Origin of the sequence: Croceibacterium mercuriale, assembly GCF_000802385.1 — a bacterium.
Classification (GTDB): Bacteria; Pseudomonadota; Alphaproteobacteria; order Sphingomonadales; family Sphingomonadaceae; genus Croceibacterium; species Croceibacterium mercuriale.
In genome coordinates, this window is record NZ_JTDN01000002.1 from 277,802 (window position 1) to 389,051 (window position 111,250).

Annotated in this window: 115 protein-coding genes, 2 tRNA genes and 1 other annotated feature (2 of these 118 cut by a window edge); of the genes, 35 read left to right on the top strand and 82 right to left on the bottom strand. The window is 68.7% G+C overall.

Translation table 11 applies throughout. The annotated features are described in order from the left end of the window. Window positions 1-473, top strand: partial view of an aldehyde dehydrogenase gene (locus PK98_RS10985; protein ID WP_039096964.1) — the final stretch only. It extends 997 nt beyond the left edge of the window; only the last 473 of its 1,470 coding nucleotides appear in the window; its start codon lies beyond the left edge, outside the window; its stop codon occupies window positions 471-473. Window positions 474-578: 105 nt separating this feature from the next. Continuing rightward, entirely contained in the window at window positions 579-1,358 is a 780-nt protein-coding gene (locus PK98_RS10990) for a sulfite exporter TauE/SafE family protein (RefSeq protein ID WP_039096965.1), read from the top strand. A 19-nt stretch (window positions 1,359-1,377) separates the two neighbouring features. Here PK98_RS10990 and PK98_RS10995 read toward each other — a convergent pair whose 3' ends face one another. Both PK98_RS10995 and PK98_RS11000 read right to left on the bottom strand, forming a co-directional pair. Continuing rightward, the gene (locus tag PK98_RS10995; protein WP_039096966.1) at window positions 1,378-3,642 is read right to left on the bottom strand and encodes an NADP-dependent malic enzyme; all 2,265 of its coding nucleotides are present in this window, start codon (window positions 3,640-3,642) and stop codon (window positions 1,378-1,380) included. 71 nt (window positions 3,643-3,713) lie between these two features. Next, the gene (locus tag PK98_RS11000; protein WP_039096967.1) at window positions 3,714-4,319 is read right to left on the bottom strand and encodes an HNH endonuclease; all 606 of its coding nucleotides are present in this window, start codon (window positions 4,317-4,319) and stop codon (window positions 3,714-3,716) included. A gap of 296 nt (window positions 4,320-4,615) precedes the next feature. Between PK98_RS11000 and dksA the strand changes: the two genes are divergently transcribed. From dksA to mutS, 5 genes are all read left to right on the top strand, one after another. Beyond that, entirely contained in the window at window positions 4,616-5,074 is a 459-nt protein-coding gene (gene dksA / locus PK98_RS11005) for an RNA polymerase-binding protein DksA (RefSeq protein ID WP_039096968.1), read from the top strand. A 221-nt stretch (window positions 5,075-5,295) separates the two neighbouring features. Continuing rightward, entirely contained in the window at window positions 5,296-5,673 is a 378-nt protein-coding gene (locus tag PK98_RS11010) for a PilZ domain-containing protein (protein ID WP_039096969.1), read from the top strand. A 68-nt stretch (window positions 5,674-5,741) separates the two neighbouring features. Next, window positions 5,742-7,244, top strand: coding sequence for an ABC transporter substrate-binding protein (locus tag PK98_RS11015; protein WP_039096970.1), 1,503 nt, complete (start codon window positions 5,742-5,744; stop codon window positions 7,242-7,244). 5 nt (window positions 7,245-7,249) lie between these two features. Continuing rightward, the gene (locus PK98_RS11020) at window positions 7,250-7,663 is read left to right on the top strand and encodes a DUF4112 domain-containing protein (protein WP_052208554.1); all 414 of its coding nucleotides are present in this window, start codon (window positions 7,250-7,252) and stop codon (window positions 7,661-7,663) included. Window positions 7,664-7,701: 38 nt separating this feature from the next. Beyond that, a complete protein-coding gene (gene mutS, locus PK98_RS11025; RefSeq protein WP_235425491.1) occupies window positions 7,702-10,299 on the top strand; it encodes a DNA mismatch repair protein MutS in 2,598 nt (865 codons plus the stop codon). Window positions 10,300-10,311: 12 nt separating this feature from the next. Here the strand turns inward: mutS and PK98_RS11030 are convergent, their stop codons facing one another. From PK98_RS11030 to PK98_RS11065, 8 genes are read right to left on the bottom strand one after another with little or no spacing between them, the layout of a single operon-like run. After that, the gene (locus PK98_RS11030; RefSeq protein ID WP_039096971.1) at window positions 10,312-10,638 is read right to left on the bottom strand and encodes a hypothetical protein; all 327 of its coding nucleotides are present in this window, start codon (window positions 10,636-10,638) and stop codon (window positions 10,312-10,314) included. Window positions 10,639-10,694: 56 nt separating this feature from the next. After that, window positions 10,695-11,564 (bottom strand): 3-hydroxyacyl-CoA dehydrogenase NAD-binding domain-containing protein, encoded by an 870-nt coding sequence (locus tag PK98_RS11035; protein WP_039097588.1) that lies wholly within the window; start codon window positions 11,562-11,564, stop codon window positions 10,695-10,697. A 58-nt stretch (window positions 11,565-11,622) separates the two neighbouring features. After that, complete coding sequence (locus tag PK98_RS11040; RefSeq protein WP_039096972.1) at window positions 11,623-11,853, bottom strand: HIG1 domain-containing protein; 231 nt, start codon at window positions 11,851-11,853, stop codon at window positions 11,623-11,625. Beyond that, on the bottom strand, window positions 11,850-12,701 hold the full coding sequence (gene gluQRS, locus PK98_RS11045) for a tRNA glutamyl-Q(34) synthetase GluQRS (RefSeq protein WP_152608642.1): 852 nt from the start codon (window positions 12,699-12,701) through the stop codon (window positions 11,850-11,852). Before gluQRS ends, PK98_RS11040 begins: the two co-directional genes overlap by 4 nt. A 5-nt stretch (window positions 12,702-12,706) precedes the next feature. Beyond that, a complete protein-coding gene (locus PK98_RS11050; RefSeq protein ID WP_039096973.1) occupies window positions 12,707-13,834 on the bottom strand; it encodes a GNAT family N-acetyltransferase in 1,128 nt (375 codons plus the stop codon). A gap of 47 nt (window positions 13,835-13,881) precedes the next feature. After that, complete coding sequence (locus PK98_RS11055) at window positions 13,882-14,337, bottom strand: RidA family protein (protein ID WP_039096974.1); 456 nt, start codon at window positions 14,335-14,337, stop codon at window positions 13,882-13,884. Next, a complete protein-coding gene (locus PK98_RS11060) occupies window positions 14,334-14,960 on the bottom strand; it encodes an HAD family hydrolase (protein WP_039096975.1) in 627 nt (208 codons plus the stop codon). The genes PK98_RS11055 and PK98_RS11060 overlap by 4 nt, the downstream gene beginning before the upstream one ends. Then, window positions 14,960-15,235, bottom strand: coding sequence for a DUF3572 family protein (locus PK98_RS11065; RefSeq protein WP_039096976.1), 276 nt, complete (start codon window positions 15,233-15,235; stop codon window positions 14,960-14,962). Before PK98_RS11065 ends, PK98_RS11060 begins: the two co-directional genes overlap by 1 nt. A gap of 140 nt (window positions 15,236-15,375) precedes the next feature. On the opposite strand from PK98_RS11065, the gene PK98_RS11070 reads away from it, so the two are divergent. Further along, complete coding sequence (locus PK98_RS11070) at window positions 15,376-15,624, top strand: acyl carrier protein (protein WP_039096977.1); 249 nt, start codon at window positions 15,376-15,378, stop codon at window positions 15,622-15,624. After that, the gene (gene spt / locus PK98_RS11075) at window positions 15,624-16,874 is read left to right on the top strand and encodes a serine palmitoyltransferase (RefSeq protein ID WP_052208556.1); all 1,251 of its coding nucleotides are present in this window, start codon (window positions 15,624-15,626) and stop codon (window positions 16,872-16,874) included. The genes PK98_RS11070 and spt overlap by 1 nt, the downstream gene beginning before the upstream one ends. Before the next feature lie 19 nt (window positions 16,875-16,893). Here spt and PK98_RS11080 read toward each other — a convergent pair whose 3' ends face one another. After that, window positions 16,894-17,337, bottom strand: coding sequence for a TIGR01244 family sulfur transferase (locus PK98_RS11080; protein WP_039096978.1), 444 nt, complete (start codon window positions 17,335-17,337; stop codon window positions 16,894-16,896). Between the two features lie 10 nt (window positions 17,338-17,347). Further along, complete coding sequence (locus PK98_RS11085; RefSeq protein ID WP_039096979.1) at window positions 17,348-18,139, bottom strand: TerC family protein; 792 nt, start codon at window positions 18,137-18,139, stop codon at window positions 17,348-17,350. Window positions 18,140-18,346: 207 nt separating this feature from the next. Here PK98_RS11085 and PK98_RS17515 point away from each other — a divergent pair, with 207 nt between their 5' ends. The 5 genes from PK98_RS17515 (at window position 18,347) to queC (ending at window position 23,083) form a co-directional block, all read left to right on the top strand. Continuing rightward, window positions 18,347-19,165, top strand: a complete 819-nt coding sequence (locus PK98_RS17515; protein WP_039096980.1) for a cold-shock protein — start codon at window positions 18,347-18,349, stop codon at window positions 19,163-19,165. 125 nt (window positions 19,166-19,290) lie between these two features. Then, window positions 19,291-20,481, top strand: coding sequence for an aspartate aminotransferase family protein (locus tag PK98_RS11095; RefSeq protein ID WP_039096981.1), 1,191 nt, complete (start codon window positions 19,291-19,293; stop codon window positions 20,479-20,481). Further along, window positions 20,481-21,413 (top strand): ornithine carbamoyltransferase, encoded by a 933-nt coding sequence (argF, locus tag PK98_RS11100; protein WP_039096982.1) that lies wholly within the window; start codon window positions 20,481-20,483, stop codon window positions 21,411-21,413. The genes PK98_RS11095 and argF overlap by 1 nt, the downstream gene beginning before the upstream one ends. Before the next feature lie 72 nt (window positions 21,414-21,485). Beyond that, the gene (hslO, locus tag PK98_RS11105) at window positions 21,486-22,388 is read left to right on the top strand and encodes an Hsp33 family molecular chaperone HslO (protein ID WP_039097591.1); all 903 of its coding nucleotides are present in this window, start codon (window positions 21,486-21,488) and stop codon (window positions 22,386-22,388) included. 5 nt (window positions 22,389-22,393) lie between these two features. Beyond that, on the top strand, window positions 22,394-23,083 hold the full coding sequence (queC, locus tag PK98_RS11110; RefSeq protein ID WP_039096983.1) for a 7-cyano-7-deazaguanine synthase QueC: 690 nt from the start codon (window positions 22,394-22,396) through the stop codon (window positions 23,081-23,083). Here the strand turns inward: queC and PK98_RS11115 are convergent. The 36 genes from PK98_RS11115 to PK98_RS11285 all read right to left on the bottom strand — a co-directional run bounded on the left by PK98_RS11115 (window position 23,071) and on the right by PK98_RS11285 (window position 56,095). Beyond that, window positions 23,071-23,544 (bottom strand): DUF2793 domain-containing protein, encoded by a 474-nt coding sequence (locus tag PK98_RS11115; protein ID WP_039096984.1) that lies wholly within the window; start codon window positions 23,542-23,544, stop codon window positions 23,071-23,073. The two genes, queC and PK98_RS11115, sit on opposite strands and share 13 nt — an antisense overlap. A 13-nt stretch (window positions 23,545-23,557) precedes the next feature. Continuing rightward, window positions 23,558-25,711, bottom strand: coding sequence for a phage tail protein (locus tag PK98_RS11120; RefSeq protein WP_039096985.1), 2,154 nt, complete (start codon window positions 25,709-25,711; stop codon window positions 23,558-23,560). An 18-nt stretch (window positions 25,712-25,729) separates the two neighbouring features. Then, window positions 25,730-26,125, bottom strand: coding sequence for an NlpC/P60 family protein (locus PK98_RS11125; protein ID WP_039096986.1), 396 nt, complete (start codon window positions 26,123-26,125; stop codon window positions 25,730-25,732). Continuing rightward, entirely contained in the window at window positions 26,122-26,943 is an 822-nt protein-coding gene (locus PK98_RS11130) for a DUF2163 domain-containing protein (protein ID WP_039096987.1), read from the bottom strand. Before PK98_RS11130 ends, PK98_RS11125 begins: the two co-directional genes overlap by 4 nt. Further along, a complete protein-coding gene (locus tag PK98_RS11135) occupies window positions 26,940-29,267 on the bottom strand; it encodes a DUF2460 domain-containing protein (protein WP_039096988.1) in 2,328 nt (775 codons plus the stop codon). Before PK98_RS11135 ends, PK98_RS11130 begins: the two co-directional genes overlap by 4 nt. Window positions 29,268-29,285: 18 nt before the next feature. Further along, the gene (locus PK98_RS11140) at window positions 29,286-29,870 is read right to left on the bottom strand and encodes a hypothetical protein (RefSeq protein ID WP_039096989.1); all 585 of its coding nucleotides are present in this window, start codon (window positions 29,868-29,870) and stop codon (window positions 29,286-29,288) included. Further along, window positions 29,863-30,069 carry a phage tail assembly chaperone gene (locus PK98_RS11145; protein ID WP_407637623.1) on the bottom strand — a complete coding sequence of 69 codons (207 nt, stop codon included), beginning with the start codon at window positions 30,067-30,069 and terminating at the stop codon, window positions 29,863-29,865. Before PK98_RS11145 ends, PK98_RS11140 begins: the two co-directional genes overlap by 8 nt. After that, a complete protein-coding gene (locus tag PK98_RS11150) occupies window positions 30,062-30,379 on the bottom strand; it encodes a gene transfer agent family protein (protein ID WP_039096991.1) in 318 nt (105 codons plus the stop codon). Before PK98_RS11150 ends, PK98_RS11145 begins: the two co-directional genes overlap by 8 nt. Continuing rightward, complete coding sequence (locus tag PK98_RS11155) at window positions 30,376-30,783, bottom strand: phage tail tube protein (protein ID WP_039096992.1); 408 nt, start codon at window positions 30,781-30,783, stop codon at window positions 30,376-30,378. The genes PK98_RS11150 and PK98_RS11155 overlap by 4 nt, the downstream gene beginning before the upstream one ends. Before the next feature lie 26 nt (window positions 30,784-30,809). Then, entirely contained in the window at window positions 30,810-31,202 is a 393-nt protein-coding gene (gp17, locus tag PK98_RS11160; RefSeq protein WP_039096993.1) for a tail completion protein gp17, read from the bottom strand. Between the two features lie 12 nt (window positions 31,203-31,214). Then, window positions 31,215-31,367, bottom strand: coding sequence for a hypothetical protein (locus tag PK98_RS17080; protein ID WP_161792435.1), 153 nt, complete (start codon window positions 31,365-31,367; stop codon window positions 31,215-31,217). Further along, on the bottom strand, window positions 31,364-31,912 hold the full coding sequence (locus tag PK98_RS11165) for a head-tail connector protein (protein WP_039097592.1): 549 nt from the start codon (window positions 31,910-31,912) through the stop codon (window positions 31,364-31,366). The genes PK98_RS17080 and PK98_RS11165 overlap by 4 nt, the downstream gene beginning before the upstream one ends. 79 nt (window positions 31,913-31,991) lie before the next feature. Then, a complete protein-coding gene (locus PK98_RS11170) occupies window positions 31,992-33,131 on the bottom strand; it encodes a phage major capsid protein (protein WP_039096995.1) in 1,140 nt (379 codons plus the stop codon). 130 nt (window positions 33,132-33,261) lie between these two features. After that, entirely contained in the window at window positions 33,262-33,606 is a 345-nt protein-coding gene (locus PK98_RS11175; protein ID WP_052208562.1) for a hypothetical protein, read from the bottom strand. A 128-nt stretch (window positions 33,607-33,734) separates the two neighbouring features. Further along, entirely contained in the window at window positions 33,735-34,145 is a 411-nt protein-coding gene (locus PK98_RS11180) for an HK97 family phage prohead protease (RefSeq protein ID WP_039096996.1), read from the bottom strand. Then, window positions 34,142-34,456, bottom strand: a complete 315-nt coding sequence (locus PK98_RS11185; RefSeq protein ID WP_407637624.1) for a DUF6127 family protein — start codon at window positions 34,454-34,456, stop codon at window positions 34,142-34,144. Before PK98_RS11185 ends, PK98_RS11180 begins: the two co-directional genes overlap by 4 nt. Beyond that, window positions 34,453-35,616, bottom strand: coding sequence for a phage portal protein (locus tag PK98_RS11190; protein ID WP_039096997.1), 1,164 nt, complete (start codon window positions 35,614-35,616; stop codon window positions 34,453-34,455). The genes PK98_RS11185 and PK98_RS11190 overlap by 4 nt, the downstream gene beginning before the upstream one ends. Before the next feature lie 85 nt (window positions 35,617-35,701). After that, window positions 35,702-37,054 carry a DNA-packaging protein gene (locus PK98_RS11195; RefSeq protein WP_235425492.1) on the bottom strand — a complete coding sequence of 451 codons (1,353 nt, stop codon included), beginning with the start codon at window positions 37,052-37,054 and terminating at the stop codon, window positions 35,702-35,704. Continuing rightward, window positions 37,041-37,541: a hypothetical protein gene (locus tag PK98_RS11200; RefSeq protein WP_052208564.1), complete on the bottom strand. Its 501-nt coding sequence runs from the start codon at window positions 37,539-37,541 to the stop codon at window positions 37,041-37,043. Before PK98_RS11200 ends, PK98_RS11195 begins: the two co-directional genes overlap by 14 nt. Window positions 37,542-37,725: 184 nt before the next feature. Continuing rightward, complete coding sequence (locus PK98_RS11205) at window positions 37,726-38,652, bottom strand: cation diffusion facilitator family transporter (protein WP_039096998.1); 927 nt, start codon at window positions 38,650-38,652, stop codon at window positions 37,726-37,728. Between the two features lie 188 nt (window positions 38,653-38,840). Further along, entirely contained in the window at window positions 38,841-39,956 is a 1,116-nt protein-coding gene (locus PK98_RS11210) for an OmpA family protein (RefSeq protein ID WP_039096999.1), read from the bottom strand. Between the two features lie 336 nt (window positions 39,957-40,292). Further along, window positions 40,293-41,660 carry an ammonium transporter gene (locus PK98_RS11215; RefSeq protein ID WP_039097000.1) on the bottom strand — a complete coding sequence of 456 codons (1,368 nt, stop codon included), beginning with the start codon at window positions 41,658-41,660 and terminating at the stop codon, window positions 40,293-40,295. Window positions 41,661-41,683: 23 nt separating this feature from the next. Continuing rightward, a complete protein-coding gene (locus tag PK98_RS11220) occupies window positions 41,684-42,022 on the bottom strand; it encodes a P-II family nitrogen regulator (protein ID WP_039097001.1) in 339 nt (112 codons plus the stop codon). A 169-nt stretch (window positions 42,023-42,191) separates the two neighbouring features. Then, complete coding sequence (locus PK98_RS11225; protein ID WP_039097598.1) at window positions 42,192-42,887, bottom strand: endonuclease/exonuclease/phosphatase family protein; 696 nt, start codon at window positions 42,885-42,887, stop codon at window positions 42,192-42,194. Window positions 42,888-42,903: 16 nt separating this feature from the next. Continuing rightward, the gene (locus PK98_RS11230; RefSeq protein ID WP_039097002.1) at window positions 42,904-44,439 is read right to left on the bottom strand and encodes a peptide chain release factor 3; all 1,536 of its coding nucleotides are present in this window, start codon (window positions 44,437-44,439) and stop codon (window positions 42,904-42,906) included. 44 nt (window positions 44,440-44,483) lie between these two features. Further along, window positions 44,484-46,874, bottom strand: coding sequence for a phenylalanine--tRNA ligase subunit beta (gene pheT / locus PK98_RS11235; protein WP_039097003.1), 2,391 nt, complete (start codon window positions 46,872-46,874; stop codon window positions 44,484-44,486). Next, on the bottom strand, window positions 46,871-47,998 hold the full coding sequence (gene pheS, locus PK98_RS11240; RefSeq protein WP_039097004.1) for a phenylalanine--tRNA ligase subunit alpha: 1,128 nt from the start codon (window positions 47,996-47,998) through the stop codon (window positions 46,871-46,873). The genes pheT and pheS overlap by 4 nt, the downstream gene beginning before the upstream one ends. 42 nt (window positions 47,999-48,040) lie before the next feature. Next, entirely contained in the window at window positions 48,041-48,934 is an 894-nt protein-coding gene (locus PK98_RS11245; RefSeq protein WP_161792436.1) for a helix-turn-helix domain-containing protein, read from the bottom strand. Window positions 48,935-49,156: 222 nt separating this feature from the next. Further along, a complete protein-coding gene (gene rplT, locus PK98_RS11250; RefSeq protein WP_039097005.1) occupies window positions 49,157-49,519 on the bottom strand; it encodes a 50S ribosomal protein L20 in 363 nt (120 codons plus the stop codon). Between the two features lie 33 nt (window positions 49,520-49,552). After that, window positions 49,553-49,756 (bottom strand): 50S ribosomal protein L35, encoded by a 204-nt coding sequence (rpmI, locus tag PK98_RS11255; protein WP_039097600.1) that lies wholly within the window; start codon window positions 49,754-49,756, stop codon window positions 49,553-49,555. 25 nt (window positions 49,757-49,781) lie between these two features. Continuing rightward, on the bottom strand, window positions 49,782-50,276 hold the full coding sequence (locus PK98_RS11260; RefSeq protein ID WP_052208568.1) for a gamma-glutamylcyclotransferase family protein: 495 nt from the start codon (window positions 50,274-50,276) through the stop codon (window positions 49,782-49,784). Further along, window positions 50,273-51,043 (bottom strand): SDR family NAD(P)-dependent oxidoreductase, encoded by a 771-nt coding sequence (locus tag PK98_RS11265; RefSeq protein ID WP_039097006.1) that lies wholly within the window; start codon window positions 51,041-51,043, stop codon window positions 50,273-50,275. Before PK98_RS11265 ends, PK98_RS11260 begins: the two co-directional genes overlap by 4 nt. 93 nt (window positions 51,044-51,136) lie before the next feature. Next, window positions 51,137-51,931 carry an inositol monophosphatase family protein gene (locus PK98_RS11270; RefSeq protein ID WP_039097007.1) on the bottom strand — a complete coding sequence of 265 codons (795 nt, stop codon included), beginning with the start codon at window positions 51,929-51,931 and terminating at the stop codon, window positions 51,137-51,139. Window position 51,932: 1 nt separating this feature from the next. Continuing rightward, window positions 51,933-52,868 (bottom strand): ribose-phosphate pyrophosphokinase, encoded by a 936-nt coding sequence (locus tag PK98_RS11275; RefSeq protein ID WP_039097009.1) that lies wholly within the window; start codon window positions 52,866-52,868, stop codon window positions 51,933-51,935. 77 nt (window positions 52,869-52,945) lie between these two features. Beyond that, complete coding sequence (locus tag PK98_RS11280; protein ID WP_039097010.1) at window positions 52,946-55,477, bottom strand: DUF2235 domain-containing protein; 2,532 nt, start codon at window positions 55,475-55,477, stop codon at window positions 52,946-52,948. Between the two features lie 114 nt (window positions 55,478-55,591). Further along, window positions 55,592-56,095 (bottom strand): DUF5872 domain-containing protein, encoded by a 504-nt coding sequence (locus PK98_RS11285; protein WP_039097011.1) that lies wholly within the window; start codon window positions 56,093-56,095, stop codon window positions 55,592-55,594. Between the two features lie 156 nt (window positions 56,096-56,251). Here PK98_RS11285 and PK98_RS11290 point away from each other — a divergent pair, with 156 nt between their 5' ends. Next, the gene (locus tag PK98_RS11290) at window positions 56,252-56,701 is read left to right on the top strand and encodes a hypothetical protein (protein WP_152608643.1); all 450 of its coding nucleotides are present in this window, start codon (window positions 56,252-56,254) and stop codon (window positions 56,699-56,701) included. Window positions 56,702-56,705: 4 nt separating this feature from the next. On the opposite strand, the gene PK98_RS11295 is transcribed toward PK98_RS11290, so the two are convergent. Beyond that, complete coding sequence (locus PK98_RS11295) at window positions 56,706-58,019, bottom strand: homoserine dehydrogenase (protein ID WP_039097013.1); 1,314 nt, start codon at window positions 58,017-58,019, stop codon at window positions 56,706-56,708. 104 nt (window positions 58,020-58,123) lie between these two features. Further along, window positions 58,124-59,065 carry a hypothetical protein gene (locus tag PK98_RS11300; protein ID WP_039097014.1) on the bottom strand — a complete coding sequence of 314 codons (942 nt, stop codon included), beginning with the start codon at window positions 59,063-59,065 and terminating at the stop codon, window positions 58,124-58,126. Window positions 59,066-59,437: 372 nt separating this feature from the next. On the opposite strand from PK98_RS11300, the gene PK98_RS11305 reads away from it, so the two are divergent. The 5 genes from PK98_RS11305 to PK98_RS11325 all read left to right on the top strand — a co-directional run bounded on the left by PK98_RS11305 (window position 59,438) and on the right by PK98_RS11325 (window position 63,084). Then, window positions 59,438-60,124 (top strand): TonB family protein, encoded by a 687-nt coding sequence (locus PK98_RS11305; protein ID WP_039097015.1) that lies wholly within the window; start codon window positions 59,438-59,440, stop codon window positions 60,122-60,124. A 38-nt stretch (window positions 60,125-60,162) separates the two neighbouring features. After that, the gene (locus PK98_RS11310; RefSeq protein WP_039097016.1) at window positions 60,163-60,972 is read left to right on the top strand and encodes a MotA/TolQ/ExbB proton channel family protein; all 810 of its coding nucleotides are present in this window, start codon (window positions 60,163-60,165) and stop codon (window positions 60,970-60,972) included. Window positions 60,973-61,065: 93 nt separating this feature from the next. Further along, window positions 61,066-61,602 (top strand): ExbD/TolR family protein, encoded by a 537-nt coding sequence (locus PK98_RS11315; RefSeq protein WP_200885030.1) that lies wholly within the window; start codon window positions 61,066-61,068, stop codon window positions 61,600-61,602. Between the two features lie 26 nt (window positions 61,603-61,628). Continuing rightward, the gene (locus tag PK98_RS11320; RefSeq protein WP_039097018.1) at window positions 61,629-62,060 is read left to right on the top strand and encodes an ExbD/TolR family protein; all 432 of its coding nucleotides are present in this window, start codon (window positions 61,629-61,631) and stop codon (window positions 62,058-62,060) included. A gap of 100 nt (window positions 62,061-62,160) precedes the next feature. Further along, window positions 62,161-63,084 carry a DMT family transporter gene (locus tag PK98_RS11325; protein ID WP_039097019.1) on the top strand — a complete coding sequence of 308 codons (924 nt, stop codon included), beginning with the start codon at window positions 62,161-62,163 and terminating at the stop codon, window positions 63,082-63,084. 15 nt (window positions 63,085-63,099) lie between these two features. On the opposite strand, the gene PK98_RS11330 is transcribed toward PK98_RS11325, so the two are convergent. Further along, the gene (locus PK98_RS11330; protein ID WP_039097020.1) at window positions 63,100-64,587 is read right to left on the bottom strand and encodes a SulP family inorganic anion transporter; all 1,488 of its coding nucleotides are present in this window, start codon (window positions 64,585-64,587) and stop codon (window positions 63,100-63,102) included. 65 nt (window positions 64,588-64,652) lie between these two features. Continuing rightward, window positions 64,653-64,708 (bottom strand) — a sequence feature (sul1 is cis-regulatory element that is thought to sense ions involved in sulfur or methionine metabolism; They are found in Alphaproteobacteria). A gap of 58 nt (window positions 64,709-64,766) precedes the next feature. Beyond that, a complete protein-coding gene (locus PK98_RS11335; RefSeq protein WP_039097602.1) occupies window positions 64,767-65,498 on the bottom strand; it encodes a glutathione S-transferase in 732 nt (243 codons plus the stop codon). 173 nt (window positions 65,499-65,671) lie between these two features. Between PK98_RS11335 and PK98_RS11340 the strand changes: the two genes are divergently transcribed. Beyond that, on the top strand, window positions 65,672-66,493 hold the full coding sequence (locus PK98_RS11340; RefSeq protein ID WP_081996206.1) for a DUF4336 domain-containing protein: 822 nt from the start codon (window positions 65,672-65,674) through the stop codon (window positions 66,491-66,493). A gap of 248 nt (window positions 66,494-66,741) precedes the next feature. Here the strand turns inward: PK98_RS11340 and PK98_RS11350 are convergent, their stop codons facing one another. Next, complete coding sequence (locus PK98_RS11350) at window positions 66,742-69,180, bottom strand: ligase-associated DNA damage response DEXH box helicase (protein ID WP_039097022.1); 2,439 nt, start codon at window positions 69,178-69,180, stop codon at window positions 66,742-66,744. Between the two features lie 148 nt (window positions 69,181-69,328). Here PK98_RS11350 and PK98_RS16025 point away from each other — a divergent pair, with 148 nt between their 5' ends. Both PK98_RS16025 and PK98_RS11360 read left to right on the top strand, forming a co-directional pair. Next, window positions 69,329-70,279 carry a BON domain-containing protein gene (locus tag PK98_RS16025; protein WP_052208570.1) on the top strand — a complete coding sequence of 317 codons (951 nt, stop codon included), beginning with the start codon at window positions 69,329-69,331 and terminating at the stop codon, window positions 70,277-70,279. A 162-nt stretch (window positions 70,280-70,441) separates the two neighbouring features. Then, window positions 70,442-71,869 carry a sensor domain-containing diguanylate cyclase gene (locus PK98_RS11360; RefSeq protein WP_039097023.1) on the top strand — a complete coding sequence of 476 codons (1,428 nt, stop codon included), beginning with the start codon at window positions 70,442-70,444 and terminating at the stop codon, window positions 71,867-71,869. 3 nt (window positions 71,870-71,872) lie between these two features. Here the strand turns inward: PK98_RS11360 and PK98_RS11365 are convergent, their stop codons facing one another. The 7 genes from PK98_RS11365 to PK98_RS11395 form a co-directional block, all read right to left on the bottom strand. Beyond that, window positions 71,873-72,457 carry a DUF1989 domain-containing protein gene (locus PK98_RS11365; protein ID WP_039097024.1) on the bottom strand — a complete coding sequence of 195 codons (585 nt, stop codon included), beginning with the start codon at window positions 72,455-72,457 and terminating at the stop codon, window positions 71,873-71,875. Further along, the gene (gntA, locus tag PK98_RS11370; protein ID WP_052208573.1) at window positions 72,454-73,146 is read right to left on the bottom strand and encodes a guanitoxin biosynthesis heme-dependent pre-guanitoxin N-hydroxylase GntA; all 693 of its coding nucleotides are present in this window, start codon (window positions 73,144-73,146) and stop codon (window positions 72,454-72,456) included. The genes PK98_RS11365 and gntA overlap by 4 nt, the downstream gene beginning before the upstream one ends. A 67-nt stretch (window positions 73,147-73,213) precedes the next feature. Next, window positions 73,214-74,038 carry a DUF2059 domain-containing protein gene (locus tag PK98_RS11375; RefSeq protein WP_039097025.1) on the bottom strand — a complete coding sequence of 275 codons (825 nt, stop codon included), beginning with the start codon at window positions 74,036-74,038 and terminating at the stop codon, window positions 73,214-73,216. After that, a complete protein-coding gene (gene pgmG / locus PK98_RS11380; RefSeq protein WP_039097026.1) occupies window positions 74,038-75,444 on the bottom strand; it encodes a phosphoglucomutase/phosphomannomutase PgmG in 1,407 nt (468 codons plus the stop codon). Before pgmG ends, PK98_RS11375 begins: the two co-directional genes overlap by 1 nt. Beyond that, complete coding sequence (locus tag PK98_RS11385) at window positions 75,441-75,749, bottom strand: J domain-containing protein (protein ID WP_039097027.1); 309 nt, start codon at window positions 75,747-75,749, stop codon at window positions 75,441-75,443. The genes pgmG and PK98_RS11385 overlap by 4 nt, the downstream gene beginning before the upstream one ends. Before the next feature lie 2 nt (window positions 75,750-75,751). Then, window positions 75,752-76,627, bottom strand: a complete 876-nt coding sequence (locus PK98_RS11390; protein WP_039097028.1) for a division plane positioning ATPase MipZ — start codon at window positions 76,625-76,627, stop codon at window positions 75,752-75,754. 34 nt (window positions 76,628-76,661) lie between these two features. Next, window positions 76,662-77,426 carry an N-formylglutamate amidohydrolase gene (locus PK98_RS11395; RefSeq protein WP_039097029.1) on the bottom strand — a complete coding sequence of 255 codons (765 nt, stop codon included), beginning with the start codon at window positions 77,424-77,426 and terminating at the stop codon, window positions 76,662-76,664. A 58-nt stretch (window positions 77,427-77,484) separates the two neighbouring features. Here PK98_RS11395 and PK98_RS11400 point away from each other — a divergent pair, with 58 nt between their 5' ends. Then, window positions 77,485-78,354 (top strand): transglutaminase-like domain-containing protein, encoded by an 870-nt coding sequence (locus PK98_RS11400; RefSeq protein ID WP_039097030.1) that lies wholly within the window; start codon window positions 77,485-77,487, stop codon window positions 78,352-78,354. Here PK98_RS11400 and PK98_RS11405 read toward each other — a convergent pair. The 3 genes from PK98_RS11405 to PK98_RS11415 are packed head-to-tail and all read right to left on the bottom strand — an operon-like array spanning window position 78,351 to window position 81,063. Further along, window positions 78,351-79,727 carry a sodium:solute symporter family protein gene (locus tag PK98_RS11405; RefSeq protein ID WP_052208574.1) on the bottom strand — a complete coding sequence of 459 codons (1,377 nt, stop codon included), beginning with the start codon at window positions 79,725-79,727 and terminating at the stop codon, window positions 78,351-78,353. The two genes, PK98_RS11400 and PK98_RS11405, sit on opposite strands and share 4 nt — an antisense overlap. A gap of 23 nt (window positions 79,728-79,750) precedes the next feature. Further along, on the bottom strand, window positions 79,751-79,942 hold the full coding sequence (locus PK98_RS11410; RefSeq protein WP_039097031.1) for a hypothetical protein: 192 nt from the start codon (window positions 79,940-79,942) through the stop codon (window positions 79,751-79,753). Beyond that, window positions 79,939-81,063, bottom strand: a complete 1,125-nt coding sequence (locus PK98_RS11415; RefSeq protein WP_039097032.1) for a P1 family peptidase — start codon at window positions 81,061-81,063, stop codon at window positions 79,939-79,941. The genes PK98_RS11410 and PK98_RS11415 overlap by 4 nt, the downstream gene beginning before the upstream one ends. Before the next feature lie 55 nt (window positions 81,064-81,118). On the opposite strand from PK98_RS11415, the gene PK98_RS11420 reads away from it, so the two are divergent. After that, entirely contained in the window at window positions 81,119-83,317 is a 2,199-nt protein-coding gene (locus PK98_RS11420) for a TonB-dependent receptor (RefSeq protein WP_161792437.1), read from the top strand. Here PK98_RS11420 and PK98_RS11425 read toward each other — a convergent pair. From PK98_RS11425 to pepN, 10 genes are all read right to left on the bottom strand, one after another. After that, on the bottom strand, window positions 83,314-84,288 hold the full coding sequence (locus PK98_RS11425; RefSeq protein WP_039097033.1) for a helix-turn-helix transcriptional regulator: 975 nt from the start codon (window positions 84,286-84,288) through the stop codon (window positions 83,314-83,316). The genes PK98_RS11420 and PK98_RS11425 overlap by 4 nt on opposite strands. Before the next feature lie 85 nt (window positions 84,289-84,373). After that, a tRNA-Gly gene (locus PK98_RS11430) sits at window positions 84,374-84,447 on the bottom strand. Window positions 84,448-84,510: 63 nt separating this feature from the next. After that, a complete protein-coding gene (locus tag PK98_RS16030) occupies window positions 84,511-85,158 on the bottom strand; it encodes an OmpA family protein (RefSeq protein ID WP_052208576.1) in 648 nt (215 codons plus the stop codon). Then, window positions 85,158-87,017, bottom strand: coding sequence for a cation:proton antiporter (locus tag PK98_RS11440; protein ID WP_039097034.1), 1,860 nt, complete (start codon window positions 87,015-87,017; stop codon window positions 85,158-85,160). Before PK98_RS11440 ends, PK98_RS16030 begins: the two co-directional genes overlap by 1 nt. 89 nt (window positions 87,018-87,106) lie before the next feature. Then, window positions 87,107-87,652 carry an adenine phosphoribosyltransferase gene (locus tag PK98_RS11445; protein WP_235425493.1) on the bottom strand — a complete coding sequence of 182 codons (546 nt, stop codon included), beginning with the start codon at window positions 87,650-87,652 and terminating at the stop codon, window positions 87,107-87,109. After that, entirely contained in the window at window positions 87,652-88,533 is an 882-nt protein-coding gene (locus PK98_RS11450; protein WP_039097035.1) for a cytochrome c1, read from the bottom strand. Before PK98_RS11450 ends, PK98_RS11445 begins: the two co-directional genes overlap by 1 nt. A 25-nt stretch (window positions 88,534-88,558) precedes the next feature. After that, complete coding sequence (locus PK98_RS11455; protein WP_039097036.1) at window positions 88,559-89,872, bottom strand: cytochrome b; 1,314 nt, start codon at window positions 89,870-89,872, stop codon at window positions 88,559-88,561. Window positions 89,873-89,891: 19 nt separating this feature from the next. After that, window positions 89,892-90,455: a ubiquinol-cytochrome c reductase iron-sulfur subunit gene (gene petA / locus PK98_RS11460; RefSeq protein WP_052208577.1), complete on the bottom strand. Its 564-nt coding sequence runs from the start codon at window positions 90,453-90,455 to the stop codon at window positions 89,892-89,894. 211 nt (window positions 90,456-90,666) lie between these two features. Next, on the bottom strand, window positions 90,667-91,437 hold the full coding sequence (gene pgeF / locus PK98_RS11465; RefSeq protein WP_039097037.1) for a peptidoglycan editing factor PgeF: 771 nt from the start codon (window positions 91,435-91,437) through the stop codon (window positions 90,667-90,669). Next, window positions 91,430-94,099, bottom strand: coding sequence for an aminopeptidase N (gene pepN / locus PK98_RS11470; protein ID WP_039097038.1), 2,670 nt, complete (start codon window positions 94,097-94,099; stop codon window positions 91,430-91,432). Before pepN ends, pgeF begins: the two co-directional genes overlap by 8 nt. A 63-nt stretch (window positions 94,100-94,162) precedes the next feature. Here pepN and PK98_RS11475 point away from each other — a divergent pair, with 63 nt between their 5' ends. Continuing rightward, window positions 94,163-94,945: a Rossmann-fold NAD(P)-binding domain-containing protein gene (locus tag PK98_RS11475; protein WP_039097039.1), complete on the top strand. Its 783-nt coding sequence runs from the start codon at window positions 94,163-94,165 to the stop codon at window positions 94,943-94,945. Here PK98_RS11475 and PK98_RS11480 read toward each other — a convergent pair. Then, the gene (locus PK98_RS11480; RefSeq protein WP_326998665.1) at window positions 94,903-95,886 is read right to left on the bottom strand and encodes a DMT family transporter; all 984 of its coding nucleotides are present in this window, start codon (window positions 95,884-95,886) and stop codon (window positions 94,903-94,905) included. The two genes, PK98_RS11475 and PK98_RS11480, sit on opposite strands and share 43 nt — an antisense overlap. Continuing rightward, window positions 95,883-96,878 carry a threonine aldolase family protein gene (locus PK98_RS11485; RefSeq protein ID WP_039097040.1) on the bottom strand — a complete coding sequence of 332 codons (996 nt, stop codon included), beginning with the start codon at window positions 96,876-96,878 and terminating at the stop codon, window positions 95,883-95,885. Before PK98_RS11485 ends, PK98_RS11480 begins: the two co-directional genes overlap by 4 nt. Before the next feature lie 49 nt (window positions 96,879-96,927). On the opposite strand from PK98_RS11485, the gene PK98_RS11490 reads away from it, so the two are divergent. Further along, window positions 96,928-97,230 (top strand): GNAT family N-acetyltransferase, encoded by a 303-nt coding sequence (locus tag PK98_RS11490; protein WP_039097042.1) that lies wholly within the window; start codon window positions 96,928-96,930, stop codon window positions 97,228-97,230. Here PK98_RS11490 and PK98_RS11495 read toward each other — a convergent pair. The 7 genes from PK98_RS11495 to PK98_RS11525 form a co-directional block, all read right to left on the bottom strand. Next, window positions 97,227-98,747: a PH domain-containing protein gene (locus PK98_RS11495; protein WP_039097043.1), complete on the bottom strand. Its 1,521-nt coding sequence runs from the start codon at window positions 98,745-98,747 to the stop codon at window positions 97,227-97,229. The two genes, PK98_RS11490 and PK98_RS11495, sit on opposite strands and share 4 nt — an antisense overlap. Continuing rightward, the gene (locus PK98_RS11500; RefSeq protein ID WP_052208578.1) at window positions 98,744-99,226 is read right to left on the bottom strand and encodes a PH domain-containing protein; all 483 of its coding nucleotides are present in this window, start codon (window positions 99,224-99,226) and stop codon (window positions 98,744-98,746) included. Before PK98_RS11500 ends, PK98_RS11495 begins: the two co-directional genes overlap by 4 nt. Window positions 99,227-99,272: 46 nt before the next feature. Then, window positions 99,273-100,682: an efflux transporter outer membrane subunit gene (locus tag PK98_RS11505; RefSeq protein WP_039097044.1), complete on the bottom strand. Its 1,410-nt coding sequence runs from the start codon at window positions 100,680-100,682 to the stop codon at window positions 99,273-99,275. A 9-nt stretch (window positions 100,683-100,691) separates the two neighbouring features. Continuing rightward, window positions 100,692-103,868: an efflux RND transporter permease subunit gene (locus tag PK98_RS11510; RefSeq protein ID WP_039097045.1), complete on the bottom strand. Its 3,177-nt coding sequence runs from the start codon at window positions 103,866-103,868 to the stop codon at window positions 100,692-100,694. Between the two features lie 38 nt (window positions 103,869-103,906). Next, entirely contained in the window at window positions 103,907-105,130 is a 1,224-nt protein-coding gene (locus tag PK98_RS11515) for an efflux RND transporter periplasmic adaptor subunit (RefSeq protein ID WP_081996208.1), read from the bottom strand. Between the two features lie 231 nt (window positions 105,131-105,361). Next, a complete protein-coding gene (locus PK98_RS11520) occupies window positions 105,362-105,958 on the bottom strand; it encodes a TetR/AcrR family transcriptional regulator (protein WP_039097046.1) in 597 nt (198 codons plus the stop codon). A 101-nt stretch (window positions 105,959-106,059) separates the two neighbouring features. After that, a tRNA-Thr gene (locus PK98_RS11525) sits at window positions 106,060-106,134 on the bottom strand. Window positions 106,135-106,249: 115 nt separating this feature from the next. On the opposite strand from PK98_RS11525, the gene PK98_RS17220 reads away from it, so the two are divergent. From PK98_RS17220 to msrA, 8 genes are all read left to right on the top strand, one after another. Next, window positions 106,250-106,423: a hypothetical protein gene (locus tag PK98_RS17220; RefSeq protein ID WP_162835556.1), complete on the top strand. Its 174-nt coding sequence runs from the start codon at window positions 106,250-106,252 to the stop codon at window positions 106,421-106,423. 43 nt (window positions 106,424-106,466) lie between these two features. Beyond that, a complete protein-coding gene (gene gpmA, locus PK98_RS11530) occupies window positions 106,467-107,153 on the top strand; it encodes a 2,3-diphosphoglycerate-dependent phosphoglycerate mutase (protein WP_039097047.1) in 687 nt (228 codons plus the stop codon). After that, window positions 107,153-107,665, top strand: coding sequence for a 5-(carboxyamino)imidazole ribonucleotide mutase (purE, locus tag PK98_RS11535; protein WP_039097048.1), 513 nt, complete (start codon window positions 107,153-107,155; stop codon window positions 107,663-107,665). Before gpmA ends, purE begins: the two co-directional genes overlap by 1 nt. Window positions 107,666-107,667: 2 nt before the next feature. Then, window positions 107,668-108,726 carry a 5-(carboxyamino)imidazole ribonucleotide synthase gene (locus PK98_RS11540; protein ID WP_039097049.1) on the top strand — a complete coding sequence of 353 codons (1,059 nt, stop codon included), beginning with the start codon at window positions 107,668-107,670 and terminating at the stop codon, window positions 108,724-108,726. 1 nt (window position 108,727) lies between these two features. Further along, window positions 108,728-109,219, top strand: a complete 492-nt coding sequence (locus PK98_RS11545; RefSeq protein WP_039097050.1) for a dihydrofolate reductase — start codon at window positions 108,728-108,730, stop codon at window positions 109,217-109,219. After that, window positions 109,216-110,148, top strand: coding sequence for a bifunctional riboflavin kinase/FAD synthetase (locus PK98_RS11550; protein WP_039097051.1), 933 nt, complete (start codon window positions 109,216-109,218; stop codon window positions 110,146-110,148). Before PK98_RS11545 ends, PK98_RS11550 begins: the two co-directional genes overlap by 4 nt. Beyond that, window positions 110,149-110,928: a TSUP family transporter gene (locus PK98_RS11555; RefSeq protein WP_039097052.1), complete on the top strand. Its 780-nt coding sequence runs from the start codon at window positions 110,149-110,151 to the stop codon at window positions 110,926-110,928. It begins immediately after the preceding gene. 296 nt (window positions 110,929-111,224) lie between these two features. After that, a protein-coding gene (msrA, locus tag PK98_RS11560) for a peptide-methionine (S)-S-oxide reductase MsrA (RefSeq protein ID WP_039097053.1) crosses the window boundary here: on the top strand, window positions 111,225-111,250 show its 5' end (the start). Its footprint extends 664 nt past the window's final position; 26 of the gene's 690 nt are visible here — the first part of the coding sequence; it begins with the start codon at window positions 111,225-111,227; its stop codon lies off the right edge, out of view.

The following is a 111,250-nucleotide window of genomic DNA, read 5'->3' on the forward strand; positions in this document are numbered from 1 at the left end:
CCGGCATGGGGCCGCTGGCGATGGCCCGGCAGCTGGAGCGGGTGCAGAGCTATATCGACCGCGGCCAGGCGGAAGGCGCCACGCTGCATCGCGGCGGCGGGCGGCCCACCCACCTTGATCGCGGCTTCTTCATCGAGCCGACGATCTTCACTGATGTCGAGCCCGGCATGGCAATTTTTCAGGAAGAGATCTTCGGGCCGGTCGTCTCCTTCATCACCTATGCCGACGAGGCGGACATGATCGCCAAGGCGAATGCCACAGAGTATGGCCTGCACGGCGCGGTCTACACCGCCGATCCGGAGCACGGCTACGCCATCGCGCGCCAGTATCGTGCCGGATCGGTGACCATCAACGGAATGATCGTGGACATCGAGATGCCGTTCGGCGGCTTCAAGCAGTCCGGCATCGGGCGCGAGGGCGGGGTCGAAGGGCTGGCAGGCTATACCGAAACCAAGGCGATCTACTTCGCCTGAGCCGGCGCCGAAATTTCGTTCCCGCGACCGGCCCCAAGAAAAACTTCCTTCCCCGCCGCTGGTCGCGCCATCACACAGGCGCAAACATCCCCAGCGTGGTAGACAATGGATTTCAGTGTTCTCGACTTTTCGACCCTGCTGCCCTTCATTGCGGTCGGGTTTGCCGCGCAGCTGGTGGATGGCGCGCTGGGCATGGCCTTCGGCGTCATCTCCTCCACGCTGCTGATCAGCGTCCTGGGCGTGCCGCCGGCAACGGCATCCGCCGGCACGCACATCGTGGAAACCTTCACCACGGGCGTGTCGGGCATCAGCCATGCGCTGCACCGGAACATCAACTGGAAGCTGTTCGGCAGGCTGCTGATCCCCGGTGTGATCGGCGGCGCACTGGGCGCCTATGTGCTGACATCGCTGGATGCGGCGGTCACGCGGCCGTTCATCATGGCCTACCTGACAGCGATCGGCCTGTACCTGCTGTATCGCGGGCTGGGCTTCCCGCTGAAGCCCAAGGAGCCGCGCATCGTGGAGCCGCTGGGCTTGGCCGGCGGGTTCCTGGATGCGGCCGGTGGCGGCGGCTGGGGACCGGTGGTGACGTCCAACCTGCTGATCCAGGGATCGCCCCCGCGCACCACGATAGGCACGGTGAACGCGACGGAGTTCTTCCTGACCGTCACCATCTCGGCCAGCTTCCTGTTCCACCTGGGCACCGAAGGGTTCGATGCGGCCTTCCTGAACCCGGTGGCCGGGCTGCTGATCGGCGGCGTGGTGGCCGCACCCTTCGGCGCGCTGGTGGCCAAGCGCGTGCCGGCCAAGAAGCTGATGGTGCTGGTCGGCATCATCCTGACGCTCACCAGCGCCTACGGGGTCTACAGCGCGCTCACTGCCTGAGCGCGCTGTAGCGGAGGCATCACCCGGTCACGCCGGCCGCGGCCAGCACGGCCAGGGTCAGCACGTCGGGGGCGATGGCGGTCATCGGGGCGATCTGCACCGGCTTCTCCATGCCCAGCAGCACCGGCCCGATCGTGGCATTGCCGCCCAGTTCGCGCAGCAGCTTGGCCGACAGATTGGCCGATTGCAGGCCTGGCATGATCAGCACGTTGGCAGGGGCGGACAGGCGGCTGAACGGATATTGCGCCATGACCTTGGGGTTGAGCGCAGCATCGGGCGCCATCTCGCCTTCATATTCGAAGTTTGGCTGTTCCTTGTCCAGGATCTGCACCGCATCGCGGATGCTTTCCAGCCACTTGCCGGCCGGGTTGCCGAAGGTGGAATAGGACAGGAACGCCACGCGGGGCTCGTGCCCCATCCTGCGGGCAAAGGCGGCCGTTTCCGTTGCGATATGCGCCAGTTGCGCCGCATCGGGCCGTTCGTTGATGGTGGTGTCGGCCAGGAACACGGTGGTGTTCTTGCCGATCATCGCATGCACGCCGAACGGCAGGTGGCCGGGCTTCGCGCCGATCACCAGCTGCACTTCGCGGATCGTCTGCGCGAAGGGGCGCGTGGTGCCGGTGATCATGGCGTCGCCCACGCCCAGCGCCACCAGCGCGGAGGCGAAGACGTTGCGGTCCTGGTTCACCAGCCGGCGCACGTCGCGCTCGGTATAGCCGCGGCGCTGCAGCCGGGCATACAGATGCTCCACCATGGCAGGCACATGGGCGGAGGTGGCGCTGTTCTCGATCTCGTACTGGTCGGGGAACGGCACGCCCAGCTCCAGCAGCTTGTCGCGCACCGCCTGCGTGCGGCCGACCAGCACGGGCGTGCCATAGCCGAAATCGCGGAACTGGATGGCGGCGCGCAGCACGACCTCCTCCTCCGCCTCGGCGAAGATCACCCGCTTGGGGTTCTTCTGCGCGTCTTCGTATACCTTGGTCAGGATGGAGGTGGTGGGGTTCAGCCGCGCCTTCAGCGAGACCTTGTACGCCTCCAGATCGGCGATCGGCGCCTTGGCCACGCCGCTGTCCATCGCCGCCTTGGCGACGGCTGCGCTGACCGTTTCCATCAGGCGCGGATCGAACGGTGCCGGGATGATGTACTCGGTGCCGAACCGGTGGTTGCGGCCATAGGCGGCGGCAACCTCCTCCGGCACCTGGTCGCGCGCCAGGGCGGCGATGGCCTCGGCCGCGGCGATCTTCATCTCTTCATTGATGGTGGTCGCCTGCACGTCCAGCGCGCCGCGGAAGATGAAGGGAAAGCCCAGTACGTTGTTGACCTGGTTGGGATAGTCCGACCGGCCGGTGGCGATGATCGCATCCGGGCGCACGGCCTTGGCGGCTTCGGGGCGGATCTCCGGTTCCGGATTGGCCATGGCGAAGATGATCGGCTTGGGCGCCATGTCGGCGACCCATTCGGGCTTCAGCGCACCGGCGGCGGACAGGCCCAGGAAGATATCGGCGCCCTTCAGCGCCTCCTCCAGCGTGCGCGCTTCTGTGTCGATCGCGTGCGCGCTCTTCCACTGGTCCATCGACTGCGTGCGACCGCGATAGATCACGCCATCGAGATCGAGCATGGTGACATTATCGTGCCGCACGCCCATCCCCTTGATCAGGGCGGCACAGGCGATAGCGGCGGCGCCAGCGCCGTTCACCACCATCTTCACGTCCTTCAGCTCGCGCCCGGTCAGGTGGCAGGCGTTCAGCAGGCCGGCGGTGGCGATGATGGCGGTGCCATGCTGGTCATCGTGCATCACCGGGATCTTCATCCGCTCGCGCAGGGCCTGCTCGATGATGAAGCACTCGGGGGCCTTGATGTCTTCCAGGTTGATGCCGCCGAAGGTCGGCTCCATCAGCGCGACGGCGTTGATGAACGCTTCCGGATCCTCGGTATCCAGCTCGATATCGATCGCATCCACATCGGCGAAGCGCTTGAACAGCACCGCCTTGCCTTCCATCACCGGCTTGCTGGCGAGTGCGCCCAGATTGCCCAGCCCGAGGATCGCCGTGCCGTTGGAGATCACCGCCACCAGGTTGGACCGGGCGGTGTACAGCGCGGCGCAGGCCGGATCGGCGGCGATCGCCTCCACCGGGACGGCCACGCCGGGGGAGTAGGCGAGCGACAGGTCGCGCTGCGTCGCCATCGGCTTGCTGGCGATGATCTCGATCTTGCCCGGCCGGATCGTGGAATGGTAGAACAGCGCCTCGCGCGCGGTGAAGCTGTTATTGGTGGTGTCGGGCAAGGTATCTCTCCATTCGCCCCAGGTCCGTAGCGCGCCCGTCCGCCCGGGGGAAGGGTGCTGCGGCTTGGACGCTATTCCTCCAGCTCCACATCCCAGTACAGCCAGTCCCGCCAGGTGTCGTGCAGGTGGCCGGGCGGGAAGGAGCGGCCATGCTGCTGCAGCTGCCAGTTGGTGGGCCGGTGGGGCCGCAGCCGCAGCGCCATGCCGGCCTGCGCCGGCGTGCGCCCGCCTTTCTTCATGTTGCATGGCGCGCAGGCCGTGCTGATGTTTTCCCAGGTGGTGCGACCGCCCAGCCGCCGCGGGACCACATGGTCGAAGGTCAGGTGCCTGGAACTGCCGCAATACTGGCAGGCGAACCGGTCGCGCAGGAACAGGTTGAAGCGGGTGAAGGCCGGAAACTCCGACGGCCTGACGAATTGCCGCAGCGCGATGACGCTGGGGATCTTCATGTCGAGCGAAGGCGAATGCACGTGCCGGTCATATGAGGCGACGATGTCCACCCGTTCCAGGAACACCGCCTTGATCGCGGTCTGCCACGGCCACAGGCTGAGCGGGTAGTAGGACAGCGGCGTGTAATCGGCGTTCAGCACCAGCGCCGGGCAGCTTTCCAGCGCGCGCAGCCCGCGTTCCGGCGTGCGGAACGCATTGGCGCGATCGATCAGTTCAGCCTTGAACACGTGACGGTGTCCTCCCTGACGGCTCCGAAAGGATCATTTGCGCCGCAAAGCGTCAAGGGTGTTACACACCGGCAATCCACAAAGGTGTGAACAGTTTATCCACAGCCGGTTCGGGGAAATGCCGGTGTGCCCTGACCCGCATTGTCGCTTGTGCGACCAAATGGCCCCGCTTATAGGCGCGCCAGCCTGCACCGGCCGGGACACGGGATCAGGCGGGGCCATGTCGCGGGCGCCCTCCCCCGGTCGGACAGTGGCATGCGGACGGCATGCCGGCAGGCTGGGCGGAGTGGACGCGAATGGCCTCGATTTCGGGCGACGACATCGACATTCTTGCCAAGGCCAAGCGCGCCTTGGACCGGGACTATGCGCCCGGCGACCACGAAGAATACATGTCGCCGCAACAGCTGAACTACTTCCGCGTGCTGCTGCTGGAATGGAAGCGCTCGATCCTCAGCGCGTCCGAGAACACGCTGCAATCGCTGCAGGACGGCCCCATGCGGGAAGCCGACCTGACCGATCGCGCCAGCAGCGAGACGGACTGGGGCATCGAACTGCGCACCCGCGACCGGCAGCGCAAGCTGATCGCCAAGATCGATTCCGCCATGCGCCGGATCGACGAGGGCGATTATGGCTGGTGCGAGGTGACGGGGGAGCCGATCGGCATCAACCGGCTGATCGCCCGGCCTATCGCGACCATGACGGTGGAAGCACAGCAGGCGCATGAACGGCGCGAAAAGATCAGCCGCGACGACTGACCGCCGGGTGCCCGGATTGGCCAGGAAAGGCACAACAGCTGCCTTCGCGGTCGATTCGACGTCAATCGCGGTCTGCGCGCATGGCGCATTGACCAAAGGTTAACTATATCCCTGCCATTGATGCGCGGGAGGCGCACGGTATCATTGGGGGCGAATGATCGGAGGCAGGCACAGCCCGGCCTGGACCTCCGTACCGGGCGCTTAGGGAGCATGAAATCGCGATGACCAATGTCGACACACGCCAGGTGCAACGGGACAGCATGTTCCTGCTCGCCCGTCTCCGCGTGGAGGAGGACGGAACGGAGCATCAGGTCCGGGTCCGCAACCTGTCTGCCGGCGGCATGATGGCGGAAGGCCAGGTCGACGTGGTGCGCGGCACCGCCATCAGCGTGGAACTGCGCAACCTGGGCTGGGTTCGCGGTGCCGTCGCGTGGCGGCAGGATGGACGGTTCGGCATCGCCTTCGCGCAGGAGATCGATCCGTCGGTGGTGCGCGTGCCGGTTGCCGGCAAGGCGGACGAACTGGAAAGCCCGCGCTACACCCGCACGCCTGCGTCCGTCACGCCCACGATCGATCCCACCAAGCTGCGCCGCGTCTGACACCGCCTGACCCGCCGGCAGGTGGCGGGTGGTTGAACCGGCCGCAGCGCCCGCTTAAGCGGTTCGGCATGGCGCGTGCCCTTCCCCCTATTGCCGCACTGCTGCTGCTGGCGGCCGCTCCGCTGCTGTCCGCCTGCGGCGGCCCTGCGGAAGGCGCACTGGACATCGCCTTCGTGGATGGCGGTGCGACCGTCGACAATCCCGATCCCGCGCGTGACCTGCGCCTGACCTCTGCCGCATCGCACATGCGGGCCGCCACCGAGACCGGGCTGGTGACGCTGAACGCCGCGGGCGAGGTCGTGCCGGCACTGGCCGACCGCTGGATCGTGACGGAGGACGGGCTGTCCTTCATCTTCCGCCTGCGTGACGGGGAATGGCCGGATGGCAGCGACCTGACGGCGGAAAGCGTCCGGCGGCGGCTGCGCAGCGCCCTGCGGCGGCTGGACGGCACCCCGTTGGGACTGGACCTCAGATCCGTAGCCGATGTGCGGGCAATGGCCGGCCGTGTGGTCGAGATCCGGCTGGCCGCGCCCACGCCGTATCTGCTGCACCTGCTGGCACAACCGGAGCTGGTGCTGGTGCATGAAGGCGGCGGTACCGGCGACATGGTGCTGGAACAGCAAGGCCGGGCCGCGGTGCTGGTCATGCGTCCGCCGGCCGCGCGCGGCCTGCCCGAACAGGCCGACTGGTCCGATCATGTCCGGCCGCTGCTGCTGCGACCCATGACCATCCAGCAGGCGCTGGCCGGTTTTGACGAAGGATCGATCGATCTGGTGCTGGGCGCCGGGATCGCGGACTGGCCGCTGGCCAACACCGGCCCGCTGTCGCGTGGCACGGTGCGGCTTGACCCGGTGCTGGGGCTGTTCGGCCTGCATGTGCGGCATGCCGAAGGTCTGCTGGCGACGGATGCGGGGCGCGAGACAGTGGCGCTGGCGGTGGACCGGGCTGCCCTGATCGAACCGTTCGGGATTGGCGGCTGGACCCCGACGAACCGCATGGTGGCACCCGACCTGCCCGCCGATCCGGGGCTGGTGGGCGAACGCTGGGCCGCCGTGCCCATCGCGCAGCGGCAGGCAGCCGCCGCGCTGCGGATCGCGCGCTGGAGTGCGGCCAATGGCGGGCAGGCACCGCGCCTGACACTCGCACTGCGCCGGGCGCCGGGGCTCGACCGGCTGTTCGACACCCTCGCCGCGCAACTGGCGACCTCCGGCATCCGGCTGGAGCGGGTGGCGGCCGACGCGCCGGATGCCGACCTGATGCTGGTCGACCGGGTGGCACGGTACGGGGCACCCGAATGGTTCCTGCACCAGTTCGACTGTGGCGTTCAGCGCGCCGGCGGGCTGTGCGTGTCGGCCGCGGATGCCCTGGTCGCCCAGGCGCAGGCCGCATCCGACACAGCCGGTCGCACACGCCTGCTGGCGGAGGCGGAACAGGCGCTCGCCCAGGCGAATGTCTTCATTCCGTTCGGCCAGCCGATCCGCTGGGCGCAGGTGCGCAGCAGCATCACGGGCTTTGCCCCCAACGCCTGGGGCTTCCACCCCTTGCCGCCATTGGCAGAGATCATCAGATAGGGTCGATGGAAATCCAGCGCCCCCGCCCGATGCCCCGTATCAATCCGCTGAGCGGCGGACGTGACCCGCAGGCGGTGCGCGCGCGGGTGGAGGCGCTGGAACATCTGCTGGAGCGGGCCTTCACCGTGCCCGGCATCAACCGGCCGATCGGGCTGGACGCGATCATCGGGCTGGTGCCGGTGGCGGGCGACCTGGTTGCCGCCGCCATGGGATCGTACCTGATCTGGGAGGCGCGCAACCTGGGCATGTCGCGCTGGCAACTGGCGCGCATGGCCGGCAATCTGGCGCTGGATACCACCGTAGGGGCGGTGCCGGTGGCGGGCGACCTGTTCGACTGGCTGTTCCGGTCCAACACCCGCAACCTGCGCATCATCCGCCGCCATCTGGACAAGCACCACCCGATCATCGAACAGCGCTGACCCTTTCCGCAGCGGCCCGGACGCTGTAGCGGCACGCGATGGCCGACACCCCCACCCCCATGATGGCGCAATACCTCGCCCTGAAGGCGGAGGCCGGCGATTGCCTGCTGTTCTATCGCATGGGCGATTTCTTCGAGCTGTTCTTCGATGACGCCCGCATTGCCGCGCAGGTGCTCGACATCGCCCTGACCACGCGCGGCGAGCATGACGGCGCGCCGATCCCGATGTGCGGCGTGCCGGTCCATGCGGCGGAAAGCTACCTTGCGCGCCTGATCCGCGCGGGCAACCGGGTGGCGATCGCGGAACAGGTCGAGACGCCGGAGGAAGCGAAGAAGCGCCGCGGATCCAAGGCGCTGGTGGCGCGCCAGATCATCCGCTTCGTCACCGCCGGCACGCTGACGGAGGAGGCCCTGCTGGAGCCGCGGCGGGCCAACCTGCTGGTCGCGCTGGCCCCGGTGCGGGACCGACTGGGACTGGCCAGCATCGACATATCGACCGGCCGGATGGAGCTGGAGGAATGCGCCGCCGCCGACCTGCCGGCCACGCTGGCCCGCCTGGCGGCGAGCGAGGTGCTGGTGACCGAAGGCATGGAGGACGCCCCGGCGGGCGCAATCGCCCGGCCGCGTAGCAGCTTCACCAGCGAGACGGGCGAGCGGTTGCTGTGCGCGGCGCATGGCGTGGCGACGCTGGATGGCTGGGGCAGCTTCACCCGGCCGATGCTCGCGGCAGCCGGCGGGTTGCTGGCCTATCTCGACCATGTCGGGCGCGGTACCTTGCCACTGCTGCTGCCCCCGACGGCACGCGCCGCGACAGGCGCCTTGTTCATGGATGCCGCGACCCGCGCCTCGCTGGAGCTGACGGAGGCGCAGGGCGGCGGACGGGCAGGATCATTGCTGGCCGCAGTGGACCGCTGCGTCACCGGGGCCGGTGCGCGGTTGCTGTGCGACGACCTGTCCGCCCCGCTGGCGCAGCGGCCCGGGATCGAGGCCCGGCTGGACCTGGTGCAATGGTTCCATGCCGATCCGCTGATCCGCGCAGACCTGCGCGTGGCGCTGCGGTCGCTGCCCGATATCGGCCGGTCGCTTGGCCGGATCGTCGCCGGTCGCGGATCTCCACGTGATCTGGGCCAGCTGCGCGATGGCTTGTGCGAGGCCGCGTGGATCGCCGGGCTGTTGAGTCCGCGGCCCGACCATCCCGTGCTGCTGCGGCAATTGCTGCCGGCGCTGGCGGGGCATGATGCCCTGACCGATCTGCTGGCCCGCGCGCTGGTCGCCACGCCCCCGACGGAGCGTGGCAGCGGCGGCTTTATCGCGCCCGGCTATGATCCGGCGCTGGACGCCCTGCGTGACACGTCAGGCGATGCGCGCCGGGCCATCGCTGCGCTGGAGGCCCGTTACCGTACGGAAACCGGGATCGGTGCGCTGAAAATCCGGCACAACGGCGTGCTCGGCTATTTCATCGAGGTGCCGGCCAGACATGGCGAAGTGCTGCTGCATGGCGAGGGCAGCTTCACGCACCGGCAGACCACGGCCAATGCGATGCGCTTCAATTCGCTGACCCTGCACGAGGAAGCCAGCCGCATCGCCGAGGCCGGCGGTCGCGCGCTGGCGGCGGAGGAGGCGCATTTCGAAGAGCTGATCGAGCGGGCCTGCGCCGCGCGCGAGGCAATCGCCGGAACCGCGGCCGCCCTCGCTCGGATCGATGTCGCCGCCGGCCTCGCGGAGCGCGCGGGCGAAGGCGGCTGGGCCAGGCCCGGGCTGGCCGACGAGCCGTGCCTGACGATCATCGGTGGACGACACCCGGTGGTGGAGGAAGCGCTTGCCAAGGCAGGCGAGCGGTTCGTCGCCAATGATTGCCAGCTGGTGCCCGACGATCGGCTCTGGCTGATCGGCGGGCCGAACATGGGCGGCAAGTCCACGTTCCTGCGGCAGAATGCGCTGATCGCGGTGCTGGCCCAGGCTGGCAGCTTCGTACCCGCATCCTCGGCCCGCATCGGGCTGATCGACCGGCTGTTCAGCCGGGTCGGCGCAGCTGACAATCTGGCGCGCGGACGATCGACCTTCATGGTCGAGATGGTGGAAACCGCCGCGATCCTGTCCCAGGCGACGGAACGCAGCTTCGTGATCCTGGACGAGGTCGGCCGCGGCACATCGACCTATGACGGGCTGGCGCTGGCCTGGGCCGTGGCGGAGGCGATCCACGCCACCAACCGCAGCCGCTGCCTGTTTGCGACGCACTACCACGAACTCGCCCGGCTGGCCGAAAGCTGCGAGGCGCTGAGCCTGCATCATGTACGCGCACGGGAGTGGAAGGGCGATCTGGTCCTGCTGCACGAAGTCGCGCAAGGAGCAGCGGACCGGTCCTACGGCATTGCCGTTGCCCGTCTGGCAGGCGTTCCAGCGCCGGTATTGAAGCGCGCCAAGGGCGTGCTGGCGCGGCTGGAAAAGGGCCGTGCGGAAACCGGGGGGCTGGCAGCTGGTCTGGGCGAACTGCCCCTCTTCGCGGCCGCGCTGGAGGCGGCGGAGGAACGATCCGACGCCTTGCGCGAACGGCTCGGCAGCCTTGATATCGACACCCTGTCCCCCCGCGACGCGCTCGATCTGCTTTACGAATTACGGCGCCTGGCGGGGGAATAGGTCGGGGCGGGACTAGCTGTCGTCGCTTGGCAGATCGGGGTCGACCTTGCTGTCGTCCCCGTACTTGTCCTCATTGTCGTCGTGATTGTCCTCGCCAAGATAGGCGCTCATGTCGATCCGGCCCGACTGTTCCATGTCGCGCATGTGATCGACCAGATCCTGCGTGGAATCATCCATCAGGTCGCTGTCATTATCGGACTTCCTGCTGTCGAGCGGGCTGGCGGCACGACCTTCGCCCTCCAGCGCCTCGTCGGCAACCGTATGGGTCTGCTCGCTTTCGTCATCCTGCTCGCTATTGGCCAGTTCAGGTGCGTCTTCGCCGGTGAGACGGTCGATCATGGTAGGTCTCCTTTGTGAGGGGACAACCCGGACCGGCCATCGCACGTTCCCTCCCTTCAGCGGGTGGGCACCTTCTCGTCGCCCGACCAGTCGTAGAAGCCGCGTCCGGTCTTCTTCCCCAGCCATCCGGCATCGACATATTGCACCAGCAGCGGCGCCGGCCGGTACTTGGTGTCGCCGGTGCCGGTGAACAGCACGCGCATGATCTCCAGACAGGTGTCGAGCCCGATAAAGTCGGCCAGTTCCAGCGGTCCCATCGGATGATTGAGGCCGAGCCGGCAGCCGATGTCGATATCCGCGATGCCCGCTGTGCCGTTGCCCAGCACGAACACCGCTTCGTTGATCATCGGCATCAGCACGCGATTTATGATGAAGCCGGGCGCATCCTGGCTCAGCACCACCTGTTTGCCGAGCTTCTCCGCAAAGGCGCGCATCTGCGCGACCACCTGCGGATCGGTGGCGAGGCCCGGGATCAGTTCCACCAGCTGCATCACCGGCACCGGATTGAAGAAGTGCAGGCCGATGAAGCGGGCAGGATCGGGCACGCTGGCCGCCATGCGGGTGATGGAGATGGAGGAAGTGTTACTGGCCAGCACAGCATCGGGCGCCAGCACCTTGGCCGCTTCGGCGAAGATGGCGTGCTTGATGCTCTCGTTCTCGGTCGCGGCCTCAATGATGAGCGCGGCCTGCGCCATGGGGGCATAGTCGGCGGTGGGGGTGATGCGCTCCAGCGCTGCGGCGGCGGCTTCGGTGCTCAGCTGGTCCCTGTCCACCAGCCGCGCCAGCCGCTTGCCGATACCGGTCCGGGCCTTGTCGGCGATGGCCAGGTCGCGGTCGGCCAGGAACACGCGCGCGCCGCTGACGGCCGCGACCTGCGCGATCCCTGCGCCCATCTGCCCCGCCCCGATGATGCCGATCGTGTCCACGCTTGTCTCCTGCCAGCCGTCGCGCCGCACCCTAGCGGCGGGTCGCGCGGGGGCAAGCCTAGCGGTTGAACAGCAGCAGCAGCGCCACCACGACGATCGCTAGCGCCTGATACTTGATGCGGTTGAACATCATCTTGTTCTGCCGCTCCTGCAACTCGACCAGGTTGGTGGAATCGCCACTCTCCAGGTCGATCTTGGTCGTCTGCATGAAAGCGACGATCCCGCGCACCATGGATACGACCACCAGCACGGCCAGGATGATGATCACGATGACCAGAAATGTATTCATGAATAGCACCCTACGCTTCGCGCCAGATGGAGGCCAGCCGGAAAGCGGCCGGCGCGCAGATCCGCGGCAAGCGCCGGCCCGTCCTCCCCGGCATGCCGCAGGTCGCTCAGCGCCGGGGAGCCGCGCCGCTTTGCCAGCTTGCGCCCATCCGCTTCCGCCAGCAGGCCATGATGATGCCAGCGCGGCACCGGCAGGTCGAGCAGCGCCTGCAGCAGTCGATGGACATGGGTGGCGGCGAACAGGTCCAGGCCCCGGGTCACCAGGGTGACACCGTCGGCAGCATCGTCCAGCGTGGCGGCAAGATGGTAGCTGGCGGGCGTGGCCGCGTCCTTGCGCACCAGCACGACGTCGCCGAGCAGGTCGGGCCGTGCCTGCTGCTCTCCCGCCAGCGCATCGTGCCAGGTCAGCGGGCCCGTGCGGCGGAGCCCCTCCGCCACGTCCAGCCGCCACGCGGCGGGGGCGGATGGATCGGTCACGCCATTGCGGCAGGTACCGGGGTAGACTGGCCCATCCGCACCGATCGTGCCGGCAGCCTGCGCAATCTGCGCGCGGGTACAGGTACAGGGATAAAGCAGCCCTTCGCCGCGGAGCCGTTCGGCCGCGGCGCGATAGCTGTCGAGGCGCGCCGATTGCTGCGGCACTTCAGCCCATGCCAGGCCCAGCCAAGCGAGATCTGCCCGAAATCCGCTCGCCAGGTCCACGCGGGAACGCTCGCCATCGATATCCTCGATGCGCAGCAGGAAGGCGCCGTTCGCACCGGCGAGATCATGGGCCCTGATCGCGCTGTAGGCATGACCCAGATGCAGCACGCCATTGGGGCTGGGGGCAAAGCGGGTAATTTCCGGCAAGGGGATCAAGCCTTGCGGAAGGGAGTGCGGGCATCCAGCACCAGCTGGTCGGCTGCGATACCGGCCCGCTCGTGCTCCAGATAATCGGCAATGGCGCGGCGAAAACCGGGATCGGCGATGAAGTGCATCGACCAGGTCTGCACCGGCTCGTAACCGCGCGCCAGCTTGTGCCCGCCCTGTGCCCCTGCCTCCACCCGGGTAAGGCCGCGGGAAATGGCATGATCGATTGCCTGATAATAGCACAGTTCGAAATGCAGGAACGGCTTGTCCACGACGCACCCCCAGTACCGCCCATACAGCGCATCCGGACCGATGAAGTTCAACGCGCCGGCGATCGGCTGACCCTCTACCAGCGCGAACAGCAGCAGGACATGCTCGCCCATTCGCTGCCCCAGAAGGCTGAAGGCCTCTCGGGTCAGGTAGGGCTGGCCCCACTTGCGAGCGCCTGTATCCTGATAGAACACCCAGAAGGCGTCCCAATGCGCTTCGGTGATCTCGTCCCCGGTGAGCGCCTGGATGGTGACGCCCTCCTGCGCCTTGGCCCGTTCCTTGCGCAGGTTCTTGCGCTTGGCACTGGAAAGCTCTCCCAGGAAGTCATCGAAGGTGGAATAGCCGCGGTTCGTCCAGTGAAACTGGATATCGCTGCGCCCCAGCCAGCCCGCCTGCTCGAACAGTGGCAACTGCGCCGGCTCCACAAAGGTGGCGTGCGCACCCGAGATGTCGTTCTGCATGCACAATTGCTCCGCCGCGCGCAGCAGTGGAGCGGCATAGGCGTCATCGCGCACCAACAGTCGCGGGCCGGTGGCGGGCGTGAACGGCGCGGCGATCTGCAGCTTGGGGTAGTAATCGCCGCCAGCCCGCTCCCATGCATCGGCCCAAGCGTGATCGAACACGTACTCGCCCTGACTGTGCGCTTTCAGGCACGACGGGAGCGCACCCAGCAGCGTGCCCTCGCCATCCTCCAGCAGGATCGGCGCCGGGCTCCAGCCAGTGCCCGGACCGATGCTGCCTGATTCTTCCAGCGAGGTGAGAAAGGCATGACGGGTAAACGGGTTGGCCCCGGCCAGTGAATCCCACCGGTCGGCATCGATAGAGGTGAAGCTGGGGGCGAGGCGGGCGACCAGGTCAGGCATGCATGATCGAAACTGGGGACTGCCCGCCCGGATTGCGAGACCGCTGATCAGTCGCGCAAGGCGAAGATCGCATCGACCTCTACTGCGGCGCCGAGCGGCAGGGCCGGCACCCCGACCGCGCTGCGGGCATGTTTGCCTGCTTCGCCGAACACCGCCACCATCAGGTCCGATGCACCATTGGCGACCTTGGGCTGGTCGGTGAAATCCGGAGTCGAGCTGACGAATGCGCCCAGCTTCACCACACGATCCACCCGGTCCAGCAGGCCGGCGGCGTCCAGCTGCGCCAGGATCATCAGCCCGCAGGCACGCGCGGCATCGCCGCCCTGCTCCGTCGCGATGCTCTCCCCCAACCGGCCGGTCACCAGCTGGCCATCAATGAAGGGCAGCTGCCCCGACAGGTGGACCATGTTGCCGACCACCACCAGTGGCACATAGGATGCCACCGGTGCGGCGGCCGTGGGTAGCGTCAGGCCGAGTTCGGCGATGCGGGCGTGGATGGTCATGCAGGCTCCTTCCGGTGAAGATTGTCCAGCAGCCATGGCACTGCGTCGGCCCAGTTGTCGATCCGGGCATGCGCATGGCCGGCACTCAACGCACAGGGCACTTGCCCCGCAATCGCCGGCTCGCCGCAGAAATGCAGCCGGCCGACAAGCGGCGCATGTTCGGCAGCAGAGGCATGGTGCTGCGCCAGATCGTCGATGAAAACGGCGCGAGGCGCGCCATGCTCGTCCATGATCTGCCGGATGCGGGCGCCCTTCGGCCCCTGATTGGTGAAGACCGGCACATCCACGCCGAAGGCCCGCAGCTGCGCGGTCCGGGCTGCGCCGAAGCGGTCCTGCAGATTGGTGAGGATGACCACGTCCGCCTCGCGCTGCAACTCGGCGATCGCCTCCAGCGCACCTTCGATGGGAGTCTGGCGCGGCATTTCGGTATCGAAGAAGTCGTTCAGCAGCAGCCACATCTCCGCTTCTTTCAGTACCGCGGCGTCACGCCGCATGGACTGCGCGAAGGAGGCACCCGTCAGGTCGAAGGTGACGCCGTGCTCGGCGTCCAGCCAATCGCGGAAATGCCGCACCATGTGCAGCAACACCTCGTCGCAATCGGAAATGACCAGTGGACGCGGCATCAGCAGGGCAGTCGCCGCCGCGCGCCGGCTAGCTGTTCCGGCATGATGCCCAGCGCATCGGCCGCCCCTTCCAGATCCGGCTCGTGCGCGGAAAGGAAATCCAGCACCGCGGCCTGTGTAGGGCATTCGGCGATGGACGTGCGCAGGGCATCGGGCGTCAGGCCGGTCAGATCCAGGAAGCGTTGCGCCCGCAGGCTGTCGCCCAGCAACCAGGCAAGTGCGCCCAGCGCCAGCTCGGCCGGGTCGTGCGGTTCAGGTGATGATGTGCGCAGCATGAGACCCGCTCCCGTGGTTCAGGTGCGGGCCAGATGGGGTATCGCAACACGCTTGTCGAGGCGGGGCACGTCACGGCCATGCTTGACATGGACCGCGCCCGCCGCTTTGCCCAGCCCATCAAGCTAGCGAAAGACATGCCATGGACCGCGCCGCCATCGACAGCCGTATCAGAACGCTGATCGAACCTTTCAACAAGAAGGATGTCGCCATCACCGATGCAACGACCTTTGCCGGCGATCTGGAATTCGACAGCCTGACAGTGATGGATTTCGTCGCCGAGATCGAGGACGAGTTCGACGTCATCATCAGCATGAACCAGCAGGCCGAGATCGAGAATTACGGCCAGCTCGTCACCGCGGTCGGCACCCTGGCAGGGAACGACGCCTGATGAGCGAGGGTGTGAGCGAGGCCGACCGGCCCGAGGTGCTGGCGGGCGCGGGCCCCGATCTGTTCAGCAAGTTTGATGGCGTGATCGGCATGCGCACCGCTCTGCTGGACAGCGGCGTCACCGATCCGTTCAACCTGGTGATGGAAAAGGTGCTCAGCCCGACACGCGCCATTTGCAGCGGGCGGGACACGATCCTGCTGGGCACCTACAATTACATGGGCATGACCTTCGACCCGGACGTGATCGCCGCCGGCACGCAGGCACTGGCGGAATATGGCAGCGGCACCACCGGCAGCCGCGTGCTGAACGGTACCTACCAGGGCCATCGTGAATGCGAGGACGCGCTGCGCGAGTTCTACGGCATGGATCATGCCATGGTGTTTTCCACCGGCTACCAAGCCAATCTCGGCATCATCAGCACGATGGCCGGAAAGGGCGACTACATCGTCCTCGACATCGACAGCCATGCCAGCATCTGGGACGGCTGTGCACTGGGCAATGCCGAGGTCGTGCCGTTCAAGCACAATGACATCGACGCCATGGAGAAGCGCCTGCGCCGCATCCCGGAAGGGGCCGGCAAGCTGGTCATCCTCGAGGGCGTCTATTCCATGCTGGGCGACATCGCCCCGCTCAGGGAAATGATCGCCGTCGCCAAGAAGTACGGCGCCATGGTGCTGGTGGACGAGGCCCACTCCATGGGCTTCATCGGCCCGAACGGCCGCGGCGTAGCCGAAGATCAGGGCGTGCTGGACCAGGTCGATTTCGTGATCGGCACCTTCAGCAAGAGCGTGGGCACGGTTGGCGGCTTCTGCGTCAGCAACCATCCCAAGTTCGAGATCCTGCGCCTGGTCTGCCGTCCTTATGTCTTCACCGCCAGCCTCCCGCCTTCCGTGGTGGCGACGGCGGCGACCAGCATCCGCAAGCTGATGCACGGCGCGGACAAGCGCGCGCGGCTGTGGCGCAATTCGCGTACCCTGCATACAGGGCTGCTGGAACAGGGTTTTCGCCTCGGCACTTCCGAAACGCAGAGCGCCATCGTGGCCGTGATCATGCCGGACTTGGAGCGGGGCGCGATGATGTGGGAAGCGCTGTTGCGCGAGGGGCTCTACGTCAATCTTGCCCGGCCGCCAGCCACGCCCGCCAACATGACGCTGCTGCGCTGTTCGCTCTGTGCCGAGCACAGCGAGGATGAAGTCGAGACCATCCTCGGCATGTTCCAGCGGGCCGGCAAGGCGGTGGGCATCATCTGAGCCGGCCCGCCCACTGCAATCAGCGGGCGGCTGCGGCCGCGTATTGCTGATCCAGCAACGGCCGCAGCCCTGCAAGATCATAGCCAGCCGCGGATGCACGGTCCTGCAGCTCAGCCGGATGACGCCCGGCGCGAGCCTGGGCCAGCGCCCACAGCATGGTGGAGCGCGTGCCGGATCGACAATAGGCCAGTACCGGTCCGTCCGCCTGCCCGAGCGCCGCGGTCAGCCGCTCGACCTGGCTGGCCGAGAACCCCGCATGCGTCACCGGAATATCGACCCAGTCGAGCCCCAGGCGCTTGGCTTGATCCGCCAGGCTAGCGCCATCCGGCTGCCCGCTCTCCTCGTCATCGGGCCGGTTGTTGACGATCAGCCTGTAGCCTTGCGCCGCCGCCTGATCCAGGTCGCCCGGCTCAAGCTGCGGGCTGACGGCAAAGCCTGTCTCCACTTCGACTAACTTGCTCATCGGTCCTGCCTCAATCCTTCGTGCCGAAGACGGTACCCCGCCTCCGCTTCACCATGTTCAACAGCTCCACCATGACCGAGAAACCCATGGCCGCATAGATGTAGCCCTTGGGTACGTGGAAGCCGAACCCGTCGGCGATCAGCACCAGCCCGATCATGACCAGGAACGACAAGGCCAGCATGATCAGGGTGGGATTGTCCTCGATGAAGCGTGACAGCGGGTCTGCCGCGACGAGCATGATACTGACGGTGATGATCACCGCCGTTACCATGATCGGCACCTCGTCCGTCATGCCGACCGCGGTCAGGATCGAATCGATGGAGAACACCACGTCCAGCGCCACGATCTGTGCGATCGCCGCGCGCAAGGTCAGCTGGGTCACCGCTTTCGCAGCGCCGGGCAAGGTTTCTCCGCGCTGCTCCGGCTCCATGTTGTGATGGATCTCCGTTGTCGCCTTCCACAACAGGAACAGGCCACCAGCCAGAAGTATCAGGTCACGCCCGGAAAAGGCTGTCTCGAACGATGGCTGGCCATTGTAGCCGGGAGCGCCAGCCAGACCAAGATCGAACAGCGGTTCCTGCAAGGTGACGATCCAGCCGATCAGCAGCAGCAATGCGATACGCATGCCCAAGGCGAGACCAAGCCCGAGTCGGCGGGCGAACTGCTGCTGGTGCGCCGGCAGCCGATTCGACAGGATGGCGATGAACACCAGATTGTCGATTCCCAGTACCACCTCGAGAGCGATCAGGGTCAGCAATGCCAGCCAGGCGGCGGGATCGGTCAACAGTTCAAGATAGGGCATGTAGCCCTGATGCGCACTTGGCCGCAGGCAGGCAAGTCAAGAACGACGCGACCCGCTCGGCGCACGGGTCATTTTAATGCTTCGCACCGCCCCTGTTTGTAAGCTATAGCGGTCGGGTGGAGTGGCGGAGCATATGCGACGCTGCCCGCCGGTGACAATTCTATCCGCCGGGCAGTCACGGACGGAAAGCAAGGGTAAGTTCGGTACATGGGGTATGAAAAAGGTCGTCGCGGCCGGGGACGCGACAAGCGGGATGGCTTCGGCGAAGAAAGCTTCGACCCGTTCGGCGGCGGCTCTCCCTCGCGCTTCGGCGATGATGGATGGCAGGGCGGTGGCGGTGATCGCTTCGGTGGCGGCGGCGGCGGTGACCGATTCGGTGACAGCGGCGGGTCGCGCGGCGGCTACGGCGGCGGCGGTCGCAGCGGCGGTGGCGGCTTCGGCGGCGGCGGTGGTGGTGGCGGCTTCGGCGGCCCGCGCGGTCCTCGTCCCGGTGGCGGAGCAGGCGGCGGCGCTGGCGGCATGCCTGCACAGGTTGTCGGAGCTGGCCAGGGCAAGGTCAAGTTCTTCAACGCGCAGAAGGGCTTCGGCTTCATCCAGCGTGACGAAGGTGGTGCGGACGTGTTCGTCCACATCAGCCAGGTCGAGCGCGCTGGCCTGACCAGCCTTGCCGAAGGACAGGAAGTTGCTTTCAACCTGGTCGATCGCGGCGGCAAGATCTCTGCTGCCGACCTGCAGATCAGCGGCGACATCATCCCTGTCACGGAACAACCGGCGCAGGAAAGCGCGCAGCAGCAGCGCCAGCTGACAGGCGAGCGTGCTTCGGGCACCGTCAAGTTCTTCAACGCGATGAAGGGCTTTGGCTTCATCACGCGGGATGATGGCAAGGAAGATGCCTTCGTCCACATCAGCGCGGTGGAACGGTCGGGCCTGCCCGGCATCAACGAAGGTGATCGCTTCGAGTTCGATCTCGAGATCGACCGACGTGGCAAGTTCTCCGCGGTGAACCTGGTGCCTGCGCAAGGGTGAGTCGGGTGCTGGTCGGCTGACCAGCGCTTGCTTCCCTGCTGTCACAACCGCGTACATTACTGGCGGCTCTTCCTTCATGGGAGAGCCGCCATCATTCTTTCAGAGCCAGCCCAGGATCCAGGTTGATGACCATTACCCCGCTGATGCCCGTGTATCCCAGATGCGCCGTGCGTCCGGTGCGCGGCGATCACTGTCACCTGATCGGTGAAGACGGCACGCGTTATCTCGACTTTGCAGCCGGCATCGCGGTCAATCTGCTGGGCCACTCCCATCCCGGCCTGATCGGCGCCATCCAGCAGCAGGCCGCCACGCTGATGCACGTGTCCAACCTGTATGGCAGCCCGCAAGGCGAGCGGCTGGCGCAGCGCCTGGTCGACCTGACCTTTGCCGACACCGTCTTCTTCACCAATTCCGGTGCCGAGGCGGTCGAATGTGCGATCAAGACTGCGCGCGCCTATCACCAGCATGGCGGCGACCCGAACCGGTTCGAGCTGATCACCTTCAACAATGCCTTTCACGGGCGCACCATGGCCACGATCAGCGCCTCTGATCAGGCCAAGATGCACAGCGGTTTCGCGCCGCTGCTACCAGGGTTCCGCTATGTCGAATTTGGAGATCTGCAAGCTGCGGCTGCAGCTATCGGACCCCAAACCGCCGGTTTCCTGGTAGAACCGATGCAGGGCGAAGGCGGCATCCGGCTGGCGTCGCAGCCGTTCCTGCAAGGATTGCGCGAACTGGCCGACGAGCACGATCTGATGCTGGTGCTGGACGAGGTCCAGACGGGCGTGGCCCGCACCGGGACCATGTACCTGCACGAACAGTTCGGCCTTCAGCCGGATATTCTCGCGACCGCCAAGGGAATCGGCGGGGGCTTTCCTCTCGGCGCCTGTCTGGCGACGGAGAAGGCGGCGCGCGGCATGACCTTCGGCACTCACGGCTCCACCTATGGCGGCAACCCGCTCGCCATGGCAGCGGGCAACGCCGTACTGGATGTAGTGAGCGACCCCGTCTTCCTTGAGCATGTGCGCACCTTGAGCGATCGGCTGAAGACACGCCTGAACCAGTTCATCGGCAACTATCCCGATCTGTTCGAGGAGGTCCGCGGCCGCGGCCTGATGCTCGGCCTGCGCCTCCGGACCGAACCGCGCGCCTTCATGCAGCATCTGCGTGACCATCATCAGCTCCTCACCGTCGCTGCGGGCGACAACACGCTGCGCCTGCTGCCCCCGCTGGTGATCGGTGATGCGGAGATCGAGGAATTCTTTGCCAAGCTGTCCGCCGGCGCCGCCAGCTTCCCGATGTCGCAGGTTGCCTGATGAGGTATCAGCACTTCCTCGATCTGAAGGATATCGATCCGACGGCGCTGCAGCGGATGGTCGCGGTTGCCGCCAACCGCAAGGATGCCCGGACCGGGCTGCCGAAGGGTGCCGCCGACCCCGATCGCCCGCTTGATGGCCACGTACTTGCCATGGTGTTCGAGAAAAGCTCCACCCGTACCCGGGTGAGCTTCGACGTCGCCATGCGCCAGCTCGGCGGCGCAGCCATCGTGCTGGACTCGTCCAGCACGCAGCTTGGCCGCGGCGAATCGATTGCCGACACGGCACGGGTGCTCAGCCGCATGGCGGATGCCATCATGATCCGCACCGATGATCATGCCAAGCTGCTGGAACTGGCGCATCATGCGACGGTGCCGGTGATCAACGGACTGACTGATCTTTCGCATCCGTGCCAGATCATGGCCGATCTGCTCACCTTGCACGAACGCGGCCGCTCCTTGGCTGGCTTGCAGGTCGCCTGGTTCGGCGATTGCAATAACGTGCTGCATTCCCTGATCGAGGCAGCAGGCCTGTTCCGCTTCGACCTGCGCATCGCCACGCCTGCCGGCTACCTGCCGAACGCGACAACCATCTCCGCGGCCCAGGCAGCCGGAGCAAACGTCACCGTTACCGCCGATCCGCTGACTGCCGCGCGCGAGGCGGACGTTCTGGTCACCGACACCTGGGTCTCGATGGGGCAGGCGCACCAGGAAGAAAAACTGGCAGCCCTCGCCCCGTTCCAGGTGAACGATGCACTGTTTGCCGTCGCGCGGCGGGACGCGGTGTTCCTGCATTGCCTGCCCGCCCATGTCGGCGAGGAAGTCAGCGTCGACGTGTTCGAAAGCACGCGATCGCTGGTGTTTGACGAGGCCGAGAACCGGATCCACGCGCAGAAGTCCGTACTCCTGTGGTGCCAAGGCCTGCTGAACTGATCACGGTGTGCGGTGCAAAGGCGGCCTTCCTGGCACCCTTTGCACCAGCCCCGCAGACCTTATATGGCCGCCATGCAAATCGAATTCACCGCCACTTATGATGTCGACCAGGTCCTGACCTTCAGCCTGCCCGACAAAAGCGTGCGGGGCCGGATCGCCCGTATCGGGCCTGCCCTGTCAGAAATCCTTCAGGCACACGACTATCCTCCCGTCATCCGCCTGCTGCTGTCGGAGGCGCTGGTCATCACTACCCTGATGGGCAGCCTGATCCAGAAAAGCAGCGGGCAGTTGACGATCCAGGCCCAGTCCACCTCCGGCGTGGTGGAACTGCTGGTGTGCGATTTCCTCGACTCGCGCGTGCGCGGCTATGTCCAGTTCCGTGACGATGCCATCCTGCAGCAGGATCGCCTGCCAGATCTCGCGCGCCTGTTCGGCGATGGTCGCCTGGTCGTGACCTTCGACATGGCCGCCAGCAAGGAACGTTACCAAGGCCTGGTCGAACTGCGCGGCGCCTCGATGACACAGGTCGTGCGCCAGTACTTCATCCAGAGCGAACAGATTCCCACCGTCCTGCAGACCGCCATCAACCTCGATGGCGACGAACCTGCCGCCGCCGGCATGCTACTGCAATATCTGCCCGATGGCGAGGAAGGCCGAACCCGGCTGGACACCCTGGACAGCGACTTTGGCTGGTCCTGCATCGCGCAGCTCGCCAGGACCACCGATGATCGCGACGATGCCTTGCTGGAGGAGCCCGGCCTGCGCTCCGCCCTGCGGCGCCTGTTCCCGGACGAGGACACCGTCATGGTGCACGAGACCACGGTGCTGCAGAAAGGCTGCCGGTGCTCGCTGGAGCATTACGACAGCATCCTGTCCCGCTTCTCCAAGGAAGATCGACGCGAGATGCAGAACGAGGACGGCGTCATCCTGGTCGATTGCGCCTTCTGCGCCCGCCAGTTCGCCATCCAGGACTGACCCGGATGAGCGACATGCCCAAGGCCGTGGTCCTGCTGTCCGGCGGGCTGGATTCGATGGTTGCCGCCGGCTTGGCCAGGCAGGGCGGCTATGCCGTCCATGCGCTGACCGTGGATTATAATCAACGGCACCGGGTAGAGCTGTCGGCGGCCGCCCGGATTGCACAAGAGCTGCAGGTTGCCGCGCATGTCGTGCTGCCGCTGGACCTGAGCCAGTTTGGCGGCTCCGCCCTGACCAGCGATATCGCAGTGCCCAAGACCGGGGCGAGCGGGGTGGATGACGATATTCCCGTCACCTACGTGCCCGCGCGCAACATGATATTCCTGTCGCTCGCCATGGGCTGGGCCGAAGCGCTGGGCGCCCGCGACATCTTCATCGGCGTCAATGCGCTGGATTATTCCGGCTATCCCGATTGCCGGCCGGAATTCATCAGCAGCTTCGTCGCCACGGCCAATCTGGCGACAAAGGCCGGGGTGGAAGGGCATGGCGTTACCATCCACACTCCGCTGCAGCACTGGGGCAAGGCCCGCATCGCGCAGGAGGCCGCTGCGCTCGGGCTCGATCCGGGCATGAGCTGGTCCTGCTACGATCCGACGCCTGATGGCATCGCCTGCGGCACCTGCGACAGCTGCCGCCTGCGCCGGAAGGGCTTTGCCGACGCGCAGCTGATCGACCCGACCCCTTACGCCGCCTGACCTGCCCGCGGCAGCAGGCCGGCATCGGTCAGCGCTGTGATCAGTTGGCCAACAGCCTTGCGCGCCTCGCTGTCCACGACCTCGCCACCCTGCGGCGCACGGACCGTGGCAGCTCCGCGCCAGCGACCATCGCAGTAACGCAGGTCCGCCCCGCTGGTCCGGTCATGGACGCGCAGGCCATCGCAAGGCGCGGCAAACAGCCAGGTGCCCGCCTGTCGGCATGCCAGCATGTCCGTCTGCCCCGCCCATGCGGACCCGGGCTCCGCCCCCACGATCCAGCAATCGCCGTCCGCCGCCTCGGCTGGCGGGGACGTCGCCGTGCCCAGCACCACGGGATGCAGCAGCGCATCCACGAGGGCATGCGCTTCGTTGACGAAGAACTCCTTCTGCACCTGCCCGGGGAAGATCAGCGGCAGGCCATGGCGTGCACTCGTCGCCGCAAAGTTCAGCAGGTCCGACATCGGTTTACTCCAGTCAAAGAATCATCAGCGGCACCGGGTCGGACAGGACATCCCCGCCGACCTCGCGCAGCCACAGCGGCTGCCCAGCATATCGCGCACTCAATTCGGCCAGCATGGCCGCAGTCAGCTCGAGCCGGGGCTCTTCGACCAGCCAGCTGCTCGCCGCTGTCCCGCCCGTTCCGATGCCGATCTGGTAACGCTGTGGCGTGGCAATGCCCGGCATGTCCGGCCACTCCCACGCGCCGCTGACACGCCGGGTCCAGCTGAACGCCAGGCCTCCATCGACCAGCCTGCGCTTGCGGGCATGCACCGGGGCAAGCGGCCGGACGGAGCCTTGCACATTGGCGAGCCCGGCCATCACCGGCTCATCATCCAGCAGGCCGATCGCGGCCACCTGCATGTCCGCCCCGGTTGCCATGCGGCTCATGTCCATCGGCACCAGCGTATCGTCCAGCAGCACGAACCGGCTTCCTGCAGCATGCCCACTACCGGCCGCCCGCTCCGTGCCACCACGGCCGCGCAACAGCCCGCGCAGACGCCAGCGTCCCGCCTCCAGCCGGCTGGCTGTGACGAACTGCACCACTTCGTCGCCGATCATTGCCCGATTGGCCCCGCCAGCCAGTGCATCGGCGGCCACGCTACCCAGCCAAAGATCGGCCGGGATCGCCACCTCCAGTTCGGCCCCGCGCTCCAGCAGCACTCCGGGCGAAGGCGGCAGCGGTGTCACCAGCCGTCCCACGGTGCTGCGTGGCCGCTGTGCATGGCCGGCGAGCACCAGATTGCCGTCCTGCTCCCCGTACAGGGTAGCACCCGCCCAGCCTACGCTCTCGGACGACACCGCAGCATGGATCTGCCAGGCGGAAACCCCGACGGATGCCGGTGGCAGTTCCAGAGCGGCCAGGATCGTGGACCCTCCGACCAGATCCGGCTGGGGCAAGGCGGAACCGGCATCGGCCGTTACGCCGTGGGTCAGCATTGTCGGCACCTGGCTCAGCTCCAGCGCCACGCCATGCGCATCCAGTTCCCAGCTTTCCACCAGCCAGTCCCCGGTGCGTCCTGGCATCCGCACGATGGCGCCGGGCACGATCGCCGGGTCCAGCTCGGCCGAACGCCAGCTTGCACGAACGCTGCGCGCACGCGCACACTGCGCCAGACGGCTCGCCAGCAGGCGTGCATTCCCGGCATCCAGCACCCCGGGAAAATCCAGCAGCGCATGGCTGCCGGGCAGCGCCCCGGTGCCGAGTTGCGTGCCGATCTGATAGTCGCGAGCACGATCGAAATAGCGGATGCCCGCCGGCATCGCCGCAGTTGCGGTCCGCCGCGCCTGCCCAGTAACGATCAGACCCTCATCCCCCGCGGCACGGTCGATCACCGCCGCTTCCGGCAGCACCAGCGTTGCGTCCTGACCGTGTGCTGCTATCTCCAGCCGATCGCCAAGCCGGTATGACAGCGGGTAAAGGGCATCGAACTCCGTCAGCTGCCCGGACAGACCGCCGCCGCCATCGCTCCAGCCCGACAGCCCTTGCAGCGGCCGGATGGCATTTGCGCCGGTCGGCGCCACCATCTCGGCCAGCGAGACATCGCCCTGGTCAGCAATAACCTCAAAGGTCAGCGCAGGGATGCGATTGCCGAAGGATGCGAGTTGCAGCCCTTCGAATACGCAATAGGCCAGTCCGCGAAAAGCCGGACATGCCGGGCCGATATCCGCCGCGATCAGCGGATCCGGCTGCTGGTCACCATGCCCGCGATACACGCGCAGGGCCCCGGCGACCTTCAGGTCGCCGGCCGCGCCGCGCAGCAGGTGCCCGTCCGCCCAGATCCGCCCGAGCCCGACGATCGGCCGACTCGACAGCGCCACGGCCAGGGACGCGGCATAGCTGTAGCCGGTGGTGGACGGCCGGCCCTTGCCGCCGCCCAATGTTTCGCTCTGTTCGATCAGGTCCGTCGCCCAGATGATCGTGCCGGTCGACCTCACCTGCCCGAAATGTCGCGCGATCGGCTGGCCATAGGCGGATGTCGTGGCGGTCAGATCCTGCAGCCGCGATCCCCCATTCGCTGCCGGCGTCGCCATCGAGTGATCGAGCTGCTGCCCCAGAATCGCGCCGGCCGCGCCGCCCAACGGGCCGCCCACGGCCGTGCCGAGTGCGGTGAGAACCAGAGTAGCCATGATGATGAACCTGTCAGGTTAAAGGCGCCAGTGACGCACGATCGTCCAGTCCGGCGGAACGGGGCTGCCAACCACCCGGCGCAGCGCGGCATGGGCATGCACGATCTGCCCGCAAGGCAGCGCGATCGCTGCATGCCATTGCGCAGGCCCCGTACGGAACACCAGCACATCGCCGGCCTCGCTGCGTCCGTCCACCGCGCGCAGGCCCTGCCCCGTCGCCAGGCGATCAAAGGGCGTCAGTTGCGTGCGGCGCATGGAATAGGGCGGCAGGGGCGGCGCTGTGCGGCCGGTCACCGCCAGCGCCGCCAGGACCACGCCCACGCAGTCCAGCCCGGTCTGCGGGTCACGACCATTCAGCTTGAAGCGTGCACCGATCAGGTCGGCGGCGGCGGCGGCAATCCTGTCGCCACTCACCGCATCATCCCTGCATGGCGGGTAACCAGATCGTTGCCGGGGAGGAACGGCTCGCCGCGGAAGTTCACCGCATTGGCGAAGCGTGCGTGGCAGGCGGCGATCGTCCGGTCGCAGCCTTCGCGCAGGATCACCCCGGTCCCCGGCGGCGCCTCAGCCATGGCAGGCTGGTCCACCAGCACCGCGCCATCCTCCACGCCGACGACCGGCATGATCTCGCCTGCATGCGGCCCGTCGACCCAGCGCAGCCAGCCGCCGGCAAGCCGGTCCGCATCCGCCTCGCCGGCCAGCACGATCCGGCCCGCTTCCGCATCGCACGTCACGATGCGGGCTTCGTGGGTGAACCGTGCAGGCGACAGGTTGCAGCCCGGTCCGCAGAACTCCGCGCGGCAGGTCGGGCTGGTCCTCGGTACCAGGTCGACATCCAGCAGCGCCTTGGCGCCCTGCAACTCCACCTGGAACGTACCACCGGCCTGCACCGCCTCGCCCAGGCAGCCGCGGAACAGCACTTCCCGCTCCAGCGTTTCCCAATCCACCAGCCCGATGACGAAGGATGCGCCATCGAACCGGCCCGCCGCCAGCGCATCTCCGCACAGGCCGGACGCGCACAGCGCCCCGGCCACCTCGGCGCTGTCGGGTGACAGGTCGCGTGTGCGGCGGATCGCGCTCGGCACCATGCCGGGGCTCGCCTGATGCCGCACTCCGTCGAAGCACAGGTCGCGATCATGGTTGGTCAGACCCACCGTCACGCCATCGCGCCGCTCGATGCGCCAGAACGTGGCCACGCCCTCCAGCTCGGTGGCAAAGAACCTGCGCATCATGTCGCCTCCCGCACTTCGACCAGCGGCACCGATGGCGCCTCGCCAGCGGCGAAGGCCGCACCCACGATGTCCAGCCGGTCGCTGGCAAAGCGCACCGGCACGTCGAACAGGAAGCCGGCCCGCACCTCGGCACCCGCCGGTGGCGCCGTTTGCAGCACCAGCCAGCCGCCCGGCTCCAGCCGCCAGCCATCGACCGCCACGCCGCCCACGCTGACGGCCACGCTGCCGGTCACCGGCCGAGTGATCACCCTTTGCTGCGCCTCCGGCCCGGCATAGCTCTTCACCAGTCGGAACCGTGCCGTCTTGCCGTCACCCATGCCGATCGGCTGGTCGAATGGCGTCGGCACGCCGGTCATGCCGTTGGTGCTGTGATCGAAGGGATCGCGCAGCCGGAAGCCACGCGCCGCTCCACGCCGTGCCCGGAAGAAGGCGATCAGCGTGCCCAGCTCCGCGTCGGAGCGGATACCGGAGCCGACATCGAAATGCAGCCGTGCGTCCTGCCAGTGGCTCGCCCGCCGTTCATGGCCCGATGCCGTCAGCGACACGGAGGTGGAGAACTCCGCGCTGACCCCCGCATCCTGGCCCAGCGGCAGCGGGTATGGCAGATCGTCGAAAGCCTGCATGTCGTCCTCCTCCGCAGGCCGCAGCCGCGTGTAACCGTCCCGAGTGATCTGCGGCACGGCCCAGACGAACCGCCGCGGCACGCCGCGCAGCCGCGCCTCGTCCACGCCCTGGTCGATCTGCGGCCATTGCACCGCCGCATCCTCGGCCCGCAACACGAAGCCGGCCAGATAGTCCTGTGCCGCCAGCGGGTAGGCCAGCCGTTCGGCCACCGCGTCGTAGGCGACCAGCCGATCGGCCTCGTGCCCGTCGGTCAGCCAGTCGTAATCTTCCAGCTGCAGCCGGTCGAAGGCCGGCCAGGCCCAGCCGACCGGACAGTTCGCCCGCCGCAGTTCCGGCTGTGCGTCGGCCAGGATCGTCGGGGTGAACAGCAGCAGCATCACCTCCGCCGCACCGCCAGCGGCATCCCGCACCGCATCGCGCAGGGCCAGGGTCGATGCCGCCAGTGTCTCGCCGGCACGGTCCAGCACCGCCACCTGCTCCGCCGTCAGCGGCTTGCGCAGATCGGTGATCGCCGGCGCCGCATCGCTGAAGGCGGCGCGGGCGGCGGCATCGTACAGCGCCACGCGCCCGTCCGGCAGCGCCCACCACCATGGCTCGCCGATCTGGAACGATACCGGCAGGTCGGCCGCCCTCATCACCGCGACCACGCGCCGCGCCGCCGCCCGGAGCCACGCCATGGCTGAGCCGTTCGCCGGGGACAGCAGCGCCGAAGGCGGGCTCCACCCGGTCAGCCCCGGCGCGCCGTCAGCGAACCGCTGCTGCCAGTCCGGCGGGCAATGCGCCGCCAGCACTTCATAGGACAGGGAAGCGATCGGCGCGAAGTCTATCGCCTTGCACCGCGCGAAGAAATCGCGATGCCATGCCTCGGCGCAGGCGCTCAGCGCCCCGTCACCCGCCACCAGCAGCGCGCCGCCCGCATCCGGCACGAGCCGGAAGAAGTGGCTCATGCCCATGTAGTGGACCAGCGGCCCACGATAGCCGAGCGCCCGCACCCCGCGCAGCAATCGCGCCGGCGTCAGGTTGTAGCAATCGTCATAGGCACTGCACGCATGCTCGCCATGCGGCGGCAGCATGACATCGCCGATCTGCACCAGCGGCCGGTCGCCGGTGCAGCTGATCCCGCTCAGCTCCACCCAGCCCTCCGCCCGTTCCGGCAGCAGGCCCGTATCTGCCGGGTCATAGCCTGGCGGCACCAGCGTGATGAACATCCGCTCGATTGCCTGCGGATGGATCGCCGGCGCATCCGCCTCCGGCGCCCACCCGTCGCGCAGTGCCGAGAAAGGCAGCGTCACGACCGCATCGTCGGGCGCCCCCTCCGCATGGTTCCACAGCCGCACATGCCAGGTGACCTCCGCCCCATCCGCATCGCGTCCTTCGATCACCAGGGTCGGCCCGTGCACCGCATCCAGCGGCAACACACCCGCACTGCGCCAGCGGAAGCTGAGCGTGGTGCGCGCATAATCCCTGTCGGTGGCATAGCCGGTCAGCGGATGGTCGTACCGGTCCGTGCTGTCCCAGATCAGCCCGATCAACGCGTCGCGATGATGGAACTCGGTCGTCACGCGCAAAGCATCGGGTGCTGTCGTGACGATGCTCGCCATCACCGGACGCGGGAAATCCACCGTCCAGAACCGGGGATCGAACCGCTGCACCCAGTCGGTGCGCTGCCCGTTGCGCTGCTCAGCCAGCCAGAATGCCATGGTGAAACGTCCTTCGTGTCAGATATCGCGCAAGGACCGCCGGATCGAACTGGCGACCTGCCGCGAAGACCGGCGCAACGCGGCCGGGGCATCGCCGCCGCCATGCGGCTGCTGCAACTGGATGGAGACGCGCACTTCGCGCGGGGCCGTGGCGGCCGGCTCGATCCGGCCGGCGGCGGTCGGCACGAACACCTCCGGCCCTCTCTCCCCCACCCAGTAGGGGCGCCCCGGCGCGACCGGTCCGCCGGTGGCGCGCCCCGGCAGGCCGAGCAGCGCCCCGGCGACGCCCGCCAGCAGGCCAGTCATGCCGCCCTGGCCGCTGCCACCACCGGAGACGCCGCCCAGTGCCGCGCCGATGCCGCGCTGCATCGCGCCGGCGGCGATCTCGTCAATCGCGCCCAGGGCCACGCGCTTCAGCTCGTCGAAGCCCAGGCTGCCGCGGCGGATCGCGCCCAGCAATCCGCGCTCCAGCCGCGCACCGGCCTCCTCGCCCGCCACGCCCAGCGCGCTGTCCAGCGTGCCACGCAGGCTGTCCAGGTCGGCCCGCAGGCCGCTGGTATTGGCACGCACGTCGATCATCAGCGTCTCGATCTCATCATCCATGACCATCGCGCTCCATCAGGCGGTTCAGTTCGGCGCGGCTCAGGCCATCGCCCGTGCCGGCCAGCTCAGGCGGGTGCAGGATGGCGGCCACTTCCGCCGGGGTGGCGGACCAGAAATCATCCGGCCGCCACCCCACCATCGCCGGGATCACCCCGGCCAGTCGCGCGGCCCGATCCATGAAGCAGGGGCACTCAGCCACCCTGCAGGATCTGCCGCAGCAACATGCCCAGGGGCCTGGCGCATCCCGCCAGCCCCTGCGCCACGACTGCCTGGCCGACCGCCTCCCGCGAAATCGTCGGTCGATCGGCCAGGCAATGCCAGAACAATGCCACCATCTCCTCAAGGCGCAGCGCGCCCGCGCCCGCCCGCTCGACCAGCGCGAACAGCGAACCGAGCTCCTCTTCGGCCGCGACCAGCGCGGCAAAGCTCGGGCGCAGCAGCCGTGCCTCGCCGGCGATCACCAGCGAGGCTTCGCCACGTACGGGGTTGGAGAAGGAGGCGGCAGTCACGCGGGCACCACCGCGCCACTGCTTTCCAGCTGCAGCGTGTAGTTGCGCTCGCCATTGAAATCGCCGGCATAGTCCAGCCGCTGCACCAGGAACTGGCCACGCAGCTTCTCGCCGTCCTCGAACGACAGCTCGTAAGGCGCAACCGTGCCGGCCAGCGCATGGGCACGGATCGCGCCTTCCGCCTCGCTGCCCAGGAAGATGCCTGCCGCGCTGACGGAGACGTGACGCGATCCGGCGCCGGACAGCAGGTCGCGCCACCCGCCCGACTGCTTGTGCGTCACCACCACGGCGTCGCCGCTGATGGACAGCTGCGTGGTGCGCAGGCCCGCCACCGTGCGATACTCGCTTGCGTCGCCATCCGCGCCGATCTTCAGCAGGAAGGCGGAACCCTTCTGTGCACTCATGGTCAAACTCCTCGGAAAAGATGCGGTCAGGCAGTGGCCAGGATGCGGAACCGGTACTCCAGCAGCACCGCCCGGCCGTGCCGCGCCCGCTGCGCGGCCCGCGCCCGCAGGAAGGCGATGCCGGCCACGTGGAAGCCGGGCTGGCGACGCGGCAGGCCTTCGACGCAGGCCTCGATCGCGGCGACGATCGCCGCAGCTTCCGCCGGGTCGTCGCCGCGGGTCAGGTATTCCAGCGTCAGCCGTACCTCGCGGCCACGTTCGGTCTTGGTGCTCCAGTCGGTGCTGGCGCTCGCCGTCACGCCGATCCACGGCACGCTGGCCTGCACCGGGTGCTCCTCGGCCACGATGTTCACGGCGGGGGCCAGCACCGCATCCGCGCGCAGCCAGTCGATCAGCGCGATGCGCAACAGGCTTTCCATCCGGCTCTCCTGTCAGTTGTGATCTGCGGTCAGAGGCCGCAGCGATCTTGGCTCCAGCGGTGCGGACCGGCTGTGCCGGTCGCGCACCAGGCTTTCGGCCCGGGCCAGCGCGATCCGCTCCGCCTTGGTCGCCAGTCGTTCCAGGGCGGCTTCCGCGCCGCTCATGCCAGCCGCATCCGGCGCCAGGGCTGCCACAGCGCCACCACGCAGGCGGGCGGCGCAGTACGCGCGGTTATCGTTCCGCGCTGTTCGTACTGGTCGGCCGCCAGTCGCACGATGCCATGGCGCAACGTTGCCGGCAGGCTGGCCCACTCAGCGGCCAGGCCGGCGGTGAACGCCACCCGCAGCGCACCGTTGCCGGTCCGCTCCGGAACACGCACGCGCCCGCCGCCATCCGCCAGCAGGTCGACGGCGTATTCGGCGGCAGGCAGATCGCGCCAGGCGCCTGCCGGATCGCGCCGGGCGAGGCTGCGGATCGCCTGCACCGGGCGGGTGCGCAACACCTGCCAAGTCGGCGCCGGTGCCAGCACTTCGGTGCATTCGGCCACCAGTGGCATCAGCCCGGTAAAGGCCTCGCACATGTCCAGCGCCGCCTGCAGCAGCGTGAGCAGACCGGGGTCGTCGCGCGTGGTGGTGATCGCGAGCCAGGATTTGAGCTCGCTGAGAGCCGCGCCCGCCATGTCGGCCGGCGTGACGATTGCCCGCTGCATGGCGGTCTCCATGTCTATAGGAATGGGGACCGGCCGGATGCGCGCGGGTTGCCCCTGCACGCGTCCGGCCGGCAGCGGCTTACGCCTCGATGCGCAGCAGCTTGATCGCGTTCGTATCCAGCACCTGGCCGCCGACGCGCTTGGTGGCATAGAAGTGGACGAACGGCTTGTTGGTGAACGGATCGCGCAGGATGCTGGTCGCGGTCCGCTCGGTGATCAGATACCCGGCCTGGAAATTGCCGAAGGCGATCGGGAATTCGCCGATATCGATGTCCGGCATGTCCTCCGCCTCGATCACCGGATAGCCCAGCAACCGGTCGGGCTGTCCGTCCGACAGGCCGGGCTGCCAGATGAAGGCGCCGTCGGCCGTCTTCAGCTTGCGGATATCGGCCAGCGTGCGGCTGTTCATCAGCCAGCACGCGCCCTGTCGCAGGCTGGCACGCAGCGCATGGACCATGTCCACCAGCTTCAGGTCGGGACCGGTGTCGAACCCGTCATCCGCGCCGGACGTCAGGTACTGCAACTCGCCGAACGGGCGCATATCGTCACCCTTCGTGCTGGTCGGCACGCGCAGGATGCCCAGTGGCTGATCCACGCCTGTCCCGTTCACGAAGGCCGCGCCTTCGGCCCGCGCGAATTCCACCGCGATCTCGCCCGTCAGCCAGCTTTCCAGGTCGAATGCCGCATCGTCCAGCATGGTCTGGCTCGCCGCCGGATTGGCATACAGCTCGCCACTGGGCGGGTTGATTTCCTTGAAGCTGGACGTGTCGGTGCCCGGCCGCGGCGCCAGTTCGCTGACCCAGCCGCTCGCCGCGCCGCCGGTGCTCACCAGCTTGCGATAGCCGGCGCTGCCGACCTGCACCACCTGCGCCACCTGGCGGATCGGGCTGATCGCCTTCACCGTGGCGGCGATCGCAACGTCCACTTCGGCCGGCACGGCAAAGCCGCCTTCCGGGCCGGTCAGGCTGTTCATGCCCTTCAGCTCGGTCTCGCGGCCCTGCCGCAGATAGCCGTCGACGAAGCCCTTGACCTCGACCGTGCGGTCGCCGCCCGCGGCCAGCGCCACGCGCGACACGCCGGCCCGGCCGATGCGCGCGATCCGCGCCTTGGCTTCGTCCAGCGCGGTCCGCAGCTGGGCGATCGCTTCATCGGTGCGGTCCTGCCGCGCGACGATGTCAAAGGACGCGGCCAGCACGTCCTGCTCGGTTTCGGGGTTCATGGGGCATGTGCCTTTCGCTTGCATGAAAAACCCGCCGGCACCGGGGGTGCAGGCGGGAAATGTATTCTCTCGGGGGATGGCCCAGGGGCCGGGACGATCCGCTGTCCCGACCCCGTCAGCCTGCCGGCGCTCAGGCGGCGATGGCGCGCACTTCGTCTTCCTCGTCGACGGAGCCCATCGGCTCGTTCGGCGGGCAGTCGTGCACGACAGCGCCCATCTCGCGGCCCATCTCGCTCAGTCCGCCATGGACGCGGGCCAGGTCGCCACCGGCGGCCAGCAGGGTCTGCTGCGACTTGATCAGGCGCAGCAGGACTTCGTGGCCGGTGAACGGACCGGTCTCCTCAATGTCCTGCCGGGCGCTCAGCAGCGTGGCGAACAGCGTGTTGTGCTTCATCAGCGCTTCGTCCAGCGCGGCCTCGGCGGCGCGCAGGTCACGGGTGATGCGCAGGCCGGCGACGGGGAGGGTCATGGTCATGGCAAGGTCTCCGTAAGAACCGGGCGATGCCCGGCAGGGGGTTGGAACAGGGAAACAGTTGGGGGGCAGGCACCATGTGCCGGTCCGGCAGGGGGGAACCGGACCGGCACATGGCGATGTCGACGGATTCACCCGATCAGGTGAACCCGCGCTCCCGGCTGGAGCGGTCGGGTGACGAGGCTGACTTCGAACAGGTCGATGTCCTCCAGCAGCCGTCCGGCCGGAAAGGGGGAAAAGGCACGCGCGAAGTAGCCGAAGGACAGCCCGCTCACCGTACGGCTGCGCAGCTCCGCCGCGGCCCGGCTGGCGGCGTTGTCGATCGCGGCGATCACGCGCAGCCCGCGTGCATCTTCCGCCAGCATCTCGACCGTGCCGATCCGCTGGTGTGGCCGGTGCTGCCAGTACAGCGGCACCGGATCCCGCCGTTCCGCCAGCGTGCGGGCGAAGGCACCGGGACGGATCACGTCACGCGCGCCATCCGGGATGTCGAACAGCGCGGCATAGCCGGCGAAGCGGACGGGGGTCGCGGCGCGCCTCATCTCAGCATCTCCGGCACGTTCAGCCGCACGGCGATGCCGATCAGCAGCAGGGCCATGGCACCGCGCACCAGCCATTCGATCACCGCCTTCCACACGCTGGACTTGGCCGCGCGCCACGCGCTCAGCAGATCGCGCAACTCGTCGATGTCGCCCTGCGCCCGGTCATCGCCCAGGTTCAGCCGCTGCAGCACGCGCTCGGCGCCCAGCTCGCTGGCTTCCTCCACGATCGCGCGCAGCGTCACCAGGTCGGTGCCCTGCCCGCCGGCCTGGGCGATCAGCCCGGCCAGCATGTCCTCGCGCCGCGTCATCATGGCTGTGACCCCCCGGCACGCGGCGGCAGGCCCAGCAGGCTGCGCTTCTCGTCCGCATCCAGGAAGTCGGCGCCGCTCACCTGCGTCCACAGGCGCTCGCGATCCTCCGCCAGCGCCGGCACCCGGTCCAGATCGACCGCCAGACTCAGTTGCGGGAACCACGGGGCGAGCCCTTCGGCCAGTCCGGCCAGGATCTTGCCCGCCAGCGGCAGCAGCGTCAGCCGCCACAACGCCTTGCTGGCCTCGCGATAATTGGCGTAGGTATTGTCACCCGGCAGGCCCAGCAGCATCGGCGGCACGCCGAATGCCAGCGCGATGTCCCGTGCCGCCGCCGCCTTCAGCTCGGCGAAATCCATCTCCGCGGGGGACAGCGACAGGCTCTGCCATTGCAACCCGCCCTCCAGCAGCATCGGCCGTCCGGCATTGTTGCTGCCGGAAAAGGCGCTCGCCAGTTCCTCCTTCAACCGGTCGAACTGATCGGGGCTGAGCCCGGCGGAATCGCCATTGGCATAGACCAGCGCGCCCGATGGCCGGGCCGCATTCTCCAGCAGCGCCCGGTTCCACGCCGCCGCGGCATTGTGGATCTGCACCGCCTGCTCGGCGGCGGACAGGCAGCCGGCGCCGTAATGGTCGTCGGTCGGATGGAAGCTCTTCAGGTGGATCACCGCGGGCCAGCCATCGGCATCCTCCACCGGCAGCCGCACCGTGCTGCCGCCGACCTGATAGTCATAGGCGACCGGCCAGCCATCCGTGCCGGCGATCACCGCGATCCGCTCGGGCCGCAGCGCAAACAGCTCCGTCGGCAGGCCGCTCTCGTCGCGCATCACCTGCACGAAGGCGTTGCCATGCAGCACCAGCTGCGCGGCCAGCGTTTCCAGCAGCGACTGCCCGGCCGAATGCGCCTCTATCAGGCGGCGGGCCCGCGGATCGCCGACCGTCAGCGGCGCGGCGCCGACGCCATCGGCGACGATCCGCACCGCGCGCTGCGCCACCGGATTGTCCAGGAACGCCTCGCGCACCCCGCGGCGATATTCAAAGCCGACCCGGGTCGGCTGCGCGCCCAAGGCCAGCGCATATGGCGGCACGAAGCCATGCGCCAGCGGCACGCGCGATCCCCCGCCCGCCTTGAAGGCGGTGCGCAGGCTTTCGAAAAGAGACATGGCTCTGATCCTTGTGGCAAAGAAAAACCGGCGCCTTCCTGCTGGAAGGGCCGGCTCGTTCGGTCTCGTCTATGGGCCGGACCGGCTACATCCGCGTGATGCGCGGTCCCGGCTTCTGCAGCAGCATCAGCTCGTGCATCGCCCACACCAGGGCATCCGCCCGGTCGGGGCTGCGGCCCGGCCCCTCATAGGTGCCGCCGGCCAGTATCCCGCACAGCTGGTCCTCCAGCTGCGGGAAACTGCCGACATGATGCACCTTGTTCGCTTCGTACAAGGCGGCGACCGGCTCTGCCCGGGCGACCTTGCTGCGGCTGGCATGGACCAGCTGCACCGGCATGTGGAAGTCGGCAGCCCGCAGGACGCTGGCCACCATGTCGCCGCCCTGATTGGATTCCGCCACCACCCGGTCGGCCTTCCAGTGGGCCACGGCGTCGGCAACGGCCCGCGCCCACCGCTCCGGGCTGGGCTGCGGGACGCTGGCATCGGCCAGCACCACGGCACGTTTCGATTCCGTCAGGCCTGCCACCACGATACCGCACTCGTCGCCCCGCGCGCTGGCCGGCGGGTCCACCGCCACCACCACGCGCACGATCGGTTCGGCCGCCACCGCGACCCGCTGGCGCTCGAGCAGCGCCCGGTTCCACAGCGCGCCTTCCACCTCCGCCAGCAGCTCGCCATCCATTTCCTGGCGACCCAGCGTGGTGCCGCCATATTGTTCGGTGATGGTCTGCAGGAAACTCGGGGGCAGGTTGTGGGCATTGTCCTGCGTCCGCCCGCGGGTCAGCACGCCGCCGGCCTTGCTCGCCTGGTTCACCAGGCGCCGCACCAGCGGCACCGCCCGTGGGGTGGTGGTCGCCACCACCTGCGGGTTCACGCCCAGCCGCAGGCCGAGCTGCAGATTGTCCCACGCCATGATCGCGCGCTCCGCCGAATTGTCCCACTTGCCGATCTCGTCACACCAGGCGTGGGAATGTTGCGGCCCGCGCAGGCTGTCCGGCTCCCCGGCCGAATACAGATAGGCCTGCGCTCCGTTCGGGAAGCTGATCCGCCGCAACGACGATTCGAACTGCGGCATCGGCCAGTGCGGCGGGCAACAGGCCAGCAGGCCGTTGTCGCCCTCCACCATCATGGAGCGGACCTCCGGCAGGTTGGCGCCGATCAGCGCGATCCGTGCATTGGGATCGTTGCCGGCCACCTGCCGCACCCATTCGGCGCCAGCCCGGCTCTTGCCGAACCCGCGCCCGGCCATGATCAGCCACAGCCGCCAGTTGCCCGGCGGCGTCAGCTGCTCCGCCCGGGCATGCAGACGCCAGTGATACAGCAGCATCGTGCGCTGGCACGGGTCGAACCCGGCCAGCAGCGTATCGAACTCCTCGTTGCTCAGCGCGCGCCAGTGATCCTTGCGCTCCCGCTCGGCGCGATCGTCAGGCGCGCTCATCGCTCACCTGCAACGCCGCCGCGGCTGCGGCCAGCGCGGCATGATCCTGTTCGCGCCGGGCGCGAAAGGCATCCAGCCGCGCATCGATCGAAGCGATCACGTCGGCCTCCGTGCCATATTCCGAATGCCCCCGCCCCTCCGCCTGCTGCCGCTGGCGGTGGGCGGACAGAATGCGGAAGCCGGTTGCGATGTCGAACTTGCGCTTGGCGCCCGTCTCGTCCTGCTCCTCGATGCGGCCGCTGCGCAGGCGGTACAGCAGGTCCAGCTCCAGCCGGTCATATCCTTCGTTCAGCGCGTCCTGCCACAGGGCGGCAAAGCCGGCGTCGTCGCGACGCAGCTTGTGAACATGCTCCAGGCTGATGCCGGCCATGTCGGCAGCCTGCTCCACGCTCGAAGTGTCGCTCAGCGCGGTCAGGAACCTGGCCTGCCAGCGGGGCGTCGTGCTTGTGCGGCGCGCGTCCTGCGCGCCGTCTCCGGCTCGTGTCATGCAGCAACCCTTTGTTTGGGGTAGATCGAGGATCAGGCGAAACCGGTGGAGACGTGCGGCCCGCGGCAGGGCCGTTCCGAATCGGTCTTTCGCGATGTTCCTCTTCACTAACCAAACAGCGTGACGATGTCAACACTAAATAACCGTTTTGGTTCTCTGTGGCTGCGTGACAACCGGGCAGGCGCTACCAGGCCCAGTCCGGATCGGTGGTGAAGGTGATCGTCAGCCACAGGTTGGGGCTGTCATTTCCGAACGCCTCGCCGATCCAGTCGCGCAGGGCGTCCCATTCCTCCAGCCGCTTGGCAGGCTGGTTCGTCGGCACCACGAAGTTCAGCTCGACCTGCATCCCACGCCCGACCCGCGCGACAAAGGCGTGGTAGGAGATGAATCCCAGCCGTTCCACGGTCATCCGGGCGATGCTGTCGACCTCCTCCTTCAGGTCCGGCGGGGTCACCAGCAGGATCTCCGACAAGGCCCGTCGCACGGTGGCAAACGGCACGGGAATGATCACGAGGCAGATCAGCACCAGCGCCGCCGGATCGACATAAGGCACCAGCCAGGCGTGGCGCGTATCCTCCACCACGCTCCCGACCAGAAATGCCACGAACAGCGCGCCGCCCAGCGCGGCGCTCATCATCCACGCCCGGGCATCCAGCGCCACGAGGTCGGACCGGATATCACGGTTCCGCCGCGTGACGATGACCGCCATGACCACGTCCAGCACCGTGCCCAGACCGGCGTAGATGATCGCCAGGTCGAAGGCGAGCGCACGCCCGCCCGCCAGGATCACGCCCACCGCATTCAGCAAGGCATAGATCGCCGCCCCGCTCAGCAGCACCCCGTTCAGGCCCAGCACGATCGGTTCCAGGTGCCAGAACCCGAAGGTGAACCTCTGGCTGAAATTGCGTCCGGTCGCATCGGCCGCATTCGACGCCGCGATCAGCTTGGCCACCAGCAGCGCCAGCATCGTCATCGCCGCATCGACGATGCCGTACACGCCTTCGAACAGGATGGCGGAGGATCCTGCCACCAGTCCGACCAGCACGCCTGCGGCGGCGCTGACGATCGTCGCCGTGATCGATATCCGCAGCAGGCTCTGTTCGGTGTGCATGACGATGGGTCAACTTGATCGCGGGACGCCACCCTATACCGGCGGGTGGCGAGACTGCCACGCATCATGCGTCGGTCAGGTTTGCCATTGACCGACCCGGGACACGACGAACTGCGGACCGCGCACGCAAAAAGGGCCGGAGGATTGCTCCCCCGGCCCCTTCTGTCTGCTCGTGGCAGGTGTCGGGCTTAGCGGCCCGAACCCGGCCCGTAGCTGATCTCGACGCGGCGGTTCTGCAGCTCGCGAACGCCGTCGGCGGTCGGAACGCGCAGGTTGGCTTCGCCGAACGCTTCGCTGGTGATGCGAGCGGCCGGGATGCCCTTGCCGGACAGATAGGTACGGACGGACGCGTTACGACGACCGGCCAGACCCAGGTTGTACTGGGTGGAACCCGACGTGTCGGTGTAACCCGCCAGCATGATCGGCACGTTGGCGCAATTGCCATAGGCCGTGACGGCGCTGTCCAGGATGGTCGCGGCTTCCGGCGTGATGTCCGCCTTGTCCCAATCGAAGAACACGATGTAGGGGCCACGGTTGCACTGGGCGACCGGCGGCGGCGGCGGCGGCGGCGGCGGCGGGGGCGGCGGCGGCGGCGGCGGCGGCGGCGGCGGCGGCGGCGGCAGAGCTTCCGCACCACCCAGGTTCGCCGTCAGCGTCAGCAGAGCCGAGTGCGATTCGACGTCGAAGGACGAAGCATTGCCACGGCCGTCGACAGCGTCGAAGTTGTTGGTGTTCAGGTAGCGGTACTTCACGCCGACATCGACGCGCTCGCTGACGGGAACGCGCAGCTGGACGAGACCCTGGTAGGCCCAGTCATTGTCGGTCTGCGAAGGCAGGATGTCCGGGCCATTGGCAGACAGCTGGAACTTCGACCATGCACGACCGAAGCCGCCACCGAACGACAGGCCGACGCCATCTTCGCCGCCGATGTCGAACATCGCGTTCAGCATGGCTGCGGCAACGCGCAGGTGGCCGCGGGTATCGGCGGTGCCGAACTGCGTGCCAGTGGCGTTGAAGGGCAGGCCCAGGGTGCTCGTGGTGGTCACGGAATCCGGATCAGCCTGCAGCCAGAAGCCTTCCAGCTCGGCACGGACCGGACCGAAATCGTAACCGGCGAAGCCGCCCACGTCGAAGCCTTCGTCCATCTCGACGGAGTAGGCATCATCGACGGTACCGGCGTCCACGTCCACGTCGCTCGGCAGTGCGATACCGCCCTGCACGCCGACATAGCCCTGTCCATCACGGGCAATGGCCGGTGCGGCCATTACCGATGCCAGAGCCAACCCCAGCATAACTTTCTTCATAAGTGTATTCCCCTTATCTACCTGCGCACCCGCCCTATAGGTACTTTGATCAGTACATCGCAACAGCCGTGCGGGTGCAGCAGCCATCCCGGACCGGTGGAACATCGTCCCGCCGAGCATGAACCCCAAGGAATGACAGGAATATTCGTTCCGGCGTGATGCTGCGCTGCAATCAGGTTTTCGCCCTACTGTTGCACGTTTGCCACGCAATTTCGTGCCTTGAGGCACAAAAAAGGGGCCGGAGCGAGGCTCCGGCCCGTTCAGGTGCGTTCGCAGGAGGAACGTATTGGGGTGGCCGGGAACCTGCCACACTGGCGCTCCCGGCCACCGATCCGGTCAGTAGTTGTAAGCCCGCTCGCCATGCTCACCCAGGTCGAGGCCTTCGCGCTCCACCTCAGGCGACACCCGCAGGCCGGTCACCAGCCTGGCGATGGTGAAGGCGATGGCCGCACCCACGGCCGCCCACACGATGGCCACCAGCACCGCGGCAATCTGGATGCCAAGCTGGCTGCCCAGGTCGTAATCGGCAGCACCCGGGCCACCCAGGCCCGGCAGCATGGTGAACGCGGTGCCGACGGAACCGATGATCCCGCCGATGCCGTGGATGCCGAATGCGTCCAGGCTGTCGTCGAACTTCAGCTTCGGCTTCAGGCTCACCACGAACAGGGCGCACAGCACCGCGGCGACCGCACCCAGCAGGATGGCGCCGAACGGTCCGGAATTGCCCGCCGCCGGCGTCACCGCCACCAGCCCGGCGATCGCGCCGGAACAGGCACCCAGCAGCGATCCCTTGTGGCCCAACGCCCGCTCGGTCAGCATCCAGAACAGCACGCCCGCCGCCGTGGCGACCAGGGTGTTGATCAGCGCCAGCCCGGCGGAACCGTTGGCCTCCAGCGCGGAACCCGCGTTGAAGCCGAACCAGCCGCACCACAGCAGGCCGGTGCCGATCAGCGTCATGGTCAGCGAATGCGGCGCCATGATCTCGGTCTTGTAGCCGAGCCGGGGACCCAGGATGATCGCGCCCACCAAGGCGGAGATGCCCGCATTGATGTGCACCACCGTGCCGCCGGCGAAGTCCAGCGCGCCCCAGCCGAAGATCAGGCCGGTCGCTTCCGGCGTGGCGCCGGCGTACCAGACCATGTGCGCGATCGGGAAATACACGATCGTCAGCCACACCAGCGCGAACACCATCAGCGCGGAGAACTTCATCCGTTCCACCAGGCCGCCGACAACCAGGCTCACCGTGATCGCGGCAAAGGTCATCTGGAAGGCGATGAACACGAATTCGGGGATCTCGACCCCTTCGCTGAAGGTCGCCACGTTGCTGTCCGGGGTCACGCCGGCCAGGAAGAACTTGCCGGCGGAGATGAACTGGTTCGCGTCGCCGCCGAAGGCCAGCCCGTAACCGTACATGACCCACAGCACCATCGCCAGGCTGGCGACCGCCAGGATCTGCGTCAGCACGGACAGCATGTTCTTGGTGCGGACCAGGCCGCCATAGAACAGCGCCAGACCGGGCACGATCATCATCATCACCAGCACGGTGGCGGTGATCATCCAGGCGGTGTCGCCCTTGTTCACCGTCGCCACCACCGGTTCCACGGCGTCGTTCGCCTGCAGCGCCGCGTCCTGCGCGAAGGCTGCCGTGGCGCCAAACAGGCCGGTGCCCAGCGCACCCGCCCCCATCACAATCTTGCGGATCATGTCCGTCCCCCTCGTCATGCCGGTCACAGCGCGTTCTCGCCGGTTTCGCCGGTGCGGATGCGCGTGGTGGAGGCCAGGTCCAGCACGAAGATCTTGCCGTCGCCGATGCTGTCGGTGCTGGCGGTCTGCTGGATGGTTTCCACCACCTGCGCGGCCAGCGCGTCGCTCGCCGCGATCTCCAGCTTCACCTTGGGCAGCATGTTGGTCGAATATTCCGCGCCGCGGTAGATTTCGGTCTGGCCCTTCTGGCGACCGAACCCCTTCACTTCCGACACGGTCATGCCCGCGACACCGATGGCGCTGAGCGCCTCGCGCACTTCGTCGAGCTTGAACGGCTTTATTATGGCGATGATGAATTTCATCACGGACCCCTGCTTCCCCACCGGACATTCCCCGGCTCCGCAAACAGGTACTCAAGAACCGTGCCAGTTGGGAAAAGCAGGCGTTAACAGGGGCGCGGCAAGCGCCCCCGCAGCACCCGCAGGGTGCGGTGCAACAAAACTGTAAGCATCTGCCCAAAAAATGGGCAGCTTACCGGCCTGTCAGCTCCAGTTCCGCCACCACCGGCAGATGGTCGCTCGCCACCGCGCTGGCGGGGCTGCGATGCACCCGTACCCCCGCGCATTGCCACTCCGCCGAATGGACGATCCGGTCCAGCGAGGCCAGTGGCCGCCCGCTGGGAAAGCTGCGCCCGCAATCCAGCACCTGGTATCCTGCGCCGAACGCCGTCAGCGCCCCCTTGCGCGGGGACCATTCGTTCAGGTCGCCCATCATCACCGTCGGCAGCCCCGCGGCCTCCGCCGCGACACAGGCAGCGGCGATCTGCTTGCGGCGCAGCAGCCCGGACAGGTCCAGATGCATGCCCGCCACCTGGAACCGGTGCCCGTCACAGGCCAGCTGTCCCAGGATGCAGCCGCGCGGCTCCAGCGTGGGCAGCACCAGCGCCTCGCCGCCTTCCACCTCGATCCCGCGCCGCACCAGCATGGCATTGCCGTGCCAGCCCACGGACAGCGGCCGCATGGCCACCGGCACCACCTGCCAGTGATGTTCGTCCAGCAGGGCGCGATCCAGCACCGTCTCGCGCTGGCCATACCGGCGATCCGCCTCCTGCAGCGCGACCACGTCGGCGCCGATCTCGTGCAGGACGGTCAGGATGCGCTCCGGGTCGCGGCGGCGGTCACGCCCCACGCCCTTGTGGATGTTGTAACTGGCGAAGGTCAGCCGCATCGCCACACCAACGCGCCTACCGCTCCTTGGTGGCGCTGAATGTCAGCTCCGGGTTCTTTTCCTGCTGGTAACCGATGTCCCACGGGCTTTTCGCCATGAACACCATGTCGCCGTCGCGATCCCGCGCCAGGTTGGCGCGGTTGAACCCGGCAAACGCCTCCTGCGCCTCCACCGGCCCCTTGATCCACCGCGCGGTGGCGAAGGGGGACGGCTCCAGCATGGCGGCGACCTTGTATTCGGCCTCCAGCCGGCTCACCAGCACCTCCAGCTGCAGCTGGCCGACCACGCCCACGATCCACTGCGCGCCGATCTCCGGGTAGAATACCTGGATCACGCCCTCCTCGCTCAGATCGTCCAGCGCCTTCCGCAACTGCTTGGTCTTGGTCGGGTCCACCAGCGCCACCCGGCGCAGGATCTCCGGCGCGAAGTTCGGCAGGCCGGTGAAGCGCACATCGTTGCGCTCGCTCAGGCTGTCGCCCACCCGCAACGTGCCGTGATTGGGGATGCCGATGATGTCGCCGGCCTCCGCCGTGTCGGCCAGTTCCCGGTCCTGCGCGAAGAACAGGATCGGCGAATGCACCGCGATCGGCTTGCCCAGTCCGCTCGGCACCAGCTTCATGCCGCGCCGGAACGTGCCGGACACCATCCGCATGAAGGCGATGCGGTCGCGATGCTGCGGGTCCATGTTGGCCTGCACCTTGAAGATGAAGCCGGTCACGTCCGGCCGCTCCGGACCGATCGCGCCGCCATCGGCCGGCTGCGGGCGCGGCGGCGGAGCATGGCGGGCGATGGCGCCGATCAGCTCCTCCACCCCGAAATTCTTCAGCGCCGATCCCCAGTAGACCGGCGTCAGGTCGCCGCTGCGGTAGGCGACCTCGTCGAACTCGGGATAGCCGCCCTGCGCCAGCTCGATCTCCTCGGCCAGCTCGGCAGGGATCGGCGCATCCGCCTCCCGCGTGCCCAGGAACTCGCGGCTCGGCCCCTCGGGCCGGGCGACCGCGCCGGTGCTGAAATCCAGCACGCCCTGGAACAGCCCGCCCATGCCCAGCGGCCACCCTTGCGGGCTGACATCCAGCGCCAGCGCATCGGCCACCTCGTCCAGCAGCTCGAAGCCGGGGCGCCCCTCGCGATCCACCTTGTTGATGAAGGTGATGATCGGCACGTTGCGCATCCGGCACACTTCGAACAGCTTGCGCGTCTGCGGCTCGATGCCCTTGGCGGCATCGATCACCATCACCGCGGAATCCACCGCCGTCAGCGTGCGATAGGTATCCTCGCTGAAATCCTCGTGCCCCGGCGTGTCCAGCAGATTGAAGGTGATCTCCCCCTGCCCGTCGAACTCGCGCGCGAAGGTCATCACGCTGGACGTGACGGAGATGCCGCGCTGCTGCTCGATCTTCATCCAGTCGGACCGCGCACGCCGCGCCTGCCCGCGCGCCTTGACCTCGCCCGCCAGATGGATCGCGCCGCCGCTCAGCAGCAGCTTCTCCGTCAGCGTGGTCTTGCCGGCGTCGGGGTGGGAGATGATGGCAAAGGTGCGGCGATTGGACATGGCCGGCGCCCCTACCGTGACCGGGGCGCCGCGTCCACTTTGGCTTACCCGCGCAGGGTGGCGCCCAGCTTGGCCGCCGCCGCCACCACCTTGTCACTGATCCCGGTCAGCACGGCCTCGGTATAGCTTTCGCCCTGCGGCTGCAGCAGCACCTCCACCGCGAGCGACTTCTGCCCCTCCGGCACGCCGGCCCCGCGGAAATCGTCGAACAGCCGCACATCCACGATGTTGCCCTTGTCCGCGCCTTTCACGGCGCGCAGCAGGTCGCCCGCCGGCAGCGTGACCGGTACCAGGAAGGCATAGTCGCGCAGCACCGGCTGCAGCGGCGGCGGGCTGTAGGCCGGCTTGGCGAAGCCGGCGCTCTTGCGCGGCGGGATCGCATCCAGGAACAGCTCCACCGCCATCACCGCACCCGTCAGATCGAACGCCTTCAGCGTAGCGGGATGCAGCGCGCCGAAGCGGGCCAGCACCACCTTGGGACCGAGCCGCAGCGTGCCCGACTGGCCGGGATGGAACTGCGCACCCGCCTCGCCCATCACCTGCAGCTTGTCGACCGGCGCGCCAGCCTCCGCCAGCAGCGCCAGCGCCTCCGCCTTGGCATTGAACGCATCGAAGCCGGCCGCCTTGCCGCTGGCCCAGCCACGCGGCGTGCGCTCGCCCGCCAGCACCACGCCCAGCGTCAGCCGTTCCGCGCTGCTACCGTCGGCACTGCGGCCGTAGCGGCGGCCGATCTCGAACAATCGCAGGGCTGCCGCACCGCGTGCCATGTTGCGCCCCGCCGCCAGCAGCAGGCCGGGCAGCAGCGACGGGCGCATGACCTTCAGGTCCTCGCTGATCGGATTGTCCAGCACCCACGGCGTCTCGCCCTCGGTGACGAACGGCTCTGCCGCACTCGCGGGCAGGAAGGACCAGGTCACCGCCTCCATCAGTCCCCGCGCCGCCGCCGCGCGGCGCACCCGCCGTTCGGTCAGCTGCGCCGGGGTGGCGGTCGGGCGGGCGACGCCGTCGGCGCGGGGCAGGGCCACGCTCTCGATCCGGTCGATGCCATGGACCCGCACCACTTCCTCCACCAGATCGGCCGGGCCGATGATGTCGGGTCGCCAGGTCGGCGCGGTCACGGTCCAGTCCGCCGCCACGGCGAAGCCCAGCCGCTCCAGGATCGTGCGCTGCTCGCCGTCCGGCACGGCCACGCCGCCCAGCCGCTGCGTCAGCTGCGGATCGAAGCCGATCACGGCCGTGTCCAGTGGCGGCGTGCCCGCACGCACCACCTCCGACGCCTCGCCGCCGCAGAACTCGATGATCATGCCGGTCAGCAGTTCCAGGCCGTCTTCCAGGAAGGCCGGGTCCACCCCGCGCTCGAACCTTGTGCGCGCATCGCTGGCGAGTCCCAGCTTGCGGCCCGTGGCGCCGATGCTCTCCGGATCGAAATACGCGATCTCCAGCAGCACGTCGGTCGTGCCGTCGGTCACGCTCGACTCCTCGCCGCCCATGATCCCGGCGATGTCGTGCACCCCGGCATCGTCCGCGATCACCAGCATCGACGGGTCCAGGCGGTAGGTCTTGCCGTTCAGCGCCAGCACCTCTTCGCCGTCCGTCGCCCGCCGCGCCACTACCGGCCCCGTCAGCTTCGCCAGATCATAGACATGCGCCGGCCGGCCGAAGCCGAGCGACAGGTAGTTGGTCACGTCCACCAGCGCGCTGATCGGCCGCTGCCCGGCACTGATCAGCGCCTGCTGCAGCCAGCTGGGTGACGGACCATTCTTCACGCCGCGGATCACCCGGCCGAAAAAGGCCGGGCATCCGGCCGGATCGTTCGTGCGGATGGTCACCGGGCACGGGAAGCTGCCCGCGATCGCCGGGATCGGCGCATCCTTCAGTGTTCCCAACCCGGCTGCCGCCAGGTCGCGGGCGATGCCGTGCACGCCCATGCAATCGGGCCGGTTGGGAGTGATCGACACGTCGAACACCGGCGACGACCGGAAGTATTCGGCCACCGGCATGCCCACGGGCGCATCGGCGGGCAGCTCGATGATGCCCTCATGCTCGTCGCCCAACTGCAGCTCCCGGACGGAGCACATCATGCCGTTGCTCTCGACACCACGGATGGCGCTCTTGCGCAGCACCATGCCGTTGGCCGGCACCGTAGCCCCGGGCAGGCCCAGCACGCCCTTCATGCCGGCGCGGGCATTGGCTGCGCCGCACACCACCTGCAACGGCGCACCCTCGCCCGTGTCGACGCTCAGCACCTGCAGCCGGTCGGCCTGCGGGTGCGGCGCGGCGGTCAGCACCTCCGCCACGCGGAAGCCTTCCAGCGCCCGCGCGGGATCGTCCACGCCTTCGACCTCGATGCCCAGTTCGTTGAGCTTCGCGGCGATCTCGGCAGTCGTGGCATCGGTGTCGAGGTGGCGTGCCAGCCATTCGGCGGAGAACTTCATGCGCGTGCTCCCACGCCGGCGGACAAGGTGGGCTGGTCGAACGCGCTGAAGCCGTAATGACCCAGCCAGCGGACATCGCCGTCGAAGAAGGCGCGCAGATCGTCCATCCCGTATTTCAGCATGGCCAGGCGATCGACGCCCACGCCGAAGGCGAAGCCCTGCCATTCGTCGGGGTCGAGCCCGCTCGCCTCCAGCACCCGGCGGTTGACCATGCCGCTGCCCAGCAGCTCCATCCAGCCATGGCCCGCCGCATCGCCGCTGCCACCCAGCACGCGCTTGCCGTTGACCAGCGCGAAGCCGACATCGACCTCCACGCTCGGTTCGGTGAACGGGAAGTAGCTGGGGCGCAGGCGCAGAACGATGTCATCCCGCTCGAAGAACGCCTTAAGGAAGGTTTCCAGCGTCCACTTCAGATGGCCCAGGTGGATGTCGCGGTCGATCACCAGCCCTTCGATCTGGTGGAACATCGGCGTATGGGTGGCATCACTGTCGCTGCGATAGACGCGGCCGGGCGCGATGATCCGCAGGGGCGCGCCCCCCGGATGGTCCTTCACCGCATCCAGCATCGTGCGCACCTGCACCGGGCTGGTATGGGTGCGCAGCAGCATCCGGCCGCCCTTCGGCGCCGTGTCCGGGAAGTAGAACGTGTCGTGCATGGCCCGGGCCGGGTGGCTTTCGGGCATGTTCAGCGCGGTGAAATTGTACCAGTCATCCTCGATCTCCGGCCCGGTGGCGACGGCGAAGCCCAGATCGGCGAAGATCTCGGCCAGCTCGTCCATCACCTGACTGACGGGATGCACGCTGCCACGCGGAGCCTCGGGCGCGGGCAGCGTCAGGTCCAGCGCCTCGGCCGCCAGCTGCGCCTCCAGCGCCGCGCCTTCCAGCGCCGCCTTGCGCGCGGCGATCGCATCGCTGGCCCCGGTGCGCAGCGCCTGGATCGCGGGGGCGCGGGCCTGCCGCTCCTCCGGCGCCATGGCGCCCAGCGTCTTCATCAGGGCGGAGATGCTGCCCTGCTTGCCCAGCAGCGCGACGCGGATCGCCTCCAGCGCGGAAAGATCGGCCGCGGCGTCGATCTGGGCGATCGCCTCGGTGCGGGCGGTATCGAGATTGTCGGTGTCGGTCATCGGGCCGGCGCTGTAACGCCCCGCCGCCGCGCGCCCAAGCCTCTAATTGCGCGCGGCCACTGCCACCGGCGCGGTCGCGTCCTTCAGCTCCTGCATCTCCGCGCAGGACACCACCCCCTGATCCACCAGCCGCTGCGCCATGATCTGGTGCATTACCGGGTGCGGCATTTCCGCATATTCGCTGGGGGTCATGTGCATGAAGGCGCGGAAATCGCGCACGAACTGCGCCTGGTCGTAATAGCGTTCGTCCAGCGCCTCGCTCCACGAACGGTATCCCGACATCATGAAGCGCGCCATGCTGCGCAGGAACCGCTGGCGGCGCAGCTCCTGCTTGGCAGGAAAGCCGAACCAGCGGCCGCAGATCCGCTCCAGCGTACGCGTGCTGACGCCCACCTGCTCCGCAATCTGGTACACGTTCGCCGTCGCCGGATCGCGCAGCGCCGCATGCACCGCAGCCACCTGCTCCGCCTTCTTGGCATGGCTGCCCAGCGGCAGGCGCTCCAGATGCGCGGTGATCCTGGCAGCCGTCTGATCCGCTGTGTGGCCCGGGGCGCTCACGATATCGAGCAACGGGGCGAAAGCCGCGAAGGCCGGATCGGTCATGCCGTCGAACAGGCGGTTGGCAAAATTGCCTGCCGGCGCATCGATGAACCGCGCCCAGCCTGCCGGTTGCAGCCCCAGCCCCCAGGCCAGGCAGCTCACCGTGTCGAAATGCAGCACATGGCTGGTCGGGCCGGTCACGCCGAATGGCCAGGTCGGGCGCAGCGGGTCCTTGCCCAGCGCCGCACGGAACGGGGTACCCGGCCTGAACCGCAACGCCGCCCATTCCGGGAACAGGCAGTCGGTGATCCGTTCGCCCGCCGGAACCGTGATGTCGAACAGGTACAACGACGTGAAATAGGGCAGCAGCGGCTCGCTGAGCCGAAAATAGCGCACATGCACCGAAGCGCCGCCACCCATAGCCCTTGCGACCCTGTTCTCGCCGGAACCAGCCCCCTGCTTTCCGGCTTCAGGCGGCATGGTCCGACAAACAGGGGGGCTTGGCAAGCACGCTGAACCGGCGGGTTTGTCCCATTGAAGGACCGGTCCGCCATAAGACAAAGGCGCGGACGGCCTGTGCCATCCGCGCCCTGTTGTCCGGCGGCAATGCGTCGGCGATCAGGCCGCCGGCAGCGCTGCCTTGGCCTGCGCGATGATCGCGCCGAAGGACGTGCCTTCGTTCATGGCGAGGTCGGCCATGACCTTGCGGTCCAGCTCGATCCCGGCCAGCTTCACGCCGTGCATGAACTGCGAATAGGTCAGGCCTTCGGCCCGGACCGCCGCGTTGATGCGGGTGATCCACAGCGCGCGGAAGTTGCGCTTCTTGATCTTGCGATCGCGGTACGCGTACTGGCCGGCCTTCTCGACCGCCTGCCGCGCGACGCGGATGGTGTTCTTGCGACGGCCGCGGTAACCCTTGGCCTGGTCCAGCAAACGCTTGTGCTTGGCACGCGTCGTGGTGCCGCGCTTGATACGTGACATGGTTCTAGCTTCCTCTGATCAGCTGCAACGCGCTCAGCCGAGCCCGTACGGGGCCCACTTCTTCACCGTCTGCACATCCGAATCGGACAGGACAGAGGTGCCGCGGTTCTGGCGGATATACTTGGCGTTGTGGCTGATCAGCCGGTGCCGCTTGCCTGCGACGCCATGCTTGATCTTGCCGGTAGCGGTGATCTTGAAACGCTTCTTGACCCCGCTCTTGGTCTTCATCTTGGGCATTTTGGTCTCCATGTTCGGGACACGTCTACACCGGCCTTGGCAGCCCTTGTGGCCAGGCCGGCGGCGATTCACGTGTCGGTGAAGCGCGGGCCATTAGCCCTGCCCGCGCAGATTCGCAACCCTCTGCCGCAAAAGCCGTGTGGCCCGTCTCCGCCAGCCATTCGGCAAAGTCGCCATCGGGCACCGGCTCCGCGCCGGCGGGCAAGTCGGCGGTATAGAGCCACGCCGTCGCTGGCGCCTCGCCGCTCTCGCTGGTGACCGTCACGGCGGAGCGGCGATATTCCGCCGCCTTGGCCGCGTCCACCGCCGTCAGGTCTACGTCGCCCGCCTCGTGCAGCATGCCCTGCACCGTGCCCTCGCCAGGCAGCAGCGCGGGATACCAGCCGCGGGGATCGGGCAGAGCCCACAATGCACTGGGAACGGTGGCCGACCAGCCGGGGCCGAGGCCGGCCAGCAGCGGTCCGGCATTGTCGCCGGCGGCATCGGCGCGCAGCACGCCGTACAGGAACAGTGCGCTCATGCGTAGATCATCCTTCGTGTCATGCCGCCATCCACCACCAGCTGCTGCCCGGTGACGAAGCCGGCGGTCGCCAGATATTCGATCGCGCGGGCAATATCGGCCACCTCGCCGACCCGGCCGGCGGGATGCTGCTCGCGATCTGCCGCGCTGTGGTCGGGCGCCTTGCGCTCCGTCGCCTTCTGCCACGGTCCGGTCTCGATCCAGCCGGGCAGCACGGCATTGACCCGCACCTGCGGCCCCAGCGACACCGCCATGGCATGGGTCAGCGCATCCAGCCCGCCCTTCGCCGCCGCATAGGCATAGGTATCCGGTTCCGATTGCAGCGCGCGGGTGGAGGAAATGTTGACGATGCTGGCGCCCGCCTGATCCGGTGCCGCCCGCCGCAGCAGCGGCAAGGCCTGCCGGCTGCACAGGAAGGCGGCGGTTAGGCTGGCATCGATCCACCGCTGCCAGTCGGCCAGCGCCAGATCCTCCAGCGGGCCGCATGCGGGATCGGCGATGCCGCTATTGTTGACCAGGCAGGTCAGCGGCGCCCCGCCCAGCCACGCGTCGACCTGCCGGAAGGCGGCGATGACATCGGCCTCCTGCCCGCAATCGGCGGTGATTGTCAGGCAGGCCTCCGCGGGCAGCAGGGAGGCGAGCTCCGCCAGCGCCGCCTCGTCCCGGTCCAGCGCGACGACGCGCCACCCTAGGCCACCGAAATGCAAGGCGGTGCCCCGGCCGATGCCGCTGCCGCCGCCTGTCACGAGGATGGTCCGGTCGCTCATACCGGCAGCAACGCCCGGGCAAGGCAGCGGTGCCGATCACCGGATCGATGCCTCTGCTATCGTCCCCGAGCGAAGGACAGGGCAGACTGCCGCTCAGTGGTCGTGACCGTCCCCGCCCCCCATAGCCTCCAGCACATCCTCCAGTCGCGCGGGATCGCCCAGCGCCAGGACGTGCCCGGCCGAACCGCCATGCAGCGGCTCCCCGTTCCAGTCGCACATCAGGCCGCCGGCGCCCTCCACCACCGGAACCAGCGCGGCGAAGTCGTGCAGCTTCAGCCCGGCCTCGCACACCAGGTCCAGATGCCCGGCGGCGAGCAGGCCGTAATTGTAGCAGTCGCCGCCCATGATCATCCGGCGGTGGTCGGTCTTCTGCGCCAGCGCCATGAAGGTGTCGCCTTCGTCGGCGGTGAAATAATGCGGCCCGGTGGTGGCGATCGTCGCACCCGACAGTTCGCGGCACGGGCGCGTGCGGACGGCCACGCCGTTCAGCGTGGTCGGCTGGCCGGTCACGCCCACCCAGCGTTCGCGCTGGATCGGCTGGTCGATGATGCCCAGCACCGGGAAGCCCTTTACCAGCAGCGCGATCAGCGTGCCGAAGGTCGCGCGCCCCACCAGGAAGCTGGCGGTGCCGTCGATCGGGTCGAGCACCCATTGCCGGCCGGACCGGCCCTCGCTGGTGCCGAATTCCTCCCCATGCACGCCGTCCTGCGGCACCTCCGCCGTCAGGATCCGCCGCATCGCCTCCTCCGCTGCGCGGTCGGCGATGGTCACGGGGCTGGCATCGCCCTTGCGCTCCGCATCCAGGCCGGTGCGGAAATGCGGCCGGATCGCGTCTCCGGCGGCATCCGCCAGCCGGTGTGCGAGGGCGAGTTCGGCGGTGAGTCTCATCTCAGTCGAACAGGCTGGAGACGCTGCTCTCGTCGGCGATGCGGCGCATGGCCTCGCCGATCAGCGGGGCGACGGTCAGCACGCGGATGCGGTCGCACTCGCGCGCGGCCTCCGTCGGCAGGATGGTGTCGGTGATGACCAGCTCGGTCAGGGCGCTGCCCGCCACCCGGGCAACCGCGCCGCCGGACAGCACGCCGTGGGTGATATAGGCCGCCACGCTCTTTGCGCCGGCACTCATCAGCGCCTGCGCCGCGTTGCACAGCGTGCCACCGGAATCGACGATGTCGTCGATCAGCACGCAATTGCGGCCCGCGACCTCGCCGATGATGTTCATCACCTCGGATTCGCCGGGCCGCTCGCGCCGCTTGTCGACGATCGCCAGCGCGGCATTGTCCAGCCGCTTGGCCAGCGCGCGGGCGCGCACCACGCCGCCCACGTCGGGCGACACCACCATCAGGTCCTGGCTGCCATACCGCGCCAGGATGTCCGCCGCCATCACCGGCGCGGCATAGAGATTGTCGGTCGGAATATCGAAAAAGCCCTGGATCTGCCCGGCATGCAGGTCGACGGACAGCACGCGATTGGCGCCGGCTTCCGTGATCAGGTTGGCCACCAGCTTGGCGCTGATCGGGGTCCGCGGCCCCGGCTTGCGGTCCTGCCTGGCATAACCGAAATAGGGCAGCACCGCGGTGATCCGCCGGGCGGAGGCGCGGCGGAGCGCGTCGATCCCGATCAGCAGTTCCATCAGATTGTCGTTCGCCGGGTAGCTGGTCGACTGCACGATGAACACGTCCTCGCCCCGCACGTTCTCGTTGATCTCGACGAAGATCTCCTCGTCGGCGAAGCGGCGGACGCTGGCATCGGTCAGCGGAAGTTCCAGATAGCCGGCGATCGCGCGGGCGAGCGGCAGATTGGCATTGCCAGCGAGAATCTTCATGGGTTCGGACCGATCCAGGATTGCTGCGTCGGGCGGGCGTCTAGCCCAGCGTCACACGATTGCAACCTGCACGGACATCACGGCCCCTCCCCGGGCCTCCCCTCCGGCGGGGCCGGCATTGCCGGATTGACCAGCCGGATCGTGATGCGCGCCACGCCCGCATTGCCGTGGGCGCGACCGGCGTAGAAATGATCGACCGGCAGGCCGAACGGCAGCACCGCCTCGTTCGCGAACAGCATCAGTTCCCCGCCGCGCGGCGCGACGAAGCTGCCGCCCCACCGGTTGGGCCGGGTCACGCTCTGCTCCAGCACCAGCGGCTCCATATGCACGCGGTCCGCCAGCTGCAGCCGGCCGGGGCCGCGGCGGATCGCCATGATCGGTTGCAGGTAGTTGGCGCCGATCACCCGGCGCAGCGGCACGCCGACATAGCCCGCCAGCCCCAGATCGCCGGCCGACAGCCCCAGCGGCGTGGCCGCCACGCCGCCATCGGACCAGGGTTCGGTCACGTCCAGCTCCACCACATATCGCGCCTGGCTCCGCACCACGAAGCCGCTGCTGCGGCATGGCACGGCGGTCGGCAGGTCGAGCGTGGCCACCTGCAATGGCTGCGTGGCCGAGCGGCGCGGGCACAGCGCCTCCCCGCGTTCCAGCTCCGGCAGCAACAGCTGGGCGGACAGGCCGACCAGCAGCCAGCCGAGCAGCACCAGCAGCGCCAGCGCGGTCAGCGCTGGCAGGATGTGCCATTTCAGCAGGCGGAAGGCGCCGCGATACTTGCCGGAGGTGCGCAGCCGCTCCATCCAGGATGGGTCCGTCCGTTCGGGGCCAGGGCCATCCACCTTCAGCATCGCGCGCCAGACCACCCGCGCCTGCTGCCGCATCCGCCGCTCCAGCCGGCCGCTCCACACCATCAGCAGCCCGATCGCGGCGACCAGCAGCAGGAACCAGAAGGCGTTGTCGGCGGCCGTATCGATCAGCCCGTGCGCCATGCCGGGCGTGACCAGCGTCAGCATCCGGATGATGCCGCCGACCCAGGTCCGGCCATCGGCCAGCACCGGCGGGTTGACGACATGATCCACCCACAGCGGCATGGATACCAGCAGCAGCGTGGCGGTCAGCGTCAGGAAATAGGCGACCCGCCGCAGCCACACCTTGTCCCACACCGCCTGCATCGCGGCCGCCCGCGCCGCGCCAAGATCGGGCTGTTCCAGCCGGCGGCGGATCGCGGGCGCCACCATCGGCGCGGGCATCTGCCGGGACGCCGGCGGCGGATGCAGGCTCTCGCTGTCGGGCTGGGCCACGGTCTCGCCGTGGCCTTCGGGCATCAGGATGACCTGCGCGGGCAGGTTGATCGGGGCGTAGCGGTCCGTGCCGTCGGCGATCCGCGCGACGACGCTTTCATGCACGCGCACCCGCTTCAGCAGGCCCCGCTGCGCACCGGCGGCATCACGGTGGTCCGGGTCCGCGATGATGGAGCGGATGCCCGGCCCGTCCAGCCACGCCTCGATATTGCGCGGCTGGTAGCGGTAGTAGGCGCCGGTCCCGGCACGGCTGTCATGCAGCGGGCCGGCACTGCTGGCCAGCGCCCGGAACCGTTCGGTGATGATCTCCAGCGTGCGCAGCCCGGCCTTGTTCGCTTCCTCCATCATCCACAGGAACGACACGAAGCTGAGGCTTTCGTCCGGGTAGCCGCCGCCCACATCGGCATGCATGCCCGTGAACCAGACCTGTCGCATCCGGTCCGGCGCGACGGCACCCTCGGCGACCAGCCGGTCCTCGTTCACCTCGTCCCACAGCAGCGGGTGGAACGCATCGCGCGCATCGTCGATCGCCAGCGCATGCCGCGCGCAGCCGACGCGCGGATTGAGGCAGTAATCGGGCATGGACAGGGCATACAGCCAGTTGTCGATCCCCCGGGTGATCTCCACGATCGGCCCGCCATAGGCCGCCACCGTGTCCCACACGCCCACGAACGGCATGTCCGGGCGGTAGTTCATCGCCGGATCGTAGACCGACTGGTTGCGCCAGCGCCGCCAGTGCCGCGACACGGCCGCGCGGGCCGTGCGATACAGCCGCGTCGGCCATTGCAGCTTGCGCGGCAGGAAGTCGGCGCGGAACGTGCGGTACGCATCGCGGCTGAGCCGGGCGAGGTCCGCCTCGTCCCGCGCCGCCACCAGCCCCTGGCTGGCGATCAGCGCGATGACCAGCCGCATGGTGAACGCCCCGCGGCTGAAGCCGAAGCCGTAGATCGCGTCCCCGCCCGGCAGCGGCTCCGCGCCCCGTTCCTGTCCGGCCGCCGCCCGGTAGTTGCGGCAGGCATAGCGGTAGATTTCCAGGATGTTGCGGCGCAGGCCGAAGCCGAAGATCCCCGCCAGCATGGCCAGCGGCCGCAGGGCAGAGGTGCCCACGCCATTGTCGTAGAAGGCGATCTGCTTGCGCTTGCCGGGCGCGGCGGGGCCCAGGTCGACCGCCTCGTACATGCGCCACACATTGGTCTTGAACAGCTTGGCGCTGCTGTTGCCGGTGCCGTCGGAAAACAGGACGATTGCCCTGCCGCGGGGTGATCCGGGCGTCGTGCCCGCGGCTGCGTCCTGCTCCATCGGTCCGGCCATCGCGCTGCCCCCTCCACCCCGTGGAAGAAAGGCTGCGCCCCGCCTTGCATCCGGTCAATACAGAGCGGCAGGCACCAAGTGTCCGGCCGTGCAAATCGCTGATTCGCCCGCGATCTATTTCAGCGCATCGGCCAGCTGCGCCTTGTTCATCTTCGACCGGCCCTTGATATCGCGCTTGCGGGCCTCCGCCATCAGCTCCGCCTTTGTCGACTCGCCGGCATGACCGTCACGATATCTGGCGGTCTTGTGCGCGACGTCATCCGGCTGGGCGGAGAACTGCTTGCCCTGCTTCGTGTCGCGCCGCTTCTTGGCGGTGGTGCGGGCATATTCCTCGTCCGACAGCGCCGCGCGGGCCGCCTTGGGCAAATAGCGTTCGCCGGTCTCGCCGCTTTTCCCGCCGGACCTGGTGCCCCACTCCTCCTCGGACCACTGGTGCAGGCTGTTGTCCTCGTCCTTCTGGCCGATGTATCCGCCGCCTTCGTGCTTGTATTCCTGCACCGCCAGCTGCGCCTTGCGGGCGGACCACTGGCCCTTCTTCCCGCCCTTGTCGCCGGCGGTGACCTCGTCCTTGACCTTGTCCCACAGATCGGGATCGTCGCGCTTGGCCGTATCGCTCATGACACACTCCTGCCCCGCCCGCGGCCGAAACGCGGGACCGGCCCGGATTGTGCCGGGCGACTGACTGGCGCGGGCGGTGCAGCCCGTGCCGAGAATGGCTTGCGCCGCCCGCCGGACGGCGCAATGACGAGGATGGCGCGGAAGGGAACATGGCCGATGCGAGGAGTGCCCCGGACCCTGTCGCCCACGCGGCTGCTCGCGCTGCTGCTGCTGGCCGCGCCCGTCAGCGTGCAGGCGCAGGACGGTGCCGCCCCGCCGCTGACCGCCGAACAGGCGCTGGCCACTGCGGCCGCCCGCTACACCACCCGCCCGCCCCGGCCCGAACCCTGCCCGGAAAGCAGCGGCGACGTGATCGTGGTCTGCCGCCAGCTGGAAGAATGGACCGGCGGCATGGGCCTGTCCCCCACGGCGCAGGCGATCGCCAACGGGACGATGCCGCCCGACCCTATCCCGCAGGCGCCCGACTTCGCCGGCCCGTCCACCAATGTGGCGGCGCGCGGCTGCTTCATCCCGCCCTGCCCGGGGGAGCCCGCCCTGCTGATCGACCTGAAGGCGATACCCGAGGCGCCGCCCGGATCGGACGCCGCACGATACGCAGGAAACTAGGCGCTCAGTCCAGCAAGCGCAGCACCAGCGGCGGCCGTGCCAGGCTGGGCGATTCGCGCAGCAGCTCCAGCGCATGGACCACGCCGCGTTCCGGCCCGTCATGCGTGACCATCGCCACCAGCACCTCGCCGCCCTCGTCCGCCTGGCCCTGCTGGATCAGGCTTTCGATGGACACGCCGGCATCGCGCATCGCCGCGGTGATCTCCGCCAGCACGCCCGGCCGGTCGGCCACGATGAAGCGCAGATAGGCACGGCCCCGGCGGGTGGCGCCGTCGGCGGCGGCCATCTGCTCCAGCTCCGCGACCGGCACGCTGAAGGGCGGGCCGGTATCGCCCCGGGCGATGTCGATCAGGTCGGCGACCACCGCGCTGGCGGTCGGGCCATCACCCGCGCCGGCGCCCTGGAACAGCAGCCGGCCGCTGAAATTGCCTTCCGCCACCACCGCGTTGGTGGCGCCGTCGACAGCTGCCAGCGGGTGGCTGCGCGGCACCAGGCAGGGCTGGACCCGCTGGAACAGGCGCGTGCCGCCTTCCTCGCACTCGGCCATGCCGATCAGCCGGATGACATAGCCCAGCGCATCGGCCCGGGCGATGTCGGCCGCGCGGATGCGGGTGATGCCCTCCACCTCCACCTGGTCGAACGCCACGCCCGCACCGAAGCCGATCGCGGCCAGGATCGCCAGCTTGTGCGCGGCATCCGTCCCTTCGATGTCGAAGGCGGGATCGGCCTCGGCATAGCCCAGCGCCTGCGCTTCCTTCAGCACGTCGCCGAAGTCGCGGCCGGTATCCTCCATGGTGGACAGGATGTAATTGCAGGTGCCGTTCAGGATCCCATAGATGCGGGTCAGCGCATTGGCTGCCGCGCCTTCGCGCAGGCCCTTGATCACCGGGATGCCGCCGGCCACCGCGGCTTCGAACTTCAGGGGCGCGCCGCGGCCGTCATTGGCGGCTTCGGACATGCCGGCCAGCTCCATGCCGTGATGCGCGATCATCGCCTTGTTGGCGGTCACCAGTCCCTTGCCCAAGCCCAGCGTGCGGCGCGCCAGGGCCAGTGCCGGCCCGTCGCTGCCGCCGATCAGCTCCACCACCACGTCCACGTCCGGCCGGCCGGCCAGCAGGGCCAGGTCGTCTTCCCACTGGTAGGGGGACAGGTCCACGCCGCGGTCGCGCGCCCGGTCACGGGCAGACACGGCGACGATCTCGATCGGGCGCCCGGCGCGGCGGGCAATCAGCGCGCCATTGGCGGTGAGCAGGCGGATCACGCCGCCGCCCACCGTGCCAAGACCAGCAAGTGCGATGCGAAGCGGTGCTGCGGCCATGGTGTATCGATCCTCCTGTCGCGGCCCACCCCCCTGGCGCCGCGGCCGGCCGGGTTAGGCGAGGGGGCGGCGCTTGGCTAGTCGCCTGCCGCCCGCCCGCGCGGTCAGGTCCGCGTGCGGGTGCAGGGGCCCAGCGCGTCCAGTACCACCTGGTAATCGGCCCGCGCACGCTGCCGGTCGCTACCCGGCCCGGTCAGGAAGGCGTCGTTCGCCAGTTCGCGCGGAAGCCCGCAGGCCAGGCGATACCAGCCCGGCGTATCCGGGGCCGGCGGCGTTGCCGACTGGTCGATGATCTCGCTCCATGACACGCCCCATTGCGGCGCCATGTTGGGCCGGCGAATCACCGAAATGCTCGCCGGCACGCCGGTGGCGGTCTCCACGATCATCTGCGTTTCCGATTCGCCCGCCAGATTGCCGGGGGTGTAGAGCACGTGGCGCACGCCGGTGACCGGCGGCGGCACATCGCCATCCGCAAACTGGGTGATGACCTGCCGCAGGCGCGCCTCGAACGCGGGGTCCGCCGGCATCATGGCATCGGGCTGCACCAGCTGCAGCTGCCCCGCGCGGCCAGGCACGGTGTCGGCGAAGATCACGAAGCGCTGCTTGCGCAGCTTGGGCACGCGGCCCCGGTCGGTCAGCGGCACGTCGGCCAGGAAGCTGAGCTCCTGCCCCACGGGGGTCGGGGCGGCCAGCAGCGCCTGCGTTGTCGTTTCCAGGTACAGCCGGGCGCGTCCGGCGGCGAGGCCCGGCGCGCGCGCGGCATCCACCACCGCCTGCCGCCGAACCTGCACCACCGCCACGATCCCGGCATCTTCCACCAGACCGGCGATGTCGGGGTAGGTCAGGCTGCTGGCCGGGCCGGTCGGCAGCGCGGGTGCGGAACCATTCCGGGGGGCATCGGCCGCCCGCGCCCCTTGGGCACTGGCCGCAGCCGGCCGGGCACCCTGCGCCACGGCCGGTGCGACTCCGATCGCCAGCGCCGCGACCAGCGCCGCCGCCATGGACGGGAAATTACGAAGCGCGGATGCGCGCACTAACATTTGCATTGCCAAACACCTTTTCCCAGCAACGATGCTTTGTCAGCAAAGTATCGGCGGCCATCGCAGCTTTCCAATGGTGAATCGGGGTTGAACCGCCAAAAGCGTTTGCTCAAGCCCGAAGTGCTGGTTAAGACCTGATCGCAGGGGCCCAAACAGCATCGAAAAGCATGGGTTCCCGCAGTCCTTCGGAGGTTTGTGAAACGTACCGGTTTCGGCCGGGCGAACCTTCACGCTGGACAAAGCTTTGCTGCGGCTGGCAGGATGCGAATCCACAACCAACCGTTGCCGGCGCCGGGTGACACTCACCCGGCGACATCTATGAGCCGAACCGTTCCGTGCCCTGGCACGGAATTGATTGAAACGGAGTGAAGGGACTGGATGGCTTACGCTGACCAACAGATGAGCGGCAGTCGCATGGTTGCGATTGTCATCGTTGTCCTTATCCATCTGGCCATTGGTTATGCCCTCATCACCGGCCTTGCCTATTCGGCTGTCAAGTCGGTGGTCGAGCGCGTGACCACAGTGGATATCGAGGAACCGCCGCCACCGCCGCCGGAAGAGCCACCGCCACCGCCGCCGGATGAACCCGTGCCGGTAACGGCACCCCCGCCGGTCGCCCCGGCGCCGCCGGTGAATATCGCGCCGACGCCGCCGACGATCAACACGACCACGGTCATTCCGCCGCCGTCGCCGCCGCGCGTTATCGCACCCCCCCGGGGTCCGGTGACACCGCCGGCACCTCCGGCACCGCCGGCTGCTCCGTCCCGTGCCCGTGGCGCCACGCCTGACGGCCAGGGCCGCTGGGCTGCCCGGATCCAGGAAAACTATCCGTCGCGGGCGATCCGTGACGAGGTCGAAGGCCGGGTGGGCGTCCGCGTCCAGATCGGTGCGAATGGCCGCGTCACCTCGTGCTCCGTCTCGAACTCCAGCGGCTCGTCCGTCCTGGACGAGGCAGCGTGCGACGGCATGACCCGGTATGCGCGCTACAACCCGGCGCTGGACGATGCCGGCAATCCGACGACCGATACGACGTCGACGACCATCGTCTACCAGCTCGACCGCTAGTTCACCTGTTCAGTTCTTAGAGACAAAGGACCACCCGCATGCTTATCGACATTCTGGCCGCCGCCGGCGGCGAACCGGCCAACCAGTTCGGCTTCCTCGAAGCCATGGAACAGGGCGGCGTGATCGCCTGGAGCATCCTGACCGTCCTGGTCATCATGTCCGTCGGCTCGTTCTACATCCTGATCACCAAGCTGCTCGAGCAGAACAAGATCATCAGCCAGTACAAGACGGTCCGCGCCAACTTCTGGCGTGCGAACAGCCTTTCGGAAGGCGCCAGCAAGCTCGACAAGAACAGCGCATGGCGCCAGGTTGTGGACGATGCCCTGGCGGCAGAGGCGCAGCACAGCAAGATGACGGATTCGCTGGAAGCGCATGACTGGATGCACGGTTCGCTGGCCCGTTCGGAAGCGGCCATCAACTCCAAGCTGGCGGGCGGCCTGCCGTTCCTCGCCACTGTGGGCGCCACCTCGCCGTTCGTCGGCCTGCTGGGTACGGTTATCGGCATCTATCGCGCGCTGATCAACATCGGCCTCGCCGGTTCGGCCTCCATCGACAAGGTCGCTGGCCCGGTCGGTGAAGCACTGATCATGACCGCCATCGGCCTGCTGGTCGCCGTGCCGGCCGTGCTCGCCTACAACTGGCTGCAGTCGCGCAACAAGCGCATCGCCGAGATGCTGAGCGGCTTCTCGACGGACATCCTGGCCAACATCACCTCGCGAGGCGCGGTGAAGCCGGCCCTGGCCACCACCAAGGCTGCTGCTCCGGCTGCTGCCATCAAGGCTCCGGTGTCCTCCACCGCCACCAAGCCGACCACCGCGACGACGACGACGGCCGCGCCGAAGGTCTGACACGCGGTCCATCGAATGACCCGATGCGGGGCGGACGGCGTGCGGGCCGCCCGTCCCGCCGGGAAGTCCTAAATACCAGACAGGAACACACAGATGGCAATTTCATCAGGTGGCGGCGGCTCGACGCCGATGTCGGAAATCAACACCACGCCCCTGGTGGACGTGATGCTGGTTCTCCTGATCATCTTCCTTATCGCCGTTCCCGTCGCCATCCAGACGGTCGAACAGCTGGAGGTGCCGATCATCGAATCGGTCGAATCCAAGGACAAGGTCGAGAACCTGCTGCTGACGGTCACCACCACCGATGCCGATGGCCGCACGGCCGGGACGCAGCGCAGCGGGTTCACCGGTGCTGTCCGCGAAGGCGAATGCCGCGTGTACATCAATAACATCACCCTGGTCACGTCGCAGGAACTGTACGACCAGGCCTTCGCCAAGCTGGACCGGATCGTGCAGCGCGCTGGCGGTCCGGAGGCCCTGCGGGCCGATCCTGACCTGATCCCGCAGGTGCATATCCGCGGTGACAAGGATGCGCCGTGGCGCTGCGTGGCGGGCGCCATCTACAACGTGCAGGCGGCCGGCTATCCGACCGTGGGCTTCATTTCCAACCCGGTCGATCCCAACGGTTGATCGGGCGTAGCAAGGAGTAACACACCATGGCGATGTCCGGCGGCAAGGACGACGGCGCCCCGATGATGGATATGAACATGACGCCGTTGATCGACGTCCTGCTCGTGCTCCTCATCATGTTCATCATCACCATTCCGGTGGCCACGCACTCGACCGATATCGATCTGCCGGTGCCCAGCGATGCACCGCAGACCACCGTCGACCCGATCAAGAACAAGATCGTGCTGACCCAGGCGGGCGAGATCCTGTGGAACGGCGTAGCCATCAACGAAGGCCAGCTGGTCGGCAACCTGCAGGACACGCTCAACTTCTCGGTCGAGCCGGAACTGCAGTTCGAGCCCGAAGGCCTCGCCAGCTATGAGCAGTCGGCCAAGGTCCTGAACCTCATCAAGGTTTCGGGCGTCAGCAAGTTCGGCTTCGTGGGCAACGAACAGTTCCGCGAATTCGACAAGACCTGAACCGGTCGATGACAATGCGGTCCTGCTGGATCGCCTGATTGAGGGGCGGGTCACACCGCCCCTTTTTTGTGCCTGCCATCCGTCTGCGGAGGACGCCGCCATGCCGATCAGCCGCACCATGGGCCCGCGTGAATGGGGCCTGCTGGCGATTCTGTCCGTGTTGTGGGGCGGGTCGTTCTTCTTCATCGGGGTCGCGCTCCGTGGCCTGCCGCCGCTGACGCTGGTGCTCGCCCGCGTTGCGCTGGGCAGCCTGGTCCTGTTCGCCGTCCTGCGCGTGACCGGGGGCGCGCTGCCGCGCGGCTGGCGGGTGTGGCGCGTGCTCGGCGCCATCGCGCTGCTGAACAATGTGGTGCCCTTCACCCTGCTGACCTGGAGCCAGACGCAGATCGCCAGCGGCCTGGCTTCCATCCTCAACGCCACCACCCCGCTATGGGGCGTGCTGGTGGCGCATCTGTCCACCACGGACGAGCGGGCGACGCCCGGCCGGCTGGCGGGCGTGGCGCTCGGTTTTGCCGGCGTGGTGCTGATGATCGGCGGCGACGCGCTGGCGGGCCTGGGCGGTGCAGCGCTGGCGCAAGGTGCCTGCCTGCTGGCGACGCTCTGCTATGCGCTGGCGGGCATTCAGGGCCGGCAGATGAAGGCGCTGGGAGTCGCGCCGATCTCGGCCGCCTGCGGCCAGCTTGCCTGTTCCGCCGCGGTGCTGCTGCTGCCTGTGCTGCTGGTGGACATGCCCTGGCGCCTGCCGCCGCCCGCCCCGGCAGTATGGGGCGCGCTGGCGGGGCTGGTGCTGCTGTCCACCGCGCTCGCCTTTGTCCTCTATTACCGTCTGCTGGCGACGGCGGGCGCGACCAATCTCCTGCTCGTCACCTTCCTGATCCCCGTCACCGCCATCGCGCTGGGCGCGCTGTTCCTGGGCGAGGTGCTGCAGCCCCGCCATGGTGCCGGCCTGGCTTTCCTGGCGGCAGGGCTGGCCGCGATCGACGGCCGCCTGCCGCGCATGGCGTGGCGCCGCCTGCGTCGCTGAGGCCGGCGCGACCTGTCAGTGCGGCGTGGCGCCCAGTTCCACCCCGGTGCGGTCGTGCAGGGCGAAGCGGTCGACTATGTCGGCGCTGGCCCGGTTGTAGCCGATCACCTGCACTGTCGCCCCGTCCCGCCGCAGCCGGGCGACGATCCTGTCCAGCGCACCCACGGCGGAAATGTCCCAGAAATGCGCGGCGGACACGTCGATGGTGACCGGCACGGCAGCTTCCGTGGCGAAGGCGCGGGTAAACCTGTCGGCGGAGGCGAAGAAGATCTGCCCGGTGACGCGATAGGTTACGCCCGTGCCTGCCTGCTCCCGCTCCACCGCGAACATCCGCTGCACCTTGCCGGCGAAGAAGATGCCCGACAGCAGCACGCCCGCCAGCACGCCCAGCGACAGGTCGCGGGTGCCGACCACCACCACCACCGTGGTCAGCATCACGATCGACGAGGTCGGCGGATGGCGGCGGAGGTTGGGAATGGAGTTCCAGCTGAAGGCGCCGATCGACACCATGATCATCACCGCCACGAGCGCCGCCATCGGCACCTGCCCGACCAGCGGGCCCAGCACCGTCAGCAGGAACAGCAGGAAGGCGCCGGTCGCGAAGGTCGAAAGGCGCCCTCGCCCGCCGGAAGTGACGTTGATGATCGACTGGCCGATCACCGCGCAGCCGCCCATGCCGCCCAGCAGCGCGGCCACGATGTTGGCCCCGCCCTGCCCGGCGCACTCGCGCTGCTTGTCGCTGTCCGTGTCGGTCATGTCGTCCAGGATCTGCGCGGTCAGCAATGATTCGAGCAGGCCCACGGCAGCCATCGCCAGCGAGTAGGGGGCGATGATCCGCAGCGTCTCCCACGTCAGCGGCACCTGCGGCAGGGTCAGCACCGGCAGACCGTCGGGCAGCAGGCCCATGTCGCCCACCCGGGTCACCGGCAGCGCCAGGGTGATGGACAGCACGCTCAGCACCACGACCGCGACCAACGTCGACGGGACGGCGGTGGTGAGGCGCGGCAGCAGGTAGATGATCGCCAGCCCGCCCGCGACCAGCGCATAGGTATGCCAGCTGACATCCGTCAGCTGCGGCAGTTGCGCCAGCAGCACCAGGATCGCCAGTGCATTGACGAAGCCGGTGATGACGGAGCGGGAGACGAACTGCATCAGCAGATGCAGCCGCGCGGCACCGGCGGCGATCTGGATCAGGCCCATCAGGATCGTGGCGGCGAACAGGTAATCCACCCCATGATCGCGCACCAGCGGCGTCACCAGCACGGCCACGGCGGCCGTTGCGGCGGAGATCATGCCCGGCCGCCCGCCGATGAAGGCGATGACCATGGCGATCGTGACGGAGGCATACAGGCCGACCCGCGGATCGACCCCGGCGATGATGGAAAAACCGATCGCCTCTGGGATCAGTGCGAGGGCGACGACGATGCCGGCCATGACGTCGCGGCGCGCGGCCGTGAGGTCCGTGAACCATTCACGGCGGTACGTTGGAAAATCGAAGGACATTGCGGTTCCATGACCGGGCACACCACGCCTTCGCGGCGCAGCTTCTCATCGGTCTGTCAGTGCGATGTTATCCGGCGGATCGGCGGCCGGAATAGCCACCCGGTCTTGCACCGGGTCCATGCGATTGGCCGCGCCATAGCCGATCGACGCCATCCACCGCAACCGGCAAGGCGCCGATGCTACCCCGCAGCGTCGAGTTCGGGATAATGGCGGAAGATGCCGTCCTCGTTGAAGGCCTGCCGCCGGTCGGAGGCAAGATAGGCGGCCACACCCGGCAGCGCCGCCACCGCCGCGCGCATGCGGGCGAGCGCGGGATAGTCGCCGCGCAAGGCCGCCATCCGCTGCGGGAAGGCATAATCGAGCCCTTCGAGCAGCTGGAACAGGCTGGTATCGACGTGGCTCCAGGCGGCGCCCGTCATGAACGGGCCGCCGGCAGCCGACAGCGCTTCTTCGAAGTGGTCCAGGAACTTGGGCATCCGTTCCGCCCGGAACTCCGCTGCGCGGCGGGCGGCGGCGTCCTTCTGGTCGTCATAGTACAGCGCGTTGGCGAGCGGGTGATGCGTGGCGTGGACCTCCGCCACCATGTCCGTGATGTCGAGCTGCAGCTGCGTCAGTTCCAGCTGCAGCGGGAAGGTGTCGCCGGCGAAATCATGCTTGTGCGCCAGATAGGTGACGATGTGCGCCACCTGCCCGATCACCAGCGTACCGCCGCCATCCGCCATGTCCGTATCGACCAGGTAGGGCGGGGCGAAGGGCCGGATACCGCTGCGGCCCTGCAGATCCTGCATCAGCGCCTCGGCCCCGGCCTCGCACCCCTTGTCGGCATAGGGCTGGCCCGCCGCCTCCAGGGCCAGCCGGACGAATTCGCCGCGTCCCGGCAGGCCGGGCCAGTACCACAATTCATATGCCACGATCGGTCTCCGGAACGGGGGTCCTGTCAGCGCAAGCCGCATGGCCCGCGCCTGGTTCCCGCTGGCAACCCGTCCGATGCCGCGCACGCTTGCCGGTGTCTCGGGGAAACCAACTGGCCCGCGCTAACTTGTTGTATCGACAGGGCCGGCATGCCGGCTGTGCAGGAGAGTTCATGACACGTGACCTGAAGATCGGCGCCCCGCTGGCCCTTGCCGGGCTGGGCGCACTGGCCGCCGGCGCCTGGGCCATCGGCCGGGCACGGCACGGGGCCCGCCGCGGCACCCGCGCCTTTCACCCCACCAACACGCTGAAGAGCATCGGGGAGGACATCTGGATTGTCGATGGAGAGCCGATCACGGCCATGGGCCTGACGGTGCCGGTGCGGATGACGGTGATCCGGCTGACCGACGGTACCGTGCTGCTGCACTCCCCCATCCGCCATTCGCCCGCTCTGGCGCAGGCAATCGCCGGGCTGGGCCGGGTGCGCCATCTGCTGGCCCCCACCACCGCGCACTGGCAATATCTTGGCGAATGGCAGCGCGCCTTCCCCGGGGCGGTCACCTGGGCGGTGCGGGGGCTGCGCGACCGGGTGCAGGTGCGCAAGTCCGGCATCCGGCTGGATCGTGATCTGGGCGACACGGCACCGGCCGAATGGTCGGGCGAGATCCGCCAGGGCTTGGTGCGTGGTATGGGCCTGCACGAGGCGTGGTTCTTCCACGAGCCGAGCCGGACGCTGGTGCTGACCGACCTGATCGAGAACCTGGATCCCGCCCGGCTGCCGCCGGTCACCGCGGCGGCGGCGCGGCTGGCGCGGGCGACGGTCGCCCGCCCGGCGCTGCATGTGCGCACCGCGATCCTGCTGGGCGGTCAGCAGGCGAAGGGCGACATCCGTACCATGGTGGCGCTGGCGCCGGACAAGGTGGTGTTCGCCCATGGTGCCTGGTTCGCCGCCGACGGCGCATCCCGCCTGAACCGCGCCTTCGCCTGGCTGTAGGATCAGGGCGCAGGGATCACAGCAGCGTGGCGATGTGGTCGACCTGCGCCCTGAACTCCGGAAACGGCGTCAGCTGTTCCGCGGGGATCGCCGCGTAAACGGCGTAGCAGGCGGTGACGTATTCCGTCAGGCTGACCGGACGGTACGACGCTCCGGCGCGGAACTGGTACTGCCCGGCAACTCGAATGCATGCGCGCTTGGTAGTCCGGACGGGGCGGACATCACAAGAGCTCCGGGACCCGGCCCGCTCAATCCCCGCGCATCGCCTCGCCAGCCAGCGCCTCTGCCTCCAGCAGCAGGTCGTCATCGGCCGATCCCTGTGGCAGGGCCTCGCGCCCGATCATGACCATGACCGGCACGGCCAGTGGGCTCACCCGTTCCAGCCGGACATGGTTGAGCTGCGCAGCGGCGGTGTCGAGCAGGTCGCCCAGCCGGCCTACATCGGTCATGCGCGCGCGGGCATCGGCCCATGCCGCCTCGATCAGCAGGTGGTCGGGCTCGTACTTGCGCAGCACGTCGTAGATCAGGTCGGTGGAAAAGGTCACCTGCCGGCCGGTCTTGCGATTGCCGGGCTGCTGCCGTTCCACCAGCCCGCCGATCACCGCCACTTCGCGGAAGGCGCGGCGCAGCAGGTGCGATTGCGTGACCCAGTCCACGAACTCGTCGGTCAGGATGTCGGGCGACAGCAGCGGCGCGGGGTCATCCACCGGCTTGTAACCCCACACCGCCAGCGAATAATCGTTGGCGACGAAGCCGCCGGGCATCAGCCCGCGCTCCTCCATCCGCTTGGTGATCAGCATGCCCAGCGACTGGTTCGCGTTCCACCCGATGAAGGTATAATAGACGGTGTACTCGCGCTTGGCATGGGGGAAGCTTTCCACCAGCAGCGTGTCCGGCCCCGGCATCTCGCTGCGCCAGTCCTGCACCTCCAGCCATTCGCGCACGTCGTCGGGGAAGCGGGCCCAGCTGGCGCGATCCACCAGCATTTCCCGCACGCGGTCCGCCAGATGGGTGGTCAGCGGCAGGCGCAGGCCGCCATAGGACGGGATCATCGCCGCCTTGCTGCTGGCGCGCACCAGCAGTTCCATGTCGTGCACCTGCACCACCTCCACATTCACGCCGGCGAACTGGAAGGTGTCACCCGGGCGCAGGGCGGCGGCGAAGCGTTCCTCAACCTTGCCGAGCGAGCGACCCGGCCGGTTCTTGCTGCCGAAGCGGACCTCCAGCATCTGCGAATCGACGATGATGCCGGCGTTCAGCCGGTGGCGCGCGGCCTGTTCGGGGTGAGTCAGCCGCCAGCTGCCGTCCGCCTCCTGCGTGATGCGGCGGAACTTGTCATAGGCCTTCAGCGCGTACCCGCCGGTGGCGACATAGGCGAGCACACGGTCCCACACGATCCCGTCCACCCAGGCGTAGGACAGGGTGGAGCGCACCTCCGCCAGCAACGCCGCGCCATCGAACGGGGCGGCGCAGGCGCAGCCCATCACGTGCTGCGCCAGCACGTCCAGCGCGCCGGGGCGGAAATCCTCGCCATCGCGCTGCCCCTGGTCGACCGCCTCCTTGGCGGCGGTCGCCTCCAGGAACTCGAACCGGTTGCCGGGCACCAGCAATGCGCGGGAGGACTGGTCGAGCCGGTGATTGGCACGGCCGATCCGCTGCAGCAGCCTGCTGGATCCCTTGGGCGCGCCCATCTGCACCACGCAGTCGATGTCGCCCCAGTCCACGCCCAGGTCCAGGCTGGCGGTGCAGACCAGCGCGCGCAGCCGGCCGGCCGCCATCGCCCCTTCCACCTTGCGGCGCGCTTCCTTGCTCAGCGATCCGTGATGGATGCCGATCGGCAGCGTATCCTCGTTCGCGTCCCACAGATGCTGGAAGATGTACTCCGCCAGGAAGCGGGTGTTGGCGAAGATCAGCGTGGTGCGGTTCTCGCGGATACGTTCGTACAGCTGCGGGATGGCCCAGATCGCGGCGTGGCCGCCCCACGGCACCCGCGCATCCTGCGGCAGCAGGATCTCCACCTCCGCCGGCGCGCCCGGCTCCCCCTCCACCAGCCGCACCCGATCCACCTCGCCCCACGGCGCCAGCCAGCTGCGGAACGCCTCCGGGTCGGCCAGGGTGGCGGACAGGGCCGCGCGCTGCAGGCCGGGCGCGATCGCCTGCAGCCGGGATAGCGCCAGCGCCAGCAGGTCGCCGCGCTTGTCGGTGGCGAAGGCGTGGACCTCGTCGATGACGATGCGGCGGAGGCCGGCGAACAGCTGGAAGCTGTCGGGATAGGACAGCAGCAGGCTGAGGCTTTCGGGCGTGGTCAGCAGCACGTTCGGCGGCTTGGCCCGCTGCCGCTTCTTGCGGTCGGACGGGGTGTCGCCGCTGCGTGTCTCCACCGTCAGCGGCAGGCCCATCTCGGCCACGGGCGTCATCAGGTTGCGCTGCACGTCATGCGCCAGGGCCTTCAATGGCGAGACGTACAGCGTGTGCAGCCCTTCGGGCGACGAACCCTGTGACGGGCAGAAGGCGGCCAGCGTGGGCAGGAAGCCGGCCAGTGTCTTGCCCGCGCCGGTATCGGCCACCAGCAGCGCATGGTCGCCGGACTGCGCCGCGGCATACATTCCGGCCTGGTGCCGCCGCACACGCCACTGGCGACCAGCGAACCAGCTGGCGATCTCCGGCGGCAGGGGGGTGTCGGGCATCGCCACGATATGGCCCCTGCCTTCCGTTCGTCCAAGCGGTTCCCCGCTGCGGCCAAGCGCGGCAACCGTCCGGACTTGCGGAACGTTATGTCCTTGTATCCCGGCCACGCCCTGCGTTGCCGGGCAACGAGAAAGATGGAGAGCAAGCATGGACCGCAATCAGTACGGCCGCCGCGACCGCGACACCCGCCAGAACGAACAGTTCAGCGACCGCGACTATTCCTACGGCGACGAGAACCGTTCCTATAGCCAGATGGGCGAAGGCCGCGGACGGGACGACAATGACGATTTCGGCGGCAGCGGGCGCGGCCGCTATGGCAGCAGCAGCAGTTCGCAGGGTGGCCGGGACTATGGCAGCAGCCAAGGCTACAACAACCGCCAGGGCTACGGCAATCGCCAGGGCGGCAGCTTCGGCAGCGGCGACCAGTCGCGCGGCTATGACACTTCGGATGACGGCTATTCACGGGGTGGCTTCGGCGCCAGCCGGCCGACCAACCGCGAGAACCGCGGCTTCGAGAGCTTCACCGGCAATGATTTCGGCGGCCACGATTTCTCCGGCCCGCGGCAGAACCGTGCGCCGGGCACCAGCTATGACAGCTACGGCCCGTATGGCGCCAGCAGCGGCTCGGGCAGCTTCGGCGCGGCGCCGTCGCGCGACCGCTACGACAACGGCTCGCGCTCCGGTCGCGGGAACGATGACCGCGGTTTCTTCGACCGTGCGGGCGACGAGGTCGCCAGCTGGTTCGGCGATCGTGATGCCGCCCGTCGGCGCGATCAGGATCATCGCGGCTCCGGCCCGGCGAACTACACAAGGTCCGACCAGCGCATCCTGGAGGATGTGTGCGACACGATCACCCATGATCGCGACGTGGACGGCCGGCAGATCCAGGTGACGGTGCAGGATGGCGAGGTGACGCTGGACGGCACGGTGACCAGCCGCCAGCAGAAGCGCCACGCGGAAGACCTGGTCGACGACCTGTCGGGCGTGAAGCATGTGCAGAACAATCTGCGCGTGCAGGCCACCGGCAGCACGGGAAGCACGGGCAGCAGCCGCGACTCCACGCTGGGCCGCAGCGCCACGGACCTTCCGCTGGCCTGACGCGCCGTTCACGACCGACAAAGCAGGGGCTCGCCATCTGGCGGGCCCCTTTGCGTATGGTGGCACACGATGGCGGACGGCGCTGGCGGGTGCTGCCTATGCTAAGGGCCGGGGATGGTGGCGACTGATACCTTACCCACAGATCCGCGCGCCGAAGAGCGGATGCAGGCGCTGGACGCGCTGGAAATCCTCGACACGCCGCCCGAGCGCGAATTCGACATGGTGGCCCAGCTGGCGGCCGAACTGCTGGGTTGCCCGATCGCGCTGGTCTCCCTGATCGATACGCAGCGGCAATGGTTCAAGGCCCGTTACGGCCTGCAGATATCCGACACGCCGCTGGAACAGTCCTTCTGCCGGGTGCCGGTCCGGCTGAATAATCCGCTGATCGTGCCCGACGCGCGGGCCGATCCGCAATTCCGCGACAATCCGCTGGTGAAGGGCGATCCCAACATCCGCTTCTATGCCGGCGTGCCGCTGCGGATCACCACCCGGCCGGACCGTGCGCCGGTGCCGGTCGGCACGCTGTGCGCGATCGACAGCCAGGCGCGGGTGGCGGATCCGCACGATCTGCGGGTGCTGGAAACGCTGGGCCAGGTGCTGGAGACGATGCTGGCCGCCCGCCTCGCCGAGGCACGCGCGCGGCATCTGGCTGCGCAGTACAAGCAGGCGCTGGTGGAAAAGGACCGGTTGCACCGCCAGCTGCACCAGGCCGAGCGGCTGGCGCAGATCGGCTCGTGGCGCTTCACCCTGGCCGACGGGCAGGTCGAGTGGTCGCCGCAGCTGTATGCCATCTACCAGTTGCCGGCGGGCAGCGTCGTCACCGTGGATCAGGCATTCGACTTCTTCCCGCCGGCCGACCGCATGCGGTTGCAGGACGCGGTGGACGAGACGGTACGCACCGGCCGCGGCTTCGACGTGGAACTGACGATGCTCACCGCCTTGCAGCAGGAACGGCGGGTGCGGTCGCTGGGCGAGATGGAACTGCAGGATGGCGAGCCGGTGGCCATGTTCGGCGTGTTCAAGGACATCACCGACCGGCACGAACTGGAAACCGCGCTGCGCCATGCGGCCGACACGGACGAGTTGACCCTGCTGGGTTCGCGCAAGCGGTGCAACGCCCTGCTGGACCAGACCATCGCCCGCTGCGTGGCCGAGGGCGCGCCACTGGCGCTGGTGCTGGTGGATCTGGACCACTTCAAGGCGGTGAACGACCAGTGCGGCCATGCGACGGGGGACGAGGTGCTGCGCCGCGCGGGCGAGGCATTGCGCGCAGCCTGGCTGGCGGGATCCTTCGCCGGCCGGATGGGCGGCGATGAATTCGTGCTGCTGCTGACCGAGCCGGAGCTGCTGGCCGACCTGCCGGGCACGATGCGCCGCCTGCTGACCGAACTGCGGCAGGATGTGGAATGTCCGGGTGCGCGGGCGCCGATCGCCGTCTCGGGCACACTAGGTGCCGCCTGGCTGGCGCCCGACTGCGCGGATCGTGCCAGCCTGCTGCTGCGGGCGGATCAGGCACTGTACCAGGCCAAGAACGCGGTGCGCGGCACGGCGGCGATCGCCGGCCAGGACGGCACGCTGATCGCGCGCTGAGGGTCAGTCGAGCAGCTGGTAATGGATCGGCTTGAAGCTGCCGCCGTTGGAGGCATAGGCGGAACAGGCAGTCAGCCCGATGACACAGTCCATCGCTGCCCTTAGCACGATGAAGTCGCCCGGCGCGGACACCGGCGGATCGACCTGCAGCGCGCCATCGGGCGCCACCGGCACGTTCATGAACAGGTTGAAGGCAGTGGGGATCGCGTCCGGCTCGACGCCATAGGGCGCCAGCGCCTCCGCCAGATTGCCGAAGCATCCGCGATGGACAGGCTGGTCGGGGTAGAAGTGGCGGAAGGTCGCCTCGCTGCACGGGGTCAGCAGGAAATCATGCTGGCCGACACTGTCCTCCACGATCTCCAGCAGCACGTTCGATCGGTTGGACCACAGCCGGTGACCGGTGGTGAGCGCGATCGTCTCCTCGTAGTCGAAGGTGCGCCCGTTGCTGATCACCTCGCGCACATCGGCCGCGTTGAAGGCCAGCAGGTCGGACACCTGCACCCCCATCGGATCAATCACCTTCAGCAGCTGGCCGGCGCGTAAGATGAATGCGGCGCCGCTGCGGGGCGGAATGACGTGCAGGCTCATTCCGGGGCCGAGTCGCTGCGTTTGTCGTGAAACGGGCAGGTCCAGTCCTCGCCCACCTGCCGGCCGGAATATTGCCGCGCCTCGCTCGTCTCGCCATAGCGGGACAGCATCGGGTTGATCGATCCTGCCAGCTTCACATCCCGGTCGAGGATGGTCTTGCGCATCTTCTCGTACCGACCCTGCTCCCGCAGGTGTTCGAACTGCTCGTGCAGGTTGAACACCAGCGTCGGATGGCGGAACCGCCGCGCCGGGCGGCTGGCACCGGGATGCAGGCCGACCACGAAGAATGCCTCTCCGCCGAAGCTGAGGGAGAAATGCGGATCGGATGGGTCAGAACTGACGCGGTGGTCGTAGGTTTGGCCGCGCCACTGGTCCTTGTCGGTCAGCGATTGCAGCCGTTCCCACAGCGCCGCCTCGAACTGCTCCTCCGTCAGATCGGTCGGGGTGTCATAGACCACCGCCAGCGAGCGCAGCCCTTCCGGGTCGGCGCGCCAGCCCTTGGCCCATTCCAGCAGCTCCGAATGGATGTGCACATCGTCCCACGCGCTTTCCAGCGAATGGCCGACGATCACCTTCAGCGTGCCGCGGGCAAGCGCCGACTTGGCACCCACGCAGGGGAACCCGGCTTCCGCGATCTGCGCGAACAGTTCCTCTCGCCGTAAGTCGGCGACGTCATCAGCGATCAGCATGGTTGCCCCGGTATCCTTCGTGCGCCCAACGGGTGGGCGGCGGAGGGTGTTCCGATGCTGACAGATGTTAAGGTACGGGGACAATCACCGGCGGTGGGACCATGCCGTTCTTCAGCGCCGCCATGTCCACGCCCAGCAGCTGTGCCAGCCGGGCCCGTTGCCGGTTGTTGAGATCGGCAAAGCCGCGTTCGGGCGGCAGGTCGGTCATCGCGGCGACCATCGCTTCCGTCATCTGCGGCATCCGCTCCATCACCTGGGGCAGCATTTCCATGCTGGCGCTCATCACCTGCGGATCGGAGAACAGCGGCAGCAGCTCGCCGGCGAACCGCGCGCCCACCGGCGTGTCGAAGAAGGCACCGATCGCGGCCAGCTCCGCCGCATCGAAGCGCGCGGCGTAGGCGCGGGCGATGCCGCTGCGCAGCCCGGGCTCCACCGCCACGATGATGTCACGCAGGGGATCGATCATCGCGTTCATCGCCACGCGTCCGCGCTGGTCATAGGCAGGATCGAGCAGCGCGGTGACCTCCAGCCGCTCGGCCTCGCTCAGCTTGCCGAGATGCTCCGCCGTCATGCCCAGCCGCAGCGACAGCGTCTCCGCACTCATTCCGGTGCTGCTGAACAGGTCGGCCATCGGCCCCATCATGGCGCGCAGCATGTCGTCCATGACACGGGCATAGACGCCGTCCGGCACCACCTTGTCCGCCAGCGGCTGCGCCGCCGGCAGGCGCGCCTCCTGCTCCGCCGTCAGCGGCTCTGTCGGGAACATGCCCCGCATGGCCGAAAGCATCACGGCGTCGGCCGCCCCATCGGCGGCCCCGGCCTGCTGCGCCGCCACCGGGGTAACGGGCAGGAGGGCGATGGCGCCGAATGCCGGCAGGAGGCGTCGCAGCATCAGTGCCCGGCCTGCGGGCCGCGCTCCAGGCCGCTGGCGGCGAGCTGCTCGTCGATCTGGCCCATCAGCTTGTCCAGCCCTTCCTGGGTGTAGCTTTCGGCACGGGCGACCAGCACGTCCTGCGTGTTGCTGGCGCGCAGCAGCCACCAGCCATCGTCATTGGTCACGCGCACGCCATCGGTGTCGTTGACGTCGACATCCGTGGCGCCCGCCAGCCGGTCCTTGACCTCCTGGATGGCGGCGAACTTGCGGCTTTCATCCACCTGGAAGCGCATTTCCGGCGTGTTGAGCATGGCCGGCATGGCGCTCTTCAGCTCCGTCACCGACTTGCCCAGCCGCGCGGACGCCGCGATCAGGCGGATGCCGGCATAGAGCGCGTCGTCGTAGCCGTAATAGGTGTCGGCGAAGAACACGTGCCCGCTCATCTCGCCAGCCAGCGGAGAGCCAGTTTCCTTCATTTTGGACTTAATCAGGCTGTGGCCGGTCTTCCACATCAGCGGCTTGCCGCCCAGCTCCGCCACCCGGTCGAACAGCGCGCGGCTGGCCTTCACGTCGGCGATGATCGTCACGCCCGGGCGGCGCTGCAGCAGGTCCTCGGCATAGATCATCAGCAGCTGGTCGCCCCAGATGATCCGGCCCTGGCCGTCGATCGCGCCGATCCGGTCGCCGTCGCCGTCGAAAGCCACACCGAAATCGAGGTTCTTCTCCGCGACCAGCTTAGCCAGATCGTTAAGGTTTTCCGGCACGGTGGGGTCGGGATGATGATTGGGGAAATTGCCATCAACTTCGGTGAACAGCAGGTGATGCTCGCCCGGCAGGCGGGCGGCGAGCAGCTCCAGCGCGGGGCCGGCGGCGCCGTTGCCCGCGTCCCAGCCGATGCGCAGCTTGCCGAGCTGTTCCGGGTCCACACCTTCGAGGCCGGTCAGCAGGCGCTCTATGTAGGCGTCCATGACATCCAGCGCGTGCACTTCGCCCGTTCCGTCATCCCAATCACCTTCCGCCGCCATGCGGCCGATGGTCTGGATGTCCTCCCCGAAGAACGGACGCCCCTTAAATACCATCTTGAAGCCGTTATAATTGGCGGGGTTGTGGCTGCCGGTTATCTGAATGCCGCCATCAACCTGTTCGTCTGACGCTTCGGCGTAATACAGCATCGGCGTCGGGCCCATGCCGACCTTGCGCACGTCGCAGCCGCTGGCGGTGAGGCCTTCGACCAGCGCATGTTCCAGCATCGGGCTGCTGACGCGGCCGTCATAGCCGACCGCCACCAGCTTGCCGCCGGCGCGGCGCAGCAGCGTGCCGAAGCCGCGACCGATGGCGCGGGCATCGTCCGCCCCCAGCGTTTCGCCGATGATCCCGCGAATGTCATATTCGCGCAGCACGGTGGAGTGGAACTGGTGGCTCATTGGTCCTCCTTGGACGATGGAATGCGGGTGTCGGCGGGCAGTTGCGCGACCAGCAGGTCGCGCGCCTCGTTGGCGCGGTGGACCATGGCGGCGCTGCCGCCCCGGTCGGGGTGAACGGTGGCGATCAGCCGGCGATGTGCCGCCTGGATGTCGGGGCGGGTGGCGCCTGCGGGTACAGCCAGCAGCTTGCGCGCGCGTTCCAGCTGGCGCTGCAGGCGGGTCGGCTTGGGCTGCCAGGGCCAGCGGCCGGTGACCATCCACCATACCAGCACGGCCAGCACGGCGATGATCAGGAATTTCGCCACGCTCAGGCGGCCTGGTAATCGGGCGCGGCGGCGCCGGAGCCGGCAGACGTGCCCGCCACCGGGGTGAAGCGCGGCAGGTTCAGTGCCGCGACCAGCGTGCGCAGTTCCTGCCGCGCGACCAGATGGCTGGTGCCCAGTTCGCCCAGATGCCCCTTGTCCAGCAGGGTCAGCCCGCTGGGGAACAGTTCGCGATAGATCACCCGTTCGGACAGGCCATGCGCCACCCGGAAGCCGACCCGCTGCGACAGTTCGAACAGGGCCTGGTCGATGCGCTTCTGGTTGCGGGCGTCCAGCCGCTGCACGCGGTTGCGCACCACCAGCCAGTCCATCTCCCGCCGGCGTTCCCCGTCCTCCAGCTGGCGCATCGCGCGCTTCTTGCGCGCGTCCCAGATCAGTTCGGCATAGAAGCTCAGCCGCCGGACCTTGAAGGTTTCGGCGTCCACCTGCCCGATCAGGTCGAAATCGACGAAGCTGTCGTTCATCGGCGTGACCAGCGTGTCGGCCTGCGCCGCGGCATGGCGGGCCAGCGGATCGTCGCGGCCCGCGGTGTCGAACAGCACCACGTCCATGCCCTGCCCCAGCTCCGCCACGCGCGCTTCCAGCGCGGCAATGTCGGCGGCATCGTCGCCGGTGGGGGCGAACACGTCGAAGCGGGCGCCGGGCAGTTCGATCTCGCGCCGGCGTTCGGTGTCGATGCGATTCTCGAAATAGCGGTGCAGCGTGCGCTGGCGGTGATCCAGGTCGATCGTCGCCACCCGCGCCCCGCCATAGGCCAGCGCCACGGCCACATGGACCGCGGTGGTCGACTTGCCGGTGCCGCCTTTTTCATTGGCGAACACGATACGGTGCGGAGCGTGGGGGCGCGGTTCGGAAGCCATCGGGCGTGCTTGTAATGGTGCGCTGCGGCGCTGCCTAGCCTTCCATCGCGTCGCGCAGCACGGGGGCGAGCCAGCGGGCGACCTCCGCGACCTGATCGGGCGTGCCCAGCAGGTCCTGCCGGATCTCTATTTCCAGCCATTGCAAGGCGTTGGGGAAGGCGTGACGCGGGATCGTGTAATCCGTGTCGTCGAAGGCATAGGGCAGATTGTCACCCACGGTCAGGTCCTGCACCCCTTGCAGGCCCGCCAGCACCCGGCGGCCATAATCCGACCCCGGCCCGCCATGGATCACCCCCGCCTGCCACGGCCGCGCCTTGCCCGCATATACCGGCGTGAAGCTGTGCAGCGCGACCAGAATGGTCGGCAGGCCTGCCGCACGCCGGCCGGCCAGCAGATCGGCGATCGCCTGATGGTAGGGTTCGTGGATCGCCGCCACCCGATCGGCGCGCACGGTTTCCGCCAGATCCGTGTTGCCCGGGATCGCCGTGCCGTCGCTCACCTCCGGCATGGCGCCGGGGCTGAACGGGGCACGATTGCAGTCCACCACCAGCCGTGAATAGGTCTGTGAAACAAACGTTGCACCAAAGTGTTCAGCCAGCAGCCGCCCCAATTGCCCGATCCCTATGTCCAGCGCGATGTGCCGGCGCCGATCCGCCTCCCCCACGCCCAGCGTGCCCAGGGATCGCGGGATCAGCGCCCCGGCATGATCGCCCAGGAACACCAGGGGCCCGGGCGCGAGAGGCGGTCCGATCAGGGTGACGGGGGCGGGGTCTGCCGGGCAAAGCACTGGTTCGGTCATTCCGGCAGGAGAAGCCCATGCGCGTGGTTGCCGTCAACACATACAGGGGGGTTCGCCCATGCTGATCCGCACCGGTTTCGACATCTGCTTCCGCACCTGGCAGCCGATCCCGACCAATCTGCTGCTCAGCGTCCTGCCGGAACACGAGCCGCAGCTGCGCACGCTGCAGCGGATCGTGACGGAGCCGGAGATCCAGCTGCACCATTTCCGCGACGGGTTCGGCAATCACGCCACCCGCTGCGTGCTGCCGCCGGGCGACACCTGGGTGCGCGGCGATTTCGTGATCGAGGTGCCGGATACGGCCGACCCCGTGGTGCCCGATGCGGTGCAGCACCCGGTGTCGGAGCTGCCGGACGATGTGCTCGTCTACCTGCTGGGCAGCCGCTATTGCGAGGTCGGCCGGCTGACGCAGGAGGCGTGGGGCGCAACGTCGCACCTCGCCAGCGGGTGGGACAAGGTGCAGGCGCTGGTGGCGCTGGCGCACAACCGCGTCGAGTTCGGGTATCACCATGCGCGCAACACGCGTTCCGGGTCCGATGCCTGGCACGAACAGGTCGGCGTGTGCCGTGACTTCGCGCATCTGGCGGTGACGCTGTGCCGGGAGATCAACATCCCGGCACGGTACTGCACCGGCTATCTTGGCGATATCGGGGTGGACCCGATCGACGCCCCGATGGACTTCTCCGCCTGGTTCGAGGCTTATATCGGCGGCCGCTGGTACACGTTCGACGCGCGCCACAACCGCCCGCGCGTGGGCCGGATCGTGATGGCGCGCGGGCGTGACGCGACCGATGCGGCGATCACCACCCATTTCGGCCCGGCAAACCTGGTGCACTTCCACGTCCATACGGACGAGGTGGCGAATACCGACCTCAGCCGCCCGCCGGCCGAAACGGTCGTGCCGCAATATGCGGGCAAGTTCGGCTAGCCGCCCGCCTTCATCGCCGCCACCACGCTGCGCCCGTCCACCCGCGGGCGCAGCAGCGTGACCCCCGCCAGCACGGCGATGTTGGCGGCAAGGCCGATCACGCCCAGGTTCAGCCCGCCCACCGGCACTTCGCCCAGCCATAGCGCCAGCACCACGCCGTCGCCCACGACGATCCCGCCGATCACCGCCGCCACCGGCACGCGGGGCAGCAGCAGGGCTGCGATGAAGCCGGGCAGGGTCTGCACCACCCCGAAATAGAACAGGTTGTTCAGCCGGGCCATCAGCGTGCCCCCGCCCTCCGCACTCAGCAGGCTGAGCAGCAGGAAGGCCGCCACGACCCAGCGGCTCCAGCGCTGCTGGCCTGCGCTGCTCAGCCCCGGTGCCAGGTTGCGGGTGACCAGCGGGCCGATCGCCAGGCAGACGCTGGACAGGATCACCAGCCCCGACAGCGCGACGGCGGCCATCACCATACCCGTGGCGGCGGGATGCAGCAGCACTTCCGCAACCGCCAGGAACACGTAGTCGGGCTGCGCCGGCACGATGCCGTGCCCCTGCGCATAGGTGGCGGTCGCCATCAGCAGCGGGAACATCAGCATGTAGAGCGGCGCCGCCACCTGCGCCCGGCGGATCGCCTGCGGGTCCCGGGCGGAGAACAGGAAGGCCCAGTTCTGCGGGATCATGGTGAAGCCGACCGCCTGCAGCAGGATGGTGGAAATGGCGAACACCATGTCCGGCGGCGTGGCGGCGACGGCGGGCGCAGCGGCCTGCGCCACGGTCGGCACCGCCTGCCAGTCGGCGATGGCGAGCCCGCCCACCAGCAGGATCGATCCCATCATCAGCACGTCCTTCAGCACCGCGACGAAGGCGGAGGCGCGCAGGCCGGCGATCACCACATAGGCGAAGCACAGCAGCCCCGCCGCGCCGGTCAGCAGCAGCGGCCGCGCCTCCGGCGCCAGGCCGCCCAGCACCAGCCTGAGGCCGGTGAACTGCATGGTGCCGATCGGCAGCAGCAGGATGATGGAGGTGACCGCGACCAGCAGCTCCAGCGCGCGGCTGTTCCAGTGGTCGCGGAAGAAGTCGGGGATGGTCGCGCTGCCATACAGCCTTCCCGCCCGCCAGATCCATGGCCCCAGGAAGAACAGGCAGCAGCAGGCCAGCAGGATGTAGCCGAAGAACCACAGCACGAAGGCGTCGCCGCCGGCATAGACCCCGCCGGGAAAGCCCAGCATGCTGGCAATGGAGTATGTCTCCCCCACCGACAGGAAGAAGAACAGCACTGCGCCGAACTGGCCGGACGCGGTGAAGAAGGCGCGCGCGCCCTGCTGCCCGTGCCCGCGGCGCGACCACAATGCGATCCCGAGCGACAGGGCCATGATCGCGAGAAAGACTGCAAGCGTCACGCGGGCGGGCCCCGGCGATGGCAAACCGCGAGCAGCACCGCGGTGATCGGCGCACAGGCGAACAGGCACCAGTTGGCCAGGCTGATGCCCAGCAGGCGCGGCGCATCATCCGGCACCAGCAGGGCGCTCGCCAGGATCAGCGCCAGCGGCAGGACCAGCCCCATCAGCACCGGCCAGCCGCGCATCATTGGTCGGCGAGGTCGCGCCAGCAGGTGACCTCCGCGCCGGGCGGCGGGGTGGCGGCGAACACGCCACGCGCCACGGCACGGGCCAGCGTATCGGCGGCGATGGTGCCGGCCTGCAGCACCGCCAGGTGGCGCGCCATCTCCTCTGCCGGGGCCTCCTGCCGGGCGGTCGACAGCGCGAACACCACGTCGCCATCAAACGGCGTGTGCACCGGGCGGATCGCGCGGGCGAGGCCGTCCTGCGCCATGATCGCCATCCGCTTCAGCTCCGTGGTGGTCAGCGCCAGGTCGGTCGCGACGCAGGCGATGGTGGTGTTCTCCCGCGCCCGCGCCAGCTTGGACAGGCCCCACTCCTCCGGGTTGGCGCGCAAGGCCCGGGGCGGCAGGCCGCCGAACTCGCCATCCAGCTCGAACGGGCTGGCCCAGAAATGGCGCGTGCCCGGCGCCACGACGGAACCGAGCGAATTGACCGCCACGATCGCGCCCACGGTGAAGCCGCCGCTCGCCAGCGTCGAGGCTGACCCGATGCCGCCCTTCAGCCCGCCCGCCATTGCGCCATAGCCGGCCCCTGCCGTGCCCAGCGCGAACTCCGCGCCGGCGGCAGCCAGCGCGCGGCGGCCGAGATCGCCGTAGGGCGGCTGTGCGCCCCAGGCCTTGTCCCCGCCATTGGCCAGGTCATACAGAATCGCGCCCGTCACGATGGGCGAAACCGGCACACCGGCGCTCGCCAGTCCGCCATAGCCGATGCCCCGCGCGCCAAGCTCCGCCGCGACGCCATCGGCGGCGGCGAGGCCGTAGGACGACCCGCCCGACAGGGTCACGGCATTGACCGCGTGGACCAGGTTATGCGCATCCATCACGTCGCTTTCTCGCGTGCCCGGCCCGCCGCCGCGCACGTCGATCGCGGCCTGCAGCAGGCCGTCGCCCAGGATCACGGTGGTGCCGGTACGGATGCGCGGATCATCGGCCTGCCCCACGGTGAGACCGGCGACATCGGTGATGAGATTGCGCGGGCCGGTCCGACCTGCCTCCCCCTGCGCGCGGAGCGGCCCCGCCAGCAGCAGGCCCATTGCCCCGCCGCCCGCGGCCAGCATCGTCCGGCGATCCCATGTCATGCGCTGCATCGCGCTGCCGTGGCGAAACTGCCACTCCTTCGCAAGCAAATCACGCAGCCGGGGTGTGCAGGTGCAGCAGGGGGGCTATGTGCCCGGCGCCATGAAGAACCTGTTGCCTGCTGTCACCTTGCTCGCTCTCACCACCCCGGCCCTGGCGGAGGAAGCGGAGGGCGAGCCGATCCTGGTGACCGCACAGCGGCGCGAGCAGGCGGCCCAGGATGTCGGCATCACGCTCAGCGTGATCGACGAGGCGGTGCTGGCGCAGCGCGGCATCACCAATGTCAACGGTCTGGCCGATGCCACGCCCAGCCTGGAGATCGAGCCGGCCTTCGGCGGCGGTGCGCCGCAGTTCCGCCTGCGCGGTGTCGGCTTCCAGGACTATGCCACGAACAATGCGCCCAGCGTGGGCGTCTATGTGAACGAGATCGCCCAGCCGATCCCGGCGATGACCCAGGGCCTGCTGTTCGACATCGCCCGGGTGGAGGTGCTGCGCGGACCGCAGGGCACGCTGTACGGCCGCAACACCACCGGCGGCGCGGTCAACTTCGTGACCAATCGGCCGACCGGTGCCCTGGGCAGCGGCGCCACGCTGGAGCTGGGCCGCTTCGGCGCGCTGCTGGGGGAAGCGCACCTGAATGCGCCGTTGACTGACGGTGTCGCGGTGCGGGTGGCCGGTGCGGTGCAGCAGGGTGGCGCCTACCAGTACAACCGCGACACCGGACGGGCGCTGGGCGACGCCGACCGGCTGGGCGCGCGCGCGCTGCTGGCGATCCGCCCTGCGGGCGGCTTCGATGCCCTGCTCGACCTGCACTGGGGCCGCGACCGATCGGAAGCGGTCGGCCTGTACCTGCTGGACGACCTGCCCACCCGCGCCGGCGCCGGTCCGCTGATCCCGGCGGACCGGGACCGCTTCGCCACCGGCTGGGGCATCTCGCCGCGCCTGGCCGCCGACACCGGCCTGCCGCTCGGTGCGGTGCCGGGTGTCGACAACGAAACCCGTGGCGCCTCCGCACGCCTCAGCTACGATCTTGGCGGGATTACGCTGACCAGCCTGACCAGCTTCGACCGGCTGCACCGGCAGCAGTTCGGCGACTGGGATGCCAGCGCCAGTGTCGAGGCGGACACCTTCTTCGGCAGCGAGGCCGAGGTCTGGTCGCAGGAGCTGCGCCTGTCCGGCAGCACCGGCGCGCTGGCCTGGACGGCGGGCGCATACTGGTCGCAGCAGCAGCTGGACGAGCGTTTCTTCAGCGACTTCATCGACGTGTACGGCACCTATGCCCGCGTGACCTACGCGCAGGAGGTCGAGTCGCTGGCGCTGTTCGGGCAGGCCGAACTGGCGCTGTCGCCGCAATGGAAGCTGGTCGCCGGCCTGCGCTACGAGGAGGAGACGCGCGACCTGCAGGGGTTCGGCACCGCCTTCGGCGGGGCGCAGGCGCTGGCGCCGACCGATGTCGGCACACGGATGCGGCCGCTGACCGGGAAGCTGGCGCTGGAATGGACGCCGGTCGACGACCTGCTGCTCTACGCCTCGATCAGCCGGGGGGTGAAGTCGGGTGGCTTCACCACCTACAACACCGGCAATCGCAGCGGGATCGAACCCTTCGCGCCGGAGACGCTGTATGCGTACGAGATCGGCATCAAGAGCGAACCGACCCCGTGGGCCCAGGTCAATGCGGCGGCGTTCTGGTACGATTACCGCGACCAGCAGGTGCTGTCGGCGGTCTATGGCGTGAACGGTCCAGTGGGGCGGTTCACCAATGCCGACCGGTCGCGCATCGCCGGCGCAGAAGTGGAGCTGGCGCTGACCCCACTTCCCGGGCTGCTGCTGGCGCCCTTCGCCGGGTTCAAGCATGGCCGCTACCTGGAGTTCGAGGATCTGGATGTCCCCGCCAGCCGCGCCGCCGGGCAGGCGGTGTTCGTGGACCGTGACGGGGAGACGATCCCCTTCCCGCGCTGGTCTGCCGGCGCGCAGATCGCCTGGGAGATGCCGCTGGGCGGGCTGACCCTGACACCGGCGAGCACGCTGACCTGGCGCAGCCGCTATCCTTCGTGGCTGGGCCAGACCTACGACATCCCGGCCTACTTCGTGGTCAATGCCGAGCTGGCGCTGGCTCCGGATGACGGATCGTGGCGGGTGGCGCTGTGGGGGCGCAATATCCTTGGCCGCGAATACGACCTGACCCGCAACTTCTTCACCAGTGCCGACATCGCCCAACCCGCGCGCCCGGCAAGCTACGGCGTCCGGATCAGCGCGGAATACTAGACGCTGGCCGCGGCGGCGACCAACCGGTCCCGCATCACGGCGCGCAGTTCCTCCGGCGCTTCGATCCGGACCTCGCCGCCCCAGGTGAACAGGTGGTCGGCGATCTCACGCAGGCCGCCGGCATGGAACCGCACGACCAGTTCGTCGCCATCCTGCTCCACCACCTGTCCGGGATGAAACCGCCAGGCACGCCCCCGCGCCATCGCGCCAGGGGAGACGCGCAGGACCACGTCATGTCCCTCCTCCCGCCAGATGCCGAAGCTGCCCGCCATCCAGGCATCCAGGTCCCAGTCCTCGGCCGGGCAGCCCGGCTCGTTGCCGATCCGCGCATCGCTCATCCGGTCGAGGCGGTAAGGCACCGGCGGCTGGTCACGCCCGGGCATCTGCCCGATCAGGTAGGTGACCGGGCCGTGGATCAGCCCCATCGGGATCACCCGGCGCCAGCGCGGCTCCTCCCAGCCCTCGCGCAGATAGTCGAACTCCAGGCATTGCCCGGCCATGATCGCGCCCTGCACCTGCGTCAGCGATGCGGGATCGCCGGTGGCCAGCGGTCCGGCGGGCACGAACTGCCGCTGCAGCCGGGCGAGCGGTTCCAGGTCGGGATCCAGTCGGCGCTTCTCCCGGTCGTCCAGCGCCGCGCGCACCTTGGCACCCAGCGTTTCCAGCAGCGGCGCATGGGTCGCGCCGGCCCGCCGGGCACCCTCCGCCGCGGCCTGCAAGGCGGCCAGCTCGGCGGCGTTGGGGCGGGTATAGACCCGGCGCAGCGTACCACGGATGCGGAACCGCTTGCGGCGGTCGACCAGCTCCTCCTCCAGCTCGAAATGCAGCCGGATCACGTCGCGCAGCCGCTCCGCCGTGCGGCGGTCGCTGCCGATCGCTTCCGCCATCTCGTCCAGCGTCAGCCCCTCGGCCGTGTCGTTCAGCGCGCCGACCAGCGTCAGCAGCCGGTCCAGCCTGGCCATGCGTGCCATCGATCCACCCCTCTCATCACCATCAACGACCGGAATTGTCGTACAATGCCGCAATGGTGTCAAACAGGTGATCGGAATGGGGGAATGGAGCGGGTAGCGGGAATCGAACCCGCATAGCCAGCTTGGAAGGCTGGAGCTTTACCACTAAGCTATACCCGCTCGGGCCACGCGCAAATGCCACCGGTCGCGGCCGATCGCAAGCGCTTGGTCGATCCTGCGCTGCTAATCCCGGCCGAGCCGCTCCGCCACGGTGGGCCCGCGGCCACTCTCCGGTTCAGCCGGCAGGGCTTTGTCCGCAGGCGCCGCGATCGTGATCTCCACCCGGCGGTTGCGTGCCCGGCCCGCCTCGCTGGGGGTGCCATCAGCCTGGGCATTGGGCGCTACCGGGTTCTGTGCGCCCAGCGCGATCACGCTGATCCGCGCCTTGTCCACGCCATTGGCCATCAGCCAGTCCGCCACGGCCTGCGCCCGGCGCCGCGAGGTGGCGAGGTTGGCCGCGCTGGTGCCGTCGCTGTCGCTGTGGCCACGCACCACGATCGGCCAGCCTTCGGCGAGCGCGTCCGATTGCAGCACGGTCGCCAGCTGCTGCTGCGCGTCCGGGGTCAGGGTCGATCCTTCCGGAAAACCGATGGTCAGCTCCACCGGCTCCGACGCAACCTCCACGACCGGTTCGGGCACGACCTCGGGCCGGATGATGGAGGCGCCCGTCGGGCTGGGGCTGGCGGTCGGAACGCTGATCACCGGCGGCTCTCCCGCAACCGGCGTCTCCGTTGCCGCAGGGTCCGGGCGCGGGTCATCGCAGCCGGCGAGCAGCGTGGTGCCAAGCAATCCGGTGGCCAGCAGGGCGGTTCTGATGGTGATGGTGGTCATCATGCGGCTCCTTCCGCCGATACGATTTGATCCTTGCGACCCGTGCGGCGGGCGGCGGCGTCCTCCGGGGTCCGCTGACGCGGCGGGCCGAAGGAGATGATGGTGTCGCCGCCCTGCGGCTCCGGCGCGGCGGCATGGGTGAAGAAGCGCATCTGGCCGCTGGCGCGCAGCAGCAGCAATGTCTGTGCGCCGTCCGGCAGCGCCTCGCGCGCCTCCGCCACGCCGAACTGGTCGGACAGGCGCGTGCGGCGGAACACCCATCCCTCCCCCTGCCATGCGGCGAGCTGCTCGGGCGTGATGGCATCGGCGAACAGCGCCCGGCCGCGCAGGGACGCAGGCAGCGCGCGATGATCCTCCTCGTCCACCAGATCGCCCAGCTGGTACACGCGGTCTGTGCCGATCTCCGGCGCGAACTCGGAACAGACCAGCGTGTTGTACGCCTCGTTGTCGGTGGCGGCGACCAGCACCTGGAACGGGCTGAGATCCAGCTTGTCCTCCGTCGCCTCGTGCAGGATCTCGCCATGGTAGGTCGGCAGGCCGGCCGCACGCGCGGGCTTTAGCCGGGCCCAGTTGGCATCCACCAGCAGCACCGGCGTGCCCAGGTCGTGCATCTGCTTGCCCAGCGCCACCGTCCAGGCCGTGGCGCCCACGATCAGCAGGCCGGGCCGCGTCTCGCCCTTGATCCGCAGCAGCTTGGCCACCGGGTTCAGCGTGAAGCCGTGCGCGATGATCGTCACCACCACGATGGCGAAGCTCAGGCTGATCAGGATGGACCCGTCGGCATAGCCGAGCTCGTTCAGGCGCAGCGCGAACAGGCCGGAAATCGCCACCAGCACGATGCCGCGGGGGGCGATCCACGCGAGGAACAGCCGCTCGTTCCACGGCACCGAACTGCCCAGCAGGCTGAGCAGCACCGTGGCGGGGCGCACCAGGAACAGCAGCGCCAGCAGGTACGCACCGAAGCGCCATTCGAACACGGCCAGTTCGTTCACGTTGAGGCTGGCCGACAGCAGGATGAACAGGCCCGACACCAGCAGCACCGCCACGTTCTGCTTGAAATGATGGATCGAGCGGAGGCCCGCGGTCGGCATGTTGGCCAGCGCGATGCCCATCACGGTCACCGCCATCAGCCCGGCCTCGTGCGCGATCAGATTGCAGCCGACGAACACGCCGACCACTGCCACCAGCAGGACCGGGGCCTTGAGGTATTCGGGAACCAGCCCGCGCGGGAACGCCCAGGCGATCGCCCGCGCCGCGCCATAGCCGATGGCGCCGGCCAAGGCCGCGGCGAGCAGCAGCGGACCGACGACCTGCACGAGGCCGGTGCCATCCTGGGCAAGCCGGAAATATTCGTAGGCGATCACGGCACACAGCGCGCCGACCGGATCGTTGACGATCGCTTCCCACTTCAGCACGCCGGCGGGACGCTGCTGCACACTGCCCTGCCGCAGCAACGGCATCACGACCGTGGGGCCGGTCACCACCAGGATGCCGGCGAACAGGATGGCGACGGGCCAGACCAGGCCGGCGATGTAATACAGGGCCAGGCTGCCGAACAGCCAGCCCAGCGGCACGCCGAAGATGACCAGCCGCCAGACGGCATCGCCCACCTTGCGCAGTTCACGGTATTCCAGGCTGAGGCCGCCTTCGAACAGGATCAGCGCCACGCCGATCGACACCAGCGGCTCCAGCAGGTCGCCGAAGGCCGCGCGGGGATCGATCAGGTGCAGGCCCGGCCCGGCGATGAAGCCCGCCGCCAGCATCAGCACGATGGCCGGCCAGCCGGTGCGCCATGCCACCCACTGGGCGCCGATGCCGAGCACCCCGACCAGCGCGATTACAAGTGCCTGATGTTCCATGACCCCGTGGTGTTAACAAATTCCAATATCGGGAATGCCTCAGGCGGGCAAAGGTGCCGTACCAAGGAGATACCGGGTCTCGGCAGGGCTCAGCAGGCCAGCAAGGCGGTGGTCGTAATGCCCTGGTCAAGCAGGGCGGCATGGCCCCCGAGATCATCGAGCGCGATCACGAAGAGGGCCTCGGTGACCGTCGCGCCCGCGTGCCGCAGCAGCTGCGCCCCGGCCAGTGCGGTGCCGCCGGTCGCCAGCAGATCGTCGACCAGCAGCACGCGCTGGCCCGGCTGCACCGCCAGCGCGGACATCTCCAGCCGGGCGGTGCCATATTCCAGCGTGTAGTCGGTGGCGATCACCGGCGGCGGCAGCTTGCCGGCCTTTCGCAGCGGCACGAAGCCGGTGCCCAGATGCGCGGCCAGCGCCGCCCCGAAGATGAACCCGCGCGCTTCCATGCCGGCGATCAGGTCGGGCAGCGGCCCGGCGGTGATGGCCTGGTCCGCCAGCAGTTCGATCGCGTGGGCAAAACTGGCGCTGTCCGCCAGCAGCGGGGACAGGTCGCGGAACAGGACGCCGGGCGCGGGAAAGTCCGGAACGGTGTGGACGAGCGCCTGCAGCCGTTCCGGTCCCCGCATGCCGGCCATCACGCCGGGTTGTCGCCCTTGCGCTTCTTCGGCTTCACCGGTGCCCACACCTGCTTCTTCGCATACCAGGCCAGCACGGTGGCAAACAGCAGGAAGCCCAGTACCGGCCAGCCGGTCTGCTTGCGCCGCACCAGCGTCGGTTCTGCGGTCCAGGTCAGGAAGGCGGACACGTCCGTCGCCATCTGCTCGATCGTGGGATCGGTGCCATCGGCATAGGTGACCTGGCCGTTGGCGGTCAGCGGCGGGGCCATGGCGATGTTGAGGTTGGCGAAATACGGGTTGAAGTGCAGCGCCGGCGGCGTCTCGAAGTCCGGGAACTCCTCCTTCAGGCGCACGCCGTCGACAGAGAAGGTGTTCGGATTGCGATAGCCGGTCAGCAGCGAACGGACATATTCCGTGCCGTGGTGACGCGCCTTGGTCATCAGCGACAGGTCGGGCGGCACGGCGTTGTTGTTGGCCGCGGCGGCCGCCACATCGTTGGGGTATGGCGACGGGAAGTAGTCGGTCGCGGTGCCCGGACGGGTGCTGGCCTCTCCGGTGACCGGATCGACGCCCGGCACCTGCCAGCTCGCCGCCTCGGCCTTCACCTCAGCCTCGGTGTAGCCCAGCTCCGCCAGGTTGCGGAAGCCGACCAGCTTCAGCGAATGGCAGGCGGAGCAGACCTCCTTGTAGACCTGATATCCGCGCTGCAGCTGCTGGTAGTCCCAGGTGCCCAGGGCACCGTCGAACTGGTAGCTGGCGTGGCGCGGCGCCACGTGGAACTCGTGCTCGGCGGTCGGCGTGACCTCCTCGGTCGCAAAGGTCCAGGCTCCGATGACAAAGGCCAGCAGCACCACGAAGGTGAAGCCCAGGCCGACCAGGATGCTGATCAGGCGCGTCATGTGTGTGTTCCCTCTTCGCGCCAGGTCAGACGGCAGGCCGGGCGTTTTCGCCCTGAATCATGTGGCCCTTCACCGTCCCGTCATTCTCGGGCGTGCCCAGCACGGCATCGGTGATGGAGTATGGCAGCGGCTCCGGCCGTTCCACCAGGCTGACGATCGGCAGGATCACCAGGAAATGGAGGAAGTAGTACGCCGTGGCGATCTGGCTGAGCATCACGAACGGCTCCTCCGCCGGGGCGCCGCCGCAATAGAACAGCACCGCCATGCACGGGATCAGCCCGAACCAGAAGAACTTGCGGAACAGCGGCCGGTAATGTCCGGACCGGACCGGCGAACGGTCCAGCCAGGGCAGGAAGAACCAGCACAGGATTGCGCTGAACATGGCCAGCACGCCCCACAGCTTCGCCGGCAGCAGGAAGTCCGAGGTGAAGGCGCGCAGGATCGCGTAGAACGGCCAGAAATACCATTCGGGCACGATATGCGCCGGGGTGGAGAGCGGATTGGCCGGGATGTAGTTGTCCGGATGACCCAGATTGTTCGGCAGGAAGAACACGAACAGGCAGTAGATCAGCAGGAACACGCCCAGCCCGAACCCGTCCTTCGCCGTGTAGTACGGGTGGAACGGCACGGTGTCGGACTCGCTCTTCACCTCCACGCCCGTCGGGTTGCTAGACCCCGGGATGTGCAGCGCCCAGATGTGCAGGATCACCACGCCGGCGATCACGAAGGGCAGCAGGAAGTGCAGCGAATAGAAGCGGTTCAGCGCGGCATTGTCCGGGGCGTAGCCGCCCAGCAGCCACACCTGCAGCGGTTCGCCCACCAGCGGGATCGCGCCGAACAGGCCGGTGATGACCTTGGCACCCCAGAAGCTCATCTGGCCCCAGGGCAGGACGTAACCCATGAAGGCGGTCGCCATCATCAGCAGGAAGATGACCACGCCCAGCAGCCAGATCATCTCGCGCGGGGCCTTGTAGGACGAGTAGAACAGCCCGCGGAAGATGTGGATGTACACCACCACGAAGAAGAAGCTGGCTCCGTTGGCGTGCGCGTAACGCAGCATCCAGCCCCAGTTCACGTCGCGCATGATGTGCTCGACCGAGTTGAAGGCGACCAGCGCGTTGGCGGAATAGTGCATCGCCAGCACGATGCCGGTGACGATCTGCAGCATCAGGCAGAAGCCCGCCAGAATGCCGAAATTCCAGAAGTAGCTGAGGTTGCGCGGCACCGGGTAACCGGCGCCCACCGCGTTGTAGACGAAGCGCGGCAATGGCAGACGCTCGTCCAGGAAGCGCATCAGCGGCGCCTTGGGTTCGTAGGCCTTGGCCCAGGGAAAGCTCATGGTGGTGGTCCCTCCCTGCTCAGCCGATCACGACGGTCGTGTCGCTGGTGAATTCATATTCCGGCACCACCAGGTTGGCGGGCGCCGGCCCTTTGCGGATGCGGCCCGCAGTGTCGTAGTGCGATCCGTGGCACGGGCAGAAATAGCCGCCGAACTCGCCCTTGTTCTCGCCCTCGCCCGCGCCCAGCGGGACGCAGCCCAGATGGGTGCACACGCCCATGGTGATCAGCCAGTTGCCGTGGCCTTCCTTGGTGCGTTCGGTCAGGGTTTCGGGATCGCGCAGCGAATCCACGGCTACCTCGTTGGCGGTGGCGATCTCCTGCGGGGTCAGATTGCGCACGAACACCGGCTGCTTGCGGAACACCGCCTTGATCGCCTGGCCCGGCTGGATCGCCGACAGGTCAAGCTCCGTCGTCGATTCGGCCAGCACGTCCTTGGACGGGGCCATCTGGCTGACCAGTGGATACAACACCGCCAGCCCGCCCACGCCGGCGGCGGAGACTGCGGCGATGTTGATGAAATCACGCCGGCGCACGGGGTGCGTGCCGGCATCGCCATCGCCAGGATTCCCGACGGTGGTCATCGCGTCATCGGGGGCGGCGCCCGTGGTGCTTGCCATCACTCTACCCTGTTGGTCGCCCGCGCCGGAGCCGATCCGCGCGCAACCTGTCCCTTGTTCTTCCCGCCGCGCTGTTATCCGCTTTCGCGGGTACGGCCCAGGCACGGCATTGCCCCATGCCTAGCGGAGGGGCGGGTGAGTGCCAACAGTGATTTGGCACAGGCACGTTTTGCGATCAAACGATGTGGGCGCGCACCGATCGGCGGCGGTCGGGCAGGCCGATCAGCGACAGCTGCCGCCCGTAATCCGCCTTTCCCTGATGCGTCGCCCTGCGGAAGGAGAAGAACCGGTCCGCCTGCCGGTAGGTGTCGCAGGGCAGCACCGCCACCTGCCGCACCCCGCCGGCCGCCAGCCGGGCTGCAACGAAGCCGGACAGGTCGAACTGCCAATGGCCGACCCGCGCGCCGGGCGCGAAGAAGCGCGCCTCGTCCTCGATGAAGCGGGTGCGGAACGGTGCGTCGACTTCATAGCTGGCCTGGCCGATGGCGGGCCCGATCGCGGCGGCGATGTCGGTGCGGCGCGCGCCCAGCCGCTCCATGGCGGCAAGCGTCTCCTCAACCACGCCGCCGACCGCACCCTTCCAGCCGGCATGCGCGGCGCCGATCACGCCCGCCGCCCGGTCCGCCAGCAGCACAGGAGCGCAATCGGCGGTCAGGATGCCCAGCAGCATGCCGGGCCGGTCCGTCACCAGCGCATCGGCCTGCGGCCGGGCGTCGTCGGCCCATGCGCCGGCCTCCACACAGGTGGCGCCATGCACCTGGTACACCCCCACCAGCCCCGCCCCGGGCAGCACCGCATCGGCGATGCGGGCGCGGTTCGCCAGCACGGGTTCAAGCGCCGGGTCGCCGGCTGGCAGGCCGCGCAGCCCCATGTCGCCGGCCGCTGCGGTGGAGAACCCGTGCGGCACGCCGGCCAGCACGTCGGCGGTGAGCAGGTCCTCAGCCAAGGGAGCGGCTCACCTGTTCGAACGTGTCGCGCGACAGGCGCGGTGCGGCGGCGATCCGCTCCAGCTGCTCCCGCATCAGTGCCGCACGACCCGGCTCGATCCGGCGCCAGCGGCCCAGCGGCGGCACGAAGCGGGCGGCGGTCTGCGGGTTCAGCGGATCCAGCGCCAGCACCGTGTCGGCGATCATGCGGTATCCCTCCCCACCGGGCGCGTGAAAGGCATTGGCATTGCCGACGAATGCCATGAACAGCGACCGGGCGCGGTTGGGATTGCGCAGGGTGAAGTCGGGGTGCTGCGCCAGCGCCTGCACATGGGCCAGCGCATTGCGGTGCAGCGACTGTGCCTGCAGCGAAAACCACTTGTCGATCACCAGCGGATTGTCCTGATGCCGGTTGTAGAAGTCGAGCAGCCGTGCGGTGCGTGCGGGCGAGTCCAGCCCGGCCAGCACCAGCAGCCCACCCTGCCGGTCGGTCATGGTGCCGCCGGGTTCGCACGAAGCGTCATACTGCGCCGTCGCCAGCTCCGCCGCCAGCCCCGGGTTGCCGGCCGCCAGGAACACCAGCGCCTGCGTCTTGACCTTGCGCGCGCCCTTGGCCTCCGCATCGAAGCCGTTGCCCACCCGGCTGGCACGGTGATGCAACGCCAGGAACTCGCCCTCCAGCGCCTGCCCGAGCCAGCCCTTCAACGCCTCCCGCGCGGTGTGGATGCGGCCGGGATCGGCCACGGGCAGCTGTTCGGCGAGGTAGGTCTCGCCCGGCAGGATCAGCAGTTCGCCGCGCATCAGGTCGTCGATGCCATCATCCGCCAGCACGGTGGCCAGCACGTCGCGGATCGCCGCCCGCCCCCCTTCCGCCCCCCATTTCTCTGGCGCCTCGCCGCGCACGGCGGACAGCAGGTGGCCGACCACCAGGTCCTGCATCGCCTCGTACCGGGCGAAGGGATCGTCGTCGCGCGCGGCCAGGAACACCAGGTCGTCCGGCGCCAGGTCGCGGCGGATCACCACGGGGGCGGAAAAGCCGCGATTGACCGACAGGACCGGCGCGTCGCCATCATGCGGCAGGGTCACGCGCTGCTCCGCCCCGGTCAGCATCAGCAGCGTTTCCTCGCCCAGCGTGCCGGTCGCCCGATCGTGCAGCGCCAGTTTCAGCGGGATCGGCACAGCCTGCTTGCCCTCCTGCCCGGGCGTCGCGGGGGTGGTCTGCGACAGGGTCAGCTCCACCCCGCCCTCGACCGACGCAACGGCCACACGCACCTGCGGCGTTCCAGCCTGGCTGTACCAGCGGCGGAACTGGCGCAGGTCCAGCCCGGCCCCGTCCTCCATCGCGCGCACGAAGTCCTCGCATGTCGCGGCCTCGCCATCATGGCGCTGGAAGTACAGGTCGCATCCGGCACGGAACCGTTCCGGCCCGGCCATGGTCCGCATCATGCGGATCACTTCCGCCCCCTTGTTGTACACGGTGGCGGTGTAGAAATTGCTGATCTCGCGGAAGGAATCGGGCCGGATCGGATGCGACAGCGGCCCCGAATCCTCCGGGAACTGGACGGACCGCAGCACGCGCACATCCTCGATCCGCTTGACCGGGGCGGAGCCCATGTCCTGGCTGAACAGCTGGTCGCGCAGTACTGTGAAGCCTTCCTTCAGGCTCAGCTGGAACCAGTCACGACAGGTGATCCGGTTGCCCGACCAGTTGTGGAAATATTCATGCGCGATCACGCCTTCGACCGCGTCGTAATCGCCATCGGTGGCGGTATCGGGGTCGGCCAGCACATATTTCGTGTTGAAGACGTTCAGCCCCTTGTTCTCCATCGCCCCCATGTTGAAATCGCTGACCGCGACGATGTTGAAGATGCCGAGGTCGTATTCGCGCCCGAACACCTCCTCGTCCCACTTCATCGACCGCTTGAGCGACTGCATGGCGTGATCGGTGCGGCCTTCGTCCTCCGCCCGGACATAGATGCCCAGATCGACCTCGCGCCCGTTCATCGTGGTGAAGCTGTCGCGCTGCACCATCAGGTCACCCGCCACCAGCGCGAACAGGTAGGACGGCTTCGGCCAGGGGTCGTGCCACTCGGCCCAATGGGTGCCATCCGCCCCGTCGCCGCTGCCGACCAGGTCGCCATTGGACAGCAGCACGGGGAAGTCGGCCCGTGGCCCCGTCATCCGCACGCGATAGGTGGACAGGACATCCGGCCGGTCGGGGAAGAAGGTGATGCGGCGGAAGCCCTCGGCCTCGCACTGGGTGCACAGCATGCCGCCGCTGGCATACAGGCCCATCAGCTGGCTGTTGGCCGCAGGATCGATCCGGGTGGTGATGGTGACCGTGTGCGCGTCGTCCGGCAGGGTGACCAGCAGGTCCGGGCCTTCCATCACCCAGCTGTTCATCACCGCCCCGTCGACCAGCACCTCGAGCGGGTTCAGCCCGTCGCCGTTCAGGCGCAGCACGGGGGTGCTGTCGGCCGCCGGGTTGCGGGCCACCTGCAGGTCCGCGCGCACGGTGGTCTCCGCCAGGCCAAGGGTGAAGTCCAGCCGCACATTGGGCACCAGCCATCCGAACGGGCGGTAATCCTCCCGCAGGATCATCGGCGGTGTCGGCGGCAGGGGCGGCGCGTCGGCCAGATGCGGGTTGCCATCGGGCGTGGAAGGAGTGCGGGCGATATCCATGACGGGCGGCTTTCTTCGACTTCGGGCGTGCGCGTTGCCGCCTTGTGGCGTTAGAACGTGCATATGGCCTATCTGTTCATCTTCGGTCTGGGATATTCTGCGGGTTTCGTCAGGACCGCCGCGCAAGCCGCCGGCTGGCAGGTCGGCGCCACCGGCAGCGCGGGCGACATGGCGTTCGATGACGCCGCCTCGGTCGACCGCGCGCTGGCGCCGGCCAGCCATGTGCTGTCCAGCGTCCCGCCGGCCGCTGGCCGCGATCCGGTGCTGGACCGCTACGGCGCGCTGCTGGCGGGCAAGACGCTGGCCTATCTGTCCTCCACCGGGGTCTATGGCGATGCGGGAGGTGCCTGGGTGGACGAAACGGCGCCCACCGGAACCGGGCGCCGCACCGATCGCAGCGCGGCGGATGCCGCCTGGCTGGCGCTGGAGGCACGGGTGCTGCGGCTGCCGGGGATCTACGGCCCGGGCCGCAGCGCGCTGGAGCGGGTGCGCGATGGCAAGGCCCACCGCATCGACCTGCCGGATCAGGTGTTCAGCCGGGTACATGTGGCGGACATCGCCAGCGGCGTGCTGGCGGCGCTGGCGGGGCCGCCGGGCGCCTACAATCTGGCGGACGACCTGCCCGCCAGCCAGAATGCGGTGATCGAGGAAGCCTGTCGCCTGCTCGGTCGCGATCCGCCGCCGATGCAGACGCTGGAGGAGGCGCAGCTGTCACCGATGGCGCGAGGGTTCTATGCGGAGAACCGCCGGGTGGCCAACGGCCGCGCGCGCCGCGTGCTCGGCTGGCGGCCGGCCTTTCCCGATTATCGCAGCGGGCTGCTGGGCTGTATCTCGGCCGGCGGCTGACGCATCGGCGCCGCGCGTCCGCGCAGCGCCACGATCAGCCCCACCATCGTCAGCGCGGCGCCACCGACAGCCAGGGGCGACCAGACATAGCCTTCGAACAGGGTCGACAGGGCCATGGCCACGACCGGCACCATCACGCCATTATAGGCTGCACGGCCTGGACCCAGGTCGCGGATCAGCCGGAAATAGAGCGGGAAGGTCACCACCGACCCGATCAATGCCAGGTACGCCACCCCGCCCCAGTAGCGCGGACTGGTCGGCAGCACTGGCGGGCCGTTCAAGGTCCAGGCCAGCACCGTGTTCGCCAGCGTGCCCCACAGCATCGCCCAGGCCAGCAGCAGCAGCAGCGGGCGCCGCTTGGCGGTGCCGGTCGCCTGCAGCACATTGGCCGTGCTGGCGGACAGGATCGCCCCCACCGTCAGCGCGATGCCCAGCGCCACCTGCCCGGTCGGTGGCGCGACCGCCGCCTCATGCACCAGCAGCAGCACGATGCCGGCGATGCCCAGCAGCGATCCCGCCACGAAGCGGCCGGTGATCGGCTGCTTCAGGAACAGCCGGCCCAGGATGGCATTCGGCACCATCAGCAGGCCGAACAGCACCGCCACGATGCCGGATGTCAGGTGGATCTCGGCCCGGTAGACGAAGTTGAAATTGCCGAAGAACTGGAACAGTCCCAGCAGGACCGCTATCAGGTGCCCGCCCGCTGTCATGGAGAAGCCGCGCCGGCCGCTGCGCCGGTTGCTGACCGCCGCCAGCACGAACATGCCGACGGTGGCGATGCCGAAGCGGTAGGCGACCGACCAGCTGGGCGGGGCTAGCGCCAGCCCGTCCTTGATGACGAACCAGGTCGACCCCCAGATCAGCGCCACCGCCAGGAACGGCAGCGCGATGTCGGGGCGCAGCAGCGCATGGCCGGGCTTGCTGCCGATTTCCAGGCTCACAGCTGTGCCAGTGCGCGGGCCAGGGCCGTCGCGTCCTCCTGCCGGGTGTCCCAGGCGGTGACGAAGCGGGCCGCATCGGCGCCCCAGTCGTAGAACCCGAAACCCTGGTCGCGCAGCGCCTGCCGCTCCGCATCCGACAGTCGCACGAACAGTTCGTTCGCCTCCACCGGGTGCAGCAGCCGTTCGCCCACGCTGCCGGCGATCTCCGCCGCGGCGGCGTTGGCGGCACGGCCATTGGCCAGCCACAGATCGCCGTCCAGCATGGCCAGCAGCTGCGCCGCCAGGAACCGGCCCTTCGATTGCAGCTGGCCCGCCTGCTTGCGCCGGCGGCGCGCCACATCGGCCAGGCCAGCGTCGAAGAACACGATCGCCTCCGCGCTCATGCCGCCATTCTTGATGCAGCCGAAGCTGAGCGCATCCATGTCGCCGCAGGTGGTCGCCGCATCGGCGTGGAGGAAGGCCGCGGCATTGGCGAACCGCGCGCCGTCCATGTGCAGGTACAGCCCGCGCCCGCGCGCCAGCGCCGACAGGGCGGCCAGCTCCTCCGGCCGATAAACGCAGCCCAGTTCGGTCGCTTGCGTAATGGTGATGGCGTGGGGCTGCACCCAGTGGACGCCTTGCGGGATCGCCGCCAGCCGCGCGGTCAGCGCCTCCGGCGTCAGCTTGGCATCGGGCCCGTCGACCAGCATCAGCTTGGCGCCATGCAGGAAGAAGCCGGGCGCCCCGCCCTCGTCATTCTCCACATGCGCTTCGGCATGGCACAGCACCGCGCCATGCGGCGGCACCATCGGCGCCAGCGCCAGGCAGTTGGCGGCGGTACCGGTGGCGGTCCACAACACGGCGACCTCGCGCCCGAACAGCGCACCGAAGGCGTCGTCCAGCGCTGCGCTCAGCGCGTCGCCATCATAGGGCGCGTCCGGCGCATCGGCAGCGCGCAGCGCATCCCAGATACGCGGATGCACGGCGGCGGTGTTGTCGGACAGGAACTGCATCCCTGCGCCATGGCTTTGAAGGGGATCAGGCGCAAGAAGGAGAACCGGCATGTCCGCCGCAGACATTACCCGCACCGACGAGACCACCCATGGCGCCTATCAGGTCGCGGTGCCCGGATCCGCCCGCCCGGCAGAGCTGACCTGGCGCGCGCGCGGCAGCTCCCGCGTGGCCGACCACACCTTTGTCCCGCCGGAAGCGCGCGGCGGCGGCATCGCCATGCAGCTGGTGGAGGCGCTGGTCGCCGATGCCAAGGCAGAAGGCTTCACGATCGAGCCGGCCTGCTCCTATGTCGAGGCCGCGTTCCGCCGCCATCCCGAATGGGCCGACCTGCGCGCCCCGATCCCCAGCTAGGTGCGCGCCAGATTGGCGGCGGTGAAGTCGACCGCCGCCATTCGCGCCACCATTGCCGCGCGCATTGCCTGCGCCTCGGGCAGCGGCAGGCCGTGCAATGCCAGCGTGCCGCCCGCCAGTCCCAGATGCAGGTCGGCATAGTCGCCCAGCCGCGCCAGTGGCCCCTGCCGCAGTTCCACCGATTGCAGCTTCACCGGCGTGGCGACCACCAGGTGGGGCGACAGCCAGCCCTCACGCGAACAGAGCAGGTCGCCGGTCAGCGCATGGCGGTTGTGCCGCCACAGGTAATATTGCCGGAACGCCAGCACTGCCGCCAGCAGCCACAGGATCACTGCCGGCACCAGCGCCGTCCCGGCAGGCAGGTCCAGCGGCAGCAGCAGCAGCCCCGCGCCCGCCAGCAGCGGCAGCAGCGCCGCCAGCACCATCCGGTCCGACCGCCAGCGGGCGGAGGCGCGCCGCCAGTCCACGCCGTCGCCCGGCAGCGGCAGTCCGGTCAGCGCTGCGACCGGCGCGATCTCCGCCGCTTGTGCGAACGGCACCAACACATGGCTCTGGTCCTTGCTGTCCTGCGCCAGGCTGATCGCGCGCAAGGAGTGCCAGCCCCACCGGCGGCGCGGCAGGCCGGTGCCCAGCACCAGCGCCTGCACCCGCTCCAGGGGCATCACCACATCGCTGCGGGTCAGCAGTCCGCGCCGCCGGCGCAGGCCGCGGCTGGTCTCCTCCAGCCGGAACCCCCAGTCGCGCAGGGCCGTCCGTACCACTCCGGTCAGCAGCCCGATCGGGATCAGCAGCAGCAGCCCCAGCACGGCGGCGATCACCTGCACCGCCAGGCCGAGGCCGAGCAGCCATTGCAGCGGCTGGCCGCCAAGCTCCCGCCATTCGCGCCAGTCAAGGTCGGGCAGCAGGAAGTCGAACTGCTGCGCCGCGCCCGCCAGCACGGCGAACACCACCAGCGAGAATTCGAACAGGCCGAACAGCAGCAGCCGGCCCGGTGTCAGCGCGAACAGGGTCCGGGTCTCGCTCACGGCAGGCGTAACTTCCGCAATCACCGGCGCATCCGCCGCCACACCGCTGCGCCGCGCGCGCACGGTGTCGCGCAAGGCGGCGCCCTCGGCCCGGGTGACGAAGGCCAGTTTTGCCTCGTCCTTGCCGCCGGTGCCGGTATCGAACGCGACCTCCACCAGCCCGAACAGCCGCGCGGCCAATGGTTCGCGCAGGGCAACGTCGTGGATCCGATCATAGGGGATCGCGCGCACCTGGCGCGACAGGATGCCCTGCTCGATCCGCAGATCGTCGGGGCCGATCAGGTAGCGGTGATGCCGCCAGCCCAGCACCACCCAGCCGAGCGCGATCCCGGACACCGCCACCAGTACCAGCACCACGATCGCCGGATCGCCGATATTGCGCACCCCGATCAGCGCCGCGATGATCGACAATGCGGCACGCGGCAGGCTGGCCAGCACGCCGGCGACCATGCCGACCGGCGCCGTGCGCCGCCAGTCAGGCCCCTCGTTCACTGCGAGTGCAGCGCCACATGGGCGCGGATCGTGTCGCGCATGGCCAGGGCCTGCGGATGGGCCAGGCCCGGCAGCGCCACGCTGCTGTTGTGATTGCCCGCGGTGTGCAGCACCAGTGTACCGAGGCCGAACAGCCGCTCCAGCGGGCCCTGCGTCACGTCCAGGTGCTGCACCCGGCCGAACGGCACGGTGATGTCCCGCCGCCACCACAGCCCGCGCACCACGCGCAGCGCATCCGCCCCGTACACATAGCCGCGCGCGCGCCAGCGCCGCAGCGGCAGTCGCAGCAGCAGCCATCCCGCCGCCAGCACCACCGGCACTGCCACTGCGCCCGGCGGCAGCACCTGCTCTGCCTCCAGCACGATTGCGCCGATCACCGGCGCCGCGAGCGCCAGCCCGGTCAGCAGCCGCACCATCCGGACGTAGCCCGGGTCGAGCGGGGTCAGCGGCTCATCGGCATATGGCGAAGCGTCTTCCATGGGTGTGGTGTATGCGTGATACACCCACGAGCGGCAAGCGCTGTCGCTACGTGGCGGACCAGCCGCCGCCCAGCGCGCGGAACAGGTCGATCTGGCCCGTGGAGACCAGCACGTCCTGCGCCGCCAGACTGGCGCGCGTCTCCGCCAGCGTGCGCTCCGCATCCAGCCGTTCCAGCGAGTTGATCCGCCCTTCGCGCTGCTGCGCCCGCACGATGGCGGCGGCGCGCTCGGCCTGCACGGTCGCCTGCTGCAGGGCCCGGCGCCGGTCGATCGCACCGGCATAGTTGGCCAGCGCGGTTTCCGTCTCGCGCAAGGCGGTCAGCACCGTGCCGTCGAATGCGGCCAGCCGTTCCTGCGTGCCCGCCTCCGCCGCATCGATCCGCGCGCGCACCGCCTCGTTGTTGGGGAACGTCCAGCTGAGCAGCGGGCCGAGCAGCCAGCGCAGCGGACCGCCGGTGAAGATGTCGGCGATGTCCGGCCCGGTCGAACCGATCTGCGCGCCCAGGCTGATGCGCGGATACAGGTCCGCCGTGGCGACGCCGATGCGGGCGGTGTCGGCCGCCAGCCGGCGCTCGGCGGCGCGGATGTCCGGCCGGCGGGCCAGCAATTGCGCGCCATCGCCCACCGGCAGGGCCTGCGTGATCTCCAGCACCATCGAGCGGGTGCCGGCAATCGGCGGCAGTTCGGCGGGTGCGCGGCCGGTCAGGGTGGCGAGCCGGAACAGCGCGCCGGCGCGGATCGCCTCCAGCGCCGGGATCTCCGCCGCGCGCTGTTCGCGCAGGGTGGCGATGCGGGCGACAGCGAGGCCGGTCTCGAACCCTTCGTCATAGCGGCGCTGCGTCAGGCCAAGCGACTGGTCGAGCAGTTCCACGATGTCGCGCGCCACCGCGATCCGCGCCGCGGTGCCCGCAGCATCGGCATAGGCGCGGGTGGTTTCCGCCACCACGATCACCCGCACGGCGTCGGCATCGGCGTCTGCGGCGGCCACGTCGGCGCGCGCCGCCTCCACCCCGCGGCTTACCCGGCCGAACAGGTCGACCTCGTAGGCGACGTCCAGCCCGGCATCGACCGACCATTGCTCCCGATCGAGGCCCGGCAGGGTCTGGATCTCCGGTATGCGGTTGTAGGTGCCGCTGGCACCCACCTGTGTCGAAGGCAGGCGGTCCGCGCCCACCCCTCGCAGGCCGGCACGGGCGCGGGCGATGCGGGCGACGGCCTGCCGCAGGTCGGTATTGGCTGCCAGTGCGTCGGCCACCAACCCGTCCAGCACCGGGTCGTCATACATCCGCCACCAGTCGGCGGGCAGCGGCGCCGGCGTGAACGCCGGGCTGGCGGCAGAAAGGAACGGGCCGGACTCCGCGGGGCGGGGGGTGGGTGCGGCGAAGTCCGGCCCCACTGCGCAGGCCGACAGGGCCAGCGCGGTGATCGAGGCGAAGGCGAGGTTGGGTAGGTTCATGACAGGCACCTATTCGGCAGGCTGCAGCGCATGGCTGCTGCCACTGGGGCGGCGCATCGTGGCCAGGCGGTCGCCCAGCGCGCGGCACACGACATAGAAGGTCGGGGTGAAGACCAGGCCGAAGCCGGTGACGCCCAGCATGCCGAAGCACACCGCCGTCCCCAGCGCCTGCCGCAGTTCCGCGCCCGCCCCGGTGGCGATCACCAGCGGGACCGATCCCAGGATGAAGGCAAAGCTGGTCATCAGGATCGGGCGCAGGCGGGTGATCGCGGCCTCCACCGCGGCCTGCACGGGAGTCAGGCCGTGATCTTCCCCCTGCCGGGCGAATTCCACGATCAGGATCGCGTTCTTCGCCGCCAGCGCGATCAGCACGACCAGCCCGATCTGCGTCAGCACATTGTTGTCCATGCCGCGCAGGTTGATGCCGATCATCGCCGCCAGCAGGCACATCGGCACGATCATGATGATCGCCAGCGGCATCACCAGGCTTTCATACTGCGCCGCCAGCACCAGGAAGACGAGCAGCACGGCCAGCGCGAACACCACCACCGCCGTGTTGCCGGCAAACCGTTGCTGGTAGGCAATGCCGGTCCATTCATAGTCGTAGCCGCTGGTCAGCGTGGTGTCGGTCACCCCTTCCATCGTGGCGAGCGACTGGCCGGAGGAGAAGCCCGGCGCGGTGTCGCCATCCACCGCCACGGCCGGCGACAGGTTGTAGCGCGTCACGCGATATGGCCCGGTCGTGTCGCTCAGCGTCGCGACGGAGCCCAGCGGCACCATCGCGCCATTGTCGCTGCGGGTCTGCAGGTTGGCGACGTCGGCGGCATTGTCGCGGAACGGTGCGTCGGCCTGCGCGGTGACGCGGAAGGTGCGGCCCAGCAGGTTGAAGTCGTTCACGAAGGACGATCCGAGATAGACGCTCAGCGTCTCGAACACCCGGGCCGGCGCCACGCCCAGGATCTGTGCCTTGTCCCGGTCGATGTCGGCGCGCACGCGGGGGGTCGCGGTGTTGAAGAAGGTATAGACGCCGGCCATCCCCTCCTGCTGGTTGGCCTGGGCGATCACGGCGTTGGCCATCTTCTCCAGCTCGCGATAGCCCACGCCGTTGCGGTCCTGCACCATCATGCGGAAGCCGCCGGCGGAACCGATGCCGCGGATGATCGGCGGCTTGACCACCATCAGCCGGGCGCCGCGGATGTCGGCGGTGGCCTTCATCGCCTCGGCCATCAGCGCATCCACCGTCTGCCCCTTGCCGGCGCGCTCCTCGAAATCATCGAGTACCCAGTAGGCGGCGGCGGAACTGGCGCTCTGCGTTTCGGACGTCCCGTCGAAACCGGACAGCATCACGGTGTTGCTGATGCCGGGTATCTTCAGCATGCGCCCGGCGATGTCCTTCATCACCGCATCGGTGCGGCTGGTAGCGGAACCCGGCGGCAGCTGGATCACGGTCAGGAAATAGCCCTGGTCCTGCTGCGGCACGAAGCCGGTAGGCGTGGCCGACAGGGCAAAGCCGGTCAGGCCGATCAGCAGGACATAGGCCGCCATCACCCGGCGCGGCATGGCGACGAGCCGCGCGGTCCAGCGGCCATAGGCGGCGCTGAAACGGTCGAAGCCGGTGTTGAAGGTGTCCCCGGCGCGCTCGATCGCCCGGCGCCAGCGCGGCGCCTGCGGACCGAGATGCGCGTGGGGGCGCAGCAGCAGTGCCGACAGGGCCGGTGACAGCGTCAGCGACACGACCAGCGAGATTACCGTCGCGGCCGAGATGGTCACGGCGAACTGCTGGTAGAACGCGCCCGACAGGTCGCCGATGAACAGCGTCGGCACGAACACGGCGCACAGCACCAGCACGATTGCGATCAGCGCGGCGCCGACCTCGTCCATCGACCGGCGTGCCGCCTCCAGCGGCGACATGCCGTCCGCCAGGTTGCGCTCCACATTCTCGACCACCACGATTGCGTCGTCGACCACGATGCCGATCGCCAGCACCAGCCCGAACAGCGACAGGTTGTTCAGCGAATAGCCCAGCATCGCCAGCACCGCGAAGGTGCCCACAAGGCTGACCGGGATCGCCAGCACCGGGATCAGGCTGGCGCGCCACTTCTGCAGGAACACGATGATGACCAGCACCACCAGAATGACCGCCTCGATCAGCGTATGCACCACCGCGTCGACCGATTCCTGGATGAATTCGGTGGGGTTGTAGACGACGCGATATTCCAGCCCCGGCGGGAAGTCGGCGGCGAGCGCCTCCATTTCGGACAGCACCTGTTCCGCGCTGGCCAAGGCATTGCTGCCCGGCTGCTGCAGGACGGGGATGATGACGGAATCGTCGTTCCCCAGATAGGCGCTGGTGCTGTAATCCTGCGCGCCGATCTCCACCCGCGCGACATCACGCACGCGGACCTGACGGCCTTCGGCATCGGTGCGGATCACCACATTGCCGAACTGCGCCGGGTCGGTGAAGCGCCCCTGAGTCTCCACGTTCAGCTGGAACGCGCTGTCCGGGCTGGGCGACTGGCCGATCTGGCCGGCGGCGACCTGCACGTTCTGCGCGCGCAGGGCGTCGACGATGTCGCCCGCCGCCAGGTCCAGTGCCGCGGCACGGCCGGGATCGATCCACACCCGCATCGCCAGTTCGCGCTGGCCGAACAGCTGCACGTCGCCCACGCCCTCCACCCGGGCCAGCCGGTCGCGGATGCGGGTCTGTGCGTAATTGGACATGTAGGCGCGGTCGAGCGAGCCGTCGGGCGACACCAGGTTGATCAGCAGCAGGAAATCCGGCGTGGTCTTGCGGGTGACGATACCCAGCCGCTGCACTTCCGCCGGCAGGCGCGGCGTGGCGATGGCGACGCGGTTCTGCACCAGCACCTGCGCTTCATCCAGATCGGTACCCTGCTGGAAGGTGACGGTGATCGTCACGCGCCCGTCGCCGGTCGATTCGCTGGACAGGTACAGCATCCCGTCGACGCCGTTGATCTCCTGCTCGATCGGGTTGGCGACGGTTTCCGCCACCGTCTCGGCCGAGGCGCCGGGATAGGTCGCGGTCACCTGCACGGTGGGGGGCACGACCTCCGGATACTGGCTGACCGGCAGGAAGAAGTAGCTGATGGCACCCACCAGCGTGATGATGACGGCGACGACAACGGCAAAGATCGGCCGGTCGATGAAGAAACGGGACAGGCGCATGGAGCGCTCCTGAAAAAGAGTAGGTTCGCGCTGGCGGCTTAGCTGGCGGCTGCCACGGCGGAGGGTGCCGCGATCCGGCCGGGCCGGGTCGTGACCTTGCCGCCGGGGATCGCCATCTGCGTGCCGTCGATCACCACCCGGTCGCCGGGCGCCAGGCCACTGCGCACCACGCGCAGGCCACCCACGATCGGGCCGAGTTCGACCGGCTTGGCCGCCACGGTGCCGTCCGGGCCGACCACCAGCAGCAGCTTGCGCGTCTGGTCGGTCTGCACGGCGGTGTCGGGCACCAGCAGGGCATCCACCGCCCCGCCGCTGGCCATGCGCATGTTGCCGAACATGCCGGGGGCCAGGAAGTTGTCGGGATTGCGCACCACCGCACGGGCACGGATCGTGCCGGAGCGGGGATCCAGGCCATTGTCGGTGAAGTCCAGCGTGCCGCGGCGGCTGAACTCGACCTCGTCCTGCAGCCGGATCTCCACAGAGGCGCCATTGGCGAGCCCATCACGCCGACCCTTGAGGAAGGAACCTTCTGACCCGTCAAAGCTGAAATAGAGCGGATCGGTGGCGTTGATCGTGGTCAGCAGCGTGGCGCCGGGCCCATCGCCCGCAGCCACCAGATTGCCGGCATCGATCCGCCGGTCGGAGATGCGCCCGGCGATCGGCGCGCGCACCACGGTGAACTCGATATCCAGCGCGCGGCTGCGGACGCGGGCACGGGCCGCCTCGACCGAAGCGCGGGTGGCGGTGACGCGGGCGCGCAGCGAGTCGATCTCGCTGCGCGATACAGCGTCCTCCTCCACCAGCCGCTGCGCGCGGGCGAGGTCGGCCTCCGCCAGCGACAGGTCGCTGCGGGCGGTGGCGACGCCGGCCTCCGCTTCGGCCAGCGCGGCGCGGTAGGGGCGTGGATCGATGGTGAAAAGCGGCTGCCCGGCATTGACGAACTGGCCATCCGTGAAGTGCACGGCGGTCACCTGGCCGGAGACGCGCGGACGCAGCTCCACGCTGCGGCTGGGCTCGAAGCGGCCGATATAATCGTCCCACAGCGTGACCTGCCGCTGCAGCGGCGCGGCGACGGTCACCACCGGCTCCAGCGGGGCCGCAGCCGGCGCCTCGCGTCCGCCCAGCAGCCACCAGCCCAGCACCAGCACGGTCAGGATCGTGGCGGCCCAGCCCAGCATGCGGGCGCGTGGCCGGCGGGCTGCCGGACGGGGCGCGACGTCAGCGGGCAGGTCGCTGATCGGGATGGGGGTCATGTCGGTCATGGCTCTCTCGCGGATAGCGGGCGCAGGCCCACGCTCCCGCGAGCCAGGGGCCTGCGGGTGGTCGAGGGCAGCACTTTTCGAAAAAACATACGGCAGCAGCGAACAGCCGGGTACGATCAGGCGGACCCAGCATGGATCACCCCCGACCGGCGTCGCACCGTTCTATACCGCTAAGTATGTAATGCGCCGTTCAGACGCAAGAGCCTTTTTGTACCGACCGATATTTTCTGGTCAGCGCCCCGGCCACATGGCCAGCGTGGCGGCCGCGATCTTCTCCAGCTCCTCGCGCGGGACACCCTGCCCGGCCTGTACGGCAATGCCCTGGAACACTGCGGACAGGTACCGGGTGATGCCCTCCGCCTCGACCGGCACGTCGAAATCGCCCTCGTCGATCGCTCGCTGGACGCGGGCCATGATCGCCTGGCGCGAGGCTTCGGCCCGGTGATGGACGTCGTCGCGAATGGAGGACTGGTCGCCATTGCAGGTCATGCTGGCGATCACCCCCAGGCAGCCCGGGCAGTCGGTGGTGATGTTGGCAATGTTGCCATACAGCAGCCGCTCCGCCACGCCGCGCGCGGTCGGGGCCTCCAGCGCGCGCTGGACATAGGCCAGCTTCTCGGACTCGTAGAGGTCGAGCGCCTGCTTGAACAACGCTTCCTTGTTGCCGAAGGCGGCATACAGGCTGGGGCGGGTGATGCCCATCGCCTCAGTCAGGTCGGTCAGGGAGGCAGCGTCATAGCCCTTGCTCCAGAACACGCGCAGCGCCGCGGCCAGGGCCTCGTCCGTGTCGAACTCGCGTGGACGCCCCCGGATTGCCGTTTTTTCCATAACAGCCAGTATGTAATGCGTGAGGGATGGATGTCCACCGCCACATCCGGTCCCGCCGCGGGACAAGCCTCTGTTCTGCAACGATTTGCGCAGGGGGCCGATGGTGCTGCTAGGGAGGATTGAACTCCCGACCTCACCCTTACCAAGGGTGCGCTCTACCACTGAGCTACAGCAGCAGACCATCCGGCAAGCCGGCGACGCCTGATTCTGCAGGTGCCGCGGCAAGGGCGCGCCATTGGCCGGGCGCCCGGCACTTGTCAAGCACGGCGGCACCGGCCAAGCATCCGGGCGATGAACGAAACTGCCCGTCCCACCCGCGAGGAACGCCTGGCCGCGCAGCTGCGCGCCAATCTGCGCCGCCGCAAGGCGCAGGGGCGGGCGCTTGCCGGGGGCACCGCGCCGGAGGAGGCGGATGCGCCGCAGGATTCGGGCGGGCATCTTTCCAAACTCGCCCCGCCCCGCTAGGGCGCGCACCTCTCCTGCCCCTCCGACCCGGAGCCTTGCGACCATGCCCACGCTGATCCTTGTCCGCCACGGCCAGAGCCAGTGGAATCTGGAGAACCGCTTCACCGGCTGGTGGGATGTGGACCTGACCGAACACGGCGTGGCGGAGGCCATCGCCGCAGGGCGCCTGCTGGCGGAGCGCGGCATCCTGCCGACCACCGCCTTCACCAGTGTGCAGCTGCGTGCGATCCGCACGCTGCACCTGGCGCTGGAAGCCTGCGGCCGGCTGTGGATCCCGGAGGTGAAGGACTGGCGCCTGAACGAGCGGCATTATGGCGGGCTGACCGGCCTGAACAAGGCGGAGACCGCCGCGAAGCATGGCGAGGAGCAGGTGCATGTCTGGCGCCGCAGCTTCGACGTGCCGCCGCCCCCGATGGAGGATGGCGGTCCGTTCGACCTGGCCAGCGACGCCCGCTATGCCGGGCTCGACGTGCCGGTGACCGAAAGCCTGAAGCTGACCATCGAACGCGTGCTGCCATACTGGGAAAGCACGATCCTGCCGCAGCTGGCGGCGGGCGAGACGGTCATCATCAGCGCCCACGGCAATTCGCTGCGCGCCCTGGTGAAGCACCTGTCCGGCATCTCCGACGACGACATCACCGGGCTGGAGATCCCCACCGGCCAGCCGATCATCTACCAGTTCGACGATGCCATGCAGCCGGGCGAGCGGCGGTACCTGAAGGATATCTGATGGCGGACGCGCCCTCTGCACTGCCACCCGTTGCGATCATCATGGGCAGCCAGTCCGACTGGGCGACGATGCGCTGCGCCGCCGAGGTGCTGGATGCCCTTCAGGTGCGGCACACGGCGCGGATCATCTCTGCCCACCGCACGCCCGACCGGCTGCACCAGTTCGGCAAGACCGCGCACGAGCAGGGCTTCCGCGTGATCGTGGCCGGCGCCGGCGGCGCGGCGCACCTGCCGGGCATGGTCGCGGCGCTGACGCATCTGCCGGTGCTGGGCGTACCGGTGCAGTCGCGCGCGCTCAGCGGCCTCGATAGCCTGCTGTCGATCGTGCAGATGCCCGCCGGCATTCCCACCGGCACCCTGGCGATCGGCCCGGCCGGGGCGACCAATGCCGGCCTGCTGGCCGCGTCCATCCTGGCGCTGGGCGACCCCGCGCTGGCCGAGCGTCTGATCGCCTGGCGCACCGCGCAGACCGACCGGGTGGCCGAACAGCCGGTCGACGAGAGCGCTGCCTGACGATGGCCCTCGTCCTTCCCGGTTCCACCATCGGCATTCTTGGCGGCGGGCAGCTGGGCCGGATGCTGGCGCTGGCGGCCGCCCAGCTGGGCTATCGCTGCCACGTCTATGCCCCGCCGGGCGACAATGTCGCGGCGGAGGTCTGCGCCGAGGCGACCGAGGCCGCCTGGGATGACGAGGCCGCGCTGGCCCGCTTCTCCGCCGCCTGCGACGTGGTCACCTACGAATTCGAGAACGTGCCGGTGGACCCGCTGGGCCTGCTGCCCGCCGACCACCTCGCCCCCGGCCTCGCCGCACTGGAGATCGCGCAGGACCGCCTGCGCGAAAAGGACTTCGTGGAAGGTCTGGGTGGCCGCCCGGCGCCGTACTGCCCGGTCGATGATGCCGACGATCTCGGCGTCGCGCTGCATGCGATCGGCCTGCCCGGCATCCTGAAGACCCGGCGCGAGGGGTATGACGGCAAGGGGCAGTGGCGGCTCAACACGCCCGAGGATGTCGCCGCGCTCGACCTGTCGGCAGGCGGCTATGTCTATGAGGGGCTGGTGCGGTTCGCGGCGGAGTTCTCCGTCATCCTGGTCCGCGGGCGCGATGGCGCAGTGCGGTTCTGGGACTCGACGCACAACGTCCATGAAGGCGGCATCCTGGCCACCTCCACCCTGCCCGCCGGGCCGCTGATCGAAGGGCAGGTGGCGCAGGCGCGGGAGCTGGCCGTGCAGGTGGCCAAGCAGCTGGACTATGTCGGCGTGCTGACCTGCGAGTTCTTCGCCGGCGCGGACGGCCCCGTGTTCAACGAGATGGCGCCCCGCGTGCACAATTCCGGTCACTGGACGTCCGAAGGCGCGGTCACCAGCCAGTTCGCCAACCATATCCGCGCCATCTGCGGCCTGCCGCTGGGCGACACCGCGACGCGTGCGCTGCCCGTCATCATGCGCAACCTGCTGGGCGACGACGTGGCCGACCCGGTCGGCCTGCTGGCGGACGGGGCCGCGCAGCTGCACCTGTACGGCAAGGGCGATGCGCGGGACGGGCGCAAGATGGGCCATGTGACCCGCATCGGCTGACATGGCAGGACGGCAGATCATCTTCGTGGTGGCACGGGCGGCGGACGGGACCATCGCGCTGCATGGCGACGTGCCGTGGAAGATCCGCGCTGACCTGCAGCGCTTCCGCCGGCTGACCACCGGCCTGCCGATGGTGATGGGCCGCAAGACCTTCGACAGCCTGCCGGGCCTGCTGCCGGGCCGCCGCCATATCGTGCTGACGCGCCAGACGGACTGGCAGGCGACCGGTGCCGAGGTGGCGCATGATGTCGAGGCGGCGCTCACCCTGGCTGGCCCGGGCGACGTGGCAGTGATCGGCGGGGCGGAGATCTTCGCCCTGTTCGAACCGCGCGCCACCCGGCAGGAGATCACCGAAGTCGACGAACAGACCGGCGGCGAGGTGCGGATGCCCGCGCCCGGTCCCGGCTGGGCTGAGGTCGCGCGCGAGCCGCATCCGGCCGCCGACGGCTGGCCCGCCTACGCCTTCGTCACCTACGAACGGCGGAAGCCATGATCCGCTGCACGCATCGCGACGTCCTGCCCGCATCCCTGCGCGGCGGCGTGGTGGCGCTGGGCAATTTCGACGGGTTCCACCTGGGGCACCAGCGCGTGGTGGCCGAGGCGGTGGAATGGGCGCGCAGCGAAGGCCGGCCGGCGATCGTGGCCACCTTCGATCCGCATCCGGTGCGCCATTTCGCCCCGCATGTGCCGCCCTTCCGCCTGACCACGCTGGACCAGCGGCAGGAACTGTTTGCCGCCGCCGGGGCCGATGCCATGCTGGTGTTCGCCTTCGATGCGGAGCTCGCCGCCATGTCTGCCATCGATTTCGTGGGCGAGCTGCTGGCGGCACGCATGGGCGCGGCCGGCGTGGTCACCGGGCAGGACTTCACCTTCGGCCAGGGCCGCGGCGGCAGCATCGCCACGCTGGCCGACGAAGGCGCGCGCCATGGCATCGCCGCCCGCGCGGTGGCGCCGGTCACCGCCGCCGGTCTGACCGTCAGCTCCAGCCGCATCCGCGATGCGCTGAAGGCCGGCGAGTGCGAGATGGCCACCGCATTGCTGACCCGCCCCTTTGCCGTCCGCGCCCAGGTGCAGCATGGCGACAAGCGTGGCCGCACGATCGGCTATCCCACCGCCAACATGGACATGGGTGCCTATCTGCGCCCCCGCTACGGGATCTATGCCGTGATGGTGCGCGACATCGCGACCGGGGGGGCGTGGCAGGGTGCGGCCAATCTCGGCATCCGTCCGCAATTCGATCCGCCGGTGGAGCTGCTGGAGCCGTTCCTGTTCGACTTTGCCGGCGATCTGTATGGCCGCGAGCTGGAGGTGGAGCTGCACCATTTCCTGCGGCCGGAGGCGAAGTTCGACACGCTCGATGCACTGATCGCGCAGATGGACGAAGATTGCGCCCGCGCGCGCACCCTGCTGAGCGCCCGCTAGGTGGAGCTGGCGGCAGAGGTGTTCGCGCTGCTGGTCGCGGTGGCGTTCCTGGCGGGTACGGTGGACGCGATGGCGGGCGGCGGCGGGCTGCTGACGATCCCCGCCATGCTGGCTGCCGGCCTGCCACCGGTCCCGGCGCTGGCCACTGGCAAGCTGATGAGCACGCTCGGCACCGGCTCCGCCGTGATCGCCTACGCCCGCGCGGGCCATGTGAACCTGCGCGCCTTTGCCGGGCCGGTGGCCGCCGCCTTTGGCGGCAGCGCGGCGGGCGCGATTACCGTGCAGCACATCGACCCGACCTTCCTGGCTGCGCTGGTACCGCTGCTGCTGATCGCGATGGCACTGTATTTCTGGCTGGCCCCGCCGATGGGCGACGTCGATCGCAAGGCGCGTCTCGGCCGCGTCGGACTGTCGGCGGTATGCGGACTGATCGGCTTCTATGACGGATTCTTCGGCCCCGGCACCGGATCGTTCCTGACGCTGGCGCTGGTCGCGCTGGGTGGCCTGGGGCTGGTGCGGGCCATCGCCAATACCAAGCTGATCAACCTGGCCACCAACCTGTCCGCCCTTGCCGCGATGATCGCCGGCGGCCATGTGCTGTGGGTGCTGGGCCTGGCGATGGCGGCGGCCAACGTGGCCGGCAATCAGCTGGGTGCCTTCCTGGCGATCCGCCATGGTGGGCGCGGCGTGCGCCCGCTGCTGGTGGTGGTCAGCCTGGCGATGACCGCGCGCCTGCTGGCCGACCCCGCCAATCCGCTGTGGCAGCTGTGGCCGGGCTGATTTCACCCGCTTGACAACATTCCATACTGATGAGTATGGAAAACCTGCGTGGCGACATGCAGGACCGCAGCCCAGATAGGCACGACCCGGCGACCATGCGCGAAAACTGGCTGAACCGCAGCCAACACTCGCATTCAGTATCGGGCAAAAGCCGGGCGTGCATCAGGCACGCATCGGCGAACGCCACTGGAGTCCAACTGCCATGTCCCTGTTCAAGAATGCAGCCGTCCTGTCCTTCCTCGCCGGCTTCGGCATCACTGCCACCACCATGCTGGTGACGATCGCCACCGTCTGACATGACCGTGACCCGCCGCCTCTCCGC

Coding starts and splice junctions, on each gene's coding strand:
- PK98_RS10990 (WP_039096965.1), top strand. CDS start 579: ATGGATTTCAGTGTTCTCGACTTTTCGACCCTGCTGCCCTTCATTGCG.
- dksA (WP_039096968.1), top strand. CDS start 4,616: ATGGCCTCGATTTCGGGCGACGACATCGACATTCTTGCCAAGGCCAAG.
- PK98_RS11010 (WP_039096969.1), top strand. CDS start 5,296: ATGACCAATGTCGACACACGCCAGGTGCAACGGGACAGCATGTTCCTG.
- PK98_RS11015 (WP_039096970.1), top strand. CDS start 5,742: ATGGCGCGTGCCCTTCCCCCTATTGCCGCACTGCTGCTGCTGGCGGCC.
- PK98_RS11020 (WP_052208554.1), top strand. CDS start 7,250: ATGGAAATCCAGCGCCCCCGCCCGATGCCCCGTATCAATCCGCTGAGC.
- mutS (WP_235425491.1), top strand. CDS start 7,702: ATGGCCGACACCCCCACCCCCATGATGGCGCAATACCTCGCCCTGAAG.
- PK98_RS11030 (WP_039096971.1), bottom strand. CDS start 10,638: ATGATCGACCGTCTCACCGGCGAAGACGCACCTGAACTGGCCAATAGC.
- PK98_RS11040 (WP_039096972.1), bottom strand. CDS start 11,853: ATGAATACATTTCTGGTCATCGTGATCATCATCCTGGCCGTGCTGGTG.
- PK98_RS11050 (WP_039096973.1), bottom strand. CDS start 13,834: ATGCCTGACCTGGTCGCCCGCCTCGCCCCCAGCTTCACCTCTATCGAT.
- PK98_RS11055 (WP_039096974.1), bottom strand. CDS start 14,337: ATGACCATCCACGCCCGCATCGCCGAACTCGGCCTGACGCTACCCACG.
- PK98_RS11060 (WP_039096975.1), bottom strand. CDS start 14,960: ATGCCGCGTCCACTGGTCATTTCCGATTGCGACGAGGTGTTGCTGCAC.
- PK98_RS11065 (WP_039096976.1), bottom strand. CDS start 15,235: ATGCTGCGCACATCATCACCTGAACCGCACGACCCGGCCGAGCTGGCG.
- PK98_RS11070 (WP_039096977.1), top strand. CDS start 15,376: ATGGACCGCGCCGCCATCGACAGCCGTATCAGAACGCTGATCGAACCT.
- spt (WP_052208556.1), top strand. CDS start 15,624: ATGAGCGAGGGTGTGAGCGAGGCCGACCGGCCCGAGGTGCTGGCGGGC.
- PK98_RS11080 (WP_039096978.1), bottom strand. CDS start 17,337: ATGAGCAAGTTAGTCGAAGTGGAGACAGGCTTTGCCGTCAGCCCGCAG.
- PK98_RS11085 (WP_039096979.1), bottom strand. CDS start 18,139: ATGCCCTATCTTGAACTGTTGACCGATCCCGCCGCCTGGCTGGCATTG.
- PK98_RS17515 (WP_039096980.1), top strand. CDS start 18,347: ATGGGGTATGAAAAAGGTCGTCGCGGCCGGGGACGCGACAAGCGGGAT.
- PK98_RS11095 (WP_039096981.1), top strand. CDS start 19,291: ATGACCATTACCCCGCTGATGCCCGTGTATCCCAGATGCGCCGTGCGT.
- argF (WP_039096982.1), top strand. CDS start 20,481: ATGAGGTATCAGCACTTCCTCGATCTGAAGGATATCGATCCGACGGCG.
- hslO (WP_039097591.1), top strand. CDS start 21,486: ATGCAAATCGAATTCACCGCCACTTATGATGTCGACCAGGTCCTGACC.
- queC (WP_039096983.1), top strand. CDS start 22,394: ATGAGCGACATGCCCAAGGCCGTGGTCCTGCTGTCCGGCGGGCTGGAT.
- PK98_RS11115 (WP_039096984.1), bottom strand. CDS start 23,544: ATGTCGGACCTGCTGAACTTTGCGGCGACGAGTGCACGCCATGGCCTG.
- PK98_RS11120 (WP_039096985.1), bottom strand. CDS start 25,711: ATGGCTACTCTGGTTCTCACCGCACTCGGCACGGCCGTGGGCGGCCCG.
- PK98_RS11130 (WP_039096987.1), bottom strand. CDS start 26,943: ATGATGCGCAGGTTCTTTGCCACCGAGCTGGAGGGCGTGGCCACGTTC.
- PK98_RS11135 (WP_039096988.1), bottom strand. CDS start 29,267: ATGGCATTCTGGCTGGCTGAGCAGCGCAACGGGCAGCGCACCGACTGG.
- PK98_RS11140 (WP_039096989.1), bottom strand. CDS start 29,870: ATGGATGATGAGATCGAGACGCTGATGATCGACGTGCGTGCCAATACC.
- PK98_RS11155 (WP_039096992.1), bottom strand. CDS start 30,783: ATGAGTGCACAGAAGGGTTCCGCCTTCCTGCTGAAGATCGGCGCGGAT.
- gp17 (WP_039096993.1), bottom strand. CDS start 31,202: ATGGAAAGCCTGTTGCGCATCGCGCTGATCGACTGGCTGCGCGCGGAT.
- PK98_RS17080 (WP_161792435.1), bottom strand. CDS start 31,367: ATGAGCGGCGCGGAAGCCGCCCTGGAACGACTGGCGACCAAGGCGGAG.
- PK98_RS11165 (WP_039097592.1), bottom strand. CDS start 31,912: ATGCAGCGGGCAATCGTCACGCCGGCCGACATGGCGGGCGCGGCTCTC.
- PK98_RS11170 (WP_039096995.1), bottom strand. CDS start 33,131: ATGAACCCCGAAACCGAGCAGGACGTGCTGGCCGCGTCCTTTGACATC.
- PK98_RS11175 (WP_052208562.1), bottom strand. CDS start 33,606: ATGACCATGACCCTCCCCGTCGCCGGCCTGCGCATCACCCGTGACCTG.
- PK98_RS11180 (WP_039096996.1), bottom strand. CDS start 34,145: ATGAGGCGCGCCGCGACCCCCGTCCGCTTCGCCGGCTATGCCGCGCTG.
- PK98_RS11185 (WP_407637624.1), bottom strand. CDS start 34,456: ATGATGACGCGGCGCGAGGACATGCTGGCCGGGCTGATCGCCCAGGCC.
- PK98_RS11190 (WP_039096997.1), bottom strand. CDS start 35,616: ATGTCTCTTTTCGAAAGCCTGCGCACCGCCTTCAAGGCGGGCGGGGGA.
- PK98_RS11195 (WP_235425492.1), bottom strand. CDS start 37,054: ATGAGCGCGCCTGACGATCGCGCCGAGCGGGAGCGCAAGGATCACTGG.
- PK98_RS11200 (WP_052208564.1), bottom strand. CDS start 37,541: ATGACACGAGCCGGAGACGGCGCGCAGGACGCGCGCCGCACAAGCACG.
- PK98_RS11205 (WP_039096998.1), bottom strand. CDS start 38,652: ATGCACACCGAACAGAGCCTGCTGCGGATATCGATCACGGCGACGATC.
- PK98_RS11210 (WP_039096999.1), bottom strand. CDS start 39,956: ATGAAGAAAGTTATGCTGGGGTTGGCTCTGGCATCGGTAATGGCCGCA.
- PK98_RS11215 (WP_039097000.1), bottom strand. CDS start 41,660: ATGATCCGCAAGATTGTGATGGGGGCGGGTGCGCTGGGCACCGGCCTG.
- PK98_RS11220 (WP_039097001.1), bottom strand. CDS start 42,022: ATGAAATTCATCATCGCCATAATAAAGCCGTTCAAGCTCGACGAAGTG.
- PK98_RS11225 (WP_039097598.1), bottom strand. CDS start 42,887: ATGCGGCTGACCTTCGCCAGTTACAACATCCACAAGGGCGTGGGGCGT.
- PK98_RS11230 (WP_039097002.1), bottom strand. CDS start 44,439: ATGTCCAATCGCCGCACCTTTGCCATCATCTCCCACCCCGACGCCGGC.
- pheT (WP_039097003.1), bottom strand. CDS start 46,874: ATGAAGTTCTCCGCCGAATGGCTGGCACGCCACCTCGACACCGATGCC.
- pheS (WP_039097004.1), bottom strand. CDS start 47,998: ATGACCGACACCGACAATCTCGATACCGCCCGCACCGAGGCGATCGCC.
- rplT (WP_039097005.1), bottom strand. CDS start 49,519: ATGTCACGTATCAAGCGCGGCACCACGACGCGTGCCAAGCACAAGCGT.
- rpmI (WP_039097600.1), bottom strand. CDS start 49,756: ATGCCCAAGATGAAGACCAAGAGCGGGGTCAAGAAGCGTTTCAAGATC.
- PK98_RS11260 (WP_052208568.1), bottom strand. CDS start 50,276: ATGAGCGCACTGTTCCTGTACGGCGTGCTGCGCGCCGATGCCGCCGGC.
- PK98_RS11265 (WP_039097006.1), bottom strand. CDS start 51,043: ATGAGCGACCGGACCATCCTCGTGACAGGCGGCGGCAGCGGCATCGGC.
- PK98_RS11270 (WP_039097007.1), bottom strand. CDS start 51,931: ATGAGACTCACCGCCGAACTCGCCCTCGCACACCGGCTGGCGGATGCC.
- PK98_RS11275 (WP_039097009.1), bottom strand. CDS start 52,868: ATGAAGATTCTCGCTGGCAATGCCAATCTGCCGCTCGCCCGCGCGATC.
- PK98_RS11280 (WP_039097010.1), bottom strand. CDS start 55,477: ATGGCCGGACCGATGGAGCAGGACGCAGCCGCGGGCACGACGCCCGGA.
- PK98_RS11285 (WP_039097011.1), bottom strand. CDS start 56,095: ATGAGCGATACGGCCAAGCGCGACGATCCCGATCTGTGGGACAAGGTC.
- PK98_RS11290 (WP_152608643.1), top strand. CDS start 56,252: ATGCGAGGAGTGCCCCGGACCCTGTCGCCCACGCGGCTGCTCGCGCTG.
- PK98_RS11295 (WP_039097013.1), bottom strand. CDS start 58,019: ATGGCCGCAGCACCGCTTCGCATCGCACTTGCTGGTCTTGGCACGGTG.
- PK98_RS11300 (WP_039097014.1), bottom strand. CDS start 59,065: ATGCAAATGTTAGTGCGCGCATCCGCGCTTCGTAATTTCCCGTCCATG.
- PK98_RS11305 (WP_039097015.1), top strand. CDS start 59,438: ATGGCTTACGCTGACCAACAGATGAGCGGCAGTCGCATGGTTGCGATT.
- PK98_RS11310 (WP_039097016.1), top strand. CDS start 60,163: ATGCTTATCGACATTCTGGCCGCCGCCGGCGGCGAACCGGCCAACCAG.
- PK98_RS11315 (WP_200885030.1), top strand. CDS start 61,066: ATGGCAATTTCATCAGGTGGCGGCGGCTCGACGCCGATGTCGGAAATC.
- PK98_RS11320 (WP_039097018.1), top strand. CDS start 61,629: ATGGCGATGTCCGGCGGCAAGGACGACGGCGCCCCGATGATGGATATG.
- PK98_RS11325 (WP_039097019.1), top strand. CDS start 62,161: ATGCCGATCAGCCGCACCATGGGCCCGCGTGAATGGGGCCTGCTGGCG.
- PK98_RS11330 (WP_039097020.1), bottom strand. CDS start 64,587: ATGTCCTTCGATTTTCCAACGTACCGCCGTGAATGGTTCACGGACCTC.
- PK98_RS11340 (WP_081996206.1), top strand. CDS start 65,672: ATGACACGTGACCTGAAGATCGGCGCCCCGCTGGCCCTTGCCGGGCTG.
- PK98_RS11350 (WP_039097022.1), bottom strand. CDS start 69,180: ATGCCCGACACCCCCCTGCCGCCGGAGATCGCCAGCTGGTTCGCTGGT.
- PK98_RS16025 (WP_052208570.1), top strand. CDS start 69,329: ATGGACCGCAATCAGTACGGCCGCCGCGACCGCGACACCCGCCAGAAC.
- PK98_RS11360 (WP_039097023.1), top strand. CDS start 70,442: ATGCAGGCGCTGGACGCGCTGGAAATCCTCGACACGCCGCCCGAGCGC.
- PK98_RS11365 (WP_039097024.1), bottom strand. CDS start 72,457: ATGAGCCTGCACGTCATTCCGCCCCGCAGCGGCGCCGCATTCATCTTA.
- gntA (WP_052208573.1), bottom strand. CDS start 73,146: ATGCTGATCGCTGATGACGTCGCCGACTTACGGCGAGAGGAACTGTTC.
- PK98_RS11375 (WP_039097025.1), bottom strand. CDS start 74,038: ATGCTGCGACGCCTCCTGCCGGCATTCGGCGCCATCGCCCTCCTGCCC.
- pgmG (WP_039097026.1), bottom strand. CDS start 75,444: ATGAGCCACCAGTTCCACTCCACCGTGCTGCGCGAATATGACATTCGC.
- PK98_RS11390 (WP_039097028.1), bottom strand. CDS start 76,627: ATGGCTTCCGAACCGCGCCCCCACGCTCCGCACCGTATCGTGTTCGCC.
- PK98_RS11395 (WP_039097029.1), bottom strand. CDS start 77,426: ATGACCGAACCAGTGCTTTGCCCGGCAGACCCCGCCCCCGTCACCCTG.
- PK98_RS11400 (WP_039097030.1), top strand. CDS start 77,485: ATGCTGATCCGCACCGGTTTCGACATCTGCTTCCGCACCTGGCAGCCG.
- PK98_RS11405 (WP_052208574.1), bottom strand. CDS start 79,727: ATGGCCCTGTCGCTCGGGATCGCATTGTGGTCGCGCCGCGGGCACGGG.
- PK98_RS11410 (WP_039097031.1), bottom strand. CDS start 79,942: ATGATGCGCGGCTGGCCGGTGCTGATGGGGCTGGTCCTGCCGCTGGCG.
- PK98_RS11415 (WP_039097032.1), bottom strand. CDS start 81,063: ATGCAGCGCATGACATGGGATCGCCGGACGATGCTGGCCGCGGGCGGC.
- PK98_RS11425 (WP_039097033.1), bottom strand. CDS start 84,288: ATGGCACGCATGGCCAGGCTGGACCGGCTGCTGACGCTGGTCGGCGCG.
- PK98_RS16030 (WP_052208576.1), bottom strand. CDS start 85,158: ATGACCACCATCACCATCAGAACCGCCCTGCTGGCCACCGGATTGCTT.
- PK98_RS11440 (WP_039097034.1), bottom strand. CDS start 87,017: ATGGAACATCAGGCACTTGTAATCGCGCTGGTCGGGGTGCTCGGCATC.
- PK98_RS11445 (WP_235425493.1), bottom strand. CDS start 87,652: ATGGCCGGCATGCGGGGACCGGAACGGCTGCAGGCGCTCGTCCACACC.
- PK98_RS11450 (WP_039097035.1), bottom strand. CDS start 88,533: ATGACGCGCCTGATCAGCATCCTGGTCGGCCTGGGCTTCACCTTCGTG.
- PK98_RS11455 (WP_039097036.1), bottom strand. CDS start 89,872: ATGAGCTTTCCCTGGGCCAAGGCCTACGAACCCAAGGCGCCGCTGATG.
- petA (WP_052208577.1), bottom strand. CDS start 90,455: ATGACCACCGTCGGGAATCCTGGCGATGGCGATGCCGGCACGCACCCC.
- pepN (WP_039097038.1), bottom strand. CDS start 94,099: ATGGATATCGCCCGCACTCCTTCCACGCCCGATGGCAACCCGCATCTG.
- PK98_RS11475 (WP_039097039.1), top strand. CDS start 94,163: ATGGCCTATCTGTTCATCTTCGGTCTGGGATATTCTGCGGGTTTCGTC.
- PK98_RS11485 (WP_039097040.1), bottom strand. CDS start 96,878: ATGCAGTTCCTGTCCGACAACACCGCCGCCGTGCATCCGCGTATCTGG.
- PK98_RS11490 (WP_039097042.1), top strand. CDS start 96,928: ATGTCCGCCGCAGACATTACCCGCACCGACGAGACCACCCATGGCGCC.
- PK98_RS11500 (WP_052208578.1), bottom strand. CDS start 99,226: ATGGAAGACGCTTCGCCATATGCCGATGAGCCGCTGACCCCGCTCGAC.
- PK98_RS11505 (WP_039097044.1), bottom strand. CDS start 100,682: ATGAACCTACCCAACCTCGCCTTCGCCTCGATCACCGCGCTGGCCCTG.
- PK98_RS11510 (WP_039097045.1), bottom strand. CDS start 103,868: ATGCGCCTGTCCCGTTTCTTCATCGACCGGCCGATCTTTGCCGTTGTC.
- PK98_RS11515 (WP_081996208.1), bottom strand. CDS start 105,130: ATGACCGACATGACCCCCATCCCGATCAGCGACCTGCCCGCTGACGTC.
- PK98_RS11520 (WP_039097046.1), bottom strand. CDS start 105,958: ATGGAAAAAACGGCAATCCGGGGGCGTCCACGCGAGTTCGACACGGAC.
- PK98_RS17220 (WP_162835556.1), top strand. CDS start 106,250: ATGAACGAAACTGCCCGTCCCACCCGCGAGGAACGCCTGGCCGCGCAG.
- gpmA (WP_039097047.1), top strand. CDS start 106,467: ATGCCCACGCTGATCCTTGTCCGCCACGGCCAGAGCCAGTGGAATCTG.
- purE (WP_039097048.1), top strand. CDS start 107,153: ATGGCGGACGCGCCCTCTGCACTGCCACCCGTTGCGATCATCATGGGC.
- PK98_RS11540 (WP_039097049.1), top strand. CDS start 107,668: ATGGCCCTCGTCCTTCCCGGTTCCACCATCGGCATTCTTGGCGGCGGG.
- PK98_RS11545 (WP_039097050.1), top strand. CDS start 108,728: ATGGCAGGACGGCAGATCATCTTCGTGGTGGCACGGGCGGCGGACGGG.
- PK98_RS11550 (WP_039097051.1), top strand. CDS start 109,216: ATGATCCGCTGCACGCATCGCGACGTCCTGCCCGCATCCCTGCGCGGC.